Source organism: Nocardioides sp. P86 (assembly GCF_023712465.1).
Classification (GTDB): Bacteria; Actinomycetota; Actinomycetes; order Propionibacteriales; family Nocardioidaceae; genus Nocardioides; species Nocardioides kribbensis.
Genome location: NZ_JAMAYE010000002.1, coordinates 57672 through 167957 on the forward strand (window position 1 = coordinate 57672; position 110286 = coordinate 167957).

The 110286-nt window shown below is 74.0% G+C and carries 115 protein-coding genes, 1 tRNA gene, 1 pseudogene and 1 riboswitch (2 of these 118 running past the window's edge); of the genes and pseudogenes, 55 read left to right on the forward strand and 62 right to left on the reverse strand.

All coding sequences use genetic code 11. The annotated features are described in order from the left end of the window. Window positions 1–942: the 5' portion of a cytochrome c biogenesis protein ResB gene (locus M3673_RS07780; RefSeq protein WP_251532846.1), read on the reverse strand. It extends 573 nt beyond the left edge of the window; only the first 942 of its 1515 coding nucleotides appear in the window; its start codon is at window positions 940–942; its stop codon lies beyond the left edge, outside the window. A gap of 217 nt (window positions 943–1159) precedes the next feature. Here M3673_RS07780 and M3673_RS07785 point away from each other — a divergent pair, with 217 nt between their 5' ends. Together M3673_RS07785 and M3673_RS07790 are read left to right on the forward strand one after the other, a co-directional pair. Continuing rightward, complete coding sequence (locus M3673_RS07785; RefSeq protein ID WP_251532847.1) at window positions 1160–1528, forward strand: metalloregulator ArsR/SmtB family transcription factor; 369 nt, start codon at window positions 1160–1162, stop codon at window positions 1526–1528. After that, window positions 1525–3603, forward strand: a complete 2079-nt coding sequence (locus M3673_RS07790) for a cation-translocating P-type ATPase (protein ID WP_251532849.1) — start codon at window positions 1525–1527, stop codon at window positions 3601–3603. The genes M3673_RS07785 and M3673_RS07790 overlap by 4 nt, the downstream gene beginning before the upstream one ends. A gap of 29 nt (window positions 3604–3632) precedes the next feature. Here M3673_RS07790 and M3673_RS07795 read toward each other — a convergent pair whose 3' ends face one another. Both M3673_RS07795 and M3673_RS07800 read right to left on the reverse strand, forming a co-directional pair. Next, window positions 3633–3962, reverse strand: a complete 330-nt coding sequence (locus M3673_RS07795) for a hypothetical protein (protein ID WP_251532850.1) — start codon at window positions 3960–3962, stop codon at window positions 3633–3635. An 84-nt stretch (window positions 3963–4046) separates the two neighbouring features. Then, entirely contained in the window at window positions 4047–4694 is a 648-nt protein-coding gene (locus tag M3673_RS07800) for a DUF4396 domain-containing protein (RefSeq protein WP_251532851.1), read from the reverse strand. Between the two features lie 687 nt (window positions 4695–5381). Here M3673_RS07800 and M3673_RS07805 point away from each other — a divergent pair. The 3 genes from M3673_RS07805 (at window position 5382) to M3673_RS07815 (ending at window position 9015) form a co-directional block, all read left to right on the forward strand. Continuing rightward, entirely contained in the window at window positions 5382–7772 is a 2391-nt protein-coding gene (locus M3673_RS07805) for a heavy metal translocating P-type ATPase (protein WP_251534309.1), read from the forward strand. A gap of 51 nt (window positions 7773–7823) precedes the next feature. Then, window positions 7824–8297: a DUF6153 family protein gene (locus tag M3673_RS07810; protein WP_251532852.1), complete on the forward strand. Its 474-nt coding sequence runs from the start codon at window positions 7824–7826 to the stop codon at window positions 8295–8297. A 76-nt stretch (window positions 8298–8373) separates the two neighbouring features. After that, window positions 8374–9015, forward strand: coding sequence for a DUF305 domain-containing protein (locus tag M3673_RS07815; RefSeq protein ID WP_251532853.1), 642 nt, complete (start codon window positions 8374–8376; stop codon window positions 9013–9015). Between the two features lie 65 nt (window positions 9016–9080). Here M3673_RS07815 and M3673_RS07820 read toward each other — a convergent pair whose 3' ends face one another. The 6 genes from M3673_RS07820 to M3673_RS07845 form a co-directional block, all read right to left on the reverse strand. Then, on the reverse strand, window positions 9081–9365 hold the full coding sequence (locus M3673_RS07820; protein WP_251532854.1) for a helix-turn-helix transcriptional regulator: 285 nt from the start codon (window positions 9363–9365) through the stop codon (window positions 9081–9083). A 442-nt stretch (window positions 9366–9807) separates the two neighbouring features. Further along, window positions 9808–10575, reverse strand: a complete 768-nt coding sequence (locus M3673_RS07825) for a hypothetical protein (RefSeq protein WP_251532855.1) — start codon at window positions 10573–10575, stop codon at window positions 9808–9810. A gap of 86 nt (window positions 10576–10661) precedes the next feature. Then, the gene (locus tag M3673_RS07830) at window positions 10662–11360 is read right to left on the reverse strand and encodes a DedA family protein (protein ID WP_251532856.1); all 699 of its coding nucleotides are present in this window, start codon (window positions 11358–11360) and stop codon (window positions 10662–10664) included. A gap of 59 nt (window positions 11361–11419) precedes the next feature. Then, window positions 11420–12814, reverse strand: a complete 1395-nt coding sequence (locus M3673_RS19615) for a HAMP domain-containing sensor histidine kinase (protein ID WP_251532857.1) — start codon at window positions 12812–12814, stop codon at window positions 11420–11422. After that, window positions 12811–13473 (reverse strand): response regulator transcription factor, encoded by a 663-nt coding sequence (locus tag M3673_RS07840; protein WP_251532858.1) that lies wholly within the window; start codon window positions 13471–13473, stop codon window positions 12811–12813. The genes M3673_RS19615 and M3673_RS07840 overlap by 4 nt, the downstream gene beginning before the upstream one ends. Window positions 13474–13477: 4 nt before the next feature. Further along, window positions 13478–13990 carry a DUF2231 domain-containing protein gene (locus M3673_RS07845; RefSeq protein WP_251532859.1) on the reverse strand — a complete coding sequence of 171 codons (513 nt, stop codon included), beginning with the start codon at window positions 13988–13990 and terminating at the stop codon, window positions 13478–13480. A gap of 125 nt (window positions 13991–14115) precedes the next feature. On the opposite strand from M3673_RS07845, the gene M3673_RS07850 reads away from it, so the two are divergent. The 4 genes from M3673_RS07850 (at window position 14116) to M3673_RS07865 (ending at window position 16188) form a co-directional block, all read left to right on the forward strand. Next, the gene (locus tag M3673_RS07850) at window positions 14116–15060 is read left to right on the forward strand and encodes a metallophosphoesterase (protein ID WP_251532860.1); all 945 of its coding nucleotides are present in this window, start codon (window positions 14116–14118) and stop codon (window positions 15058–15060) included. 364 nt (window positions 15061–15424) lie between these two features. Next, window positions 15425–15562, forward strand: a tRNA-OTHER gene (locus M3673_RS07855). Window positions 15563–15664: 102 nt separating this feature from the next. Beyond that, window positions 15665–15868, forward strand: coding sequence for a hypothetical protein (locus M3673_RS07860; protein WP_251532861.1), 204 nt, complete (start codon window positions 15665–15667; stop codon window positions 15866–15868). Continuing rightward, window positions 15865–16188 (forward strand): hypothetical protein, encoded by a 324-nt coding sequence (locus tag M3673_RS07865; protein ID WP_251532862.1) that lies wholly within the window; start codon window positions 15865–15867, stop codon window positions 16186–16188. The genes M3673_RS07860 and M3673_RS07865 overlap by 4 nt, the downstream gene beginning before the upstream one ends. A 98-nt stretch (window positions 16189–16286) precedes the next feature. On the opposite strand, the gene M3673_RS07870 is transcribed toward M3673_RS07865, so the two are convergent. From M3673_RS07870 to M3673_RS07895, 6 genes are all read right to left on the reverse strand, one after another. After that, complete coding sequence (locus tag M3673_RS07870; protein WP_251532863.1) at window positions 16287–16877, reverse strand: DUF3618 domain-containing protein; 591 nt, start codon at window positions 16875–16877, stop codon at window positions 16287–16289. After that, complete coding sequence (locus M3673_RS07875) at window positions 16853–17257, reverse strand: phage holin family protein (RefSeq protein WP_251532864.1); 405 nt, start codon at window positions 17255–17257, stop codon at window positions 16853–16855. The genes M3673_RS07870 and M3673_RS07875 overlap by 25 nt, the downstream gene beginning before the upstream one ends. A 127-nt stretch (window positions 17258–17384) precedes the next feature. Further along, window positions 17385–17879: a hypothetical protein gene (locus M3673_RS07880; protein WP_251532865.1), complete on the reverse strand. Its 495-nt coding sequence runs from the start codon at window positions 17877–17879 to the stop codon at window positions 17385–17387. A 489-nt stretch (window positions 17880–18368) separates the two neighbouring features. After that, window positions 18369–20495, reverse strand: a complete 2127-nt coding sequence (locus M3673_RS19620; RefSeq protein ID WP_251532866.1) for a PAS domain-containing sensor histidine kinase — start codon at window positions 20493–20495, stop codon at window positions 18369–18371. 75 nt (window positions 20496–20570) lie between these two features. After that, window positions 20571–21800, reverse strand: a complete 1230-nt coding sequence (locus M3673_RS07890; protein WP_251532867.1) for a GDSL-type esterase/lipase family protein — start codon at window positions 21798–21800, stop codon at window positions 20571–20573. Next, the gene (locus tag M3673_RS07895) at window positions 21797–22381 is read right to left on the reverse strand and encodes a TetR/AcrR family transcriptional regulator (RefSeq protein WP_193660776.1); all 585 of its coding nucleotides are present in this window, start codon (window positions 22379–22381) and stop codon (window positions 21797–21799) included. The genes M3673_RS07890 and M3673_RS07895 overlap by 4 nt, the downstream gene beginning before the upstream one ends. A gap of 190 nt (window positions 22382–22571) precedes the next feature. On the opposite strand from M3673_RS07895, the gene M3673_RS07900 reads away from it, so the two are divergent. Then, the gene (locus tag M3673_RS07900) at window positions 22572–24020 is read left to right on the forward strand and encodes a glycoside hydrolase family 30 protein (protein WP_251532868.1); all 1449 of its coding nucleotides are present in this window, start codon (window positions 22572–22574) and stop codon (window positions 24018–24020) included. Between the two features lie 84 nt (window positions 24021–24104). Further along, window positions 24105–24458, forward strand: coding sequence for a hypothetical protein (locus M3673_RS07905; RefSeq protein WP_193660778.1), 354 nt, complete (start codon window positions 24105–24107; stop codon window positions 24456–24458). A gap of 13 nt (window positions 24459–24471) precedes the next feature. On the opposite strand, the gene M3673_RS07910 is transcribed toward M3673_RS07905, so the two are convergent. Then, complete coding sequence (locus M3673_RS07910; RefSeq protein WP_251532869.1) at window positions 24472–25059, reverse strand: TetR family transcriptional regulator; 588 nt, start codon at window positions 25057–25059, stop codon at window positions 24472–24474. Between the two features lie 126 nt (window positions 25060–25185). Between M3673_RS07910 and M3673_RS07915 the strand changes: the two genes are divergently transcribed. The 3 genes from M3673_RS07915 to M3673_RS07925 are packed head-to-tail and all read left to right on the forward strand — an operon-like array spanning window position 25186 to window position 28217. Further along, a complete protein-coding gene (locus tag M3673_RS07915) occupies window positions 25186–26721 on the forward strand; it encodes an MDR family MFS transporter (RefSeq protein WP_251532870.1) in 1536 nt (511 codons plus the stop codon). 48 nt (window positions 26722–26769) lie between these two features. After that, on the forward strand, window positions 26770–27456 hold the full coding sequence (locus M3673_RS07920; protein ID WP_251532871.1) for a SatD family protein: 687 nt from the start codon (window positions 26770–26772) through the stop codon (window positions 27454–27456). Then, on the forward strand, window positions 27453–28217 hold the full coding sequence (locus tag M3673_RS07925) for a hypothetical protein (RefSeq protein ID WP_251532872.1): 765 nt from the start codon (window positions 27453–27455) through the stop codon (window positions 28215–28217). The genes M3673_RS07920 and M3673_RS07925 overlap by 4 nt, the downstream gene beginning before the upstream one ends. 139 nt (window positions 28218–28356) lie before the next feature. On the opposite strand, the gene M3673_RS07930 is transcribed toward M3673_RS07925, so the two are convergent. Further along, window positions 28357–28875: a nucleoside deaminase gene (locus M3673_RS07930; protein WP_251532873.1), complete on the reverse strand. Its 519-nt coding sequence runs from the start codon at window positions 28873–28875 to the stop codon at window positions 28357–28359. 130 nt (window positions 28876–29005) lie between these two features. Next, window positions 29006–30535 carry a M28 family metallopeptidase gene (locus M3673_RS07935; protein WP_251532874.1) on the reverse strand — a complete coding sequence of 510 codons (1530 nt, stop codon included), beginning with the start codon at window positions 30533–30535 and terminating at the stop codon, window positions 29006–29008. Window positions 30536–30632: 97 nt separating this feature from the next. Between M3673_RS07935 and M3673_RS07940 the strand changes: the two genes are divergently transcribed. Beyond that, the gene (locus tag M3673_RS07940) at window positions 30633–31529 is read left to right on the forward strand and encodes a CPBP family intramembrane glutamic endopeptidase (RefSeq protein ID WP_251532875.1); all 897 of its coding nucleotides are present in this window, start codon (window positions 30633–30635) and stop codon (window positions 31527–31529) included. Here the strand turns inward: M3673_RS07940 and M3673_RS07945 are convergent. Then, complete coding sequence (locus M3673_RS07945) at window positions 31526–32218, reverse strand: nitroreductase (RefSeq protein WP_228942742.1); 693 nt, start codon at window positions 32216–32218, stop codon at window positions 31526–31528. The two genes, M3673_RS07940 and M3673_RS07945, sit on opposite strands and share 4 nt — an antisense overlap. 131 nt (window positions 32219–32349) lie before the next feature. On the opposite strand from M3673_RS07945, the gene M3673_RS07950 reads away from it, so the two are divergent. The 4 genes from M3673_RS07950 (at window position 32350) to M3673_RS07965 (ending at window position 36304) form a co-directional block, all read left to right on the forward strand. Continuing rightward, entirely contained in the window at window positions 32350–33249 is a 900-nt protein-coding gene (locus tag M3673_RS07950; protein WP_251532876.1) for an alpha/beta fold hydrolase, read from the forward strand. 286 nt (window positions 33250–33535) lie between these two features. Continuing rightward, on the forward strand, window positions 33536–33958 hold the full coding sequence (locus M3673_RS07955) for a hypothetical protein (protein WP_056864495.1): 423 nt from the start codon (window positions 33536–33538) through the stop codon (window positions 33956–33958). After that, entirely contained in the window at window positions 33955–34866 is a 912-nt protein-coding gene (locus M3673_RS07960; protein WP_251532877.1) for a hypothetical protein, read from the forward strand. The genes M3673_RS07955 and M3673_RS07960 overlap by 4 nt, the downstream gene beginning before the upstream one ends. A 211-nt stretch (window positions 34867–35077) precedes the next feature. Next, entirely contained in the window at window positions 35078–36304 is a 1227-nt protein-coding gene (locus tag M3673_RS07965) for a glycoside hydrolase family 3 N-terminal domain-containing protein (RefSeq protein WP_251532878.1), read from the forward strand. A gap of 27 nt (window positions 36305–36331) precedes the next feature. Here M3673_RS07965 and M3673_RS07970 read toward each other — a convergent pair whose 3' ends face one another. The 5 genes from M3673_RS07970 to M3673_RS07990 are packed head-to-tail and all read right to left on the reverse strand — an operon-like array spanning window position 36332 to window position 40115. Continuing rightward, on the reverse strand, window positions 36332–36664 hold the full coding sequence (locus M3673_RS07970) for a putative quinol monooxygenase (protein ID WP_193660788.1): 333 nt from the start codon (window positions 36662–36664) through the stop codon (window positions 36332–36334). 20 nt (window positions 36665–36684) lie between these two features. Next, a complete protein-coding gene (locus tag M3673_RS07975; RefSeq protein WP_251532879.1) occupies window positions 36685–37191 on the reverse strand; it encodes a DUF1097 domain-containing protein in 507 nt (168 codons plus the stop codon). 1 nt (window position 37192) lies between these two features. Further along, on the reverse strand, window positions 37193–38236 hold the full coding sequence (locus M3673_RS07980; RefSeq protein ID WP_227488373.1) for an NAD(P)-dependent alcohol dehydrogenase: 1044 nt from the start codon (window positions 38234–38236) through the stop codon (window positions 37193–37195). Further along, window positions 38233–39045 (reverse strand): iron-sulfur cluster assembly protein, encoded by an 813-nt coding sequence (locus M3673_RS07985; RefSeq protein ID WP_251532880.1) that lies wholly within the window; start codon window positions 39043–39045, stop codon window positions 38233–38235. Before M3673_RS07985 ends, M3673_RS07980 begins: the two co-directional genes overlap by 4 nt. Before the next feature lie 26 nt (window positions 39046–39071). After that, entirely contained in the window at window positions 39072–40115 is a 1044-nt protein-coding gene (locus tag M3673_RS07990; protein WP_193660791.1) for an amidohydrolase family protein, read from the reverse strand. A 167-nt stretch (window positions 40116–40282) separates the two neighbouring features. Here M3673_RS07990 and M3673_RS19625 point away from each other — a divergent pair, with 167 nt between their 5' ends. Further along, window positions 40283–41779 (forward strand): helix-turn-helix domain-containing protein, encoded by a 1497-nt coding sequence (locus M3673_RS19625; RefSeq protein ID WP_251532881.1) that lies wholly within the window; start codon window positions 40283–40285, stop codon window positions 41777–41779. 32 nt (window positions 41780–41811) lie between these two features. Here M3673_RS19625 and M3673_RS08000 read toward each other — a convergent pair whose 3' ends face one another. Together M3673_RS08000 and M3673_RS08005 are read right to left on the reverse strand one after the other, a co-directional pair. After that, complete coding sequence (locus M3673_RS08000) at window positions 41812–42135, reverse strand: putative quinol monooxygenase (RefSeq protein ID WP_056904106.1); 324 nt, start codon at window positions 42133–42135, stop codon at window positions 41812–41814. Between the two features lie 114 nt (window positions 42136–42249). After that, window positions 42250–42399 carry a hypothetical protein gene (locus M3673_RS08005; RefSeq protein WP_165699044.1) on the reverse strand — a complete coding sequence of 50 codons (150 nt, stop codon included), beginning with the start codon at window positions 42397–42399 and terminating at the stop codon, window positions 42250–42252. A 51-nt stretch (window positions 42400–42450) separates the two neighbouring features. On the opposite strand from M3673_RS08005, the gene M3673_RS08010 reads away from it, so the two are divergent. Beyond that, window positions 42451–43296, forward strand: a complete 846-nt coding sequence (locus M3673_RS08010) for a fused MFS/spermidine synthase (protein WP_251532882.1) — start codon at window positions 42451–42453, stop codon at window positions 43294–43296. Between the two features lie 35 nt (window positions 43297–43331). Further along, window positions 43332–44243 carry an NAD(P)-dependent oxidoreductase gene (locus tag M3673_RS08015; protein ID WP_251532883.1) on the forward strand — a complete coding sequence of 304 codons (912 nt, stop codon included), beginning with the start codon at window positions 43332–43334 and terminating at the stop codon, window positions 44241–44243. Window positions 44244–44297: 54 nt separating this feature from the next. Here M3673_RS08015 and M3673_RS08020 read toward each other — a convergent pair whose 3' ends face one another. Both M3673_RS08020 and M3673_RS08025 read right to left on the reverse strand, forming a co-directional pair. Continuing rightward, a complete protein-coding gene (locus M3673_RS08020) occupies window positions 44298–45581 on the reverse strand; it encodes a DUF1501 domain-containing protein (RefSeq protein WP_251532884.1) in 1284 nt (427 codons plus the stop codon). A 10-nt stretch (window positions 45582–45591) separates the two neighbouring features. Continuing rightward, the gene (locus M3673_RS08025) at window positions 45592–47247 is read right to left on the reverse strand and encodes a DUF1800 domain-containing protein (RefSeq protein ID WP_251532885.1); all 1656 of its coding nucleotides are present in this window, start codon (window positions 47245–47247) and stop codon (window positions 45592–45594) included. A 457-nt stretch (window positions 47248–47704) separates the two neighbouring features. Between M3673_RS08025 and M3673_RS08030 the strand changes: the two are divergent. The 10 genes and pseudogenes from M3673_RS08030 to gcvP all read left to right on the forward strand — a co-directional run. Further along, window positions 47705–48274, forward strand: a pseudogene (locus tag M3673_RS08030) (CDP-alcohol phosphatidyltransferase family protein); the annotation flags it as partial. A gap of 151 nt (window positions 48275–48425) precedes the next feature. After that, window positions 48426–49361 (forward strand): DUF881 domain-containing protein, encoded by a 936-nt coding sequence (locus M3673_RS08035; RefSeq protein ID WP_251532887.1) that lies wholly within the window; start codon window positions 48426–48428, stop codon window positions 49359–49361. After that, complete coding sequence (locus tag M3673_RS08040) at window positions 49358–49690, forward strand: small basic family protein (RefSeq protein ID WP_056864484.1); 333 nt, start codon at window positions 49358–49360, stop codon at window positions 49688–49690. Before M3673_RS08035 ends, M3673_RS08040 begins: the two co-directional genes overlap by 4 nt. After that, window positions 49683–50510, forward strand: coding sequence for a DUF881 domain-containing protein (locus tag M3673_RS08045; RefSeq protein WP_193660798.1), 828 nt, complete (start codon window positions 49683–49685; stop codon window positions 50508–50510). The genes M3673_RS08040 and M3673_RS08045 overlap by 8 nt, the downstream gene beginning before the upstream one ends. Window positions 50511–50540: 30 nt before the next feature. Further along, entirely contained in the window at window positions 50541–50927 is a 387-nt protein-coding gene (gene gcvH / locus M3673_RS08050; protein ID WP_056864483.1) for a glycine cleavage system protein GcvH, read from the forward strand. A gap of 158 nt (window positions 50928–51085) precedes the next feature. Then, a complete protein-coding gene (locus tag M3673_RS08055; protein WP_056864482.1) occupies window positions 51086–51616 on the forward strand; it encodes an FHA domain-containing protein in 531 nt (176 codons plus the stop codon). 51 nt (window positions 51617–51667) lie between these two features. Then, window positions 51668–52363 carry a MerR family transcriptional regulator gene (locus M3673_RS08060; protein WP_056864701.1) on the forward strand — a complete coding sequence of 232 codons (696 nt, stop codon included), beginning with the start codon at window positions 51668–51670 and terminating at the stop codon, window positions 52361–52363. A gap of 44 nt (window positions 52364–52407) precedes the next feature. Continuing rightward, window positions 52408–52887: a bifunctional nuclease family protein gene (locus tag M3673_RS08065; RefSeq protein ID WP_056864481.1), complete on the forward strand. Its 480-nt coding sequence runs from the start codon at window positions 52408–52410 to the stop codon at window positions 52885–52887. A 189-nt stretch (window positions 52888–53076) separates the two neighbouring features. Further along, the gene (locus M3673_RS08070; protein WP_374108194.1) at window positions 53077–53691 is read left to right on the forward strand and encodes a MerR family transcriptional regulator; all 615 of its coding nucleotides are present in this window, start codon (window positions 53077–53079) and stop codon (window positions 53689–53691) included. 94 nt (window positions 53692–53785) lie between these two features. Further along, window positions 53786–53886: riboswitch (glycine riboswitch) on the forward strand. Between the two features lie 74 nt (window positions 53887–53960). Beyond that, window positions 53961–56849, forward strand: a complete 2889-nt coding sequence (gene gcvP, locus M3673_RS08075) for an aminomethyl-transferring glycine dehydrogenase (RefSeq protein ID WP_251532888.1) — start codon at window positions 53961–53963, stop codon at window positions 56847–56849. Window positions 56850–56950: 101 nt separating this feature from the next. On the opposite strand, the gene M3673_RS08080 is transcribed toward gcvP, so the two are convergent. Beyond that, entirely contained in the window at window positions 56951–57685 is a 735-nt protein-coding gene (locus M3673_RS08080; protein ID WP_251532889.1) for an Ig-like domain-containing protein, read from the reverse strand. A gap of 82 nt (window positions 57686–57767) precedes the next feature. Here M3673_RS08080 and M3673_RS08085 point away from each other — a divergent pair, with 82 nt between their 5' ends. Further along, entirely contained in the window at window positions 57768–59336 is a 1569-nt protein-coding gene (locus M3673_RS08085) for a CYTH and CHAD domain-containing protein (protein WP_251532891.1), read from the forward strand. Between the two features lie 10 nt (window positions 59337–59346). Here M3673_RS08085 and M3673_RS08090 read toward each other — a convergent pair whose 3' ends face one another. Together M3673_RS08090 and M3673_RS08095 are read right to left on the reverse strand one after the other, a co-directional pair. Next, window positions 59347–60744, reverse strand: coding sequence for a metallopeptidase TldD-related protein (locus M3673_RS08090; protein WP_228942760.1), 1398 nt, complete (start codon window positions 60742–60744; stop codon window positions 59347–59349). Then, a complete protein-coding gene (locus M3673_RS08095; protein WP_251532892.1) occupies window positions 60744–62285 on the reverse strand; it encodes a TldD/PmbA family protein in 1542 nt (513 codons plus the stop codon). Before M3673_RS08095 ends, M3673_RS08090 begins: the two co-directional genes overlap by 1 nt. A gap of 57 nt (window positions 62286–62342) precedes the next feature. On the opposite strand from M3673_RS08095, the gene M3673_RS08100 reads away from it, so the two are divergent. Beyond that, window positions 62343–63089, forward strand: coding sequence for a sulfotransferase (locus tag M3673_RS08100; protein ID WP_193660804.1), 747 nt, complete (start codon window positions 62343–62345; stop codon window positions 63087–63089). Between the two features lie 103 nt (window positions 63090–63192). Here the strand turns inward: M3673_RS08100 and M3673_RS08105 are convergent, their stop codons facing one another. From M3673_RS08105 to pepN, 5 genes are all read right to left on the reverse strand, one after another. Beyond that, on the reverse strand, window positions 63193–66390 hold the full coding sequence (locus M3673_RS08105) for an AAA family ATPase (protein WP_251532894.1): 3198 nt from the start codon (window positions 66388–66390) through the stop codon (window positions 63193–63195). Further along, a complete protein-coding gene (locus M3673_RS08110; protein ID WP_251532896.1) occupies window positions 66390–67649 on the reverse strand; it encodes an exonuclease SbcCD subunit D in 1260 nt (419 codons plus the stop codon). The genes M3673_RS08105 and M3673_RS08110 overlap by 1 nt, the downstream gene beginning before the upstream one ends. 116 nt (window positions 67650–67765) lie before the next feature. Then, complete coding sequence (locus M3673_RS08115; RefSeq protein ID WP_251532904.1) at window positions 67766–68818, reverse strand: NAD(P)-dependent alcohol dehydrogenase; 1053 nt, start codon at window positions 68816–68818, stop codon at window positions 67766–67768. A 151-nt stretch (window positions 68819–68969) separates the two neighbouring features. Continuing rightward, complete coding sequence (locus tag M3673_RS08120; protein ID WP_056864471.1) at window positions 68970–69845, reverse strand: formate dehydrogenase accessory sulfurtransferase FdhD; 876 nt, start codon at window positions 69843–69845, stop codon at window positions 68970–68972. Continuing rightward, window positions 69842–72379 carry an aminopeptidase N gene (gene pepN / locus M3673_RS08125; RefSeq protein WP_251532905.1) on the reverse strand — a complete coding sequence of 846 codons (2538 nt, stop codon included), beginning with the start codon at window positions 72377–72379 and terminating at the stop codon, window positions 69842–69844. The genes M3673_RS08120 and pepN overlap by 4 nt, the downstream gene beginning before the upstream one ends. A gap of 152 nt (window positions 72380–72531) precedes the next feature. Here pepN and M3673_RS08130 point away from each other — a divergent pair, with 152 nt between their 5' ends. Next, entirely contained in the window at window positions 72532–74274 is a 1743-nt protein-coding gene (locus tag M3673_RS08130) for a SpoIVB peptidase S55 domain-containing protein (protein WP_251532906.1), read from the forward strand. A gap of 148 nt (window positions 74275–74422) precedes the next feature. Here the strand turns inward: M3673_RS08130 and M3673_RS08135 are convergent, their stop codons facing one another. Beyond that, window positions 74423–75421, reverse strand: a complete 999-nt coding sequence (locus tag M3673_RS08135) for an NADP-dependent oxidoreductase (RefSeq protein ID WP_251532907.1) — start codon at window positions 75419–75421, stop codon at window positions 74423–74425. 203 nt (window positions 75422–75624) lie between these two features. Here M3673_RS08135 and M3673_RS08140 point away from each other — a divergent pair, with 203 nt between their 5' ends. Beyond that, complete coding sequence (locus M3673_RS08140; protein ID WP_156697893.1) at window positions 75625–75768, forward strand: hypothetical protein; 144 nt, start codon at window positions 75625–75627, stop codon at window positions 75766–75768. A gap of 119 nt (window positions 75769–75887) precedes the next feature. Here the strand turns inward: M3673_RS08140 and M3673_RS08145 are convergent, their stop codons facing one another. After that, the gene (locus M3673_RS08145; protein WP_251532908.1) at window positions 75888–76172 is read right to left on the reverse strand and encodes a Fe-S cluster assembly protein HesB; all 285 of its coding nucleotides are present in this window, start codon (window positions 76170–76172) and stop codon (window positions 75888–75890) included. A 105-nt stretch (window positions 76173–76277) separates the two neighbouring features. On the opposite strand from M3673_RS08145, the gene M3673_RS08150 reads away from it, so the two are divergent. Further along, window positions 76278–76772, forward strand: coding sequence for an OsmC family protein (locus M3673_RS08150; RefSeq protein ID WP_251532909.1), 495 nt, complete (start codon window positions 76278–76280; stop codon window positions 76770–76772). A 33-nt stretch (window positions 76773–76805) separates the two neighbouring features. Here the strand turns inward: M3673_RS08150 and M3673_RS08155 are convergent, their stop codons facing one another. From M3673_RS08155 to M3673_RS08210, 12 genes are all read right to left on the reverse strand, one after another. After that, window positions 76806–77564: a peptidylprolyl isomerase gene (locus M3673_RS08155; protein ID WP_056864467.1), complete on the reverse strand. Its 759-nt coding sequence runs from the start codon at window positions 77562–77564 to the stop codon at window positions 76806–76808. Between the two features lie 52 nt (window positions 77565–77616). Continuing rightward, the gene (locus M3673_RS08160) at window positions 77617–78690 is read right to left on the reverse strand and encodes an alanine racemase (RefSeq protein ID WP_251532910.1); all 1074 of its coding nucleotides are present in this window, start codon (window positions 78688–78690) and stop codon (window positions 77617–77619) included. After that, window positions 78690–79532 (reverse strand): aldo/keto reductase, encoded by an 843-nt coding sequence (locus M3673_RS08165; RefSeq protein WP_193660814.1) that lies wholly within the window; start codon window positions 79530–79532, stop codon window positions 78690–78692. Before M3673_RS08165 ends, M3673_RS08160 begins: the two co-directional genes overlap by 1 nt. A gap of 68 nt (window positions 79533–79600) precedes the next feature. After that, window positions 79601–80059 carry a hypothetical protein gene (locus M3673_RS08170; RefSeq protein ID WP_193660815.1) on the reverse strand — a complete coding sequence of 153 codons (459 nt, stop codon included), beginning with the start codon at window positions 80057–80059 and terminating at the stop codon, window positions 79601–79603. Window positions 80060–80076: 17 nt separating this feature from the next. Beyond that, window positions 80077–80301, reverse strand: coding sequence for a hypothetical protein (locus M3673_RS08175; RefSeq protein WP_193660816.1), 225 nt, complete (start codon window positions 80299–80301; stop codon window positions 80077–80079). Between the two features lie 69 nt (window positions 80302–80370). Then, on the reverse strand, window positions 80371–81474 hold the full coding sequence (locus M3673_RS08180; protein ID WP_251532911.1) for a glycoside hydrolase family 26 protein: 1104 nt from the start codon (window positions 81472–81474) through the stop codon (window positions 80371–80373). A gap of 341 nt (window positions 81475–81815) precedes the next feature. Next, window positions 81816–82394 carry an alkaline shock response membrane anchor protein AmaP gene (locus tag M3673_RS08185; protein ID WP_251532912.1) on the reverse strand — a complete coding sequence of 193 codons (579 nt, stop codon included), beginning with the start codon at window positions 82392–82394 and terminating at the stop codon, window positions 81816–81818. Then, window positions 82391–82873, reverse strand: coding sequence for a DUF6286 domain-containing protein (locus M3673_RS08190; protein WP_251532913.1), 483 nt, complete (start codon window positions 82871–82873; stop codon window positions 82391–82393). Before M3673_RS08190 ends, M3673_RS08185 begins: the two co-directional genes overlap by 4 nt. Window positions 82874–82914: 41 nt before the next feature. Continuing rightward, the gene (locus tag M3673_RS08195) at window positions 82915–83334 is read right to left on the reverse strand and encodes an Asp23/Gls24 family envelope stress response protein (protein WP_193660820.1); all 420 of its coding nucleotides are present in this window, start codon (window positions 83332–83334) and stop codon (window positions 82915–82917) included. Further along, window positions 83327–83503: a DUF2273 domain-containing protein gene (locus tag M3673_RS08200; RefSeq protein WP_082500291.1), complete on the reverse strand. Its 177-nt coding sequence runs from the start codon at window positions 83501–83503 to the stop codon at window positions 83327–83329. Before M3673_RS08200 ends, M3673_RS08195 begins: the two co-directional genes overlap by 8 nt. Before the next feature lie 387 nt (window positions 83504–83890). Continuing rightward, a complete protein-coding gene (locus M3673_RS08205) occupies window positions 83891–84238 on the reverse strand; it encodes a hypothetical protein (protein WP_227488375.1) in 348 nt (115 codons plus the stop codon). 4 nt (window positions 84239–84242) lie between these two features. Next, window positions 84243–84716, reverse strand: a complete 474-nt coding sequence (locus M3673_RS08210; RefSeq protein WP_056864457.1) for an Asp23/Gls24 family envelope stress response protein — start codon at window positions 84714–84716, stop codon at window positions 84243–84245. Between the two features lie 213 nt (window positions 84717–84929). Between M3673_RS08210 and M3673_RS08215 the strand changes: the two genes are divergently transcribed. From M3673_RS08215 to M3673_RS08225, 3 genes are all read left to right on the forward strand, one after another. Then, on the forward strand, window positions 84930–85499 hold the full coding sequence (locus M3673_RS08215; RefSeq protein ID WP_251532914.1) for an RNA polymerase sigma factor: 570 nt from the start codon (window positions 84930–84932) through the stop codon (window positions 85497–85499). Then, a complete protein-coding gene (locus tag M3673_RS08220; RefSeq protein WP_251532915.1) occupies window positions 85490–86017 on the forward strand; it encodes a hypothetical protein in 528 nt (175 codons plus the stop codon). Before M3673_RS08215 ends, M3673_RS08220 begins: the two co-directional genes overlap by 10 nt. A gap of 154 nt (window positions 86018–86171) precedes the next feature. Beyond that, window positions 86172–87887 carry a hypothetical protein gene (locus tag M3673_RS08225; RefSeq protein ID WP_251532917.1) on the forward strand — a complete coding sequence of 572 codons (1716 nt, stop codon included), beginning with the start codon at window positions 86172–86174 and terminating at the stop codon, window positions 87885–87887. Window positions 87888–88063: 176 nt separating this feature from the next. On the opposite strand, the gene recQ is transcribed toward M3673_RS08225, so the two are convergent. Beyond that, window positions 88064–89905: a DNA helicase RecQ gene (gene recQ / locus M3673_RS08230; RefSeq protein ID WP_251532919.1), complete on the reverse strand. Its 1842-nt coding sequence runs from the start codon at window positions 89903–89905 to the stop codon at window positions 88064–88066. A 99-nt stretch (window positions 89906–90004) separates the two neighbouring features. Further along, complete coding sequence (locus tag M3673_RS08235; protein ID WP_251532927.1) at window positions 90005–90382, reverse strand: nitroreductase/quinone reductase family protein; 378 nt, start codon at window positions 90380–90382, stop codon at window positions 90005–90007. 59 nt (window positions 90383–90441) lie between these two features. Here M3673_RS08235 and M3673_RS08240 point away from each other — a divergent pair, with 59 nt between their 5' ends. After that, a complete protein-coding gene (locus tag M3673_RS08240; RefSeq protein ID WP_251532929.1) occupies window positions 90442–91236 on the forward strand; it encodes a DUF3626 domain-containing protein in 795 nt (264 codons plus the stop codon). Between the two features lie 59 nt (window positions 91237–91295). Here the strand turns inward: M3673_RS08240 and M3673_RS08245 are convergent, their stop codons facing one another. Next, on the reverse strand, window positions 91296–91709 hold the full coding sequence (locus tag M3673_RS08245) for a hypothetical protein (protein ID WP_251532931.1): 414 nt from the start codon (window positions 91707–91709) through the stop codon (window positions 91296–91298). Window positions 91710–91960: 251 nt separating this feature from the next. Between M3673_RS08245 and M3673_RS08250 the strand changes: the two genes are divergently transcribed. Continuing rightward, window positions 91961–92539, forward strand: a complete 579-nt coding sequence (locus M3673_RS08250) for an MOSC domain-containing protein (RefSeq protein WP_251532933.1) — start codon at window positions 91961–91963, stop codon at window positions 92537–92539. Between the two features lie 22 nt (window positions 92540–92561). Here M3673_RS08250 and M3673_RS08255 read toward each other — a convergent pair whose 3' ends face one another. After that, window positions 92562–92789, reverse strand: a complete 228-nt coding sequence (locus M3673_RS08255; RefSeq protein WP_251532934.1) for a hypothetical protein — start codon at window positions 92787–92789, stop codon at window positions 92562–92564. A gap of 80 nt (window positions 92790–92869) precedes the next feature. Between M3673_RS08255 and M3673_RS08260 the strand changes: the two genes are divergently transcribed. The 4 genes from M3673_RS08260 to M3673_RS08275 all read left to right on the forward strand — a co-directional run bounded on the left by M3673_RS08260 (window position 92870) and on the right by M3673_RS08275 (window position 96552). Beyond that, the gene (locus M3673_RS08260) at window positions 92870–93859 is read left to right on the forward strand and encodes a phosphotransferase (protein ID WP_251532935.1); all 990 of its coding nucleotides are present in this window, start codon (window positions 92870–92872) and stop codon (window positions 93857–93859) included. Between the two features lie 9 nt (window positions 93860–93868). Further along, window positions 93869–94417 (forward strand): GrpB family protein, encoded by a 549-nt coding sequence (locus M3673_RS08265; RefSeq protein WP_251532936.1) that lies wholly within the window; start codon window positions 93869–93871, stop codon window positions 94415–94417. A gap of 29 nt (window positions 94418–94446) precedes the next feature. Beyond that, the gene (locus tag M3673_RS08270) at window positions 94447–95724 is read left to right on the forward strand and encodes an MFS transporter (protein WP_251532937.1); all 1278 of its coding nucleotides are present in this window, start codon (window positions 94447–94449) and stop codon (window positions 95722–95724) included. A 129-nt stretch (window positions 95725–95853) separates the two neighbouring features. Beyond that, window positions 95854–96552, forward strand: coding sequence for a class I SAM-dependent methyltransferase (locus tag M3673_RS08275; RefSeq protein ID WP_251532938.1), 699 nt, complete (start codon window positions 95854–95856; stop codon window positions 96550–96552). 142 nt (window positions 96553–96694) lie between these two features. Here M3673_RS08275 and M3673_RS08280 read toward each other — a convergent pair whose 3' ends face one another. Continuing rightward, a complete protein-coding gene (locus M3673_RS08280; RefSeq protein ID WP_251532939.1) occupies window positions 96695–97162 on the reverse strand; it encodes a hypothetical protein in 468 nt (155 codons plus the stop codon). Between the two features lie 38 nt (window positions 97163–97200). On the opposite strand from M3673_RS08280, the gene M3673_RS08285 reads away from it, so the two are divergent. Next, on the forward strand, window positions 97201–97905 hold the full coding sequence (locus M3673_RS08285; RefSeq protein WP_251532940.1) for an alpha/beta fold hydrolase: 705 nt from the start codon (window positions 97201–97203) through the stop codon (window positions 97903–97905). Between the two features lie 390 nt (window positions 97906–98295). Here the strand turns inward: M3673_RS08285 and M3673_RS08290 are convergent, their stop codons facing one another. Next, window positions 98296–99018, reverse strand: a complete 723-nt coding sequence (locus tag M3673_RS08290; RefSeq protein WP_251532941.1) for a carbon-nitrogen hydrolase family protein — start codon at window positions 99016–99018, stop codon at window positions 98296–98298. An 88-nt stretch (window positions 99019–99106) separates the two neighbouring features. After that, window positions 99107–99592, reverse strand: coding sequence for an ATP-binding protein (locus M3673_RS08295; protein WP_251532942.1), 486 nt, complete (start codon window positions 99590–99592; stop codon window positions 99107–99109). 30 nt (window positions 99593–99622) lie between these two features. On the opposite strand from M3673_RS08295, the gene M3673_RS08300 reads away from it, so the two are divergent. Then, entirely contained in the window at window positions 99623–100048 is a 426-nt protein-coding gene (locus M3673_RS08300) for a GNAT family N-acetyltransferase (RefSeq protein ID WP_251532943.1), read from the forward strand. Between the two features lie 80 nt (window positions 100049–100128). Here M3673_RS08300 and M3673_RS08305 read toward each other — a convergent pair whose 3' ends face one another. Together M3673_RS08305 and M3673_RS08310 are read right to left on the reverse strand one after the other, a co-directional pair. Then, window positions 100129–100755 (reverse strand): GrpB family protein, encoded by a 627-nt coding sequence (locus M3673_RS08305; protein ID WP_251532944.1) that lies wholly within the window; start codon window positions 100753–100755, stop codon window positions 100129–100131. 10 nt (window positions 100756–100765) lie between these two features. Continuing rightward, window positions 100766–101608 carry an alpha/beta fold hydrolase gene (locus M3673_RS08310; protein WP_251532945.1) on the reverse strand — a complete coding sequence of 281 codons (843 nt, stop codon included), beginning with the start codon at window positions 101606–101608 and terminating at the stop codon, window positions 100766–100768. A 36-nt stretch (window positions 101609–101644) separates the two neighbouring features. On the opposite strand from M3673_RS08310, the gene M3673_RS08315 reads away from it, so the two are divergent. The 6 genes from M3673_RS08315 (at window position 101645) to M3673_RS08340 (ending at window position 104691) form a co-directional block, all read left to right on the forward strand. Next, window positions 101645–102295, forward strand: a complete 651-nt coding sequence (locus M3673_RS08315; protein WP_193660831.1) for a hypothetical protein — start codon at window positions 101645–101647, stop codon at window positions 102293–102295. A 26-nt stretch (window positions 102296–102321) separates the two neighbouring features. After that, complete coding sequence (locus M3673_RS08320) at window positions 102322–102897, forward strand: hypothetical protein (RefSeq protein WP_056864442.1); 576 nt, start codon at window positions 102322–102324, stop codon at window positions 102895–102897. 86 nt (window positions 102898–102983) lie between these two features. Beyond that, window positions 102984–103400 (forward strand): hypothetical protein, encoded by a 417-nt coding sequence (locus M3673_RS08325; RefSeq protein WP_156697892.1) that lies wholly within the window; start codon window positions 102984–102986, stop codon window positions 103398–103400. Between the two features lie 50 nt (window positions 103401–103450). Then, window positions 103451–103843: a DUF6314 family protein gene (locus M3673_RS08330; protein ID WP_285839366.1), complete on the forward strand. Its 393-nt coding sequence runs from the start codon at window positions 103451–103453 to the stop codon at window positions 103841–103843. A 184-nt stretch (window positions 103844–104027) separates the two neighbouring features. Next, window positions 104028–104189, forward strand: coding sequence for a hypothetical protein (locus M3673_RS08335; RefSeq protein WP_193660834.1), 162 nt, complete (start codon window positions 104028–104030; stop codon window positions 104187–104189). A gap of 175 nt (window positions 104190–104364) precedes the next feature. Continuing rightward, window positions 104365–104691 (forward strand): hypothetical protein, encoded by a 327-nt coding sequence (locus M3673_RS08340; RefSeq protein WP_251532946.1) that lies wholly within the window; start codon window positions 104365–104367, stop codon window positions 104689–104691. 37 nt (window positions 104692–104728) lie between these two features. Here M3673_RS08340 and M3673_RS08345 read toward each other — a convergent pair whose 3' ends face one another. Continuing rightward, window positions 104729–106402 (reverse strand): alkaline phosphatase D family protein, encoded by a 1674-nt coding sequence (locus M3673_RS08345; protein ID WP_251532947.1) that lies wholly within the window; start codon window positions 106400–106402, stop codon window positions 104729–104731. Between the two features lie 131 nt (window positions 106403–106533). After that, the gene (locus tag M3673_RS08350) at window positions 106534–107565 is read right to left on the reverse strand and encodes a zinc-dependent alcohol dehydrogenase family protein (protein ID WP_056864437.1); all 1032 of its coding nucleotides are present in this window, start codon (window positions 107563–107565) and stop codon (window positions 106534–106536) included. Window positions 107566–107668: 103 nt separating this feature from the next. On the opposite strand from M3673_RS08350, the gene M3673_RS08355 reads away from it, so the two are divergent. After that, window positions 107669–109195 carry a UDP-N-acetylglucosamine 1-carboxyvinyltransferase gene (locus M3673_RS08355; protein WP_056864692.1) on the forward strand — a complete coding sequence of 509 codons (1527 nt, stop codon included), beginning with the start codon at window positions 107669–107671 and terminating at the stop codon, window positions 109193–109195. Window positions 109196–109374: 179 nt separating this feature from the next. Here M3673_RS08355 and M3673_RS08360 read toward each other — a convergent pair whose 3' ends face one another. Continuing rightward, window positions 109375–110286 carry the 3' end of a crotonase/enoyl-CoA hydratase family protein gene (locus tag M3673_RS08360; protein WP_251532948.1) on the reverse strand. The gene runs 2223 nt beyond the window's last position, so 912 of the gene's 3135 nt are visible here — the last part of the coding sequence; its start codon lies off the right edge, out of view; the stop codon is at window positions 109375–109377.

Sequence of the window (110286 nt, forward strand, 5' to 3'; positions counted from 1 at the left end):
GCCCAGTCCGACCGGTTGGGCGTCGGGGGCCTTGACGACGCCGTCGGAGGTGAAGTTGGAGTCGGAGGGAAGGAAGATGACGGGCCCGGAGAAGGTCACGGCGCCGGTGCCGTCGCGGACGGTGACCTCGGGGGCGTAGCCGTGACCGGTGAGGAAGAACTTGGTCTCGTTGATGTCCAGAGGCGAGTTCGGCTTCACCTGGACCGCGCCGGAGCCCTCCTCGGACTCGTAGGAGACGCGGGCGTCGAAGCTGCGGGGCTCGCCCAGCTTGGCTGGATCGGTCTCGAACTCCGCGTCGAAGCTGTCGAGGGTGAAGCTGAGCGGCTCCAGGCCCTCCACGTCGGTCCACACCGAGGGGAAGAACTCGTCGTACTCGGCGCTCACGTTGGTGAACGAGCTGCCCTCGGCGACGGCGACGCGGCCCTCGAAGCCGTACAGGCGCCCGCCGGCGATGCCGACGAGCAGCACCAGCAGCGACAGATGGAAGGCCAGGTTGCCGGTCTCGCGCAGGTACCCCTTCTCCGCGCGCACCTCATCATCCACGACCCGGACACGGAACCGTCGGCGGCGCAGGGCGGCCGCCGCGGTCTCCAGCGCCTGGTCGGCCGGCTCGGCGGTGGTGAACGAGGCGTACTCCGGCTCCCTGCTCAGGTGTCGCGGGGCCGGGGGCGGTGCCGCGCGGCTCTCGCGCCACAAGCGCGCACAACGGGGTAGCACGCACCCGGTCATCGAGACCAGCAGGAGCAGGTAGATCGCGGCGAACCAGGGCGAGCCGTAGACGTTGAACAGCGACAGACGGTCCATCCACGGCGCGAGCTCCGGGTGCTGTACGAAGTACCGCACGACGGCCTGCGGGTCCGAGGCGACGTTGCGCTGGGGGAGGACCGAGCCGGGCACTGCCGCGACCGCGAGCAGCGACAACAAGATGACGGCCGTGCGCATCGAGGTGAGCTTTCTCCAGGCCCACCGGCCCCAGCCCCATTGCGGTCGCAGACCCCCGGGCTCCGCCACACCCGGGGGAGCTTCGCCTCGCTCCGGCGCGGTGGAGGTCGTCATGTGCTCATTCCGTCTCGAGGCATTCGGGGGCTACTACGGATCTTAGTAGACGGTTGGGTGGCGTTGGTCGGCAGGTCATCTCAAGGATGGTTAGAACGTTGGTATGACCGATGAGAGCTGCGAGCTGCTGTGCCTCGACCTACCGGAGGCGGAGCGGGTCCGCTCCCTGGTCCCGTCGGCCGAGGTGGCCGGGGTCTCAGCGGCGCGCTTGCGAGCGCTGGCAGACCCGACCCGCTTGCGGGTGGCCATGGCGCTGGCCGCCGCCGGCGGTGAGCTATGCGTCTGTGACCTTGCCTGGGTGGTGGGAACGTCCTCCGGGCTCGTCTCCCACCACCTGCGGCTGTTGCGGTCCAGCGGCCTGGCGGCCTCGCGGCGCGACGGCAAGATGGTCATGTACACCCTCAGCGAACCGGGAGAGGCGCTGTTGCGCTCCGTCACGGACAGCACTGTCGGGTCGCAGGTGACGTCATGAGCGACGCCTGCTGCGGTGGTGACGCACCCGAGGCCGTGGGTCCGGGGGAGCCCATCGACCCGGTCCGGCTGCGCGACGTCCGCGAGCTCAGGATCGCCGGCGCGGCCGGCGTGCTGGTGCTCCTCGGGTTCCTTGTTCCTCTGCTCGGTGGTCCCCTGGCGACCGGCTCCGGGGTCGCGGCGCACCTCGCTGCGGCCGCGTTGGGTGGCGTGACGTTCGTGCCAGGTGCGGTGCGCGGTCTGCGGCGACGCCGGGTCGGCGTCGCCACCTTGATGACCATCGCGCTCATCGGTGCGCTGGTGCTCGGCCAGGTCGCCGAAGCGGCCATGCTGGCGTTCCTGTTCTCCATCAGCGAGGCCCTCGAGGACTACTCGGTGACCCGCACCAGGCGTGGACTGCGCTCCCTCCTCGCGCTCGTTCCCACGGAGGTCTCCATCGAGCGCGGCGGCCTCACGGGACGCATCCAGGCCTCCGCGCTTGAGGTCGGGGATCTGATGGTGGTCATGGCCGGCGACCGGGTGGCCAGCGACGGCATGGTCCGCAGCGGCCGGTCCTCGCTGGACGTCTCGGCTATCACCGGCGAGTCGATGCCAGCAGAGGTCGGACCGGGCGACGTCGTGCACGCCGGCTCGGTGAACGCCAACGGCGTGCTCCGGGTGGAGGCCACCGCACGGGTCGAGGACAACTCGCTGGCCAAGGTGGTGGCCGTCGTCGAGGACGCTCAGCGGCTCAAGGGTGACCGGCAGCGGATCGCGGACCGCATCGCGCGTCCGCTGGTGCCGGCGATCATGGTGGTGGCCGCCCTGATCGCGGGGATCGGTTCGCTCCTCGGGGACCCAACGCTGTGGGTGGAACGCGCGCTCGTGGTGCTGGTCGCTGCGGCGCCGTGCGCCTTGGCTCTCTCGGTGCCTGTCACCGTGGTCGCCGCCGTGGGCGCTGCGAGCCGGTTCGGCGTGCTGGTCAAGGGCGGCGCGGCGATCGAAGCGCTCGGCACCGTCCGTACTGTCGCGCTGGACAAGACCGGGACGCTGACCGCCAACCGGCCCCGGGTGGTTGCCGTGGCGGCGGCCCAGGACTGGACCGAGGGCGAGGTCCTCGCAGTGGCGGCGGCCCTGGAACGACACAGTGAGCACCCGCTGGCCGCGGCCGTGCTCTCCGCGGCGGCAGAGGGTGCCGTCGTTCAAGGGGACGCGACCGAGGTCGAGGCGGTGCCGGGCCACGGACTCCGAGGTGTTCTGGACGGCCGTCCGGCGCGCCTCGGCAAGCCGACCTGGGTCCTGCCTGCGGCCTTGGCGGCCGAGGTGGACCGGTTGCAGGGATCAGGTGCGACCGTCGCGGTGGTCGAGGTCGACGGCGAGGTGGTCGGGGTGATTGCGGTGCGTGACGAGCTGCGCCTGGAGGCGGCCGAGGTGGTCGCCGATCTTCGTGCGCGTGGCATCGACGTGGTGATGCTGACTGGGGACCACGAGCGGACCGCGCGGGCCATCGCTGCGGAGCTTGGCATCACTCGAGTCCATGCCAACCTGGTCCCGACGGATAAGTCGGACCTGGTGGCTCGGCTTCGCAGTGAGTCGGGCCGACCGGTGGCCATGGTGGGTGACGGCGTGAACGACGCCCCGGCACTCGCCGTGGCCGACGTGGGCATCGCGATGGGCGCGATGGGAGCAGACGTCGCCATCGAGGCCGCAGATGTCGCCCTGATGGGCTCGGACCTGCGGCACCTCCCTCAGGCCGTCGGCCACGCACGTCGAGCCAGGGGCATCATGCTGCAGAACATCGCGCTGTCACTGCTGATCGTGGTGGGCCTGGTCCCGCTGGCCGCGCTCGGCGTCCTTGGTCTGGCCGCCGTCGTGCTGATCCACGAGGTGGCCGAGGTGTTCGTCATCGCCAACGCCGTCCGGGCCGGGCGCGTCGCCGCCCTTGACGGCGTCGAGGCGCCGCCCGAGGCCGATCCCGGCCGGGACCTCGGCACGGTCCAGGTGGCGGAGGACGGCTGCGCATGCTGTGCGCCATCGGCCGACGCATCGGTCGACGCATCGGTCCTGGGAATCGGTGGGGCGGCGCGGGGCGCCTGAGGGGTTCTCCCCACGCGCGCGGTCCTGGCTCAGGCCGGGGGGTCCTCGTGGGGCCGCTCGGTGTCCTCGTCGGTGGGTTCGGCGTCATCCAGCACGGGGTCGGGGCCCGGCGAGCGTTCGACGCGGGTGGCCAGCAGTGCGCCGAGCACGACGAGACCGATGACGGCGGCCGGGATCAAGAAGCTCCACCCGAATCCACCTACGCTGCCGCCTCCGGTGCCCTGGGCGGTGCTTGCCGAGGCTGGCGCTGGAACGAGTACCGCCAGGGTTGCGATCACAAGAGCGCCGAGCAGCACAGGTCGCGCCGCGAACCGAAACCCGCGGTCGGTGCGACCAGGCAGGTGCTCTTGAAGTTTCATACTATGAACGATAGTAGGACTGTCTTGGTGCGGACACGCCTACACGGTGCGTGCCCGCACCACGACCTCATGGGGTGGCGTGCGTCAGGCCGGGGCTGCGGTCTGTCCCCTGGCGGCGAGCCTGCGAACCACCGGGTAACCGGTCATCAGGCCGAGGACGATGCCGAGCTGCATTAGGAACCAGAATGCCGCGTCGGTGGCGGGCGGCATGAGCTCGTTGAAGTGCAGGAGCAGCATCCAGCCGCCCATGCCGATGTCGAAGGCGAGCACGGTGACCACTGCGGCGACGGCCGCGCCACCGACCGACAGTTGGTGGTCCGTACGCCGGGTCGCAACCTGCTCGTAGACGAAAAGCAGCAGGATCGCCAAGGCGCCGATCACCAGGATCATGACCCACAGGTCGATCCCGGCGATCGTGAGACCCGAGGCGATGACCAGCGGTACACCGATCAGGTGGGCGATGGCGGAGGCACCGCCACCCGGCAGACCGGCGACGGCGGCCGGCTGCGTGCCCCGCACCGGGGTGCGGCCGTGCCGGGTGTAGAGCGGGATGGCGAACGGACCGAGGTAGAGCGCGCTGGTGATCCAGACGATCTCGGCGGCGATGCTGGCGTGGCGGTGCCGTCGGGCGTAGATGTCGTAGGCGATCCACGCCGCCGTGGCTACTGCCAGGGCGATGAAGATCCAAGCGACTGGGGTGACCCAGTCGGGGACGCGGTTGGTCATCTGCATGAGGGTTTCCTTCGTCAGGGTGTGTCACCAGGTGCACCAATCGGCGCCTGCGAACGGGCGCAACAGGGGGTGACAGGGGGTGACACCGGGAGTCGTGTGGGGCCGCGGGACAGCGGCGATGAGCGCCGGGGCGTGCCGGTCTGCCCTGAGGGGGCGACCGGCGTCCTCATCAGACCCTCAGCAAGCACATCCGGGTCGGCGTGAGAACGGTCCAGAAACCGTGCCCGGTCCACCCCGGGGGTAGTGCGTCACGGGCGGGGGCCCGAGAGCGGGCGAACAGGTGTCGTCCTCGACGTCGGGGGAGTAGAAGCGCGAGGATCACGAGTAGAGCGACGCCGCCGCAGGCGCCGGCCACCTCGGTGACGCATCCGTCGTCGCAACTCATCGACATGGGTGTGTCGCCCGCACTGGCGATCGAGCTGCCGGGCGGCCCGCCCATGGTCATCGACGGGGAGGCCAGGGCGGCTACGGAACACGCCAGCATCAGCGCTGCGAGCAGCATCCCAGTCCAACGACGCCAACCAGGCGCGCCGGGCAGGATTGCGTCGAGACCCACGGGTGAAGACTAGGTGCGGGACGCAAGTCTCACCAAGACCGCCGTGGTTCTCTTCACAGAGGCCCCCCAAGGTCCTTGCGCCGGGGGCAAACGACTCTTGCGTCGATACCCCTAGGGGGTACTCTTCAGACATGCCCATTCACACGACTCACGGCGATGCACACACGCCACCGACCACCAAGGATCCGGTCTGTGGCATGGACGTCGACCCCGCCGCCAGCGAGCACACAATGGTGCACGACGACGGCTCGTACTTCTTCTGCTCGGCGGGGTGCGCGGCGAAGTTCGAGGCTGACCCGGGCCGCTACATCGGGCCCGACCACGCTCCGGGAGAGTCCAGCGGTAGCTCCACGGGGCCGGTGCCGGCCGGTGAGGTCGCGGAGTACACCTGCCCGATGCACCCCGAGATCCGGCAGGACGGTCCCGGTTCGTGCCCCATCTGCGGGATGGCTCTCGAGCCGGTCCTGGTGACCGCTGAGACGGGTCCGAACGCGGAGCTGGTCGACATGACCCGCCGGTTCTGGGTCGCTGTCGCGTTGTCGATCCCGGTCGTCGTCCTCAGCATGGGTCGCGACCTGGTCCCGGCCGTGCACGACCTGATCGACGCCCAGTTCTCGGTCTGGGCCCAACTGGTCCTCGCGACCCCGGTGGTGCTCTGGGCGGGGGCACCGTTCTTCGTCCGTGGGTGGGCCTCGGTCCGGACCCGGAACCTGAACATGTTCACGCTGATCGCGATGGGCACCGGCGTCGCCTGGCTCTTCAGCATCGTCGCGACCCTCGCACCAGGGTTGTTCCCCGAGGCGTTCCGGATGGACGGTGTCGTCGCGGTCTACTTCGAGGCCGCTGCGGTGATCACCACCCTGGTCCTGTTGGGCCAGGTCCTCGAGCTTCGTGCCCGTGAGCAGACCTCGGGTGCGATCAAGGCCCTGCTCGACCTCAGCCCGAAGACAGCCCGACGGGTCGGGGCGGACGGCACCGAGGAGGAGGTGGGCCTCGACGAGGTCCAGATCGGGGACCGGCTGAGAGTCCGCCCGGGCGAGAAGGTCCCCGTCGACGGCGCTGTCACCGACGGTCGTTCCGCTGTCGACGAGTCCCTGGTGACGGGGGAGTCGATGCCCGTCACCAAGACCACCGGCGACACCGTCATCGGGGGGACCATCAACCAGACCGGGGCCCTGGTCATGGTGGCCGAGAAGGTCGGACGCGACACCATGCTGGCCCGGATCGTGGCGATGGTCGCCGACGCGCAACGCTCCCGCGCCCCCATCCAGCGGATGGCGGACAGGGTCGCCGCCGTGTTCGTGCCCACCGTCATCGCCATCGCGTCGGTCGCGTTCGCCGTGTGGGCGCTGGTGGGCCCCGACCCGCGACTGGCGCACGCCCTCGTCGTCGCGGTCGCGGTCCTGATCATCGCCTGCCCCTGTGCCCTCGGGCTCGCCACGCCGGTCTCGATCATGGTCGGTGTCGGACGTGGCGCACAGATGGGTGTGCTGATCAAGAACGCTGAAGCGTTGGAGCGGATGGAGAAGGTCGACACGCTCGTGGTCGACAAGACCGGCACCCTCACCGAGGGCAAACCCTCGGTCACCCGGATCGTCGCCGCGGCCCCCGTTGCCGGTGCAGGTGGTGCTGGCGGCGCAGGATCCGACGAGGCCGAGCTGCTGCGGCTGGCCGCCTCGGTCGAACGCGCCTCCGAGCACCCCCTGGCCCAGGCGGTCGTGAACGCAGCCCATGACCGGGGCATCACCCTCGGTGAGGTCACTGACTTCGACGCACCCGTGGGGCGCGGTGTCATCGGTGTCGTCGACGGTCACAGGGTGGCCTTGGGCAGCGCCGACTTCATGACCGCCCGCAACCTCGACCCCGCGGGGCTGCTGGTCGAGGCGGACCGGCTCCGTGGTGACGGGGCAACCGTCATCTTCATCGGCATCGACACCGCCGTGGCAGGCATCTTCGCCATCGCCGACCCTGTCAAGGCGACCACTCCTGAGGCCGTCCGGGCCCTGGGCGCGGAAGGTATCGAGGTCGTCATGCTCACCGGCGACAACCGGGTCACCGCCGAGGCCGTCGCCCACTCCCTGGGCATCGACCGGGTCGAGGCCGAGGTCATGCCCGACCACAAGGCCGACGTCGTCCAGCGCCTGCGCAGCGAAGGTCGCGTGGTCGCGATGGCCGGTGACGGTGTCAACGACGCACCCGCGCTCGCCGCAGCTGACGTCGGGCTCGCGATGGGCACCGGCACCGACGTTGCCATCGAGTCCGCCGGGGTCACCCTGCTCAACGGCGACCTGGGCGGCATCGTCCGAGCCCGCCAACTCTCGGTGATGACGATGTCGAACATCCGCCAGAACCTGGTCTTCGCGTTCGCCTACAACGTCGCAGGCATCCCCATCGCTGCCGGGGTCCTCTACCCCGTCTTCGGGGTCCTGCTGTCGCCGATGATCGCCGCCGCTGCGATGGCCCTGTCCTCGGTGAGCGTCATCACCAACGCGTTGCGGCTACGGACCCACCGCCTCGACTGAGCGCACCGAACACCGAAGAGCGGCGAACGTACGATCAGGAGGGTGAGCACCATGGGTCCGACCACCAGCACAGGCAGGGCCGTCCCCGGCCTGCTTGCTGCCGTGGTCGTGTCCATCGTGCTCGGCATCCTCGGGATGCACGCCCTGTCCACCCACGGCGTCATGGGCGAGGCCGACCACGGCGGACACCCGGCCATGAGCGGCATGAGCAGCGACACCGCCGCCCCGGCTGAGAGCCTCGTCCTCGACCCGGTAGCCGACCCGGTAGCCGACCCGGCTGTGGACGGTTCCGGTTCTGATGAGGGTGGCGGACACGACATGGGCGGCATGGTCATGCTCTGCGCCGCCATGCTTGCCGCCACCGCCGCAGCACTCCTGCTCCTCGCGGCCCTCGGCACCCGGCACACCCCACGGTTCTGGGCGCTCCTCCCCACCGCCGCCACCACGGTGACGACCGGGTGGGTCGCCTCCCGCCTCGGGACCGGCCCACCACCGGTCTGGGAGTTCTCCGTCATCAGGTGCTGATCGGCAGCCCCGCCGCCCCCCGCAACCCGGGTGCGGCACGCAGCCGACCACCCAGGACCCATCCCAGGAGAACCCCATGCGCAGCAACCGCACGACCCGCGCCATCAGCGCGACCGCACTCGGCCTCACCCTCGCCCTCACCTCCGCCGCCTGCGGCAACGACGCCGACGGTGGTGACACGAGTGCCGAGGTGTCGACCACCGAGCACAACGACGCCGACGTCGCCTTCGCCTCCGAGATGCTCCAGCACCACGCCCAGGCCCTCGCCATGGTCGACCTGACCATGGGCCGCGACCTCGACCCCGAGGTGCAGCAGCTGGCGGACGAGATCAGGGCGGCCCAGGCCCCCGAGATCGAGACCTTCACCGACTGGCTCACCGACTGGGACGAGGAGATCCCCAGCACCATGCGCGACCACGCCAACGCCGACCACGAAGACGGCGAGGCCGGCGCAGCAATGGAAGGCATGGAAGCCGGGTCCATGGACATGCCCGGCATGATGTCCGCCGCCGACATGACCGCCCTCGAAGACGCCCCCGACTCCAAGTTCCAGGACATGTGGCTGGAGATGATGATCGAGCACCACACCGGCGCGATCGACATGGCCGAGGCGGAGACCGAGCAGGGCCAGTACAAGCCCGCCATCGACCTCGCCGAGGAGATCGCAACCTCACAGGCCGGTGAGATCGACACCATGGAAAACCTGCTCGCGTCCTGACTCCGCCGCCACACGCAGGCGGGCCGTCGCCAACCAGGCGGCGGTCCGCCTGGTGTGTGTTTAGTTCAGGCAGGGGTCTCGCGCTGCCAGTCGGAGGTGCTCGGCGTGGTCGAGGCCGCCCTCGATGAGTCGAGGACATGGACCTCGCAGTCGCGGTGGGTGACACGGCGCCCGTGCCGGTCGGCGAGGATGGGGCCGAGGCGGCGCAGGTGCTTGAGCGGGTATGAGATCGCTAAACGCTTCAGGTCGAGCGCGACGAGTATCTCGCCCACCGACAGCGGGCCGACCTGCAGGGCCGTGAGGGTGCTGAGACGGCCGGGGGTGGGGAGCCCGTGCGGGACGACCGTCACCGACCTGGCGGTCTCCTCGACACGGACCGCGCGACGTGCAGCGGCGTTTCTCGTGCCCACCACAGAGTTGGGCCACCCCGGGGACCCCCGCAATCTCCTATAACTGGTGCTGCACACGCTGCGACACCTACGCCACCATCCGCCACCATCGCCCTGCTGCACGGCGTCCCGCCGCACGTGGTTAGTCGCAACCTCGGTTATTCCTCCGTCGCCCATCACCGCCGACACCTACGGGCACCGCACCGACGACGCCTCGCGCGCGGCTGCCGGGACCCTTGTTGCGGCACTGAACCGGTGAGGCAACTAGACCCTCAAGTGACGTGTGAGTCACCAGCGGGTGACGCCCGATCCGCACCCGCTGGAGATCGCCTTGACAGCGCATGGGGCCGCACCCCGGGAAGGGGGATCCCGGGGTGCGGCGGTCGGTGAATCGACGGTGTAATCAGGAGCGAGCGATGGGTGTCGTCGTCTCGACGTGGTGGTGACGCGGCTCCTGGCCGGTGAACCAGGCGACGGCGGCGAGGATGACGACGAGGAACAGGGCGCTGGTGGCGTTGGTGCCGAGTCCGAGGCCGCCGTCGGTGGTGCTGGCGGTGAGGAGGTCGCCGATGGAGGCACCGAGCGGGCGGGTGAGGACATAGGCGGTCCAGAAGGCGAGCACGGCGCCAAGGCCGCCCTTCCAGTACCCGAGGGTGACCAGGGCGATGGCGAGGCCGAAGATGCCGGCGCTGAGGAGATAGCCGAGGGAGAGGCCTTCGGAGACGAGGTCGCCGGCGGAGGTGCCGAGGGCGAAGGTGGACAGGATCGCGGCCCAGTAGAACCACTCGCGTCGGGGCGTGGTGATGGCGTGGATGGACAGGGTGTGCTCGGTGCGCCACCAGGCGGTGAAGGTGGCGGCCAGGGCGACGGCGAAGACGGCGGTGGTGGTCCACAGGCTGACGCCGAGGTTGTCGACGAGGTTGTCGGAGACCAGGGTGCCGACGATGCTGACCAGGACCACGGTGAGCCAGTAGACCCAGGGCACGTAGCGGTCACGTCGCAGCTGCATGGTCAGTGCCGCTGCCAGGAGGACAGCCATGATCAGGCTGGTCAGGCTGAGGCCGAGACCCAGGTTGCCGGCGAGGAAGTCGGCGGCGGTCTCTCCGACGGTGGTGGAGAGGATCTTGACGACCCAGAACAGGAGCGTGACCTGGGGAACCTTGTTGAGCATGGTGCGCGCGGATCTGCTGGGTGTGCTGCTGGGTGCATCATGGCCGCGCTGCCGTGCTCGGCGTGTGGGCCCGGGGGCGTGTGAGGTCATCGGTGGAGGCCTTCCTGGTGGGGATGGGTGTCGTGGTCGACCATCGCGGCTGGCTCCTGCCAGCGACCTGACTGGTTGTCGTTGACCCGGGGTTGGGCGAGCCGGCCCCGGGCGAGGGCGATGGCGGCCGGGACCAGCGAGAGCCCGACGAGGGCCAGTGAGGTGACCTCGACGTGGTGGGCGATGAGCGGGACGCCGCCGAGGTAGAACCCGGCCAGGGTCATCGCGGTGGTCCAGGCAAGGCCACCGAGGACGTTGTAGGCGGTGAAGCGTCGGCGTGGCATCGCGACCGCGCCGGCGACGACGGGAGTGAAGGTGCGGGCCAGGGGCACGAAGCGGGCCAGGATCACGGCCTTGTGACCGTGCCGGTCGAAGAACGCACGAGCGGCGGACACGTGCCGCGGCGAGAAGAGCCTCGAAGGGCGTCGGTCGAAGAGGCGGGGCCCGTAGCGACGTCCGATCGTGTACGCGACCTGGTCGCCGACCGAGGCGCTGGCCCAGGTAGCGGCCACGACGAGGAGGACCGGAACGGGGATGGTCCCGGTCGCGACGAGAAGGCCTGCTGCGAAGAGCAGCGAGTCGCCGGGGAGGAAGAACCCGACCAGGAGCCCGGTCTCGGCGAAGACGACGGCGCAGAGCAGGAGCAGCGCTGCTGGTCCGAGGGTCGCGAGGAGCGGGACGAAGATGGCGGTCATGCTTCGACGCTAGGAGCGCGGGCCTGCCAGGAACCTGACTGACCGGACCCGGTCGGCTGTCACGGCCCCGGGGGATTCCGTCCTGGGAAGGTCGCGACGAAGGTGGCGCCGTCGAGGTCGCCGTGGGCTGTGAGGTCCAGGTCGCCGCCGGCGCCTCGGGCGACCCGGCGGGCCAGGGCGAGTCCCAGTCCGTTGCTGGCGTGCGTGGAGAATCCTGGCTCGAAGACGTCCTCGATGTGGGCGGGCGGTACGCCGGGGCCGTCGTCGGAGACGCGCACCTGCACCTGCCCGCCGCCGGCGTCCGCGCGGACCTCGACGTGCTGCGCGACGCGCACGGCGTTGGCGATGACGGGTGAGAGGACGCGGACGGCCAGGCCGTGTGGCAGGTCGAGGGCGGTGCCAGCAGGGACGTCGAGCAAGACCTGGTCTGCGGTGGCCAGGTGGTCCAGGACGTCGTCGAGCACCTCGGTCAGGGAGCAGGTCGCGTCGTGGTCGATGTGGTTGGTGCGGGCCAGGTCGAGCAGGCTGGTGACGGTGCCGGCCATGCTGCGGCAGGTGCGTTGAATCTGCTCGACGTCGTGTCGCAGCTCGTCGTCGATGTCGGTGCGCATCGCGACCAGGTCGGCGGTGGCCTGAATGGTGGTCAGCGGGGTGCGCAGCTCGTGGGCCAGTTCGGTGCTGAGGCGCTGCTCGGCGCGGATGGTCGAGCGGACTCGGTCCAGCAGGCCGTCCAGGGTGGCGCCGAGGGCGCGGATCTCGTTGCCGGGTGGTCCGAGGTCGAAGCGGCGGTCGAGGTCGTGGGCGCTCCACTCGGCCGCCGTCGCTGCCATCTGGGCCACCGGTGCGAGGGCTCGGCGGCTGGCCCAGCCCGCGAGGGCGGTGGCCAGCACGACGATGACCGCTCCGGCGCTGAGCGAGACCAGCAGCGCGGTGCGCTCGTCGTTCTCGTAGGGCCCCAGCGGCTCGGTGAGCACGACCACGCCCTCGTCGCCCGCCGTGGTGGTGAAGGGGCGGCCTAGTACGACGTAGGAGTCGTCGACCTCACGGGTCCGCGTGACGGCGGTGGCGGAGAGGTCGGAGAAGACCTCCTGCTGGGCCGGCGGGACGTCGCCTGCGATCAGGGAGCCGGCCAGGTCGTAGACCGCGACGCCCGGGTCGAGGGCGGCGTCGGGAACTCTGAGTCCTCCAGCGGTGGAGTCGGTGCTGGCTGCCTGGACGACGACGTCGGCGCGGTCCAGGAGTACCCGTTCGATCGCGCTGGTCGATGCGCCGGCGAGCACGATCTGGACCACGACGACCAGGGCGATCGCCACCAGGGCTCCGAGGACTGCGGTGGAGACGACCAGCTGACGGCGGAACGTGCCGGCGTCGGAGCCGTCGTCACGACGCCAGCTCCACCGCCGGCCCACGGCCACGCCCGCGGATGCGGCGGGGGGTGGTTGGTGGCTGCTCACGCGACCCGGTACCCGACGCCGCGCACGGTCTCGATCCCGGTGGGGGAGTCGATCGAGTCGAGCTTGGTGCGGATGCGCCGGATGAAACTGTCGACGGTGTTCTCGGCGACGACCGACCCGTCGGGCCAGGCGGCGGCGACGACGGTGCGTCGTCGGACGACCTGACCGGGTCGCGATGTGATGGCGGCCAGCATCCGGAACTCGGTCGGGGTGAGCAGCACCTCCCCGGTCGCGGTGCGGGCGGCGTGGGCGACGGGGTCGAGGACCAGCCCACCGGCCGGGCCACGGCTCGGTGTCCCGCGAGCAGCGAGAATCTCGACGCGGGCGAGGAGCTCGCGTAGGTCGAAGGGCTTGACCATGTAGTCGTCGCCGCCGGAGGCGAAGCCCTGCAGCTTGTCCTGGGTGGCGCCCAGTGCGGTGAGGAAGAGGACGGGGGCGTGCTGGCCGGCGGACTTGAGCGCCTGCACGACGTCGCGGCCGTCGGTGTCGGGCAGCCCGACGTCCATCACGACCACCTCGACCGCGCTGTCGGTGCCGAGCAGGCGCAGCGCCTCGGCGCCGTCGTGGGCGGCCAGGACGTCGTGGCCGCCGGCGCGCAGCCCGCGCACCAGCACCGACCGGATGCCCTCGTCGTCCTCGCAGACCCCCACCGTCGCCATCGGATCAGTCTCCCGTCGAGGAGGGCGCTGCGCTGACCTGGTCGGACCACACGGCCTTCGCGCCGGAGTCCCCGACGCGGTAGACCTGCACCGCGCAGGCCAGGGAGGCCAGTACCGCCAGGACGGCGACCGCGCTGGTGGCGCGCGCGGGGGTGCGGCTGCTCGTGCTGCCGGTCCCTTCAGCGGCACGGGTGCGGGAACGCTCGCGGCGAGCGAGGACCACCAGGACCAGTGCTAGGACGAGCACGGGCAGGGCGAACCAGAGCAGCTGGTCACCGAGGGCGGCGTGCTGACCGGGGTCACCGACGCGCTCCTCAAGGGCCTCGCCGCTCGAGGTGGCGACTGGCACCAGGGCGGCGGCGACGGCCGCGATCGCGACGACCAGCGGACCGTAGGTGAGGCGCCAGACCGGTCGGGCAGCGATCGCGATGGTGCCGAGGATCGCCAGGGGCAGGAGGACCACGACGGCGTGGACCACGAGGGGGTGGATGGGCAGTCCGTTGATCAGGTCGAACACGGTGGGGGCTCCTTCGTCGTGATGAGGGTCCAGGGTCGCGCACTGGACCTGCCATCAACCTGACTACGCCGGACCCGACCTGGACGGTCAGGTCGCGTGCAGGTGCGCCGACCTACGTTCAGCCGATGTCGCCCCCACGTGAGGTCCGCAAGGTACTCCTGCTGCTCGCCGCCGCCCTCGTGACGCTGACCGGGTGCAGCACGCCCGCCCCCGCGGACCCGCCGGCACCCGCCCCGAGCGCGCCCCCGGCCTATGCCGGGACCACGGCGGGCGTGACGGTCGAGCTGGTCGCGGTCGGCGACATCGCCTGCGAGCCGGGCGAGGCCACGACACCGACGACGTGTCAGCAGCAGGCCACCGCAGACCTGACCACACGCCTGGATCCCGACCGGGTCCTCGCGCTGGGTGACCTGCAGTACGAGAACGGCACCGTAGCGTCGTTCGCGGCTTCCTGGGCCAAGAGCTGGGGCCGGTTCTCGGACCGGCTGCTGGCGGTGCCGGGCAACCACGAGTACAACACCACCGGAGCCGCCGGGTACCGGGACTACCTCGGCGCCCCCACCCACGCCGTGGTCGAGCTGGGCACCTGGCGGGTCTACCTGATGGACTCCAACTGCGAGCAGGACGCCTGCGCCGCGCAGATCGACTGGCTCACCGCCGACCTGGCCGCGCACCCCGCCACCTGCACCGCGGTCGCGATGCACCACCCCCGGTGGTCCTCCGGGGCCCACGGCCCCCAGTTGTTCCTCCAGCCGCTATGGGAGATCCTCGTCGACTCCGGCGTCGACCTCGACCTCGCCGCCCATGACCACGACTACGAACGGTTCGACCGCCTCGACGTCACCGGCCACACCGTTACCGGGACCGCGGCAGGGACCCGCCAGTTCGTGGTCGGGACCGGCGGCAAGTCGTTCTACGAGGTCCGCGAGCAGCGGACCGGGTCGCAGTTCCTCCAGAACGACCGCTTCGGGGTGCTCGACCTCATCCTGCGCGACGAGGGGTACGACTGGTCCTACGTCGACACCGACGGGGAGGTACTCGACCGCGGCACCGATACCTGCAGCACCTGACCAGGTGGTCGGCCGGCGCACTGCGGTGTGTGCCGTGTGGGTCAGGCGCCTTCCCGGGCGGCGCTAGAGCCACGGTCCCAGCAACGATCTCGTGGTCTAGGAAGCACCGCAGGCACGGCCCTGGTCTCGGCGGTAGTCGTGATCGCAGACGGGTCCGGCGAGACGAGGGTCTCGGCGCCGCAACCGACCAGCAACCTGGCGAGTGCGAGCAAGGGCAGATCGGTGGTTCTCATCCGACGTAGGCACCGCAAGAAGGCGAGAAGTTGCGACGCCAGCACCCTAATTCTGCCGAGTGCCGACACCGTTGGTCTGACTACTTGACTGACAACATCTTCACGTCAATCTTCGACATTTCCCGAGACTTCGGGTTGTTGCCCGTCGGTGCGCGCGCATGTCTTGACCTGCAAGAACGACGTAGAATGCACCGACGGGCAACAACTCGAAACGACGCACTATCGGCCTGGGGGTCAAGGGGTCGCAGGTTCAAATCCTGTCAGCCCGACCGGAGAAGATGCAGGTGGGAGAGGGTGCCGGACAGATCCGGCACCCTCTTCTCGCGTCTCGGGACTTCCCCCGACACAGGAAGAACAGCCAGGATGGATGCGTGTCCAGGGTCCTGCTGCTCGGCATCGCTGCCGTCCTGATCGCCACGACGTCCGGACTGGGCGGCTACGTCCTCGGCCGCGCCGAGGTGTCCGCGTGCCAGGAGGACCTGCGCACGACCATCGAGGCGCTGGAGAGGTCGCAGTCGCGTGCCCCCGACGACAGCGCGGTGTACGGCGTCTCCGGCGGCAGCTGCCTGAGATGACGGGTGGGACCAGCGAGCTCCGGTCCTCCGGCTTCTCCTACGACTCGGCCCGACCCGCTGAGGCGAGCGGCGCCGCCCCCGTCACCTACGTCGAGCTGAGGCACCACGAGTACGCCGGGCCGTTCTGGGACGACGAAGGCGGCCTCGGCGAGGACTACGCCGACTGGGAGCCGTACGGGATGACCCGTGCCACCTTCGACGCCTGCTGCCGGTGGAACGAGACGGGTGGCGGCGACGAGGAGAAGGCACGACTGCTCGCGCTGGTGCGCGCGGAGTTGCCGTCGAGCGTCGAGGTGGCGTCACCGCCAGCGGGGGAGTGAGCAGGGGCGCCGGCCCGCGTCACCATCGACCCGGCGTGCGACGACCGCCGCTCCCCTCGGAGGGGCGGCGGCGGTCGTCGTACGTCGTTGCGCGCGGCTCAGGCGCCGGGGGTCTCGGCGCGCACGCTCTGCACCGAGGAGGAGCCCTCGTCCTGGACCCGGGCGGCGGACTGCTGCGCGGTGTCCTTGACCTGCGCGGCGGCGTCGGCGGCGCTGTCCTTGAGGTGCCCGGCCACGTCCTGACCGGCCTGCTTGACCTCGTCGACCACGGGCTGGCCGTGCTCCTTGGCGGCGTCGACGGTCTGCTGCGCGAGACGTGCCTCGGCGTCGCTGGCCGGGACGAGCGCGGCGACGAGCAGCCCTGCGCCGAAGGCCACCAGCCCGGCACCGAGCGGGCTGCCCTGCACGGCGCTGCCGGTGCTGTCCGCAGCGCTCGAGGCCGCGCCGCGCACCCCGTCGGTGGCGCTGCCGAGGGTGGAGCCGGCCGTCGAGCCGGCCGAGTCGCGCACCCCCGAGGCGCTGCCCATCACCCGGTCGCGCACCGACGAGGCGCGCCCGCGCACGGCGGCCTTGCGACGCTCGACGATCGCGCTCGGGCTCACCCGGTCGTGCAGGGCGTCGAGGTCGTGTGCGAGGGCCTCGCGGGTGCCTGCGATGTCGTTGCTCAGCTCTTCTGTGCTCTGGCCCATGATGCGTCCTCCTTGAGGGTGCGCTGCGTGGTCGGCAGCTGCGGGTTGCTCTGCTGGAGAGCCTTCTTGCCGGTCAGGGCGAGGGCGCCGGCGACGACGCCCCACACCAGGGCCACGACGAGCGCGGCCAGCCACAGCGGCAGCACGGCGTCGAGGCCGAACATCGCCGCCGCGGAGAGGAACAGCAGCAGGTAGGACCCGGCCACGCCGGCGCCGCCGAGCAGGCCGGCGCCCTTGCCGGCCCGGCCGGCCTCCTGCTTCATCTCGGTCTTGGCGAGGTCGAGCTCCTGGCGGACCAGGGTGGTGAGGTCCTGGGTGATGTCGCCCACGATCTCGCCGAGGCTGCGCTGCCCGCCGTCGGGCGTCGGGGTCTGGGTCATCGCAGCGACCCCGGGCGGTCGTCGTGACCCAGGGGGTCGGCCAGCGGGTCGGCCAGGGGGTCGGCCAGCGGGTCCCTCCGGGGAGCCTCGTCGGCACCGGGGGCCGGGACGGCCGTCGTCGCCGGCGTCACGGGGGTGGGGGTGCTCGGCGGAGCCACCGGTGTGGTGCCCGGGGTGGTGGGCGGCAGGACCGGCGACGCGGCGCCCGGACGTCCTCGGTGCCGGTCGGGGCGCCCGAGGCGGACCCGGAGGCGCGGGCACCGCTGAGCAGGCGGCCGGTGACGACCCCTGCGGCGAGCGCTCCGGCGAGGAACACGCCCGGTCGGCGGCGGGCGAAGCCCCTGACGTCGTCGAGCAGGTCGCTGGGCTCGCGCCCGTCGAGGTGGGTGCCGAGGCTGCGGGCGCGCCGCGAGACCTGACGGGCGGCCTCGGTGGCCAGCCCCGACTGCGTGCCGCTGGAGGCCATCTGGTCGAGATCGTCGCTGAGGCCGTGCAGCGTCGTGACCAGACGGTCGCGCTGCGTGCGTGACTGCTCTGTGGCCTGGGCGACCGCGTCGTCGAGCACGCTGCGGGCCTGGGCCCGGGCCTCGGCGGCCACGGTGCCGGCCTCCTCACCGGCCACCGACGCGACGTGACGGGTCTCGTCGGCCGCGGTGGAGGCTGCGTGCTGCGCCTGGGCCCCGGTGCCCGGCGCCTCGGTGGTGCCGAGCCCGTTGTGGGGCCCGCGGTGGTGTCCTGGGTGTAGGTCATGTCGTCTCCTGTCGTCGAGGACGAGAGGTGCTCGGCCGCTCGGGCCGTCGCGGTGGTCCCTCGACGTCCCTCACGCAACCGCACCGGCCGGGGGGTCCGGCTCCCTCCCGTGGGGTGGGTCGGTGGCCGCCCGGGCGTGCGGTCGAGGGGCCCCACAGGTCGGGCCTGGTGATGTCACCGCCTGACGGGGTGGGACGGGTCGAGGCGCGCGGCATGCACCTGGCGGTGCCGTGCGCGCGGTCGTCATGCGGACCGTGGATACGCATCCACGCTGCGCACGACGACCCACCCGGCCCGCACGGGCGCCCGCCCCCACGGCCCGCGGCCGCCCGGGCAGGCGGGCGACGCCGCGGCGGTGGCCTCAGCCGCGCTCGGCGGACCCGACCGGTCGCAGGGCGCCTGGGACGACCCGGTCGGAGGCCGGCCGTGCCGAGGGTCGCTCCGTGCCCGGGCCGACGCCCGGGCCGACGCCCGGGCCGCCCGACGGCAGGCGCAGCACCATCCGGGTGCCGACGCCCTCGGGTCCGGTGCGGGCGGTGAGGGAGCCGCCGTGCTTGTCGGCGACGGTGCGGCAGATGGCCAGGCCCAGTCCGGTGCCCTCGTAGCCGGTGTGCATGCGCACGAAGGGGTCGAAGACGGCCTCGTGCTGGCCGGCCGGGATGCCGACGCCGTTGTCGTCGACGACGACCTCGTCCCAGCCGTGGGTGGTGCGGGCGCTGATCCGGACCCGGGGGGTGGTGCCGGGCGCGACGTACTTCAGCGCGTTGCCCACGAGGTTGGCCATGACCTGGCGCAGCTGCACGGGGTCGGCGTGCAGGACGGCGCCCGTGGCGCAGGTCACGGCCCCGGGCCCGAGGTCGGGTCGGTCGGCCAGGACCTCGCCGACCACGGCGTCGAGGTCGACGGGCTCGGGGTGGTGCTCGGCGGCCTGGGCGCGGGCGTAGCCGAGCAGGTCGTCGATGAGCCGGGCCATGCGGCGGGTCGAGGACCCGATGCGGTCGTTCATGCCGGCGGCGGTGGCCGCCGGCGCTCCGAGGGCGTCGAGCTCCTCGGCCAGCATCTGGTGCCAACCGGTCAGGGCGGCCAGCGGGGACTTCAGGTCGTGGGCGACCATGCCGGCGAAGCCCTGCACCTGGCGCAGGTGCATCTGCTCGCGGGTGACGTCGCGCAGCAGGAAGACCGCGGAGGGCTGCGCTCCGGGCAGGGGTGCGGCGCCCACCGACAGGAAGCGCCGCTCGCCGCTGTCGGCGGCGACGTGCTGCACCAGCTCCCCGGCGACGGTCTCCCCGCGCAGGGCGCGGGTGTGGAGACCGTCCTCGGTGGGGATGGGCGTGCCGTCGGGGAGCAAGAAGCCGTGGCGCGCCGGGTCGTCGAGCGCCACGACGGTCGAGCCGCCGAGCAGGGAGCGGGCGGCCTGGTTGGCCAGCACGACCCTGCCGTCGGCCCCGAGCACCACCAGGGCGTCGGTCATGGAGGCCGTGACGGTGGCGAGCAGGTCGGCCTGCGCCCGGGCCTCGGCCTCCGAGGCGCGCAGTCGGGTCGCGAGCCGCTCGTGACGCTCCTCCCCGAGCGCGAGGGTGAGGGCGAGGCAGAAGCAGAGGCCCACGAACAGCTGTGCGACGAGCGCCCGCATGAGCGGATCGGTCACCTCGGCGAACGGCCCCACACCGAGCGCCGTCGCAGCGATCACCGCCATCGAGGTGGCGAGCACGTGCAGGGCGGCGGTCTCCACCGCGAAGCGGGCGCCGGCCCAGGCCACGACCGCGACCAGCACGAACACCAGGGGCAGCCCGGGAGCGACCTGGAACACCACGACGAGCGCGGTGGCGGTCGCGAGCAGCAGCAGACCCAGCTCGGGCACGGAGCCGCCCACCCGGGCGCCCAGGCCCGACCGGGAGGGCCGCGGCGCGCGCACCCGGTCGCGCACCGCGAGGGTCGAGCGGCCGTCGGAGCAGACCGCGACCACGGTGACGGTGACCAGCACGACGGCCACGGCGTTGCGTCCGGTCCAGGCCAACGGGGTCTCCCACGACCACACGCCCCCGGAGGTCACCACGGCGGCCGCGATGAGCGGCGAGGTGCCGAGTGAGGAGGCGGCGGCGGAGACGATCACGGCCATGAGGCCGTGAGCCGACCGGAGCGGCCCCCACGGGTCCTCGGGACCGGCCTCGCTCAGCGCCAGCCGGTGCAGCAGGGCCGCGCAGCCGCCGGCCAGGACCACGTGGGCGGCGGCGACGAGCAGGACCGCCGCGACGCCGTCGTAGACGACGGTGGCCTGCACCACGAGGACGGAGGCGACGACGAGCAGCACCCCCGCCCGGGCCGGTGCGGTCCGCGAGGCCAGCAGCCAGCTGACGGCGACGCCGGCCGCGGGCCAGAAGAGGGCGATCGCGGAGTCGGCCGGCTTGGTGTAGAGACCGACCACAGCCGCGAGCACGAAGGCCCCCGTCCAGGTCGCGAAGGCGACGTGGGGGGAGTCGCGACGCACCTGCTGCACCACCTCACGGGTCGGGGGACGGGTCCGACCCACCCCATCGGCAGCCGAGCACCCGTCCTGACCCCATCATCGCAGGAGTCCTGACGCCAGACTCCGTACGACGCCCGCGAACCGCTCACCGACCTCGCGGTGCGTCTCGGGTCCCGGGTGGAGGCCGTCCACGAGCGGGTGCCGGGCGTGGTCGGCCTCGTCGTAGAGCTCCAGGCCGTCGAGCAGGTGCAGGTGGGGGTCGTCGGCGCGTGCCGCGACCAGGCTCGCGAGCTCGCGGCGTACGACGGAGAGCGTGAGCCGGCCCGCGGCGACCTCGGCCGGGTCGCCGGTGGCGACGAAGCGCAGCTCGCCGGCGCGCAGGGCGTCGAGGTCGGGGGCGGTCGGACCGGGGGTGTCCTCGTGGAGGGGGCACAGCAGCGGGGAGACCACCAGCAGCGGGGTGTCGGGGTGGCCGTCGCGGATGGTGTCGAGGAAGCCGTGGACCGCGGGCACGAAGGCGCGCAGCCGCATCAGGTCGGCGTTGACGACGTTGATGCCGATCTCGAGGCTGATCAGGTCGGCCGGGGTGTCGCGCAGCGTGCGGGCCAGGAACGGGTCGAGCAGGGCGCTGCCACCCAGCCCGAGGTTGACCAGCTCGACCCCGGCGGCACGGGCCGCGACCGCCGGCCACGTGCCCGTGGGGCTCGCGGCGAAGGACCCGTGGCTCAGGGAGCTGCCGTGGTGCAGCCAGACCGGGCGGTCCGCGCGCTCGGCGGGGCCGACCGGGGCGTCGGAGCGCAGCGCGACCAGGGTGGTCGTCTCGTCGTGGGGCAGCCAGATCTCGACGGTCTTGTCGTGGGCGGGCAGGCCGGTGAAGGTGGCGGTGCCGGCGGCGCCGAGGTCGTGGCGTGCGGTCCCGGCGGCCATGTCGAGGGTGACGGTGTCGCCGCCGCGGACGGTGGCCTCGGCGGTCGGCACGTCGTCGACGAGCAGGTCGTAGACGCCGTCGGGACGGGCGGGCAGGCCGGGGTAGACCCGCTTGGTGGGCACGGTCTGCAGGGCGAGCGTCGTGGCCCGGGTGCGCAGCAGCAGCCGCACGCCGGAGGTCTGCGACTGCGCCATCGCCAGCTGGGCGTCGGCATGGCGCTCGCGCACCCAGCGGGGCAGCCGGTGCGGCACGAGACCGCGGTCGGTGTCCTCGAGGTCGAGCGCACCGCGGACGAGGAGGTGCCCGGCCGGGGTGGTGAACGAGACCCGGTGCGCGAGCGCGGTGGCGGGGCTCGGGGCGGGGGAGGTGGTGGGTGAGGGGATGGGGTCGTGGGTCACGGTGTCTCCTGGGTGGGGTCGGGCCAACGGCGCAGCAGCACGTCGAGCGCGTCGAGCGTGCGGCGCCAGGTGGTGTCGCTGTCGGGGCTGCTGTGGCCGAAGCCGCCGGCCGCCTCGAGGCTGGTGTAGCCGTGGAAGACGCTGCCGAGCAGGCGCACGGCGTGGGTCTGGTCCTCCCCGGTGAGGTCGTAGCCCCGGAGCACGGCGCGGGCCAGCTCGGCGTGGCGCGGGCCGGCGCTGGCGGCGGCCGTGGCGGGGTCGAGCCTCAACCGCGCGGCGTCGTAGCGCCCGGGGTGCTCCCGGGCGTAGTCGCGGTAGGCGCCGCCGAAGGCGACGAGGGCGTCCTTGCCGGCGCGGCCGGCGACGGCTGCGCCGACCCGGTCGGCCATCTCCTCCAGCGCGAGCAGGGCGACGCGGGTGCGCAGGTCGTCGGCATCGCGCAGGTGGGAGTAGAGGCTCGCGGGGCGTACGCCCACGCGCCGTGCGAGCGCGGCGGGGGTGACCGCGGCGAAGCCGGCCTCGTCGGCCAGGTCGGCGGCCTCGAGGGTGAGTCGCTGCGTCGTGAGTCCTGCTCGTGCCATGTCGTGTGTCTCCGTCCGGGGATCGACTACGCCCATCCTGCATCTGCCTACGAGTCGTAGGCAAACTGACGACGACGTCGTCGGCCGACGTCGATCCGCGACCCCGAACCCCTCGGGTCGGCCCGACCGCCGCCGATGGGTGCGACTGCCCGGCACCCCCCTGACGCCGGACCCACCAGGAACGACAGCGATGACCACCGCGACCTCCACGCCCACCCCGCCCGCACGCCCCCGTCGTACGCCGCGACACGCGGCCCGCCGCGGCCTCGCCCTGCTCGTCGGGCTGGCCCTCGTCCTCCCGCTGGGCGCCGCCGCCTCCGCCCGACCGCGCGTGCCGGTGCACCCGGGAGCTAGCGTCGTCACGGTGGACCGGATGACGCTGTCGTCGGGCGCCGACGCCGCCCGCACGGTCGTGCCCGCGGCCGCGACGACCGCCCCGGCCACCGCGACGGTCACCGTCGACACCTCGCGCCGCGCGCAGGTCTGGCGCGGGGTCGGCGCCGCGCTCACCGATGCGGCCGTCGTCCAGCTCGGCGGCAACGAGACCGCCACCCGCCTGCTCTTCGACCGCGCCCGCGCCGACGGTGCACGGCTGGACTGGGTGCGACTCCCGCTGTCGTCGACCGACTTCTCCACCCGGTTGTGGACGTGGGGGTGGGACGGGCGCAGGGTGACGCCGCCCGCCGAGGCCCGGAGGGCGGTGGACTACCTGCTGACCCGGGCCCTGCCGCTCAACCCCGACCTGGAGGTCGTCGTGGCCCCCTGGTCGGCACCGGCCTCGATGAAGGACTCCCGCTCGCTGCGCGGCGGGTCGCTCCTGGTGGGCGCAGAGGCGTCCTACGCCTCGATGCTCGTGGCCCAGGCGGCCTGGCTGCGCGAACGCGGTGTGCCGGTCTCGGCGCTCAGCATCGTCAACGAGCCCGGGCACGCCAGCGACTACACGACCATGCGCATGAGCGACGAGCAGCTGGCACGGGTGGCCGCCGCGGTCGCGCCCCGGCTGCGGGCGCTCGGCGTCGACCTGTGGGCCGTGGACCACAACTGGAGCGACCGGGCGCGCGTCGACGCGGTGCTGGCGCAGGCGCCCGGCGCGCACGCCGCCGCGGCCTTCCACTGCTACGGCGGCACCCCGGACCAGATGGCCGGCCTCGCCGTGCCGTCGATCCTCACCGAGTGCACCGGCACCACCGACTCCCGGTGGGGCACCTTCCGCTGGGACTCCGCGAACCTCGTCGTGCGCAGCGTGCGGGCCGGCTCCGGCGGGCTGATGTTCTGGAACGCCGCGCTCAGCACGACCCCCGGCGTGGGTCTCGACGCCGGGTCACGGTGGGGCTGCAAGACCTGCCGCGGCGTGCTCGCCGTGGCGCCCGACCGCACGGTGACCACCGGCCCGGAGCACGCCGTGCTCGCGCAGCTGGCGCGGGCGGCCCGTCCGGGGGCGCTCAGCGTGACCAGCTCCGCCACCAGCTGGAGCGTGTGGTCCTCGGCCTTCCTGCGCCCCGACGGCACGGTCGGGGTCTACGGCTACAACGACACCGGGCAGACCCAGCTGGTGCGGGTGGTCGTCGGGGGCACGACCTCGCGGACCTACGCCGTCGAGGCCGGGGCGGTCTTCACCTGGGAGGGCACGGTCGCCTGAGCGGACCGCCGCGACCCACCAAGCGAGAACGATTCTCATGTACGGTGGAGGTGGTCGCAGTCGCGGCCCGCGAGGAGGTGCGTCATGGCCAGGACACGTCAGGACGGCGAGCCCACGGTGGCGGTGGGAGTGTGCGCGGCGGGCGCCTGCGGCGCGACGCACGCCCCCGTCCTCGAGGCGCTGCGCGCCGTCGTGAGGCGGGAGGCGGGCGCGGTGCTGGTGCGCACCGGCTGCCTGCGACCGGGCCTGTGCGCCGGCGACCGGGTCGGCGACCACAGCAGTGACCGGGCCGGCGGCACGCGGGTGTGCGTGCAGCCCTGGGCCGCCGGCGGTCGCGGCCGGCGGTGCGAGACCGTCGAGGCCGACCCGACCGTGTGCGCCCGGGTCGTCGCGTCCTGGCTGCGCTCCGAGCGCACCTGGCGGGCGATGCGCCGGTGAGGCTCAGTGAGCCTCAGTGCGCCTCGGGTCGTCCGCGCCCGTCCGCGGCGGGCCGCGCGCGGCGGAGGCAGTCCTGGAGCAGCGCGAGGTAGGCGTCCACCCCGGCGTCCTCGGGCCACGCCGCCCACGCGGTGCGGGTGGCGGCGAGCGACAGCTCCACCACCAGGGCGGCCCCGAGCGGATCGTGCGGCAGGCGGGTCGTCATCCACGCCACGAGCTGCGCGGCGAGCTGCTCGCCGAGCTCGTGGGCCCCGCGCTGCAGCTCCGGAATGTCGGCCACCAGTCGGCGGCGCACGACCATGTCGTCACGGTCGGCACGGGTCAGCCCGACCAGCACCGCGGTCAGCGCCTCCCAGGCCTCGCGCTCGACCGGCTGCTCGGCCAGGAGGTCGTCGAGGCGGCGTACGACACGGGGCGCGGGGTCGACGACCACCGCTTCCTTGGTGCGGAAGTAGTTGAAGAAGGTGCTGCGCGAGACGCCGGCGGCGCCGGCGATTTCCTCGACGCTGACCGCGTCGAAGCCGCGCTCGGCGAAGAGACGCCACGCCGCGCCGCGGATCTCCTGCCACGCCGCCTGCTTCTTGTCCTCGCGCAGACCCATCCGGGAAGTGTGGAACAAAACCGACGACGTGCAAAGTTGTACTCCGTGCAGAAAGATCCCGGGGAGGAGCGGCGCCGCGCCGTCCGCCCCCAGCCGCCGTCGCACCGCCACCGAGAGGGAAGCCTCGTGCCCGACACGCTCACCGACCCCCACGCCCCCGCCCCGGCGGACCCCGGCGCGGGCCTGCCGCCGGGTGCGGCCCGCCTGATCGCACTGCTGGTCGGCTCCGCCTTCGTGGTGATCCTCAACGAGACGATCATGAGCGTGGCCCTGCCGCGACTGATGGGGGAGTTCTCGATCGCGGCGTCGACCGCGCAGTGGATCACCACCGCGTTCCTGCTGACCATGGCCGTGGTCATCCCGGTCACCGGCTACCTCATCGGTCGCTTCTCGCTGCGCACGCTCTTCACGGTGGCCATGTCGGCGTTCACGGCCGGCACGCTGCTCGCGGCGCTGGCCCCCACCTTCGCGGTGCTGGTGCTCGCCCGGGTGGTGCAGGCCTCCGGCACCGCCATCATGATGCCGTTGCTGATCACCACGATCCTCAACCTCGTGCCGGCCGAGCGTCGCGGCCGCATGATGGGCACGATCTCCATCGTCATCTCGGTGGCTCCGGCGGTCGGCCCGACCGTGTCCGGGGTCGTGCTCGACCAGCTGAGCTGGCGATGGATGTTCTGGATCGTCCTGCCGATCGCGGTGCTCGCGCTCGGGCTCGGGCGGCTGTGGGTGCGCGACGTGGCCGAGCGCACCGCGGTGCCGGTCGACGTCGCCTCCGTCGTGCTCTCCGCCCTCGGCTTCAGCGGCCTGGTCTACGGCCTCAGCAGCATCGGCGAGAGCGCCTCGGGCGACGCCCCGGTCTCGCCCTGGGTGCCCCTCGGAGCCGGCCTCGTGGCCCTCGGCCTGTTCGTGCACCGGCAGCTGCGCCTGGGGGAGCGGGCGCTGCTCGACCTGCGGGCCTTCGGGTCGCGGGCCTTCGCCGTCGCCGTCGCCCTCGTCGTGGTGGCGATGATGGCGCTCTTCGGCACCCTCATCCTGCTGCCCATCTTCCTGCAGGACGTCCTGGGCCTCTCCACGCTGCGCACCGGCCTGGTCCTGCTGCCCGGCGGTGTCGTCATGGGCCTCATGGCACCGGTCGTCGGTCGGGTCTTCGACCGGGTGGGCCCGCGTCCCCTGGTGCCGCCGGGCGCGGTGGTGGCCAGTGCGGCGCTGTGGCTGATGAGCACCTTCGACCAGGGCACCGCCACGGCCACCGTCGTGGGCGCCCACGTGCTGCTGAGCATCGGCATCGCGCTCATGTTCACGCCGCTGCTGACCTCCGCGCTGGGCTCGCTGCCCCCGCACCTCTACTCCCACGGCAGCGCCATCGTGAGCACGGTGCAGCAGGTGGCCGGCGCAGCGGGTACGGCGCTCTTCGTGACGGTGATGACCCGTGGCGCCACGCGGGCCGCCGAGGGCGGGGCTCCCGCCGCGGCCGCCACGGCGTCAGGCGTGCAGGACTCCCTGCTCTGGGGAGGCGTGGTCTCGGCGGTGGCCGTGCTGCTCTCACTGCTCGTGCGCACGCCTGCGACCGCAGCGTCCGCACCGGAGGCGACGGCCGAGCCCGGCACGGACCGGAGCCGGGCGGGCGAGCGTGGGAGCGACGAGACCACCTCGGTCGGCTGATCCAGATCATGGCTTAACTTCGGTCTAGTTCAGCGATATGCTTGACCAATGGTGCAGCTCTTCACCCTCATCGGCGACGTCGTCGGCTCCCGCGACCTGCCCGACCGCGGTGCGGCCCAGCGGCGCATCGTCGAGGTGCTCGCCGAGGTCTCCCGTGCCCTGACCCCGGCGCAGCGCCTCGAGGCGACCGTGGGCGACGAGCTCCAGGGAGCCTTCACGACCCTGGCCGACGCGGTGCTGGCCACCGCCCTGGTGCGCCTGGCCCTGCTGCCCGACGTCGACGTGCGCTGCGGCCTGGGCCACGGCGAGGTCACGGTCTACGACGACCAGCGCACCCCGCTGCTCCAGGACGGGCCGGGCTGGTGGGCCGCACGCGAGGCCCTCGACGTGCTGGGACGCCCGCGCCGCGCCTCCAGTCGCACCTGGTACGACGCCGGGGCCGGCGGCACCCACGCCGGCCCGGTCAACGCCTTCCTGCTCACCCGCGACGCGCTGCTCGACCGCCTCGGCGACCGCGGCCGCAGCCTGGCGCTCGCGGCGCTCCAGGGCCGCTCCCAGGCGGAGATCGCCGCCGACCAGGGCATCTCGCGGTCGGCGGTCAGCCAGCAGTTCGCCCGCGGTGTCGGTGCGCTGCGCGATGCTCACCTCAGCTTCGCGGCGGGAGGGACCGAGGCGGACTCAGGGGCGGGATCGGCGACGGGGCCGGCGAGGGCCGGTCGGGAGGAGCAGCGGTGAGCCTGGTGCTGGTGGGGCTGTGGCTGGTGGGCCTGGGGGGCTGCGACCTCGGTCGCCCCTCCCACGACCTCCTCAGCCGCGGTCGGCTGCTCGGCTGCCTCGTCGCGGGTCTCGCGCCGCTGCTGGTCGGGCTGGTGCTCCTCGACCTCGGGGCGGGCGAGGTCGTCGCCCTCTTCCTCCTGCTGGCCGTCGCGCTCGTGGTGTGGCTGCTGGCGTCGGCGCGGGCGATGGACGTGGACCTCCCCGCCCGGTCGCGCTCGCGCGCGCGGGTGGTCGCCTTCGCGGCGCCGGTGGCCGGCGCCGCCGTCGCCGTGCTGGGGGTGCAGCTGGTGGGCTCGGAGCCGGTCTGGCCCGCCCGCCTGGACGCCACGCTCCTCGCGCGCTGGCCCGCCGCCGACCTCCTGGTCGCCACCGGTGTGGTGCTCGCGCAGCTGGTGACGGCCAACATCCTGGTCCGCCTCCTGCTCGACGCCGTCGGCGTGCCCGCGACCTCGGGGGAGAAGCAGCTCAAGGGCGGGCGCGTGCTGGGCCCGATGGAGCGCGTCTTCCTGACCGGCCTGGGAGCGCTGGGCGAGCTCACCGCGGCCGCCATCGTCGTGGCGGCCAAGGGGCTGCTGCGGTTCCCCGAGCTGCAGCGCGCCCAGCGCGACCCGGGGCTGCCCGCCGACGGGCCGAGCGACGTGACCGAGTACTTCCTCATCGGCAGCTTCGCCAGCTGGTTGCTCGCCCTCGGCGGCGCCGCACTGATCCACCTGGCCTGATCCGCCTGGCTCGATCCGCCTGGCTCGATCCGCCTGGCTCGATCCGCCTGGCTCGATCCGCCTGGTCTGATCCGCCCGGCCCGATCCGCCTGCCTGTCAAGCCTGAGGCTTCACTGCGTCGGAGTGAAGGCAGACGGCCTCAGCCGTGGCGCTCCGACCAGGCACGGAACGGCGCGGTCGGGTCCTCGAGCGCCACCTGGGCCGAGGGCAGGCTGCGGTCCGCGGGCTCCCGGGCGTACTCGTCGTAGAAAGTCGCCAGGGTCATCCAGCGCCCACCGTCCTCGTAGTGCTCGCCCTCCTGCTCGCGGGTCGCGCCGAAGAGCACCCGGTCGGGTGCGGCGTAGTAGAGCGCGCCGAGGCACATGGGGCAGGGGTAGGCGGTGACGTAGACGTCGCAGCCCTCGAGGTCGGAGCGCCCCCGGGCGGCGAGGTCGCGGATCGCGGTGATCTCGGCGTGGGCGGTCGGGTCGCCGGACTGGGCCACCTGGTTGGCCGCCTCCACGACCACCTCGCCCGTCGCGGCGTCGACCACCACGCAGGCGAAGGGCTTGCCGCCCTGGTCGACGTTGAGCAGCGCGAGCTCGACGGCGCGCTGCGCGTGGCGCGGGTCGTGGCCGGCGTCCGCCCCGGTGGGCGCGTCGCGGTGGGGTGCGGTCACGAGGACTCCTGCGGGTCGTGGTGGGGCGGCCGGGGACGGCCGCGCGGGTGAGGTGCCACACCACCACGGCCCGCAGGGGCCTGCGCTCACCCGGGCGGACCGGCTTGCCGGGGCGCCTGCGGGAGACCGGTCAGGCGGGGGCGGGGAACGGGAACACCGCGGGGCTGCGGTGGCCGTCGGGCCCCACGGCGCGCACCCCGAGCACGACGTTGTCCTTCGACAGGTCCAGGGTCGCGCTCGTGCCCCGCACCGCGACGACGTGCTGCCACAGCGGCTCGGGGGTCGGGCGCCACACGACCTCGTACGACGCGGTCTCGCCCGACCCGGGCGACCAGCTCAGGGTGCTGTCGTTGGTCAGCGCGGTGGTGTCCACCACCACGTCGCGCGGCACGCCCGGGGCCTGGGCCAGCGACCACAGGGCGGCGGCGTTGACCCGGGTGACGCCGGCGATGTAGTCCATGTCGCAGAAGCGCACCAGGTCGCCGTACTGCACGCCGTCCTCGACCCGCACGTCCTGGTGCTGGTGGGCGAAGTCCTCGGCCGGCTCGGTGAAGCGGGCCGCGGGGTAGCCCGCCTCGAGGAAGGGTCGGTGGTCGCCGCCGCGCAGGTAGCGGTCGAGGCGGTAGACCAGGCGCACCTCCATGCCGGTCAGGCGCGGGTCGGCGACCTCGGCGACGAAGCGGCCGAGCTGGCGCGTGGGGGAGTCGTTCTCCCCGCCGATCGAGAGCCGGGTCGCGGCGCGCGCCTCGTCCTCGCTCGTCGGCACGCCCTGCACGAAGAGCCGCACGCTGCGCCGGTCGCGCTCGCCGTCGTCGGCGCGGCTGCTGCCGACGATGTCGTCGGTGAACATGCCCTGGACGTCGGCGCCCTCCTCGGTGAGCTGGCGGGCCAGGAACGTGGAGCCGTAGAGGCCCTGCTCCTCGCCGGCCACGGCCGCGAAGAGGATGGTCGCGGCCGGGCGCCGGGTGGCCATGATGCGGGCGAGCTCCATGGCCACGGCCACGCCGCTGGCGTCGTCGTCGGCGCCGGGGGCGTCGGAGGTGGCGTCCATGACGTCGGTGGCACGCGAGTCGTAGTGACCGGAGACGACGTAGACCCTTCCGGGATCCGAGGAGCCCTCCAGACGCGCCACGACGTTGCTGATCCGGGTCGGCGCGGGGATGCGCGAGGCCGGCTCCTGCACGTACGACGGGACCGTGACGCTCATCCGCCCGCCCGAGCGCGCTGCGTAGCGGCGCATCTCGGCGGCGATCCAGTCGCGGGCCGCGCCGATGCCGCGCTCGGGGTCGTCCTGGCTCGACAGGGTGTGCCGGGTGCCGAAGGACCCCAGCTTCTCCACGATGGCACGGATCCGGTCGGGGTCGACCTCGGCCATGATCGCGCGCAGCTCGCGGTCGGCGCGCTGGGCGCGCAGCGGGCGCCCGGGCCCGTCGGGCCACTCGGCGGTGTCGAGGACGCCCGACGGGCCGGGTCCCCGACCGGGGCCGGCCGCGGCGGCGGACCCGCGGGAGACCGTGGCGCCGACGGCCCCGGCGGCCAGCGCCCCCGAGCCGCCGAGCAGCCGGCGCCGGGTGGTGGCGGGGGGAGGAGAGGCCGGGTGGGGCGACGCCGTGGTGTCGCTGCCGGGGGCCTGGGACGAGGGGTGTGCGGGGTCGTGCATGGGTGTGCTCCCGTTCCGAGTAGACGAGGTGCGTGCCGTCCACCCTGCCACGCCGGCTCTCAGCCGCCCCTCACCTGCGGGTGGCAGGCTGGCGTCCGTGGCGACGCACACCGACGGGTCCGGCCCGTCCCCCGACCCCGCCCGTGGGCCCGCCCCCGACCCCCGCGGCCGGGCCGCCCGGGCCGCCGAGGTGCCCGGCTCGACCGCCGTGCCGGCGCCGCAGAGCCCGGGAGGGCTGCTGAGCCGCCGGCTGCTGCTCGTCGAGCTGGTCGTGGTGCTGGCGCTCTCGCTGGGGCGCTCGGCCGTCTACTCGGTGGTCAACCTGCTCGAGGCGGCGACCGCCCCCGGGGGGCTCGCGGGCCAGACGGCGTCGATGAACGGCTCCTACGCCCCGCAGCGACCGTGGTTCGACCTGGTCTACCAGCTGCTGGCCTTCGGCTTCTCGCTCGTGCCGGTGCTGCTGGCGGGCTACCTCCTGGTGCGCTCCGGCGCTGGCCTGCGCGAGCTGTGGGCCCGCGGGGGAGCGTGGCTGACCGGGCTCGACCTCGCGCGCGGCGCCGCGATCGCCGCCGGCGTCGGGTCGGTCGGGGTCGCCTTCTACCTCGTGATGCACGCCCTGGGCCTGAGCCTCACCGTGGTGCCGGACAACCTGCCCGACGTGTGGTGGCACATCCCCGTGCTGGTGCTCTCGGCGCTGGAGAACGCCATCGTGGAGGAGGTGCTGGTCCTCGGCTACGTGCTGGTGCGGCTGCGTCAGCTGGGCCTGGGCGACCTGACGGCGATCGTCGTGGCCGCCGTGCTGCGGGGGAGCTACCACCTCTACCAGGGCCTCGGCGGCTTCGTGGGCAACCTCGTCATGGGCCTGCTCTTCGGCTGGCTCTACCGCCGGTGGGGCCGGGTGATGCCGCTGGTGGTGGCCCACACCCTGCTCGACATCGGCGCCTTCGTCGGCTACGCCGTGCTCGCCGGGCAGGTGTCCTGGCTGCCGACCTAGGAGTGGTGCGCAGCCCCGTCGAGACTCGTGACGCGCGTGACGACCTCCTCCAGCGGGGCCCGCGTGGTGCGGTAGGACGCCGTGGGGTGCCCGGGGTCGGGGTGGCCGAAGGAGATGCCGCAGACCACGCGGCGGTCCTCGGCCAGGTCGAGCACCTCGTGCAGCAGCGGCGACTGCCCCGCCAGGGCGGCCTGGGCGCAGGCGCCGAGGCCGAGGGCGTGGGCCGCGAGCAGGAAGGTCTGCACGTAGAGCCCGCAGTCGACCGCGCCGTAGGTGCCGAGCTCGGCGGCGGTCGTCACGACGGCGACGTGGGGCGCGCCGAAGAGCTCGAAGTTGCGCAGCCCCTCGGCGAAGGAGCGCTCCCGGTCGCCCTTGGCGATCCCGACGGCGTCGTAGAGCTGCCAGCCGCTCTCGCGTCGTCGCGCCTGCCGCTCCTCGGTGTAGGTCTCCGGGAAGGGGAAGTCGCTGCCGGCGCCGTCGAAGGAGGCGAGCATGCGCGCGCTCAGCGCACGTGCGGCGTCGCCGGAGACCACGTGCACCTGCCAGGGCTGGGTGTTGCACCACGACGGCGTGCGCTGCGCGGCGAGCAGCAGCCGCTCGACCACCGCGTCGTCGACGGGGTCGGGCAGGTAGCCGCGGCAGCTCCACCGCTCGGCGAGGATGCGCTCCAGGACGTCGATGTCGCTCATGGGCGTCATCATGGCACTGTCCGTGACAGCGCTGCTGTCACGGTCGGGGGTGTGGCGTCGTCGCGGGCCGGGCGGCCACGGCCCCGCGGTCGTCGGTGGTGACCCCCGCGTCGGGATGCCATGCTCGGCCCATGAGCGCCTTCGACGCGTCGACCACGGTGGTCGTCGACGACCCCGACCACGGCCCGATCGAGCTCGACGTCCACCTCGCCGGGCCCGCCGACGGCGTGCCGGTGCTCCTGCTGCACGGCTTCCCGCAGTCGGCGCGCAGCTGGGACCGGGTCGTCGAGCGTCTCGCCGGGCACGGCCTGCGCCTCGTGGCGCCCGACCAGCGCGGCTACTCCCCGGGGGCCCGGCCCGCCGCGGTGGCGGCGTACGCCGTGCCGCGCCTGGTCGCCGACGTGCTGGCGGTGGCCGACGCCCTGGACACGGGCCCCTTCCACCTGGTCGGCCACGACTGGGGCGCCTCGGTCGCGTGGGCGCTCGCCGCGCGGCACCCCGAGCGGCTGCGCACGCTGACCGCGCTCTCGGTGCCCCACCTCGCGGCCTTCGGGGCGGCCCTGCGCGAGGACCCCGAGCAGCAGCGCCGCTCGGCCTACATCCGGGTCTTCCGCGAGCCTGGCCGCGGCGAGGCCTCTCTGCTCGACGACGACGCCCGCGGGCTGCGCGCGCTCTACGGCGGCGCGGTCGCCGCGCCCGACGTGGAGGCCTACGTCGGCCTGATGCGCTCGGGCGCCCTCACCCCGGCGCTGGGGTGGTACCGCGCCATGGACGGCGACCTCGCCGCCACCCCGCCGGTCACGGTGCCGACGACGTTCCTGTGGGGAGCCGACGACCTGGCCACCTCACCCACCGCGGCGCAAGCGTGCGGGTCCCACGTGCGCGCCGACTACCGCTTCGTCGCGCTCGAGGGTGCCTCGCACTGGACGCCCGACGAGTGCCCCGACCAGGTGGCCAGCGCCGTGCTCGACCGGGTGCTGGACCGGGTGCCGGCGCAGGCTCCGCAGGAGGACCGGGACCGCGAGGCCTGATCCCCTCACCCCGAAGGACCGGATCCGCGCGAGCCCCTGGCGCGGCCGGCGACGGGGTGGTCTTCTGTAAGGGCCCTACAGGCTCACACCTGGCGGGTGATGGATCACCCGCATCTCCGGGTGAACCTAGGGCTGCCTGCTGCCTCTGAGCGTTCCCGCTTTCGGGGGGAGCAGGTTGCGACAAGCACCCCCCGGGACCCGTCCCGGGGGGTGTTTCCCGTCCCGGTGCCCCGACCGGGCGGCCGCGCCCGGCGCGGCGCCGGCGCCGGTGGTCCAGAATCGGGGCATGAGGTTCACCGAGCACGAGATGACCGTCGCGGTCGACGCCGTCGCGCGCAGGCTGTGGTCGGCGACGCGCCCGCCCTGGGGCCGTGGCGACCTCGCGACCGCCTGGGCCCGGCTGCCGCGGGAGAGGAGCTACCGCGCCAAGGTCGCCGCGGGCGACGTCGTGCTCCCGGTGCTCACCGCGCTGCCCGAGCGCCCCACGGTCGGCAGCCGGCCGGTCTTCAGCGACGCCGAGCTCGCCGAGGCGGCCGAGCGCGCCACCGGCGAGCTCATGGAGCACCGACGACCGGGCGCGTGGGACCGGCTGTCCGAGCGGCGCAGGCGGCGCCTGGTGAGCGGTGCCGTCGACCTGACGCGGGCCGCGCTGGAGGCCATGCCGGTGCGCCAGGACCCCGACGCGCTGATCGTGCCCGACCACCTGTGAGGCACGCGGTCGGGCGCGAGCGCCCGTGGCTCGCGTCGGTGGTGGTGTCGCTCGTGCTGGGCGCCGCCACGGGCTGCGCCGACGGGGCTCCCGGCCCGGGCGCACCCTCGCCGGGTGACGCGGCCTCGGCCCGGCCGGTCGGGTCGGCGCCCTGGCCCGACGGGCTGGCGGCCTACGTCGACCAGTCCCGCCTCGAGCGGCAGGGCCGCGAGGTGTTCGTGCGCCTGGTGGACTCCACCGACCACGAGCTGACCGCGCTGCGGGCCGAGGTGGGCTCCGAGCGCTTCGCCACCACGACCTGGACCGGGGAGAAGACCTTCCTCAACGAGGCCGACCTGCCCGTCGCCCTGCCGCTCGCACGCTGCGGCACGGGATCGGACGCCACGGTGAGGCTCACCTACCGCGTCGACGGCGGCCCACCGGTGGAGTCGACGACCACCGCCGAGGACCGGTACGGCGCGGTCGGGCTCTTCCTCGACCGCGACTGCGCGGCGCAGCGGCTCGCCGACGCGGCCGACCTCGAGGTGGGCGAGCCGCGGGTGGTGGGCCGCGGGCGGGGCTCGGTGCTGGAGCTCGACGTGACGCTGCGCCCCACCGGCGCAGCGCACCCCGCGACGGTGTTCCGCGGATTCGAGGACACGGTGCTCTTCCGCCAGGCCGAGGGGTCGGCCTCGGTCGGCTCGGGGGTGCGGGTGCGCCTGGCCACCGGGCCGCCCGAGCAGGTGCGGCTGCGGCTCGTGCCGAGCCGCTGCGACCCCCACGCGCTGGCCGAGGACAAGGTCGGCACCCTGGTCGGCGTGCGGGTGGGCGGCCCGGGGCTGCCCGCGGCGGCGTCGTTCTACCTGCCGCTGCCCGACGCCACCCGCGCGGCGCTGCGGGGCTTCTTCGCCACCCATTGCGGGCTCTGAGGCCCCCGCGGTTAGCCTCGGCCGGGTGCTGCGTCCTCCCTCCACCTCCCGTCCCAGGGCCTCCCGCCCCTCCACGGCCCGGCACCCGCGGCCGCCCGCGCGCCCGGCGGGCCTGTGTGCGCTGGCGCTGAGCGCCCTCGTGCTGGCGGGCTGTGGTGCCACCGGCACCCCGACGGGGCCGGCCGGCAGCGCCGGGACACCGGGCACCACGGTGCCCTCCAGCGCGTCCACCGCGTCCGACGCGGCCGGCGACGTCTCCTCGGAGGACTCGGCGGAGCCCACCGGATGGGGCCCGACCCTCGGCGAGGTCGAGCAGGCCCGTGCGCTGGTCACGGGGTGGGACGCCGAGCGGCTCGCCGGCCAGGTCGTCGTGGGCCGCTACGCCGGCACCGACCCGGAGGTCGCGGCCGACCTCGTGGCCGAGCACCATCTGGCGGGGGTGTCGGTGACGGCCGAGAACGTCGTCGACGCCGCGCAGGTGAGGGCCACCACCGCGGCCGTCGAGGCGGCCGTGAGCGCCGACGGCCGAGACTTCCCGCCGGTCGTCGGCGTCGACCAGGAGGGCGGGCTGGTCTCCCACCTCTCCGGGGTGGCCACCGACTTCCCGGCCTTCGCCGCGGCGGGCGACGCGGTGGCCGCGGGGGAGAAGCCGGGTCGTGCCGTGGTGCGCGCCGCCGCCGACGCGCTGGCCATGGAGCTGCGCGGTCTCGGCTTCACCTGGGTCTTCGCCCCGGTCGCCGACGTCACGATCGGCGCCGGCGACCCGACCATCGGCTCGCGCTCGCCGTCGACCGACCCCGCCACGGCCGCCCTCGCGGTGGCGGCCGCGGTGGCGGGCTACGACCGGGCCGGCGTCGTCTCGACCCCCAAGCACTTCCCCGGCCACGGCGCCGTGGGCGTCGACAGCCACGTCGCGCTGCCGGAGCTCGACGTGAGCATGGCCGAGCTGGCCGACCGTGACCTGCGCCCCTTCGCCAAGGCGGTGCTGCACGAGGCACCGTCGATCATGGTCAGCCACGTCGCCGTCGACGCGGTCGCCCCCGGGGTGCCGGCGAGCCTGGCACCGGAGACCTACGACCTGCTGCGCGAGGAGCTCGGCTTCGAGGGCGTCGCCATCACCGACTCCCTGGGCATGGGCGCGGTGGCCGGGCGCGAGGAGCCTGCGGTGAGCGCGCTCGCGGCGGGCGCCGACCTGCTGCTGATGCCCGCCGACACCGCCCGCACCCACCGCACCCTGACCCGGGCCATCGAGGAGGGTCGCCTGTCGCGCGAGCGGGTCGAGGAGGCCGCGTCCCGGGTCGTCGCGGTCCAGCTGTGGCAGCAGCGGGTCGCCGGCGCGCGGCCGGTGCCGGTGGACGCCGCAGGTGCCCCCGACCTCGACGCCCTCGCCGACACCGCGGCCGCGGCCGCCGAGGAGCTGGCGGCCGCGGCCGGGTGAGTGTCGCCCCTGCGGGGGACGGGACGTCTAGGTGGCCTCGGCGGGCACCCTCATCTCGCCCAGCTCCACCCACTCACGGTCCTCGACGACGACGCCGAGGATCGTGGGGGTCTGCTGCAGGTACGCCGGGAGCGTGCGCTGGGCCTCCTGGAAGTGCGCCGAGCCGACGTGGTCGGCGGCCGCGTCCTCGCGGAACGCCCCCAGCAGCAGGTACTGGCACGGGTCGTCGACGTCGCGCGACCAGTGGAACCACAGGCAGCCGGGCTCGGCGCGGGTCGCCTCGGTGAAGGCCCGCGCGATCTCGGGCCAGTCGTCGGCGTGCTCGGGACGCACCGTGAAGCGCGCCGTGTTGTGGATCATGTGTCTCTCCTGGGGACGGGTCAGGCCGGCGCCGGGGCGCCGGGGGTGGGGCCGGCAGCGGGACGCACCCCGCTGCCGCGGTGGTCGACGGCTGCCTGGATGCGAGCGCCGAGCAGGGCCGAGACCAGACCGAGGGCGGCTCCGGCGAGGATCGCGACGAGGCTCCCGGTGAGGTCGAAGGCGGAGCCGAAGAAGACGGCCGTGCCGGCGAAGGCCCCCGGGATGAACGACAGCACCGACCAGGCGGACTCGACGCAGAGGATGAAGCCGACCACGGTCACCGAGAGCGCGAGCACCCAGGTGGCGGAGTCCAGCTCCAGCACGAGGCTGATGACGTAGCCCCAGGCCAGGCCGGCCAGGTTGGCGGCCAAGCCCTTGCGCAGCCCCTCGGTGCCGCCGCCGGCGGCGAAGAAGCAGGCCCAGGCGACGAAGGCGATCCAGGTGATCAGTCCGGCCTCGACGCTGACCCAGGTCCACGCCCCGGCCAGCAGGCCCACGGAGACACCGATGCCCAGCAAGCTCTTCACGTCAGATCCCCTCGGGCGTGAGGATGGCCCGACCGCGCACGCGCCCGGCGTCGAGGTCGTCGATGGCGCTCTGGAAGTCGTCGAGGGCGTACTTCTGGGTGTGCAGCGTGACGTCGCCGCGGGCGGCGAGGGCCATCAGGTCGCACAGGTCGTTGTAGGACCCGACCAGGTTGCCGATGATGTTCTTCTCCGAGGAGATCAGGTCGATGGTCGGCACGTCGATGTTCTCGCCGTAGCCCACCACGTGGTAGTCGCCGGCCTGGCGGGTCATCGCCAGGCCCTCGGCGGTCGACCCGTTCTCGCCGACGAAGTCGACGACCACCTCGGCGCCGTGCCCGCCGGTGAGGTCGAGCACCTCCTCCACCTGGCGGCCCTCGGCGACGACGCCGTGGTCGGCGCCGATGGTGAGGGCCAGCTTGAGCGCGTCGGGGTTGCGGTCGACGACGATCAGCTCGGCCGGGCTCAGCGCCTTGAGCACCTGGATGCCGATGTGGCCCAGTCCGCCGGCGCCGATGACGACGCAGCGGTCGCGCGGGGTGAGCCGGCGGGCGGCCTTGGCCGCCGCGTGGTAGGCGGTGAGGCCGGCGTCGGCGAGGGCGGCCACGTCGGAGGGCTCGAGCGAGTCGTCGATGCGCACGACGCTGCGCGCCGTGGTCCTGAGGTACTCCGCGTAGCCGCCGTGGGTGTCGATGCCCGGGAACTGGCTGGTCTCGCAGTGCACGTCGTCGCCCGAGCGGCAGGCCCGGCACAGCCCGCAGGTGACGAGCGGGTGCATGATCACCTTGTCGCCCTCGGCGACGTGGGTGACCGCGCTGCCGACCGCCTCCACCCAGCCGGCGTTCTCGTGGCCGATCGTGTAGGGCAGCTGCACCTGGGACTTCTCGGCCCACTGGCCCTCGAGGATGTGCAGGTCGGTGCGGCACACCCCGGCGCCCCCGATGCGCACGACGACGTCGAAGGGGCCGGTGGGCTCGGGCTTGGGGACCTCGGTCATCTGCAGGTCCTGGTGGTAGCCGACCACCTGGACGGCGCGCATCGTGCTCATGCGGAGAGCTCCTTCGTGCTGGTGGTGGGACGGGTGGTGATCTCGGTGAGCGGCACGAACGTCCGGTCGGGGTCGGGTCGCGCGCTCTGGTCGGCCTCGGAGCCGGGGTAGCGGGTGGCGAGCAGGCCGCGGCAGAAGTGGGCGTTGCCGTCGATGGAGATGCGCGTCGAGCGGGCCCGGCGCAGCGCCATCGGCACGTCGCCCTCGGCGTACGGCGTGCCGTGCGCGTCGACGAGCACCGGCGAGGCCGGGTCGGTGTCCAGCCCGATCTCGCTCCTGCGGCGCAGCAGCGAGCGGGTGACCTCGTCGTCGGGGAGGTCGCCGAGCACGACGTCGCCGACGCGGGCCTCCTCGAGGTCGCTGCGCGAGCGCAGCAGACCGGTCAGGGCCCGCTCCATCGCGGCGGTGTGGGCCTTGCGCCGGAAGGTCTCGCGCAGCTCGTCGAGGTCCTGCTCGGCCTCGTGGCGGAACGTGCCGCGGTAGCCCGCGTCGGTGGCGAGGCCGGCGTTGATGATCGTCGAGTCGTGGTGGTCGTCGAGCTCGACGACCACCCGCCCGACGCCGGGCAGCGCGCTGACCGCGTCCTTGGCGTCCGAGGCCATGAGGTAGGCGAAGTTGGGCGAGCAGAAGGACGTGGGCAGCCGCAGGTGGACGGTGACGTCGGTGGGCCCGCCCGCGCCGACCTCGACACTGCGCACGAAGCCCAGGTCGGTGATCGGCTCGTCGAGCTCGGGGTCGATGACGACGTCCATGGCCCGGCGGACGCGCTCCTCGTCGAGCCCGGCCCCCGGAGGGGGGTCGAGCCGCACGCGCGTGGTCAGGGTCGCGGGCGCCATCACACGGCCGCCAGGTCGGCCCGCTCGGGCTGGCGCGGGCCGGTCGCGGTCTCGTCGGCGTCGGGCAGCCGCAGTCGCGCGGGCACCTCGAGGTCGTAGAGCTTGGCGGCGTTGAGGCCGAGGATCTTCTTCTTCTGCTCCAGGGTGATCGGGGCGTACTCGCCGAGCTCCTCGGGGATCTGGAAGTCCACGAACGACTCCACCAGCCACTTCGGGGTCCAGATGGCGTAGTCGCTGGAGAAGAGGATCCGGTCCTCCCCGATCCAGTAGAGGAGCTCGCCCATGATCTGGGCGAAGTACTTCGGCCGGGTGTGGATGAACGGCATCGCGACCGCGAGCCCGCCGTAGACGTTGGGCTCCTGGGTGGCGATCCAGCAGAAGTCCTCCAGGCGGGGCAGGCCCACGTGCTCGACGATGAAGTTGAGGTCGGTGAAATCGCTGGCGATGTGGTCGATGTCGGCCACGTCGAAGGCGTCGCGGTCGAGCGGACGGATCGTGGGGCCCTTGTGCACGTGGATGTTGCGGATGCCCAGTTCCCGGCACGCCTCGAAGTAGCGCACCGCCCACGGGTCGTCGAGCTTCCAGCCGCGTGAGTCGCCGTGCCACTCGGCGGTGTAGAGCTTCACGCCCTTGAGGCCGTACTTCTCGGCGTCGGCGTGGAGCTGCTCGAGGCCCTGCTCGCCGTTGCGCGGGTCGAAGTTGTGGTTGTAGGTGAGCTTGTCGGGGTGGGCCTGGGCGAGGGCGAAGGCCTCCTCGGACTGGCCGAAGCCGGTGTTGTAGAACTCCTTGAGGTAGGCCGGCTGGAAGATCGCGTGGTCGGCGTAGCCGTCGGTGAAGACGTCCTTCATCAGCCGCTCGCCGCCCTGGTAGAGGTACTCCTCGTAGCCCCACTGCTCCGACTCGGGGCTGAGGTTGCGGTGGTAGTCGTAGAAGCAGTCGATGAACTGCTTGCCGTGGATGTTGCGCTGGTTCTCCGGCCGCGCGTCCCACAGCGCGATGTGCGCGTCGACGATGTAGAAGTCCTCACCGTTCTTGCTGTACATGCTCGATCCCCTCTGGACGGGTGACGGGTGTCACACCTGGTCTGGCTCGACCGTAGGCAGCCGGCGGGGGTGTCGCCGAGGGGTGCCGTGTCTCAATCTGAGACAGCGGGGCATGCCGTGGGCGGCGTCCCCGACGTAACGTGGGTCACACGACGGGGAGGTGGGACGTGGACGACGAGGTGGTGCCTCTGCGCGCGCGCCAGGTCGCACCGGGCGGTCCGGTGCCCGAGCGGGTGCTGGCCAGCTGGCAGCGCAGCGAGGACTACGGCGTGCCCCTCGACGAGGTCGACCCCGCCTTCGCCGGGGCCGTCGACACCGAGTCGCTCTTCTTCGAGTGCGGGCGCGAGGTCCTCGGCGGCCTGCACGCCACCCTGGCCTCGGAGCCGGTCTCGCTGATGCTCACCGACCACGAGGGTCTGGTGCTCGACCGGCTCTGCGGTGACAGCACCCTGCTGCGCGCCCTCGACCGGGTGCACCTCGCGCCGGGGTTCGCCTTCTCCGAGCGCGACGCCGGCACCAACGGGCTGGCGCTGGCGCTGGCCGACCGGGTGCCGACCCTCGTGCACGCCGAGCAGCACTACAGCGCCAGCCTGTGCGGCTACACCTGCGCCGCGGTGCCCGTGCACGACCCCGTGACCGGGCGCCTCGAGGGCAGCGTCAACCTCACGACCTGGTCGCGCTCCTCCAGCGACCTGCTGCTCGCGCTCGCCCAGTCGGCGGCCGGCACGACCGCCGCCCTCATGCTGGCCCGCTCGCAGGGCCGCTCGCCCCGCCCGCAGCCGCGCGGTCAGGTCTACCGCGTGGAGTCGGCCCGCGCGGTCAGCGGCTCGGCGACCCTGGCCGCCGCGCTCTCGGCGGCCTGGAACGCACCCGTGGCCGAGGCGGCCGCCGGGCTCGCGGCCGGGCACGTCGTGCTCGTGCTCGGGGAGCCGGGATCGGGCCGGGCGACGCTCGGTGCCCAGGCGCTGCGGCAGGTGAGCCCGCGCGACCGGATCCTCAGTGCGACCCCGCCCGACCCGCGCGACGTCGATGCCTGGCTCGACCTGTGGACCCCCGAGCTGGGCAAGGCCGGCACGGGGTTCGTCGTCGCCGACGTCGACACCCTCCCGCTGTGGGCCGCCGAGCGGCTGCGCGACCTGCTCGCCGCGACCGGCGCGCGCGGGGGTGCCGCCTCCGCGACCCGGTTGGTGCTCACCGCGCAGGACCTCCACGACGTGCCCGTGTCGCTGGCCCCGCTGGTGGGTGCGGTGGTCGGCGTACCCCCGCTGCGGGAGCGCCCCGACGACGTCGTGCCGCTGGCCGCCCACCTGGGCCGGCGCCACCGTGGCCGCGACCTCGGCTTCACCCCCGCCGCCGAGCGCGTGCTGCGCGACGCGTCGTGGCCCGACAACGTCGACCAGCTGGCCCGGGTGGTGCGCGACGCCGGTCGCCTCACCGACGTCGTCGACGTGCGGCACTTGCCCGCCGACCTGCGCAGGGCCAGCGCGCACCGGCTGACCCGGCTGGAGTCGGTGGAGCGCGACGAGATCGCGCGCGCCCTGGCCCGGCCGGGGGCCACGGTGACGGCGGCGGCCCGGGAGCTGGGGCTCAGCCGCGCCACGATGTACCGCAAGCTGGCCCACTACGACCTCAGCGCCCCCGGCCGCCAGGCACGGGAGCGCTGAGGAGGACCTGAGGTGGACGCGGGGAGTCGCGGTCAGCCGACCTGCATCTCGCCCAGCTCGGACCAGTCGGTCCCGGGGGCCTCGAGGCTCACGATCCTCGGGGTGGAGACGAGGTAGGGCGGCAGGTCCTGCTGGGCCTGCTTGAAGTGGTCGGAGGAGACGTGGGCGCCACCGGCGTCACCGTCGCGGAAGGCCTCCACCAGCACGTACTCGTGGGCGTCGTCGAGGCTGCGCGACCAGTCGAACCACAGGCAGCCCTCCTCGGCGCGGGTGGCCTCGGTGAAGGGCCGAGAGATCTCGGGCCAGTCCTCGGCGTGCTCGGGCTTGATCTGGAACTTCGCGGTGATGAAGATCATCGGCTCTCCTCGGTGCTGGTCTGGTGCTGGTCTCGTGCGGGTCTGGTGCAGGTCTGGTGCAGGTCCGGTGTCGGCGTCCTGCCGGTCGGGGTCCGCGCGGTGCGGCGCGTGCGCTCAGCGCGGGCGCTTGGCCCGGCGCTCCTGCACGGTCGTCTGCACCTTGGCGGCGGCCGCCTTGATGCGTGCCTGGTTCTCGGGCTTTCGCGCCTCGTCGTAGATCAGCTTCGCGACGCCGAGCTTGCCCATCTTCTTCATCATGCCCATGCCGGGGAGGGTACCGAGGGGCCGAAGCGGGCACCGCCTAGGTTGGCCGGTGTGGGATCACAGGCGCCGTCGGGCGAGCCGGCCGGAGTGGCCGAGGCGACCGAGCCGGCCGAGGTGGTGGCCACCGAGCGCGCGCGGGGCTTCGTGGTGCGCGTCGGCGGCCGGGACCAGTCCCACGTCGACCTCGACGACCCCACGCGCCTGGAGTTCGGCTACGTGCGCCGCATGGGCGATGTCGTCGACGCCCACGGCGGGCCCGGGGCGCCGCTGCGGGTCGTGCACGTCGGCGGGGCCGGGCTGACCCTGCCGCGCTACGTCGCCCACACCCGGCCCCGGTCGAGCCAGGTGGTGCTCGAGCCCGACACCGCCCTCACCGCGCTGGTGCGCGAGCGGCTCCCGCTGCCGCGGCGCAGCGGCATCAAGGTGCGCCCCGTCGACGGCCGCACCGGCCTGGCGGAGCTCCGCGAGGGCTCCTTCGACCTCGTCGTCCTCGACGCGTACGCCGCCGGCCGGGTGCCCGCCGACCTCGTCACGCCGGCCGCCTTCGCCCTGGTCGCCCGCGCCCTGGCGCCCGACGGCCTGGCCCTGCTCAACCTCAGCGACCGCACGCCCTTCGCCCACACCCGCGACGTGCTGGCGGGCCTGCGGGTGCACCTGCCGCACCTCACGCTGAGCGCCGAGCCGCCGACCCTGAAGGGCCGCCGCGCCGGCAACCTCGTGGTGGTGGCGGGCCGGGCCGCGGAGCACCTCGCCGGGGGAGACCGGGCGCTGGCGCGCGGGGCGGTGAGTGCGGCCACGCCGTACGTCGTGCTCGACGCGGTGGGGGTGGCCAGCGGCTTCGGGGGAGGCACGCCCCTGCCCGAGCCGCCGGCGCCCGGCGGTCGTCCGGAGGGGTGAGCGGACCGGGCGCCCGGGCGACCTAGCGTGGCGCCATGAGCGAGCAGACCAGCACCCCCGCCCCCGTCGCGAGCGACGTCACCGCCCCGTCGCCGGGCTCCGCGCCCCGCGTGGCGGTGCTCGGCACCGGCGTCATGGGCGCGGGCATGGCGCGCAACATCGCGGCCGCGGGGCTGGCCACCACGGTCTGGAACCGCACCCGCGAGCGGGCCGAGCCGCTGGCCGACGTCGCCACGGTGGCGTCGTCGGCCGCCGAGGCCGTCGACGGGGCCGACGTCGTCGTGACCATGCTCTACGACCTCGACAGCGTGGAGTCGGTGGTGCGCGAGGTCGCGCCGGCGATGGGCGGCGACGCCGTCTGGGTCCAGCAGAGCACGGTCGGCGTCGAGGGCTCCGACCGGCTCGTCGCCCTCGCCGAGGAGCTCGGCCTCACCCTGGTCGACGCCCCCGTGCTCGGCACCCGCGGCCCGGCCGAGGCGGGCGCCCTGGTGGTGCTGGCCTCCGGGCCCGACGACGCCCGCGACCGGATCGCCCCGGTGCTCGACGCCATGGGCAGCCGCACGATGTGGCTCGGCGCCGCCGGCGCGGGCTCCCGGCTGAAGATGGCGGCCAACGCCTGGGTGCTCACCGTGCTCGAGGGGGTGGCGGAGTCGCTGCGCCTGACCCGCGAGCTCGGCCTCGACCCGGCACTCTTCCTGGAGGCCGTCGAGGGAGGGGCGCTCGACGCGCCCTACGTGCAGCTCAAGGGCGGCGCCATGCTCGCCGGCGACGACGAGCCGTCCTTCGCCCTCAGCGGCGCGCTGAAGGACGCCGACCTCATCCTCGCCGCCGCACGCGGCGCCGGGCTGGACCTCACCTTGGTGCCGGGCGCGCGTGAGCACCTCGCCCGGGCCGCGGAGGCCGGGCTCGGCGACCGCGACATGTCGGCGTCCTACCGCGTCGACTGACCCGACCCGACCCGACCCGAGCTGACCCGCCGCGCCCGAGCCGGCCCGGCCGGGTCAGGCGGTGCGCATGAACCCCACGGGGTCGTAGGACAGCCCCGGGAAGACGCGGGCCACCGAGACGTCGGCGAACCGGCTCGCGACCACCTCGCCGAGCACCTGGCGGTAGTCGGTGGTGACCAGCAGGTCGGCGTCGAGGGTCGTGTCGAGGCCGGGCCAGCGGCCGTAGTAGCGCCCGCCCCTGACCCCCGCGCCCGCGACGAGCATGACGTTGCCGTAGCCGTGGTCGAGGCCCTGGTTGCTGTTCTCCACCACCCGGCGGCCGAACTCGCTGAGCACGACCATCGTCACCTTGTCGCCCGTGGGGCCGAGGTCGTCGAAGAAGGCGGCGACGGACCCGGCGAGGTCGGCGGCGTTGCGGCGCATGTCGCCCCACTCCAGGGTGCCGAGGTTGGTGTGCATGTCCCAGTCGCCCTGGTCGACGGTGACGACCTCGACCCCGACGTCGCCGCGCACGACCCGCGCCACGTCGGCGAGGGCGCGACCGAGGTCGGTGGAGGGGTAGCGCCCGCGGCGGTCGACGGCGCGTTGGACCGGCGCGAAGCCCTGCACGGAGTCGAAGGTCGCGCGCACCCCGCGCCCCAGCGGGCTGGTGTCGCCGCCCCACAGCGTGCGCAGCGAACGAGGACGCCCGCCGGTGGTGTCGTACTGGTCGGCGCCGGGGATCTCGACCGAGTCGACGTCCTTGACCGCGAAGACGGGCGCGCCGCCGTAGAGGGAGGTCGGCACGACCCCGAGCCCGACGTGGAGGCCCTCGAGCGGGGAGGCGTCGGCGTCACCGCCGATGAGCCGGTTGAGCCAGCCCACGCGGGCGGTCGAGCCGGGGGCGGCGTCCTCGAGCTCCTCCATGGCCGAGAAGTGCGAGCGGTTGGCCACCGGCAGCCCCGTCGCCTGGATCGCGGCCAGGCGCCCCGAGGTCCACAGCGGCAGCAGCGGCGAGAGCTGGGGGTGCAGCCCGAACATCGCGTCCTTGGCCAGCAGGCTCTCGGAGGGCACGGCGATGCGCGGGCGGGCCCGGTAGTAGGCCGGGTCGCCGTGGGGCACCACCAAGGACAGCCCGTCGGCGGCGCCGCGCAGCGACACCACCACCAGCACCGAGGAGGCGCTCGCGGCCCGTGCGGGCGAGGCGGTCACCACGGCCGAGCCGATCGCGGTGGTGGCACCGGCGAGCGCGAGACCCCGGAACAGGCCGCGGCGGCTCAGGCCGGCGTACTCGGCGCAGCAGGGGGTGCCGGCCGGTGCGACGGCGCGGGGCCCGGCGGGAAGGGGGGAGGTCGTCATGGGGTCACCGTCACCTGGTCATGTGCAGCGGGGAGTCGAGGAAGGTGGTGAGCAGGCGCTGGAAGGCCCACTTCACCAGGCGGTGCTCGCGGGTGATCCGCTCGCCCGGGCGGACGTCGCAGGCCTCGCAGCAGGCCTGCAGCAGCTCGGCGGTGGAGTGCACGCCGAGCAGCTCTTGGGCGAGGTGGTCGACCAGCAGGTCGAAGCGGATCGAGGCCTTCGGCAGCCACTGCCGAGGCGTGCGGTAGCGCATGCCGTCGCGGGGCCACCAGCCCCCGCTCATCGCGTAGTGCAGGCCGAAGGAGGCCACGACCCGCGAGGAGGAGGACCACGAGTCGTTGTCGAGCGGCGCCCCGTCGGGTCGGGGCCAGGACATGGGCGTGCTGCCGAGGTCGGAGCACTGCCAGAGCACGGCGTTGGCGCCCCACGAGTCACCGGCGCGACCCTGCGGCGGCTCGCTCACCTTCACCCGCAGGGCGCGGTAGGTCGCCACGACGTCCTCGCCGGGGTCCCTCACCTTGGCCCCAGCGGAGCCGGCGAAGGCCTCGGAGGCGACGAGGGCGCGCAGCACGGGCACGATGGCGGTGTCGGAGGCGAGGTAGACCCGTGCCAGCTCGTCGACCAGCGCCTGCGGCGGGTCGTCGCTGACGAACTTCACCGCCAGCTTGCGGGCGATCCTGGCCGCGGTCGCCGGGTGGTGGGCGAGGTGGGTGAGGTAGGCACGGGTGACGGCCCGGCCGTCGCGGTCGGCGTTGGGGTGGCTGAAGTCCATGACGCTGACGGGCCCGACGGCGTGGTGGCGCGGCTCGTAGGAGGCGGCCCAGGTGCGCCACATGTCCACCCACCAGCCGGTGAGGATGCGCGCGGAGGCCTTGACGTCGTCCTCGTCGTACTGGCCGCGCCCGACGGTGTGGAGCTCGAGGAGCTCGCGGCCGAGGTTCTCGTTGGGGTGCTCGGCGGTCGAGATGGCGCCGTCGAGGTAGAGCAGCATCGCGGGGTGCACCACGGCGTCCTGCAGCAGCTCGTCGAAGCGACCCAGGGCGTGCCGCCGGACGGTGTCGCCGTAGTCGGCGCGCCAGGTGAAGACGGCATCGCCGTTGACCGGCACGTTGAGGTGGTTCTCCCAGAACTCCGTCATCACCTCGTGCACCTGACGGCCGGTGTGCATGCGGCGCAGCAGCAGCCAGCGCTGGTAGTCGTCCATCACCTCCCAGCCGCCCTCGACCTCGCCGACGTGGCGCTGCCACAGCTCCGAGGGCGTGCGTCCCAGCCCGGGCCACCACGAGGCGAAGGCTCCGGCACCGTCGGTGACCGAGCCGGCGTCGAGCTGCTGCTCGAACCACGCCCGCCCGCCTCCGGCCCTGCGCACCTGCCGCGCGAGCGCGGGGGTCAGGCCGTAGCTGAAGCGCGTGACCAGGTGACGGTCGCGGGCCCCGAGGAGGGGGGTGTCGCCGGCGAAGCGCGCCGGGCGGTACGCCGGGGCCGCCTCGGCGCGTCCGGGCGCGGCGAGCACGGTGGCGCCGACCCCTGCGGCGCCGGCCGCGGTGGCGCCGGCCGCGGTGGCGCCGGCGCGCAGCACGCTGCGTCGCGAGGTGGCAGCGGTCGTGGTGGCCGTCGTGGTGGTGGTGGTGGTGGACGGTGCGGTGCGGGGGGACGCGTCGGGCACGGGGGTACTCCAGGTCCGAGGGGGGAGGGGCCGAGCCGGCCGACCGGGGAGTCGGGCCGTGGTGCGGGGGGACCAGCCTCATCGGCAGGGAGGCCGCGGGGCCTGAGGGGTCGGCCGCGGTCGGACGCACAGATACCCGACCTGGGGTACGACCCCCTCCCCGCACGTGACAGCGCCGCCCGGTCGAGCCCCATGGCGCCGGGCGGCGCTCGCCCAGGCTAGTGCGGGCCGCCCGGCCCGGGCCGCCCCCGCGTGGGCCGACCGGCCTGGTCACATCGGGCTAGACCGCTGCGCCGATCGGGGCCGGCCGGACCCGCCTCCCGGCGGAGTCGGTCGCGGGGCGTCGCGGTCGGGGGCGGCGCGCGACGGCTATGGTGAGGCCGCCGGCTCACGTGCACCGAGCCGGTCTCCGGGCCCCGCCCGGGTGCCCGTCCGTCACGGAGAAGAGCAGGCCGCAGTGTCCGACGCCCCGACGCCCGACCACGGCGTGTGGACGGTCCCCAACCTGCTGAGCGCCGTGCGCCTGGCAGGGGTGCCGGTGTTCCTGTGGCTGGTGCTCGGCCCCGAGGCCGACGGTTGGGCCCTCGCCCTGCTCATGGTCTCCGGCGTGACCGACTGGCTCGACGGGTGGCTCGCCCGCCGCCTGGGCCAGACCTCGGTGCTGGGGCAGGTGCTCGACCCCGTGGCCGACCGGCTCTACATCCTCGCCGTCGTGGTCGGGCTGGCCCTGCGCGACGTCATCCCGTGGTGGATGGCGGTCTCGCTGCCGCTGCGCGACGCGCTCATGTGGGGCTTGGTGCCGCTGCTGCGCACCCGGGGCTACAGCGCGCTGCCCGTGCACTTCCTGGGCAAGGCCGCCACGTTCAACCTGCTCTACGCCTTCCCGCTGCTGCTGCTCGGCGACGGGGACGGCACCGTGGCGACGCTGGCCGAGGTCTTCGGCTGGGCCTTCGCGATCTGGGGCATCGGTCTCTACTGGTGGGCCGGCATCCTCTACGCCTGGCAGGTCCGGCGGCTGCTCGCCACCACGGAGCCGCGTCCGCGTCGTCGGCCGCGACCGGCTCGAGCCGCCGGTCCGCGGAGCACGGGCACGGCCGGGGCGGCCACGACCGGGGCCTCCTCCGGGACGACGCCCGGGACGACGCCCGGGACCACTGCCGAGTCGGACCGGGTGAGCGGTGGCTAGCCGGGAGCGTCCCCCGGCCCCGACGACCCCGGAGGAGCCGCGGCGCCCCGAGCAGCTCCCGGCCCGGGTCACGATGCCGTTGCTGACGCTCATCACCCAGCAGTCGCTCGACGAGGACTACCTCCACGTCGCGGAGCGTCGCGCCGAGCAGCGTCGCGCCGCCTCGCTCGGCGCGGAGCCCGAGGCTCCGCCGACGCGCCGGGGCGGAGGCCACCGCACGGCGGCGGTGGTGGTCGCGGTCTTCGGGATCATGGTGGCCACCGCGGCCCTGCAGACCTCGCGCAACGCCGACGTCGACCAGGCCGGCCGCAGCACGCTCATCGACCAGGTGCTCACGGCGCGGGCCGGCATCGCCGACCAGCAGGAGCGCATCAGCCGCCTCGGCGACCGGATCGCGGCCGCCGAGGCGACCACGGCCGCGCTGCGCGCCGACCGGGTCACGGAGGAGGCGCGCGAGCGCCGTCTGGCCGCTCGCACCGGCTACGGAGCGGTCGAGGGCGAGGGCGTCCGCATCACGGTGTCCGACCCCGCGACCGGCGGGGTGCTGGTGGAGGACCGCGACCTGCGCCTGCTGGTCAACGGCCTGTGGCAGGCGGGCGCCGAGGCGGTGTCGATCAACGGCAACCGGCTGACCGTGCTGTCGTCGATCCTGCTGTCGGGCACGACGGTGGCCATCGAGGGACGTGACCTGCGCCCGCCTTACGTCGTCTCCGCCATCGGTGACAGCCGCACGCTGCAGGCCGATCTGGCCGAGACCGCGTCGGGCGCGCTCTTCGCGCAGGTGGCCGCCCAGTACGGCTTCGGCGTCGAGAGGCAGAATGTCTCCTCGATGACCCTCCCGGCCGCGCGTCCCCGCCCCCTGCGCAGCGTCGAGGAGCTCGTCGTGACCCCGCCCGGCCCACCCAGGGGAGAGGAGAACGTGTCGTGATCGCAGCGCTCGGACTGCTGGTCGGCATCGTGCTCGGCCTCGCCTTCCAGCCCGACGTGCCCCTGTCGCTGGAGCCCTACCTGCCCATCGCGGTGGTCGCCGCGCTCGACGCCGTCTTCGGGGGCCTGCGGGCCTACCTCGACGGGATCTTCGACGACAAGGTCTTCGTGGTCTCCTTCGTCTCCAACGTCGTCATCGCCGCCGCGATCGTCTACCTCGGCGACAAGCTCGGGGTCGGGGGACAGCTGTCCACGGGTGTGATCGTGGTCCTCGGCATCCGGATCTTCTCCAACGTCGCGGCGATCCGCCGCCACCTCTTCCATGCCTGAGCCCACGCCGCAGGCCCCGGGGCAGCCGCGGGCCCCGCGACCGCCGGAGGAGCCGCAGGCGCCCCCGACCGCGCAGCGGCCCGCGCGACAGCGGCCGGCCGAGCCGGGCCGCGACCGTCTCGTGCGCGCGCTGCTCAAGCCCACGCGCGGCCAGGCCGTCGTGGCGGTGCTGCTGGCCCTCGTGGGCTTCGCCGGCGTGACCCAGGTGCGCAGCAACGAGGTCGACGACTCGTTCGCGGGCTACCGGGAGCAGGACCTCATCGACGTGCTCAGCGGCCTCGCGGGCGCCTCGCAACGGGCGCAGTCGGAGATCACCCGGCTCGAGCGGACCCGCGACGACCTCGCCTCCGACACCTCCGCGGAGGCCGCGGCGCTGGCGCAGGCGCGCAGCGAGGCCGACACCCTGAGCATCCTGGCCGGCACCGTCCCCGTGACCGGGCCGGGCGTGCGGATCACCCTCAGCGAGGTCACCGGGACGGTCGGTGCGCAGGCCCTGGTCGCGATGGTCCAGGACCTCCGCACGGCCGACGCCGAGGCGATGCAGCTCAACGGACGGGTCCGGCTGGTCGCGCAGAGCTCGTTCGCCGACGCGACCGGGGGCATCGTGGTCGACGGGGAGCTCCTCGAGGCGCCCTACGTGCTCGACGTCATCGGCGCGCCGGCCACGCTGTCGGGCGCCGTCGACTTCTTCTCCGGCCCCCGGCTCCAGCTCGAGGAGTCGGGGATCGAGGTCGAGGTCACCGAGCTGACCTCCCTCGACATCGAGAGCGTCGCCGAGAGCACCCAGCCTGAGTACGCCGCCCCCGCGGACGGGCAGTAGCCTTCCGTGACCCCGACCGGAGGAGAGACCGTGTACCCCGACGACCTGCTGTACACCGCCGAGCACGAGTGGCTGCGCCAGCCCGGTGAGCACGACGGCTCCGTCCGCATCGGCATCACCCACTTCGCCCAGGACGCCCTCGGCGACATCGTCTACGTCTCGCTGCCCGAGGTGGGCGACACCCTCGAGGCCGGCACGACGTGCGGCGAGCTGGAGTCGACGAAGTCGGTCAGCGACATCTACGCGCCGGTGACCGGCGAGGTGGTCGCGCGCAACGAGCAGCTCGACGCGACACCCGAGCTGGTCAACAACGACCCCTACTCCGGTGGCTGGCTCTTCGAGGTCGTGCCCAGCGACCCCGCCCAGCTCGACGCCCTCATGGACGCCACCGCCTACACCGGCACCCTCGAGGGCTGAGCGGCCCCCACCGGGCACGTGGAGCGGGAGCGGCCGGGCTCGGCCTGCTGGTAGGTTCGGGCCGACACTCACCCTCAGGCCAGCCTTGAGGGTTCGGGTGTCCGTCCGACCCCGCGCCCCACCCGCTCGACCACAGCCCAGCAGCTGGAGGAGAAGAGATGCCTTTCTGCACAGCCTGCGGTCGGCAGAACCCCGACGACGCACGGTTCTGCTCCCAGTGCGGCACGCGTCTGGTGACGCCGGCCGACGTGCCCGCCCCGGCCTCCGCCGAGCCGCTCGGGGAGTCCACCGCGACGATCCAGATCGGTCTGGGCGACGCCAAGGTCGAGACCTCCGACCGGCAGCTCAACCCCGTCGACGCCGCCGCCGTCGACGCCCTGCCGACCGGTCACGCCCTGCTCGTGGTCCAGCGCGGCCCGGGCTCGGGCAGCCGTTTCCTGCTCGACAGCGACGTCGTCTACGCCGGGCGCCACCCCGAGAGCGAGATCTTCCTCGACGACGTGACGGTGTCGCGCAAGCACGCGGAGTTCAACCGCGAGGGCGCGTCCTTCACCGTGAGCGACGTCGGCAGCCTCAACGGCACCTACGTCAACCGCGACCGCATCGACCACGTGCTGCTCAAGGACGGCGACGAGGTGCAGATCGGCAAGTACCGCCTGGTGTTCTTCTCCGGTCACGAGGGCAGCTGACGCGTGGCCTCCACCGGCAGCCCGGCACCCAGCGGGGGGCACCGGGCGCGGATGAACATCGGGGAGGTCCTCGAGCGGCTGCGCGCCGACTTCCCGAGCGTCACGATCCCCAAGATCCGGTTCCTCGAGGACAAGGGGCTCATCAAGCCCGAGCGCACGCCCGCGGGCTACCGGAAGTTCTCCCACGACGACGTCGAGCGACTGCGCTACGTGCTGCGGATGCAGCGCGACCACTACCTCCCGCTGAAGGTGATCGGCGAGCACCTCGACGCGATCGACCGCGGCCTGGAGCCGCCGCCGATCGACACCGTGGTGCCGACGGTGCCCACGGTCGCGCTGGCCCCCGACGGCCTGCCCAGCCCCGAGTCCTTCCGTCGCCAGGACAACCTGCGGCTCTCGCGGCGCGAGCTGCTGAAGGTCGCCGAGATCTCCGAGGAGCTGCTGGGCCAGCTCGAGCAGTTCGGGCTGATCGTGGCGCGCACGGGCACGGGCCTCTACGACACCGACGCCCTCGTGCTCGCCCGCACGGCGCGCGAGCTGGCCGACTTCGGCTTCGAGCCGCGGCACCTGCGCGCCTTCAAGACCGCCGCGGACCGCGAGGTGGGCCTGGTCGAGCAGGTCGTCGCGCCGCTGCAGCGCGGTCGCGACGCCGCGGCCTCGGCCCGGGCCGAGCACGCCGCCAGCGAGATCGCCGCGCTCTCGGTGCGCCTGCACGCCACCCTGGTCAAGGCCGGCCTGTCGCGCTGACCGGGCCGTCGGCGGCGCCCACCACCCCGGAGTAGGGTGAGGACGTGCGCGAAGTCGATGTCATGGGAGTCCGGGTCGAGATGCCCTCGAACCAGCCGATCGTGCTGCTGCGCGAGATCACGGGGGAGCGGTATCTCCCCATCTGGATCGGGGCGGTCGAGGCCACGGCCATCGCCTTCGCCCAGCAGGGCGTCGTGCCGCCCCGACCGCTGACCCACGACCTGCTCAAGGACGTGCTGGAGGCCACCGGCGACGAGCTGACCGAGGTGCGCATCACCGACGTCAAGGACGGCGTCTTCTTCGCCACCCTGGTGCTCGGCAGCGGCGCGGAGGTCAGTGCCCGGCCCTCCGACTCCATCGCGCTGGCCCTGCGCACCGGCACCCGCATCGTCTGCGCCGAGGAGGTCCTCGACGAGGCGGGCCTGGCCGTGCCGGCCGAGCAGGAGGACGAGGTGGAGAAGTTCCGCGAGTTCCTCGACCACGTCACCCCCGAGGACTTCGAGGCGGGCCAGGAGCCGACGTAGGACCGGCCAGACCCTCACCCTCAAGCAGAGGATGAGGGTTGAGGACACGCGGGCCCGAGGTCTTTGACGGGCCCACGCGGCGGGCCTACCTTGAACTGTCTCTGTTGTAACTCCACCGGTGTCGTTGCTCCGCAGCTCACCACCTTCCCCGGTGTTACGCGCTAACGGAGTAGACCCACGGAGGACCGTGTGAACGAGCACGACACGAGCAAGGGCGTCGACGCCCAGGCGGCGCTGGCCGCCGAGGTGGCCGTCGAGGCCGCCGAGGAGCAGGGCCTGCTCTTCACCGACGACGTCTCGCCCCTGCCCAGCGACACCGGCTACCGCGGCCCCACGGCCTGCAACGCCGCCGGCATCACCTACCGCCAGCTCGACTACTGGGCCCGCACCGGCCTGGTCGAGCCCACCGTGCGCGGCGCGAAGGGCTCGGGCTCCCAGCGGCTGTACTCCTTCCGCGACATCCTGATCCTGCAGGTCATCAAGCGGCTGCTCGACGCCGGCATCTCGCTGCAGCAGATCCGCACCGCGGTGCAGCACCTGCGCGAGCGCGGCACCGACGACCTGACGCGCGTCACGCTGATGAGCGACGGCGCCTCGGTCTACGAGTGCACGAGCAACGACGAGGTCATCGACCTGCTCCAGGGCGGCCAGGGCGTCTTCGGCATCGCCATCGGCGGTGTGTGGCGCGAGATCGAGGGCACGCTCGCCGAGCTGCCCAGCGAGCGCACCGGCGACGACGCCGCGGAGGCCCCGTCGGCCTCCGACGAGCTCGCCGCGCGCCGCGCCGCGCGCAAGATCGGCTGACGCCGACCCGACGTACGACGGCCCGCCGCCCCACCCGGGGCGGCGGGCCGATGTCGTGCTCGGGCGGGGGCCGGGGCTAGAGTGGCGACGCTGACTATCCCGCGCGGGAGAGTCTCCGGGTCGCTGGCCGGCCCGGGGCGCCGAAGGGGCAATTCCTCCCCGGAACCTCTCAGGCACCCGGACCGCGCGGTCGAGGCAACTCTGGAGGCGCGACGACGCCCCGACAGAGGGGGAGGCACCCGGACGACCACGCCCCGAGGAGCCGCCACGTGTCAGACCACCCCACCCTCGCCGAGCTCGACGCGGCCCTGCCGTTCGTCGACCGTCACATCGGCCTGAGCCCCGCCGACGTCACCACGATGCTCGAGCGGCTCGGCTTCGACTCGCTCGGCGCCCTCATGGACGCCGCCGTGCCGGGGGGCATCCGCACCCCGGAGTCGCTCGACCTGCCGGCCGCGGTGAGTGAGGACGTCGCCGCGCGCGAGCTGCGCGAGCTGGCCGGCGCCAATCGCCCGGGGGAGTCGATGATCGGCCTGGGCTACCACGCCACGCTGACCCCGGCCGTCATCCGGCGCAACGTGCTGGAGGACCCCAGCTGGTACACCGCCTACACGCCCTACCAGCCCGAGATCTCCCAGGGCCGCCTCGAGGCGCTGCTCAACTTCCAGACCGTCATCGGCGACCTGACCGGCCTGCCCACCGCCAACGCCAGCCTCCTCGACGAGGGCACCGCGGCGGCCGAGGCGATGACCCTGGTGCGCCGGGGCAACCGCAAGGCCTCGGGGCCGTTCGTGGTCGACGCCGACGCGCTGCCGCAGACCGTCGACGTGGTGCGCACCCGCGCCGAGGCGATGGGCATCGAGGTGGTCGTCGCCGACCTCGACCACGGCCTGCCCGGTGGCGAGGAGCCGGTCTCCGGCGTCCTGGTGCAGTACCCCGGCGCGTCGGGGCGCGTGCGCGACCCGCGCCCGCTCGTCGAGGCCGTGCACGCCCGTGGCGGCCTGGCCGTCGTCGCCGCCGACCTGCTGGCGCTCACCGTGCTGGAGTCGCCGGGCTCGATGGGCGCCGACGTGGTCGTCGGGTCCTCCCAGCGCTTCGGTGTGCCGCTGTTCTACGGCGGCCCCCACGCCGGCTACATGTCGGTGGCACCCGGACTCGAGCGCCACCTGCCCGGTCGCCTCGTCGGGGTGTCGGTCGACGCGGAGGGCCGCCCGGCCTACCGCCTGGCGCTGCAGACCCGTGAGCAGCACATCCGTCGCGACAAGGCCACCTCCAACATCTGCACCGCCCAGGTGCTGCTGGCCGTGGTGGCCTCGATGTACGCCGTCTACCACGGCCCCGACGGCCTGCGGGCGATCGCGACCCGCACCCACCGCTACGCCGCGGTCCTCGCCCGCGCGCTGGCCGAGGGCGGCGTCGACGTGCTCACCGCCGACTTCTTCGACACCCTCACCGTGGCGGCGCCCGGCCGCGCCGACCAGGTCGTGCACGCCGCCCGCGAGCTCGGCCTGCGGCTGCGCCTGGTCGACGAGGACACCGTGGGCGTGTCGACCTCCGAGTGCACCACCCGCGCCACGATCGACCGCGTGCTCGACGCCTTCGGCGTCAGCGCCGACCTCGACGCGCTCGACGCCACCACGGGCGACGCCCTGCCCGAGGCGCTGCGCCGCACGAGCGACTACCTCACCCACGAGGTCTTCCGCACCCACCGCAGCGAGACCCAGATGCTGCGCTACCTGCGCCGGCTCTCCGCGCGCGACTACGCGCTCGACCGCGGCATGATCCCGCTCGGCTCGTGCACCATGAAGCTGAACGCGACCACCGAGATGGAGCCGGTCTCGCTGCCCGGCTTCGCCGACCTGCACCCGTTCGCGCCCGCCGAGGACGCCGAGGGCTACCGCCGCATGGTCGAGCAGCTCGAGGGCTGGCTGGCCGAGGTCACCGGCTACGACCGCGTCTCCATCCAGCCCAACGCCGGCTCGCAGGGCGAGCTGGCCGGGCTGCTGGCCATCCGCGGCTACCACCGCGCCCGCGCCGCCGAGGGCGCGCCGGTGCGCGACGTGTGCCTGATCCCGAGCTCGGCCCACGGCACCAACGCCGCCTCCGCGGTGATGGCCGGCATGAAGGTGGTCGTGGTCAAGGCCGCCGACGACGGCGGTGTCGACCTCGACGACCTGCGCGCGGCCTGCGCGGAGCACGCCGAGGACCTCGCGGCGATCATGGTCACCTACCCCTCGACCCACGGCGCCTACGAGGACACCATCGGCGAGCTCTGCGAGATCGTGCACGCCCACGGCGGACAGGTCTACGTCGACGGCGCCAACCTCAACGCGCTCCTGGGCTACGCCAAGCCGGGCGAGTTCGGCGGCGACGTCTCGCACCTCAACCTGCACAAGACCTTCTGCATCCCCCACGGCGGCGGCGGTCCCGGCGTCGGTCCGGTGGGCGTGCGCGCGCACCTCGCGCCGTACCTGCCCTCCCATGCGATGCACCCCGAGGCGGCCAAGCGCGAGGGCATCGGCCCGATCAGCGCCGCGCCGTACGGCTCGGCCGGGATCCTGCCGATCTCGTGGGCCTACGTGCGGATGATGGGCCCCGAGGGCCTGACCCGGGCCACCGCCTCGGCGGTGCTGTCGGCCAACTACGTCGCCGCGCGGCTCGGCGAGCACTTCCCGGTGCTCTACCGCGGTCACGGCGACCTGGTCGCCCACGAGTGCATCCTCGACGTGCGCGGGCTCACCAAGGACACCGGCGTCACCGTCGACGACGTGGCCAAGCGGCTGGTCGACTACGGCTTCCACGCCCCGACCATGTCCTTCCCGGTCGCCGGCACCCTCATGGTCGAGCCCACCGAGTCCGAGGACCTCGCCGAGATCGACCGCTTCTGCGACGCGATGATCGCCATCCGCGGCGAGATCGACCGGGTCGCCGCGGGGGAGTGGACGCCCGAGGAGTCGCCGCTGCGCGGGGCGCCCCACACCGCCCGGGTGCTGGGTGGGGAGTGGGACCGTCCCTACTCCCGCGAGCTGGCGGTCTTCCCGGCCGGGGCGCACACCGCCGCCGACAAGTACTGGCCTCCGGTGGGCCGGATCGACCAGGCCTACGGCGACCGCAACCTGCAGTGCTCCTGCCCGCCGCTGGAGGCCTTCGCCGAGTGAGCCCCGCCCGCGCGTGCGGGCCGTGAGGACGCTCCGAGGACGGCACGAGGCCCGGACCCCCGCTGGGGTCCGGGCCTCGTGACGTGGGCCAGTGGTTCGGCTCAGCGGGTGGCGCTCCACAGCCGCTGCGCACGCTGGGGGACCATCTCGCCGTCGGGGCCGGTGGGCCCGCTCGCTGTCGTGCGCTGCTCGATGCCGCGCACCAGGCCCTGGTCGACGAGGAGGAACTGGCGCGGCGAGAGCGCGACGTAGTGCAGTCGCGTCGCGCGGGTGCGCACGACGCCCGACTCACCGGCCCCGAGGCGCAGCCGGCCCTCGGGACGCGCTCGGCGCGGGTCGCCGTAGAGGACCACGACGCGCAGGTCGTTGGGGTTGGTGAAGCGCACCCGTCCCGGACGGTCCAGCTTCTCGACCACCAGGCGCTCGGGGTCCTGCACGGTGAGGGTGACCGTGGCCGGGGCGCTGAGCCTCTCGCTGTTGCAGGCCTGGTAGGTCAGCGTGACGTCGACGGGGCGGCCGTCGAACCCGCCGTAGACGGCGACGACCAGGCGGCCGTCGACGACGGAGGTGTCGACGTCGAGCCCGTTCAGCGCGCCCACCGCCTCGCTGGCGCGACACACTGCCAAGCTCTCGCCCTGCGGGTCGACGTCGTTGCGCAGCACCGGGACCGACACGGTCTGACCGAAGTACACCGATGCCGTGTCGTCGGCTGCGAGGGGAGCCGCGACGTCGCGGGCCTGGGCGGGCGCGACCGCCGGGCCGAGGAGGGTGGCGCCGAGCAGGCCGGCGAGGGTGGAGACGACGGCCGCGCGACGGCGGCCCTGGGTGGTCCTCATGGTTCCTTTCCCGGCCGCTCCCGATGAGCGGCCGCTGGAACTGTAGGTCCTGGAGCACCCACGCGTGCGGTAGACCTGGCACATGGCCCACCACGAGATCGAGCGCACCTACAGCCCTCCGCCGCAGGCCCCGGTGCCCGACCTGACCGAGCTGCCCGGGGTGGCGCAGGTGGGGCCGCCCGTCGTCACCGACCTCGAGGCCGCCTACGTCGACACCCCCGACCTGCGCCTGGTGCGGGCGGGCATCTCGCTGCGCCGGCGCACGGGCGGGACCGACGCGGGCTGGCACCTCAAGCTGCCCGTCGGCGAGGGCCGCGACGAGCTGCGGCGCCCCCTCACGACGGGCACGACGCCGCCGCAGCAGCTGCGGGCGCTCGTGGCGGCGCGCGTGGGCGAGGAGCCGCTCGTGGTCGTGGCCACCGTGCTGACCCGGCGTACGACCCAGGAGCTGCTCCACGCCGACGGTGCGGTGCTGGCCGAGCTGGTCGACGACGAGGTCACGGGATCGCCCGGCCCGGGCCTGGCCGGCGAGACGTCACCCGGGGCGGTGACGGTGTGGCGGGAGTGGGAGCTGGAGCTGGTCACGGCCGGCACCGACCTCCTCGAGGCGGCCGACGAGCACCTCGCCGAGCTGGGCGTCGAGGTCGCGGCGGTGTCGCGCAAGATCGAGGTGGTGCTCGGTGAGGCCCTCGCCCGTGCCGCCACGGCGCCGGGACGCCCCGGCCGGGGGAAGCCCGCCGGACGGCTGGTCGGGCTCCGCCTGCAGCAGCAGGTCGAGGAGCTGCTGCGCCGCGAGACCGAGATCCGCCGCGGCGGCGACCGGGGCGTGCACCAGGCGCGGGTGGCGTGCCGCCGGATCCGGTCGGCGCTCGCGACCTACCGCCCGCTGCTGGACCGCGAGGTCACCGAGCCGGTGCGTGCGGAGCTGCGGTGGCTGGCCGGCGAGCTCGGCGGCGCGCGCGACGCGGAGGTGGTCCACGACCTGCTGCGCCAGCGGGTGGTCGACCTGCCGGCCGAGCAGGTCGTCGGCCCGGTGCGAAGCCGGCTGCGCTCCACCTACGGGGCCAGCCGCCGCGCCGACGTCGTCGCGGTGCTCGACTCACCACGCTGCCGGGCGCTGTGGCCGGTGCTGCAGGAGCTGGCGGCGCGCCCGCCCCTGGCCGAGGGGGCCCAGCTGCCCGCCCGGAAGGTCGCGGTGCCGCGGGTCGACCGCGACGTCGCCCGGGTGGAGAAGGCGGTCGAGCGCGTCGTGGACGGTCTCGACCGGCTGGCGCGGTCCGACGACGACCCCGCGGGCGTCGAGGTGCGCCGCGAGGTGGAGGAGGCCTGGCACGACGCCCGCAAGGCCGCGAAGCGACTGCGCTACGCCGCCGAGGTGCTCGAGCCGGCGTGGGGCAAGCGGGCCAGGCGACTGACGAGGACCGCCAAGGCGATCACGCAGCGGCTCGGCGAGCGTCAGGACACCGAGATCACCCGGCGGCACCTGCTCGACCTCGCGCGCGCCGCCACGGCGGCGGGGGAGAGCGCGTTCACCTACGGCGTGCTGCACGCCCGCGAGCAGGCGCGGGCCGAGGAGCTCGAGACGGCCTTCCTCGACGCCTGGCCGCGCACGCGCTCACGGCTGCGCAAGCAGGCGCGCGCGCTGGCCTGAGCGCGAGCGGTCACAGGGCCTGGGAGACGCTGGACATGTTGAAGTCGGGCACGCGCAGGGCCGGGGTGGCGGTGCGGCTGAAGTAGTCGTCGCCCCACTCCCGGCTGAAGCTGGGCACGGTCGCGGAGGCGTGGCTGAAGCGGCCGAGCAGGTCCACCGGGCTCTCGTTGAAGCGGAAGTTGTTGACCACCCCGGTGATCTCGCCGCCCTCGACGAGGTAGACGCCGTCGCGGGTCAGCCCGGTGAGCAGCAGCGACTGGGCGTCGACCTCGCGGATGTACCACAGACACGTCAGCAGCAGGCCGCGCTCGGTGCCGGCGACGAGGTCCTCGACGCTGCCGGTCGCGCCGTCGACCTCCAGCACCAGGTTGTCGATGCCCGGGGTGACCGGCTGCCCGGTCATGGCCGCGGAGTGACGCGTCTGGAGCAGCGAGACCAGCTCCCCGTCGCGGATCCAGTCGGTGCGTCCTAGCGGCAGGCCGTTGTCGAAGACCGACGACTCGTTGCCCGAGGAGGTCGCCACCTCGAAGGGGGAGCACGGCAGCGAGGGGTGGGCCGGGTCGGAGAACAACCGCACGCCCCGCGCGGCCACCTGCTCGCCGATCCGGGTGCCGCCGCCGCGGCGGCTGTAGACCGACTGGCCCTCGTGGGCGACGCGTGCACCGGCCGACCAGTAGGCGTCGATCATGAGGTCGGCCACCGAGCCGGGGGGCAGGATCGTGTCGTAGCGCCCGGCGGGGAGGTCGACGCGCCGCGCGCCCCAGCCCAGACGGCGGGCGAGGGTCGCGTCCATCTCCAGGGCGTCGACCTCGGTGAAGTCGCGGGTGGCGCCGCCGACCCAGGCGCTCTGCGAGAGGTCGGTCGGCTTGCCGGTGCAGCCGTAGTGCCCGGTCGGCTGCACGTGGCGCAGCCGGAGCCCGGTCGACGAGCCGAGGTAGGTGGTGGTCATCTCGTGGTTGACGAACCCGTAGAGCAGGCGGTCCTCGGCACGCGCTCGCCCGAAGGCCTCCCCGAGCGCCGGGGCGAAGAGCCGGTAGACACCGATGTCGGTCGGCACGGGCGCCTCGTCCCAGTCGGGGGACACCCGCTCGGGGACCAGGTCGGCGGCGTCCTCGGCGGGCGAGGCCAGCCGGGCGGCGGCGTCGGCGGCGGCCACGAGCGCCGCCACCTGCTCCAGCGATCCGGCGCTGCCCGAGACGGGGGCGGCGGCCACGCCGTCGGCGGTGCGGGCGAAGGACACCACGGTGGCCGAGATGCGGTGCATGACGCCGTTGGTCGTCAGCGTGTTGGTGGCCCAGCGCAGGTTGGCGCTGGTCGCGTCGGTGACGACCACGACGCAGTCGTCGGCCTCCGACAGGGCCAGGGCGTGCTCGACGAGCTGCTGGGGAGTGGGGGAGGTGCTCGACATCAGTGACCCGCCTCGTCGGTGGTGTTGAGGATGCGCACGCCCCGGAAGAGCGCGGTGGGGCAGCCGTGGCTCACGGCCGCGACCTGTCCGGGCTGGGCCTTGCCGCAGTTGAAGGCGCCGCCGAGCACCCAGGTGTCGGGGCCGCCGACGGCCTCCATCGACCCCCAGAAGTCGGTCGTCGTGGCCTGGTAGGCCGCGTCGCGGACCTGACCTGCGAGCTCGCCGTCGACGATGCGGTGGAAGCGCTGGCCGGTGAACTGGAAGTTGAACCGCTGCATGTCGATCGACCACGACTTGTCGCCGACGACGTAGAGGCCGCGCTCGACGCGACCGATCAGCTCCTCGGTCGTCGGCCCCTCGGGGTCGGGCTGCAGCGACACGTTGGCCATGCGCTGGACGGGGATGTGCCCGGGGGAGTCGGCGTAGGCGCACCCGTTGGAGCGTCCACCGTTGAGCTCGGGCAGCATCGGCCCCATCGGCCGGTCGAGCTGGTAGCCGACGAGCACCCCGTCGCGCACGATGTCCCACTCCTGGGTCTCCACCCCCTCGTCGTCCCACCCGGTGGTGGCCAGGCCGTGCTCGACGGTGCGGTCGCCGGTGACGTGCATGACCGGGGAGCCGTAGCGCAGCGTGCCCAGCAGGTCGGGGGTGGCGAAGGAGGTGCCGGCGTAGTTGGCCTCGTAGCCCAGCGCACGGTCGAGCTCGGTGGCGTGGCCGATGGACTCGTGGATGGTGAGCCAGAGGTTGGAGGGGTGGACGACCAGGTCGTGCACGCCGGGCTCGACGCCCGGCGCGGCGAGCTTCTCGGCCAGCAGCTCGGGCACCTCGGCGAGCTCGGAGTCCCAGTCCCAGCCGCCGTCCCAGGGGCCCTCGGTGCAGTACTCCCAGCCGCGGCCCACCGGCGGGGCGATGCTCGCCATCGAGTCGAACGCGTCGGCCGAGGAGCCCATGGCCTCGAAGCCGGGCATCATCCTGACCCGCTGCTGGGTGGTGCGGGTGCCGGCGAGGTCGGCGTAGTACTTGTTCTCCTGCACCTGGGCCAGGTGCGCGGAGGCGTGCTCGACGGCGGCGGAGCGGCGCAGCCGGTCGGTCCAGCCGACGAGCAGCGCGGCCTTGTCGGCCACCGGCACGTCGAGCGGGTTGACGGCGTAGGAGGAGACCCAGGCGACGTCGTCGTGCACCGGCTCGGGCGCCAGCACCACCGGCTCCGCGGTCATGCTCGCGGCGACCTCGGCCACCCCGACCGCGGTCTCCGCCACGCGGCGGGCCTCCTCGGGGGTCAGCACCACGCCGGAGGCGAAGCCCCAGGACCCGCGGTGCACCACCCGCACGGCGAAGCCGAGGTCCTCGCTGTCGCTGGCGTCCTGGAGCACCCCGTCGCGCACCGCGAGCGACTGGTAGCGCACCCGCTCGAAGCGGAAGTCGGCGTGCGTGGCCCCCAGCTCGGCGGCCCGCGCGAGGGCGGTCTCGCCCAGCGACCGGAAGGGCAGCGCCAGGAACGTCGGGTCGAGCCTGGCCTGGTCGGGTCGCGCGGCACTCATGGCGCCGAACCTAGCCGACGCGGCCCGTGGGCGCCGCCCGTCAGTAGGGTGAGCGCCATGGAACCGCGCCCCGTCTCCCGCTGGCTGCCCGGTCGTCGCCGCCCCGCGCCGCCGACCGGCCCCGCCTGGCTCGGGCTGGGTGCCCAGCGCTCGGGCACCACCTGGTTCACCGAGCTGCTGACCCAGCATCCCGAGGTGGGTCTCGGCACCAACGGCAAGAAGGAGCAGCAGCTCTTCCACCGCGTCGCCGACGGCCTGGTGCCCGCCCAGGAGTACGCCGACCTCTTCCCCGCCGACGGGCTGCGCCGTGGTGAGTTCACCCCGCAGTACCTGCGCCACGCCTCGCTGCCGGCCTACGCCGCGGCCCACCTCGCCCCGGAGGTGCCGGTGCTGGTGCTGCTGCGCGACCCCATCGAGCGCTTCCGCAGCGCCATGCGGTGGGCCGGCACACGCGGCAAGTCGTGGCCCTACCCGCTGCAGATCACGATGCAGACCTTCAGCGGCTTCTACGCCGACCAGCTCGACACCTGGGCCGCCGCGATCGGGCGCGAGCGACTCACCGTCATGGTCTACGAGCAGGTGCGACGCGACCCCCAGCCCGCCGTCGACGCGGTGTGGCGGGCGCTCGGCGTGGAGCCCGTGCCGCTGGCGCAGGTCGAGCGCGAGTCGACCTCCTCGAGCCGGGTCGAGTGGGACTGGCCCGAGGGCCTGAGCGACTCGCTGCGGGTGATGTACGGCCCGCAGCTGCCCCGGTTGCGTGACGACTGGGGCCTCGACCTCAGCGCGTGGACCCAGATGCTCTGAGCCGGGGACGCGCCGTCCCCGGGGTCGCGCCGGGCCGCCGGCGACCGGGGCGGCCGCCCCGGTCAGGTCGGTCGCGACCGTCGCCACGTCCGCGACGGATCGGTCAGCGGCTGACGGCCAGCGTCGACCCCGACCGCCCCTTGCTCACCTGGAGGCGGGCCGTGATGCGGTCGCGCATCTCGCCGACGTGGCTCACGACGCCCACGACGCGTCCTCCGTCGCGCAGCGAGTCGAGCACGTCCATGACGTCGTCGAGGGTGTCGGCGTCGAGCGACCCGAAGCCCTCGTCGACGAAGAGGGTGTCGAGGTCGGCGCCGCCGGTCTCCTGCGTGATCACGTCGGCCAGGCCCAGGGCGAGGGCGAGGGAGACCACGAAGGTCTCCCCGCCCGACAGTGTCGCGGGGTCGCGCGACTCCCCGGACCAGTCGTCGCGCACGAGCAGGCTGAGCCCGCCGCGGGTCTCACCGGCGCCGCGGCGCCCGGAGTGCTCCAGGGCGTAGCGGGCGTCGGACATCCGGGCCAGCCGCTCGTTGGCCGCGGCCACCACCTGGGAGAGCCGGTAGGCGAGGACGTAGGCGGAGAGCCGCATCTGCAGGGCGTTGTCGGCGGCCTTGCCCTCGACGAACGTGGACAGGCCTGTCGCCAGCTCCAGCCGCTCGCGCACCGGGGCCCACTGCTCGAGGGCGCGCTCCAGCTCCCGCACCAGGTCGGTGAGCCGACCGCAGCGCGTGGTCCAGGTGGCGGCCACCGCGCGCGCCGACTGGAGCCCGGCCTCCGCGGCCTCCCAGGCGCGCTGCGCGGCGGCGGGGTCGGTGTCGGCGCCGTCGCGGGGACCCACGTCGCGCAGCTCGTCCTCGACCCGGGTCAGCGCCCGGTCGTGGGCGTCGACGTCCTCGGCCAGCCGCTGCACCTCGGGCTCCTCCAGCACCGCCGCCAGGGCGGCGCCCGGGTCGGCGAAACCGGCCTCGGCCGCGGTCTCGGCCAGGCGCGTCCGGGCGTCGGCGGCGGCGACGCGCGCCCGCCCGAGGTCCTCGAGCGCCGTCCGAGCCTCGCCGAGGCGCTCGGCCTCGCCGCGCAACGAGGCCAGCAACGCGCCCAGGTCGCCGGGCTCGCCGTCGCCGCCGTGGTCGCCGTGGTCGCCGTGTCCCAGGCTCTCCAGGACAGCGGCGATCTCGGAGCGGATCTCGGCGATCTCGGCGGTCACCGCGCGGGCCGTGGCCTCGTGGTCGGCCACCGCGGCGTGCGCCGTCTGGAGGCGGTCGGCGAGGTCGCCACGCCGCTGCTCGAGTCGACGCTCCTCGGTCTGGAGGGACTCGACCTCCGCTGCGGCCGCCGCGGCGGTCGTGGCCTGCTCGCGCAACGCGGCGACGCGGGTCTCGAGCGCCTCGAGGGTCTCCCCGCCCGACCGCTCGCGGGCGAGGGCGTGGCGCGTCCTCAGGTCGCGCAGGTGCGACTCGCGCACGTGCTCGTCGGCCTTGGCGTCGTCGAGCCCGCGCTGTGCCTCCTTCTCCGCCGCCGCATCGGCCGAGCCGGGGGCGGCGACGGCCTTGGCCGGGTGCTCGGCGGAGCCGCAGACGGGGCAGCAGCCGCCGACGGCCAGGGCGCCGGCGAGCTCGGCGGCCATGGCCTCGATGCGGGCCTCGCGCACGGAGAGCAGGTGCTCATGGGCCTGGCCGGTGGTCTCGCGGGCCTCCAGCCACACCTCGTGGGCCTGCGCGACCGACGTCTCCAGGCGGGTGGCCTCGAGGGCGGCCTCGAGCCGTGCGCTGGTCTGGTCGAGGTCGGCCCGGACGACGCCGAGAAGGGCAGCGGCGGTGCGTGCCGCGTCGAGACGCTCGCGTGCCGCGCCCAGGAGGGCCGGGAGCGCTGCGGCCTGCTCGGCGTCACGGGCGAGGTCGGCTCGCAGACGCTCCAGCGCGGCACCGGTCCGCTGCTCGAGGCGGAGCGCCGCGACGAGGCGCTCCTCGCGCGGCACCAGCGCGGTGACCCGTGCCGCAGCGGCGACCGCCGCGGCCTCGCGCTGCGCCAGGTCGTCGGCGGACGGACCGGTGGACGGGCCGTCGGACAGCCCGCGCCGGTCGCCGCCGGACAGGGCACCGAGGGCCGCCGCTGCCCGCCGCTCGGCGGCGTCCGCCGCCAGGGCGCTCTCCTCCGCCCAGCGGTGGAGGGGCGCGACGACCGCGGCCCGCCGGGCCTCGGCGAGCCGCACCCTGCGTCGCTGCTGCGCCGGCTCCTCGGCGACCAGTCGGCGGTGCTCGGACTCGGCGGCGCGGCGGCGACGGTCCCGCTCGGCCGCGAGCCGGGCACGCTCGAGCGCCTCGCGGGTCTCACGCTCGTCGAGCGCGGCCGCGGCCACGACCTCGGTGGTCGCCGCCAGCGACGAGGTCGCCAGCGCGCGCAGGTCGCGACCCCACGCCAGCAGGGTGCCGTCGGCCGCCAGCAGGTCGAGACCCGGCACCGTGTCGACGGTCGTGTCGACGGTCGTGTCGACGGTCGTGTCGACGGTCCTGGCGGCGTCGGCCCCGGTGACGGCGCCCGCGGCTGCGCCGGGCGGGGCGTCGGGCGCGGCGTCAGGCGGGGCGTCAGGCGTGGCGTCTGCATCGGCGGCTCCAGGGGCGAGGCCCGGAAGCGCGGCGTCAGCGGCCTCGCTGACCCGACTGACCAGGTCGGCGACGCCCTCGCGGCGCGACTCGGAGTCGCGGCGCAGCGCGGTGCGGTGCTCGCGCAGCCAGCGCTCGACGTCCTCGAAGCGTCCGGTGCGGAAGAGCTGCTGCAGGAGTCGGTGGCGCTCCTCGGAGCGGGCGCGGAGGAAGGCCTGGAATCGGCCCTGCGGGAGCATGGCGACCTGGGTGAACTGGGCGACGTTCATGCCGACCAGGCCGGTCACCAGCTGGCCGGTCTCGTCGAGCCGGGTCGACAGCGTCGTCCACTGCCCGCCGACCCGCTCGGCGATGACGACACTGGCCTGCTGCGTGGTCATGCCGGTGCCGCGCCGCTTGGGCCGCTCCCACTGCGGGGAGCGGCTGATCCGGAAGCGGCGTCCGGAGAGCGTGGCCTCCAGCTCGACGCGGGGCGCCACGCCCTCGGCGGCGTGGTCGGAGCGCAGCCGGCGCGCGGCGTTCCGGTCGCCGGGCACGTCGCCGTAGAGCGCGAAGCACACGGCGTCGAGCACGCTGGTCTTGCCGGCGCCGGTCGGGCCGGTGAGCAGGAAGAGGCCCGCGGCCGAGAGCTCGTCGAAGTCGACGGAGACGGTGTCGGCGAAGGGGCCGAAGGCGGTGACCTCGAGGTGGTGCAGCCGCATCAGAAGAGCCGCCCGTCGGCGGCGGCGGCGGAGGCGGCCAGCGCCGTCTCCGGGTCGGCCTCGTGGTCGCTCTCGTGGTCGCCGGGGCGCCGCACCGGGTCGAGGTCGGGGTCGTCGCAGCAGGCGTCGACGGCGCGCCGCAGCAGCGCCCGCTCGGCCGGGGAGGCCTCCTCGCCCCTCATCGCGGTCATGAACTCCAGCGCGATGTCGTGGTCGCTGCGCCCCTGGGTGCGGCTGGACGGCACCGCTCCGACCGTGACGGGGGTGCTGTCGAAGCCCAGGACGAGGGTGTGGGGGAAGCGGCGCCGCAGCCGCTCCATGGCCTGCGCGGGCCGGCCGGCGTCGGTGAGGGTGACCTGCACCCAGGACTGCTCGTGCTCGGCGAGTCGCGGGTCGCCCAGCAGGGTCTCCAGCTCGCCCCGCAGTCGAGCGAGCGGGCGGGGGACCGGGGCGTCGACGAACTGCGCCGACAGCCTCGCCGTGCCCTCGCCGGGCGCCGCGGGTGCGCCGAGGTCGACCAGCCAGGACCCCTTGCGGTGGGTGGCCTCGGAGAAGGAGTACGCCAGGGGCGACCCGCTGTAGCGGACCGCGTCGGTGAGGGTGTGACGGCCGTGCAGGTGCCCGAGCGCGGTGTAGTCGACGCCGTCGAAGACCGAGGTGGGCACCAGCGAGACGCCGCCGACGCTGATGTCGCGCTCGGAGTCGCTGGGCTCGGCGCCGGCGACGAAGGCGTGGGCGAGCACGACCGAGCGGGTGCCGGGACGTCCGGCCAGGTCGGCGCGCACGCGGCGCACGGCCTCGGTGAGGGCCGCCTGGTGGGAGCGGGAGGTCAGGCCCCACGGCTCGCGCACGGCGTCGGGGTCGAGGTAGGGGAGGCCGTGGACGGCCACCGGGCCGTGCTCGTCCTCCAGCACCACGGGGCGCCCGACGGTGGCGGGGTCGGTGCGCAGGTGCACGCCGGCGGCGTCGATGAGCCGGGCGCTGAAGCCGAGCCGCTGGGCGGAGTCGTGGTTGCCGCTGGTGACGACCACCCGGGCCCGCGACGCGGCCAGCCGGGAGAGCGCCTCGTCGGCGAGGCGGACCGCGTCGACCTGGGGCAGCGCACGGTCGTAGACGTCTCCGGCCAGCACCACGAGGTCGACCTGCTCGGCCTCGACGACCTCCAGCAGGTGGTCGACGTAGACCGCCTGGTGGGTCAGCATCCCCTCGCGGTGGAACGACCGGCCCAGGTGCCAGTCGGAGGTGTGCAGGATGCGCATGCGAAGAACCTACGAGGGGCCGCCGACACTGCGGGGGACCCACGCCGCGCGGCCCCGGGACGGGGTCCCGGGGCCGCGCGGTCGCCGCCACGGAGGCGGCGCGGGGAGGTCGCCCGTCAGCCCTCGAGGGCCGCCATGTCGATGACGAAGCGGTAGCGGACGTCGCTGCCCACGACGCGCTCGTAGGCCTCGTCGATCACGGCCGGCTCGGGGGCCAGCACCTCGACCTCGGCGCCGATGCCGTGCTCGGCGCAGAAGTCGAGCATCTCCTGGGTCTCGCGGATGCCGCCGATCTTGGAGCCGGCCAGGCTGCGGCGCATGCCGGCCAGCGAGAAGGCGTGGTAGGTGTCGGCGTCGGCGGGGATGCCGACGTTGACCATCGCGCCGTCGAGGCGCAGCAGCGAGAGGTACTTGTCGACCGGCAGCGTCGCGGCCACGGTGTTGACGATCAGGTCGAAGGTGCCGGCGAGGGACTCGAAGGTCTCGGGGTCGGAGGTGGCGGCGTAGTGGTCGGCGCCGAGACGGCGGCCGTCCTCCTCCTTCTTCAGCGACTGGCTGAGCACGGTGACCTCGGCGCCCATGGCCGCGGCGATCTTCACGCCGAGGTGGCCCAGGCCGCCCATGCCGACGATGGCGACCTTCTTGCCCGGCCCGGCGCCCCAGTGGTGCAGGGGGGAGTAGGTGGTGATGCCGGCGCACAGCAGGGGAGCGGCCACGTCGAGCTCGATGCCCTCGGGGATGCCGAGGGTGTAGTCCTCGTGGACCACGATCTGCTTGCTGTAGCCGCCGTAGGTCTCGACGCCGTCGTAGTCCTTGCCGTTGTAGGTGGGCACCTCGCCCTTGAGGCAGTACTGCTCCTCACCGGCGCGGCAGTTCTCGCACTCGCGGCAGGAGTCGACGAAGCAGCCGACGCCGACGCGGTCGCCCACGGCGTACTTGGTGACGCCCGGGCCGACCTCGGCCACGGTGCCGGCGATCTCGTGGCCCGGGACCATCGGGAAGATGCCCTCGGACCACTCGTTGCGTGCCTGGTGGATGTCGGAGTGGCAGATGCCGCTGTAGGCGATGTCGATCAGCACGTCGTGCTCACCGACGGCGCGGCGCTCCACGGTGCTGGTCTCGAACGCAGCGCTCGGGGTCGGCACGGACAGGGTGGCGGTGGTGCTCATGGGGTCGTGCTCCTCTGGTGTCGCGGATGAGGGACGACTCCACGCTAGGCAGGCGCGGGCCGGGATCCGCCCACCCCCTTGGGTCAGACACCACCGGAGCGGGCAACGTCACAATGCGCCGAGGGCCGCCGGTGACCGGCGGTGACAGGGCTCAGACGTAGCGCACGGTACGCCGGGGCGAGGTGAAGCCCCACAGCTCCAGGCCGCTCTGCGCGGCCAGCTGCGCCGACAGGCTGGTCGGGGCACCGACCGAGACCAGGGAGCCGAAGCCGGCGGTGACCGCCTTCTGCACCAGCTCGAAGCCGGCACGTCCGCTCACCACCAGGCAGGCGCCACCGGGTCGTTCCCCGGCCATCGCCCGGGCGCCGCTGACCTTGTCGACGGCGTTGTGGCGACCGACGTCCTCGCGCACCAGGACCGCCTCACCGTCGGCGGTGAAGAGCCCGGCGGCGTGGATGCCGCCGGTGCGGGCGAAGACCGGCTGCCGCTCGCGCAGCAGGTCGGGCAGACGGCGCACGACGTCGGCGGTCGGCGTGGCGCCCTCCCAGCGTGCGCCGCGCGCGATGTCCAGCACCGCCGAGACGCTGTCGGCGCCGCAGACGCCGCAGGCCGAGGACCCGGCCGAGAGGGCGTCGTGGCGGTGTCCCGGCGGCCGGGCCGGGGGCTCGGCCAGGGTGAGGGTCACGACGTTGAACTCCTGCTCCGGCGCGAGGTCGACGTCGGTGCAGTAGGCGATGCCCGCGATGCCGGCGGGCCCGGGCAGTCCCTCGTGCACGGCCCACCCCGCCGCGAGCTCGAAGTCGTGACCGGGGGTCCGCATCGTCACCCAGGCCCGGTGGGCCTCGGCGCCGGGCCAGGCGAGCCGGATCTCGAGCGGCTCCTCGGTGACCAGCCGGTCCTCGTGGCGGCGGACCTCGTCGGGCCCCTCGCCGTCAGGGCCGGCTCGGTGCTCCTCGACCCGCGTGCGGACGGTGGGCCCGGGACGCCGGGCGCGGGCACCGGGAAGGCCGCGCGCTGCGCCGCTCATGCGCCGAAGGCCCGGGCGACGGCCAGGCGGTGCTCGAGGTCGTCGGTGGCGTCGACGACGCGGCGCCGCACGGTGGCGTCGAGGCCCGGGGCGTCGGCCGCGGCGTGCAGTGCCGCGACGGTCTCGTCGCGCAGCGAGGTGAGGGGGAAGAAGGCGGTGACGACCTGGCCGAGCACCCAGCCCTGGTGGACCTCGGCGATGGTGGGGAGCGCCTGGAGGTAGCGGTCGACGTAGGGCTCGGTCAGGTGCTCCTGACCGGGGCGCCACAGCCCGAGGCCGGCGGCCTCGAGCTCGTAGTTGGTGGCGGGGACGGCACCGGTGAAGCGCTCCCAGGCGAACTCCTTGGCGGCGGCCTCGGGCAGCGACGCGACGGCCCTCGCGTGCTCGACGCGGGTGCGGGTGGTGGGCTCCTGGGCCAGCCAGCGGTCGAGGGCGGACCGGTCGGTGGCGCCCAGCGCGGCGAGCCGCACGAGCAGGCGCCAGCGCAGCTCGTCGTCGACCTCGACGCCGTCGGGAAGTCCCTCGCCGGCGATCCAGTGCTCGAGGCGGTCGGCGGGCGCCGTGGCGGCGGCGGCCTGGAAGGCGGCGAGCTGGAGGGTCGAGCCGGCGGGAGCGGCGAGCGCCCCGGCCAGCCCAGCCTCGTGCACCCGCGCCGCGGCGTCGTCGCCGTCGGTGGTCAGCGGCAGCACGTCGCGCAGCAGCCACGGCACGGTGAAGGCGATGGCCGCGTCGCTGTCCTCGGTCGGCAGCCAGGCCTCGACGAGGTCGACCACCGCGGCCGGCGCCACCGCGGCGTGGTGGTAACCGCTGCGCACGCCGTTCCAGACCCCGGCCCGCAGCAGCGCGTCGTCGGTGCGGGGGAGCAGCGCGGGCAGCTGGGCCAGCGTCGCGGCGTCGGGCTCGACGACGGCCCACGTGTCGTCGTAGGGGTCGAGCACCACCGCGGCCCCCGCCTCCGGCTCGTACGCCGTGCGCCCGCCCCGGGTGGTGACCCGGGTCAGCGCCCACGGGCCGGTGCCGGCGGTGCCGCCGGCCGGGTCCGTCGCGCGGGCGGTCGCGACGCGGAAGGTGTGCGACCGGTCGGCCGGGCTGCCCGGCGGCGGCGTGCGCACCAGCGCGCCGGCGGCGCGGTCGAGCACGATGCGGTCGGGCCCCGCGGTGACCAGCCAGCCGCGTGTGAAGTCCGAGAGGTCGCCGGCGCCGGCGCGCTCCCAGCTCGCGAAGAGGTCGTGCATGGTGGCGTTGCCGAAGAAGTGGCTGCGGAAGTGGTCGACCGCGCCGGCGAGGAAGACCTCGTCGCCCATCGTGGCGTTGAGCTGCTTGAGGATGCTCGAGCCCTTGGCGTAGGAGATCCCGTCGAAGTTCTGCAGGGCCGCCGTGGCGTCCTCCTCGCCGTTGCCGGCGACCGGGTGGGTGCTGGGCCGCTGGTCGGCCAGCAGGCCCCACTGCCGGCGCGAGAAGGAGTTGTAGACCCAGGCGTCGGTGTACTCGGTGACGTCGGCGGTGACCCGGTTGCCCATGTACTCGGCGAAGGACTCGTTGAGCCACAGGTCGTCCCACCACAGCGGGGTGGTGATGTTGCCGAACCACTGGTGGGCCATCTCGTGGGCCACGGTCGTCGCACGCTGGATGCGCTGGCCGCGGGTCACCTTGCTGGAGAAGACGAGCTGGTCGCGGAAGGTGACGCAGCCGGGGTTCTCCATGGCACCGGCGTTGAACTCCGGCACGAAGGCCTGGTGGTAGTCGCCGAAGGGGTAGCGGATGCCGAAGAGACGGTGGAACTCGTCGAAGCACTGCTTGGTCATGGTCAGCAGCTCCTCGGCGTCGGCGTCGAGGTCGGCGGCCAGGCTGGCCCGTGCGCTGAGGCCCAGGGGGATGCCGTCGTGCTGGTCGCGCACGAGGTGGTAGGGCCCGGCGACCAGGGTGACGAAGTAGGTGGACAGCGGCTGGCTCGCCTCCAGCTCCCACACGCCGGGCTCGGGGTTGGTGGCCGGGGCGTTGCCGATCACGACCCAGTCCTCGGGCGCGGTGACGTGCAGAGTGTAGGGGGCCTTCAGGTCGGGCTGGTCGAAGCAGGCGAAGACGCTCGGGGCGGCGTCCATGAAGGACATGCCGTAGACGTAGTGGCGCCCGTCGGCGGGATCCACCGAGCGGTGCAGCCCCTCGCCGTCGTTGCGGAAGGCCATCACCGCGTCGACGACGAGCTCGTGGGGACCCTCGGTGGTCTCGAGGGGCAGCCGCCCGCGTCGCAGGAGGTCGACGTCGACAGGGTGCCCGTCGAGGTGCACGGAGCGCAGCGAGGCCGGCTTCAGGTCGACGAAGGTCGTCCCGCCGCGAGAGGTGAACCTCACGGTGGTGACCGAGCCGAAGGTCTCGGTGTCGGAGGCGAGGTCGAGGCGCAGGTCGTAGGACTCGACGTCGAGCAGCGCGGCGCGGGCGACCGCCTCCGCGCGCTTGAGCCCACCGGGGGCGGCGGCCTCGGCGGAGGCGGTGGGGTCGGACGGCGGGGCGGTCGGGGTGTCGGCGGAGCTCACTCCCTCACCCTAGGACGTGCCTCCCACGGTCACGATCGGGCCACGGTCACCAACCTGCCCGGCCCGGCGTGCAACCAAAGGGGTGAGAAGCACGTCACCCTTCACGAGGGACGCAGACCGCGCTCTCGCCACACAGGAGGAATGAGGACGCGATGACGCGACCCAGCACCACGCGCCGGGGCCGGGCCCTGGTCGCCAGCACCGCCGCAGCCGGACTGTTTCTCGGGGCCGCAGCCGTCGCCTCCGGGCCGGCACAGTCCGCCGAGCCCGCCGAGGACTGCACCCCCACCTACCCCCAGGAGCAGATCACCGCGGACGCCGCGGTGACCGGACTGACCGTCTCCGAGGGCACCACTCCCGAGGCCTTCGAGGGCTCGATCATCGGCGTGCTCGACGACGGGATCGCCCCCGGCGTCGACATGATCATGGCCGACCTCACCTCGCCGGCCATCGACGCGGCCGGCGGCATCTGGTCGGGCATGTCCGGTTCGCCGGTCTACATCGACGGCCAGCTGGTCGGTGCCGTCGCCTACGGCCTGTCGTGGGGGTCCTCGCCGATCGCGGGCATCACCCCCTTCGCCGAGATGGACGACTACCTCACCTCCGGCACCCGCCGCGTCGACGTCGACGCGCGCGCGGCCCGCCAGATCGCCGCGAGCTCCGACGTCACCGCGAGCCAGGCCGAGCAGGGCTTCCGCCAGCTCCGCATGCCGGTCGGCATCAGCGGGATGACGCAGAAGCGCATCGACATGGTGCGTGAGAGCGACAAGAAGTACTTCTCCGAGCAGACCTACGCGGTCGGCGCCGTGGGTCGCGCGGCCGCGGCCGACGCCACCGAGGAGACCATCGTCGCCGGCGGCAACCTCGCCACGACGCTGTCCTACGGCGACGTGACCGCGGGCGCCGTCGGCACCGCCACCTCGGTCTGCGGCGGAGAGGTGGTCGGCTTCGGCCACCCGTTCGCCTTCTTCGGCGAGACCACGCTGGGTCTCAACCCGGCCGACGCGCTCTACGTCCAGCCCGACAGCCTGGGCGCGCCCTTCAAGGTCGCCAACATCGCCCCCGCCGTCGGCACCATCACCGACGACCGCACCACCGGGATCACCGGCACCTTCGCCACGCTGCCCGACACCACCACGGTGGCCTCGACGGTCAGCTTCGACGGCCGCGAGCGCACCGGCAGCAGCGACGCCTACGTCAAGCGCTTCCTCGCCGACACGGTCTTCGGCCAGCTGCTGGTCAACCACGACCGCGTGCTCGACTCCTACATCCCCGGCACCGAGGCGCAGAGCTGGACCATCACCGGCACCGACGAGCTGGGGGCGCCCTTCGAGATCTCCTCGGCCGACACCTACGTCTCGGACTACGACATCTCCTTCGAGTCGGTCTTCGAGCTGGCCGACCTCGCCTACGCCCTGAGCCGCATCGACGGCGTCCAGGTCGACGACATCACCGTCGACAGCGACGTCGACACCTCCACCGACACCCTCAAGGTGACCGGTCTGCAGCAGCGCAAGGGCGGCGAGTGGACGACGATCGGGCGCCGCACCAACCTGGTGGCCAAGGCCGGGAGCACCCTCGACCTGCGCGCCGTGCTCACCGCGGTCGACGAGACCGTCACCTACGCGCCGGTCTCGGTGAAGATCCCGTCGCGTGCCAAGCGCTCGGCCTTCCTCGTCGTCCAGGGCGGTGCCTCGGACTACACCAACAACTACCGCATCAAGTCGGTGGCCCAGGCCGTCAAGGCCTACGCCGACCCGGTCCGCAACGACGAGGTCTCCGCGGAGCTCTACGCCAACGGCAAGGGCCTGCGACGCTCCTTCGTCACCCAGAGCGGTCCCTACGACGAGGTCGTCCGCGGCCAGCGCTACGTCGACATCCGCGTGCGCCGCTGACGCGACCGCACCACCCTCACAGCACCACCCTCACAGCACCACCCTCACAGCACCACCCTCGCAGCACAGCGCGACCCGCACACACGACGGCGGGCCCGGACCACCTGGTCCGGGCCCGCCGTCGGCGTGTGTGTGGAGGGGGGCTCGCTCAGAGCCGCACGAGCATCTTGCCGGTGTTGGCGCCGCTCAGGACGCCGAGGAACGCCTCGACGGCGTGGTCGAGCCCGTCGGCGAAGGTCTCCCGGTGCTTCAGCGAGCCGTCGGCCACCCAGGCGCCGGCCTTCTCGTAGAACTCCGAGGCCAGGTCGTAGTGGTCGGTCACGATGAAGCCCTGCAGCCGCAGCCGCTTCTGCACCACCATCATCATGTTGCGGGGGCCCGCCGCCTGGCTCGGGTCGTTGTAGCCCGCGATCATGCCGCAGACGGCCACCCGGCCGAAGTCGTTGAGGTGCGTGATGGCGGCCTCGAGGTGCTCCCCGCCGACGTTGTCGAAGTAGACGTCGACCGGGCCGTGCTCGCCCAGCCGGTCGCTCACCCGGCCGTCGTGGTAGTCGAAGGCGGCGTCGAAGCCGAGGTCGTCGGTCAGCCACGAGACCTTGTCGGCCGAGCCGGCGGAGCCGATGACCTTGCCGGCGCCCAGCAGCCGCGCCATCTGGCCCACGGAGGAGCCGACGGCGCCGGCCGCACCGGACACGAAGACGGTCTCGCCCTGCTTCATCTCGGCGATGCGGGTGAGGCCGACGTAGGCGGTCAGCCCGGTGCTGCCGAGCACGCCGAGATAGGTCGAGGCGGGCAGCGTGGAGACGTCGAGCCTGCGCACGGCCTTGCCCGACACCACGGCGTGCTCGCGCCAGCCCAGCCCGTGCAGCACGGTGTCGCCGACCTCGATGCCCTCGGCGCGCGACTCCAGGACCTCACCGACCGCGGCCCCCTCGAGGGGGGCGTCGAGGGCGAAGGGGGGCACGTAGGACTTCGCGTCGTTCATGCGTCCGCGCATGTAGGGGTCGACCGACATGACGTCGGTGCGCACGAGCACCTCGCCCTCGCCGAGGTCGGGGAGCGTGGTGGTGACGAGGCGGAAGTCGTCGGGCACGGGCGCGCCGGAGGGTCGTCGGGCCAGGTGGATCTCGCGGGTCTCGGTGGTCATGTCCTCGATGGTGCCACCGGCTCCCGAGGGGCGACGGAGGTGGTGCTGACGGGTGCGCGACATCACAGCCTCGAGGATGAGGTGCGGTGTGTAGCAGTCGCTACGATGTAAGAGTCGAAAACGACGATGACCAATGACAGGTGTGCGGGTACCCGCACACCGGACGCCAGCCCCGAGACGGGGCGAAAGGGATGAGAGACACCATGAACTCGCAGCTGTACGTCGCCTACGGGATCTCCTCGACGAGGTTCCGCCCCGAGCGTGAGGCGACCGAGCGGCGGAACCTGGGTCTCCTGCTGGCGCACCGCCGACGCGTGCGCCTGGGCCTCGAGCCCGCCGAGGACTGAGCCCGGGCCGCCGGAGGGACTCCGGCGCCCCGGACGGTCGACGGGCCCCCGACACCACTCCGGTGTCGGGGGCCCGTCGTACGTCGTGGCCTCGGCCCACGGGGCCGGGCCGGGTGCGCCTAGGGCTGCACGGCGAGGGCGAACTCGACCTTGCCGTCGGGGTCGACGGCGGCGTCGAGGATCTTGTCGTCGAGCAGCAGCGCGGCGGTCTGGTCGAGGTAGACCGTGGCACCGTCCTGCTCGACGGTGACGTCGCCCGGCTCGGGCGCCGCGGCGGTCGACACCAGCAGCGCCGGCTCCACCTCGCTCTCGGAGACGATGCGGAGGCCGGCTGCGCCGGGCTGGCCCGGCTGGGCCGCGAGGTCGGTGACGATGGACTGGGCGTTCTCGGTCAGGAAGAGCACGTGCTCGCCTTCCGATGGGGTGCGGGGGGACCACTCGAACGTCTCTCGGCTGGGCGCTGAGGTCAAACCGGACGACCTCCCGGGCGTGTCTGGGAGGCTGCTGGCATGGACGAGACCACGCAGCAGCCCCCGGCCCCGACCCCCGACCACATGAGGGAGCCGGGCCGAGACCCCGCGACCCGGCGGGCGGTCGACCTCGAGCGCATCGGGGAGCGCCGCTACAAGGCCACCAACGGCCGCGGTGGCGTGCTGCCGGTCGGGTCGGGCGACGACCCCGACTTCACCCCGGTCGAGCTGCTGCTCGCCGCCCTCGTCGGCTGCGGGGCGGTCGACCTCGACCACGTCACCGGCAAGCGGTCGCCCTTCGCGTCCTTCGCGGCGCGGGCCGAGGGGCACAAGGTGCGCGACGAGCAGGGCAACCACCTGGTGGACCTGCGGGTCACCTTCGACGTGACCTTCCCCGAGGGCCCCGAGGGCGACCGGGCGCGCGAGGTCGTGCCCCGCACCCTGCAGATGGTGCAGGAGCGCCTGTGCACGGTGGGGCGCACGGTCACCCTGGGCGAGCCGGTCACCTACGCCGCGGGCGACCTGGGCCACTGAGCCCCCGGCGCCCGGGGTGGGGCCGCGGGCCGGTCAGCCGACGGTGACGCTCTCGATGTCGACCGGCGTGGCGGGCGCGCCGTCGCCGGTGCCGTTGTCGGTGCCCTCGTCGCCGATCTCGGTGAGCAGGTCGAGGCCGGCGTCGTCGATGGTGCCGAAGACGGTGTAGTCCGGCGGCAGCGGCGACTCCTCGTAGACCATGAAGAACTGCGAGCCGCCGGAGTCGGGGTACATCGTCTTGGCCATGGCCAGGGTGCCGGCCGGGTAGGTCTCCTCGCCGGTCAGCTCGTCGGGGATGGTGTAGCCGGGCCCGCCGGTGCCGGTGCCCGTCGGGTCGCCGCACTGGAGCACGTAGATGCCCTCGGTGGTGAGGCGGTGGCAGGTGGTGCCGTCGAAGTAGCCCTGCTCGGCGAGGCTGACGAAGGAGTTGACGGTGCAGGGCGCGGCGTCGGCGTCGAGGGTCAGACCGATGTCGCCGGCGCTGGTCGCGACGTCGGCGCTCACCTCGCCGCTGACGGTGGGGGTCGTCTCGGGCGGGTCGACCTCCTTGGCGGGCTGGCCGTCCTGCGGGTAGTCGCAGGAGCCCGACCCGGCGGCGGACCCGTCGTCGGAGGGGGAGCCGGAGGCGCTCTCGGAGGTGGCGGGGCTCGCGGCGGAGGTGTCCTCGGCCGTCGGCTCCTCGTCGGACCCGCAGGCGGCGAGCGAGGTGAGGCAGGCGACGACGGCGACGGCGGCCAGGGGGCGGGTCGCGGCGCGGCGGGCGAGGACACGGGGGGCGGGTCGGGTGCGCATGGCGCCGATCGTAGGCGCCGGGTGTGAGAGCAGCCTGAGCGGCCCGGCGCGCTCAGCCGTTCTGCCCGCGGGCCGTCACCGACCACGCGCGCAGGCCGCCGGCCTCCTCCACCCACAGGTCGTCGGCCAGGTTGACCGCGGAGCACACGTGGTTGGGCACCACGTCGAGCACCGAGCCGAGTGCGGGCGGGGCGGCGCCGCCGAGCTCGACGGTCGCGTGGTGCTCGGAGAGGGCGGTGATCCGGGCGCCGGGGTGGTCGAGCAGCCGGCCGAAGCCGGAGGAGTACGCCGCTCGGTCGGCTCCCAGCGCCTTGCTCCCGGCGTCGAGCACCAGGCGGCCGTGGGCGTGGCTGACGACCGTGGCCCGGCAGGTGAGCGCGATGTCGGCGGGCTCGACGACGCCGAGCTCCCACTGCTGGGCGTCGCCGAAGACGTAGACGCCGGGGCGCAGCTCGTCGACCACGTCGGCGGCACCGGGCACGAGGCTCGCGGCGAGGGTCGGCGTCGAGCCGCCCGAGACGACGCGCACGTCGATGCCCTCGTCGAGCAGGGCGTCGCGGGCGGTACGGAGGGCCTCGATCTCGTCGCGCACGGCCGCGGCGGTGGCGCCCGGGGCGTAGCCGTGGCCGGGGAAGGTGAACACCCCGCGCACGACGAGACCGGCCCGTCGGGCCGCGACGGCGACGTCCCCGGCCCGGTCCGCCGGCACCCCGGTGCGGTGGTGGCCGGAGTCGACCTCCACGAGCACCTCGACCCCCGACCCGCCGAGGCGGCGCCCGGCGTTGGCGGCGCCGGCGACGGAGTCCACGCCGATGGCCAGCCGGCAGATCTCGGAGAGGTCGCGCAGGCGGGAGGCGCGGTCGTCGTCGAGCCAGAGGGGGTAGGCGATGAAGACGTCGGTGCAGCCGTGGCGCGCGAAGACCTCGGCCTCGCCGACGGTGGCGACGGTGATGCCCGCGGCGCCGGAGACCAGCTGCAGCCGGGCGATCTCGGCGCTCTTGTGGGTCTTGACGTGCGGGCGCAGCGAGACCTGCAGGCTGCGGGCGCGCTCGGCGGTGCGGCGGACGTTGCGGCGCAGGCGGTCGAGGTCGACGCGGAGGTGGGGGGTCGGCGGGGCCGACGCCATCACATCTCCTCGTGGGTGTCGGGATCCCCGCCGAAGAGCCGGCCGTCGACCCGAGCGAGGGCGGAGATGGCGGCGACCTCCGCGTCGGTGAGCTCGAAGCCGAAGAGGTCGAGGTTGGCCCGCTGTCGCTCTGGCGTGGCCGACTTCGGCACCGGCACGGAGCCCAGCTGCACCTGCCAGCGCAGGATCACCTGACCCGGGGTGACGCCCAGGCGGGCGGCGGGGCCGGTGACGGCCGGCTCGTCGAGGGGGGCGTTGCGCTTGCCCAGGGGGCTCCACGACTCCGTGCGGATGCCGAGACGCTCGTGCACCGCACGCATCGCGGCCTGCGGGAAGTGCGGGTGCATCTCGATCTGGTTGACCACCGGGGTCACGCCGGTCTCGTCGATGATCCGCGCCAGGTGGGCCTCGGTGAAGTTCGAGACCCCGATCGAGCGCACCAGGCCGTCGCGCTGGAGGTCGACCAGGGCGCGCCAGGCCTCGGCGTACCGGCCGACGCTGGGGTTGGGCCAGTGGATGAGGTGCAGGTCGATGCGCTCGAGCCCCAGGGCGCGCAGCGAGCCCCTGACGCTGGCGACCGCCTCGTCGTAGCCGTGGTCGCGACCGGGCAACTTGCTGGTCACCACCAGGTCGTCACGATCGACCTCGGCCCGCCTGACCGCCTCGCCGACCGCGGCCTCGTTGCCGTAGTTGACCGCGGTGTCGAGCAGGCGGTAGCCCGCCGCGATCGCCGACCCGACGGCCTCGACGCACGCGTCGTCGCGCAGCGGGTAGGTGCCGAAGCCGACGGCCGGGAGGGTCGTGCCGTCGAGCAGGTCGTGGGTCGGGATCGCAGGTGCCATGGGCTCCAACCTAGTCTCGTGGCGCCCGTCACCCGGGCCCCTGGGCCGAGGCCCGGCCCCGGGGCGGGTCAGGGAGCCTGGGGTCCGCGGTCGTCGGGAGCGGCCTCGTGGTGGCGTCGTCCGCGGGTGCGCTCCGACTCCTTCATCTCGGCCTCGAAGAGGTGTCGACGCCCACCGACGAGCTCCTCGCGGGCGGTGCGCTCCAGGTCGCGGAAGACCGACCAGTAGGTGTCGTCGTACTCCTCCATGATCTGGAAGGTCCAGCGGCCCTCGATCACGTTGCGGCCCACGAGCTCACGCTCGATCCGGTCGGCCAGCTCGGCGTGCCCGGCCTCGCGCAGCTGCTCGACACCCTCGCCGAGGGTCAGGTCGGCGGTGCCGGAGAGCCGGTGGAAGGTGTAGAGGTGACCGCGCGCCACCTCGACGGCCTCCAGGGCCTCGGAGATCTTGCCGAGGGCCTCGACGGTGGCGTCACTGACGCCGTCGGGACGCCGGTGCTCGGCGACGGGGCCGTCGCCGGACCCCACCTCGGGCGCAGCGCCGGTCAGGACAGCACCGACGCGGCCTGCACCGGCCCGTCGCCCTCCTCCGCGGACTCGATCGCCTCGGCCAGGGCCGTGACGTCGGCGTCGGGCAGGTCGAGGCCCGCCTCGCCGAGGCCCTTGCGCAGCTCGGCCTCGACGGTGCCCTCGGGGGCCGACTCCTGGTAGGAGGTCACGCGGTCGACGACGGCCTGGACGGCCTCGGTCTTCTCGTTGCTCTCGGTCATGGGTCGAAACTAGGCGCCGAGCAGCGGCGGCGGCCCCACCCCTACGGGGGTCGGTGCCGGGCGGTCTCCTCAGGAGGCGAAGGCGCCCACGCCGGCCCGGAAGGCGTCGTGGGAGGCCTGGCTGCTGGTGATGCGCCAGTCGGCTTCCTTCTGGAAGTGGAACCAGGTCAGCCCGCGCACCTCACGGTGCTGGTCGAGGTAGGCCCACATGTCACGGATCCAGCCGGCCTTGTCGCCCACGCCCTCGGGGCAGCCGACCTCGCCGATGAAGACGGGCTTGGCCGTCAGCGAGGTGAGCTGGGCGAGGCCGGGCCCGAAGACCTCCCCGAAGGACTGCCAGGAGGTGGAGGGGATGAGGCCGGCCCAGTTGTAGCCGTCGAGGCCGACCCGGTCGACCCACCGGTCGCCGGGGTAGAGCCCGGGGAGCGCCACCGACCCGGGGAAGGGCACGTTGGGGGTCCAGGTCCAGAGCGCGTTGGTCGCCCCGACGGAGCGGAAGATGCCGACCACCCGGCGCCAGGCCGCGACGTAGTCGCCGGAGGTGTTGCCGTTGACGCCCTCCGACCAGGGGTACCAGCTGCCGTTCATCTCGTGGGCGAAGCGGAAGGCGACCGGAGCGCCGTACGCCTTGACCTGCTGAGCCCAGCGCGTGACGTAGGCGTCGAAGGCGCCGCCGGCGATGCGGTCGAGGGAGTAGGTGGGCTGGTCGGGCGTGCCGACAGCGGGGTCCCAGGGCTCCCAGGTGACCTCCGGCACCGCACCGGTCGAGGCGACCCGGCGGGCGTCGGCGGTGGGGAAGTCGGCGGCGGAGTGCCACGAGGAGTAGAAGGTGAGCTGGGTGGCGCGCCGGCCGAGGCTGGAGGCGAGGGCGTCGGCCTCCGACAGCTCCGTGGGGGCGCCGGGGACGGCGAGGCCGAAGACACGGGCCGGCAGGGTCTTCGCCCGGGCCTTGCGGATCGTGCGCGACACACGGTCGAGGGCGGTGGTCACGGGCTTGTCGACGGTGTCCGCCGCCAGCGGACCGGCTGCGCTAGCCGCGGCGGCCGGGGCCGGTGCCGCGTCGGCGACGGCCGGCAGCGCGCCGACGCCCAGGGTGGTGACGGCGGCGAGTGCGGTCGCCACGAGGGCGCGACGCAGCCCGCGGCGGGGCGGGAGGGGGTGCAGGTGCGACATGGCAGACCTCGGGGGCGGTCGTGGTCGCGGGCGATGGGTGGTCGCGCGCGGGTGGGGTGGGGGTTCCGGCGGTGCCGTACGCCGGCTCGGGCAAGCCGGTGCCGTGCGGGCCGGTGTCGTGCGGGGGAGAGCCGGCGGGGCGCGGCCCGTGGGGGACGGGTCGCCCCACCAGGATCGCACCCCTCGCCCCGGTCCGGGTGCCGCTCACCCCGGCAGGGGGGCAGTGGTCCAGACCCCCGGGGGCCGACGGTGTGACCTGCACGACGAACGACCCCCGATCCCTCAGGTCGAGGGGTCGGGGGTCGATGTCACGCGGATCCGGGTCGCGCGGACCTGTTCCGCTACTGCACCCGCACCCGGTCGGTGCGCTCACGTCGGGTGGCCTTGGGGCTGTCGAGCACGACCCGCACCGCCACGTCGCCCGCCGGGAAGGCCTGCTCCACCTCGCGGGTCACGGTGGTGACGGCGTCGCGCAGCTCGTGCACCTCGGCGGTCTCCTCGACGCGGCCCCTCAGCTCGACCACGGTCGAGCCCCGGTGGGTGCGAGCGGTGCCCGACAGGCCCGTGACCGGCGCGAGGGACTCCAGGCGCGCGGCGGTCGCGTGGGCCAGCGAGCGGAGGTCGACCTCGAGGCGACCCTCGGGGCCGCTCGCCGGGAGCCGGAGCGCCGGGACCGACGCCGGCCTGAGGTGGGCCAGGACCCAGGCCAGGCCGAGCAGGCCGAGCAGCACCCCCACGACGGCCGAGGCCCACGGCCACCAGCTGGTGGCCAGGACGTCGTCGACGGGGGCGGTGTCGAGGGTGTCGCCCCACGACAGCACCCACCCGAAGCGCCAGTCGAGGAGGGCCAGCGACACGGCGACGAGCACCAGCCCGACGAGGGCGACCATGAGGCGGTCGGTCTTCGTGGGCGCGGTCATCGCGGTGCCTCCTGGGCGTGGACGGAGATGCGGGCGGGGGAGAAGCCGTCGAGATCGGCGGCGATGCTCTCGCGCACACCGGCGACGGTCTGGTCGGTGTCGCGCGGCGCGACCACCTCGACGCGCACGCGGTGACGGCGGGAGACCGTGGCGCTGGCGCCGACGACACCGCTGCTGCGGTCGGCTCGCCGGCGTGCCAGGGCGGCCACGGCGTGTGCAGAGACCCAGAGGTCGCCGTCGGCGGTGGCCGGCAGGTGTGTGACCGGGGCGGGCTTGAGGGCCAGCACGAGCAGCACCAGCCCGACGAGACCGGTCACCGCGGCGGCCACCACGACCGCGGTCGTGGCGCCGAGTCCGTCGAGGCCGTCCACGGCGTCGCGCAGCCAGGGGCTGCCGCCGGTCCAGCCCTGGGCGACGGCGAGGTCGCGCACGGTGACGACAGCCAGCGCGACGAGCGCCAGCGCGAGCAGCAGAGCCACGGGCACGACGGCCGGGCGGCCCCGGGGCGGGTTGCGTCGGCTCACTGGACCCGCCCCCCTCGCCCGTGCCCGTGGTCGTCGGCGGGCTCGGGGTCGACGAGGTGCACGGTGACGTCCACCGTCGTGATGTCGATCCCGCTGATGCGGGCGGTCTCGCGCTGCACCGTGGCCCGCACGCCCTCGGCGATGTCCGAGACGGCGCAGGGCCACACGGCAGCGACGTCCACCTCGACGCGGGCCCGTGCCCCGTGGACGGTGACGGTGGCCTGCGGCGAGCCGGATCCGGTGAGGCGACCCAGGGCCGATCCCACCGACGACCCCAGGGCGGAGCCCATCGCCGGGCGGCGCGACACGGTGCCGGGCGCCTCGAGCGCCGCGCGCTCCACGACGTGCTGGAGGGCGCGCGTGCGCACGTCGAGGCGACCCCGGTCCTCCGGGGGCGCGAGAGCGGGCTCAGCCACGACGGCCCCGCACCAGCGCGCCCAGGTCGAGCTCGCCGTCGACGTGGCCGCCGATGAGGTAGCCGGCTCCGCCCAGCACGACGCCGAGCAGCAGGCCGAGCAGGCCGCCGACGACGATGGCGATCGCCAGCAGCAGTCCGGCGATGAGGCCGATGGTGGAGGTGGTCATGGTGGTGTCTCCTTCAGAGTTGGCCGTAGCGGCGAGAGCCGGGCAACGACCGTGGGATGCGGCGTCTGACGTCGCCCACGAGCCGGCGGCTCGTGGTGCGCACTGCTCGTCTGGCCCGCGACGCCGCGGTCGAGGTGACGGTGATGGTGGGGGCGGACGCCGGGCCGGCGGCCGGGCCGTCCCCCCACGGCCCGACCCCGGCGGTCGGGGTGCCTCCTGCGGTGCGACCCGCTGTGCCCCCTGTGGTCCCTGTGGTCCCTGCCGCCCGCGCCGCCTCGAGGGCGTCGAGCGATCGCATGACCGCGACGAAGGTCGCCGCGTCCCCACCCACGTCGGGGTGGTGACGGCGGGCGGCCTCGCGGCGCAGGGAGCGCAGGTCGGGGTCGCTCATCGGGGCGCGCCACCCGGGGGCTCGACGTCCTCGACGACGACGTGGACCGGTCCGGGCACGAGGGGACGGACCACCTCGCGCACGGCGGCCGTGGTCGTCGCCACGGCGGCGCCCCACGTCAGCACGACGTGGACCGAGGCCCCGGGCTCCAGCAGCTTCACGCCGGAGACCCGGCGCCCGGGCAGGTAGGTCGCGACCTCGCCGAGCACGCCGCCGTGCAGGTCGGCCACCCCGGGCACGGCCAAGACGGCCGCGGCGACGAGGTCGACCTGCTCCGGGGCGTCGTCGGACGACCCGGCCGGGTCCCGGTCGGTGACGCCGAGGTCCTCGGGCTGCTCGGTCACGCGCTCACTCGACCCGCGGGGCGCTGGAGGCCGAGGTGTCGGCGTCGTCCGACCCGTCGTCGAGGAAGATGTCGTGCACGGTGATGTTGACCTCCGTCACCTCCAGCCCGGTCATGCGCTCGACCGAGCCGATGACGTTGCGGCGCACGGCCTGGGCGAGGTCGGCGATGGAGACGCCGTACTCGGCGACGAGGTCGAGGTCGACGGCGGCCTGCCGCTCGCCCACCTCCACGGCGACGCCCTGGCTGAGGTTGGTGCGCGAGCCGGGGATGCGGTCGCGCAGGGCGCCGACGGCGCGGGCGGTGCCGCCGCCGAGGGCGTGCACGCCGCTGATGTCGCGTGCGGCGATGCCGGCGATCTTGGAGACGACGGCGTCGGCGATCGAGGTGCGGCCCTGCTCGCTGGCGAGCGCGCCGGTGCCGCGGGTGGCGACGTCGGTGGTCGTGGTGGCGGTGGTCTCGGGCTTCTTCTCGGTCATGGGTGAACCTCTCTGTTCCCTGGTCGTCGTGCTGCGCGGGTGGTGTCCCCGCGCTGACGGTGCACGCACGTCGTGCGTCTGACACCAGGTAGTCGTGCCGTCCTCCCCGATCGTCACGGATCTGGTGGTGTGATGTGGAGCACGCGGTCGCCGCGAGGAGTGGGGACCACTGGGGTGGGGAGGTCGGTGGGCCTGCCTGGACAGGATGGAGCCGTGGTGACCGCCGAGCCTCCCGAGGAGGAAGCCTCCGACGCAGCGCTGGTGCGCGCCGTCGGCGCGGGTGACGCCGAGGCCTTCCGCGAGATCGTGGACCGCTACGGTCCGCGAATGTACCGCTACGCGCTGCGGCTCGTCGGCGGCAACGACACCGACGCGGCCGAGGTCACCCAGGAGGCGCTGATCTCGGCGTGGAAGGACCTCGGCACCTTCCAGGGCCGCTCCAGCCTCAAGACCTGGCTCTTCCGGCTGGTCCACCGCCGCGCGGTGGACCTGCAGCGCCACCGGCGTCCCACGCCCATCAACGACGACCTGCTGTCGCGCTTCGTGCCCGAGGCCAATGACAACCCTCTCCAGGACGTGCTCGACGCCGAGCTGCTGGCGGCCTTGCAGCAGGCGCTGGACGAACTACCGTGGCACCAGCGCGCGGTGTGGCTGCTGCGCGAGGTCGAGGGCATGTCGTACGACGAGATCGGCGAGGCGCTGGCCCTCCCGGTCGGAAGCGTCCGTGGTCACCTGCACCGCGGACGGCGGACCCTGGCGGAGAGGATGGCGCGATGGCGGTAGAGCCGCAGCGAGACGACGGTGACGACCTCGTCGGCGCCGACCGGCCCGACGTCGCGGGAGGGGAGCTGCTCGACCGCGCCCTGCGCGCCGTGCGCGAGGACGACCCGGGTGGCTTCGAGGGTGTGCGCAGCTCCGTGCTCGAGCGGGTGCGGCGCACCGTCGTGCCGGCCGACCCGGTCCTGGTGCGACGCGCCGACGGCGGCGTGGACCACGACCCCGACGGCTCGCGCACCTGGGTCTCCAGCCGGGTGGTGCGCTCGGCGGTGAGGCGTCTGGCGCAGCGGCGCGTCGCGAGCGCTCCGGCGTCGGTGCAGGTGGACGTCGACGAGGAGCGCGTGACCCGGGTGCGACTGGGTCTCGTCTGCTCCTACGGCACCGACGTCCGCTCGGAGGCCGCCGAGGTGCGCGGGGAGGTCCAGGAGCTCCTGGTATCGCTCGTCGGGCCCGATCCCCGGGGCGCGGTCGACGTCGACATCGACGTGGTCGACGTCGTGGAGGGCGACCCGCGCCTGGTGTGAGCACCGGGAAAGGTCACCTCCCGGCGCGGATCGACGTACCGTGGCTCCGGTCGTCGGCCGACCCCCGCGGGGGCGCCCCCGCGCCCCGTGCCCTCGGGTCGTCCCGGCGCCGTCCCACCTGCCCCTCTCCGTCGACCCCCCTCAGGAGACCTGCATGCGCGACTCGGGTCCGCTCGCGTCCAGACCGTCCCGGCGCCGCGCCACCGGCGCAGCCGTGGCCTGCTTCCTCGCCCTCTGCGTCGGCTCGGTCGTGCTCAGCGCCCCCGGCCGGTCGGCGGCGCCGCCGGAGCGGGCCACCACGGCGCCCCGCCCGACCGGCGACCTGCGCACGGGCCCCGACGCGTTCGTCGGAGGGCAGGCGCTCCTCTTCAGCGGGCGGGTGGGTCCACGACGCAAGCAGGCGATCCGTCTGCAGTTCCACATGAACCGTCCGGGCGACGTCTGGACCGACGTCCAGGGCTCTCGCGGCACGACCGACCGGTCCGGGGCCTTCCGGTTCACCTTCCCCGCACCGGCCATGGAGAACATCAGCTACCGCGTGGCCTCCTCCTCCGGCGTCACCCCGGGGCGGCTGCTGCGGGCCCGCGCCCAGGAGGTCGTGCTGTCCCTCGGGCGTCGCCACCCGGCGGCGTACGTCGACCGCCCCTTCGTGCTGAAGGCGGACACGACGCCGGTGGTGCGCGGACGCCGCCCACCGGCCTTCCCCGGTCGTCGCGTGGAGCTGCAGGAGCGCGTCGACGGACACCGCTGGCGCACCGTCGACACCGACACCACCGACGCGCGCGGGCGGGCCTTCTTCACCCGCACCGAGGCCGAGGCCGGCAACCACGTCTACCGCGCCCGCCAGGACGACTGGACGCAGGGCGGCGACCGGATCGGCTGGTTCGCGTCGTTCCCGACCACGTTCACGGTCGTCGCGGAGCCGCCCCCGGCGCCCAGCCCCGCTCCGTCACCCACCTCCAGCGCCACTCCCACCGGCACCTCCGGCGGCACCGGCTCGCGCGCTGACACGACCACGGCGACACCGGCAGCGGCGCCCGCCCGGCTCACCGTGACCCGGGCGCAGGACAGCGGCGCGCAGCCCGCACGTGCGGGATCGGGCGACGCCGTCCTCCCCACCGCCGGGCGCGCGTCGGGCTCGACCAACGCCAGCTCCCGCTGGGGCTGGGGGCCGTCACTCTTCGACTTCGCCTGGGAGTTCGGGGAGTCCCTCACCTCCCGTCCCTACCGCGGCAGCCGGCTCGAGGGCGGGTGGCGCGACACCTCCAACGGCACCGGTCGGGCCGCCCACGTCAACGGCGGGCTCTTCCTGCAGAGCGGCTCCGGCGCCACGGCCCGCCACCGCGGCACCACCACCGCCACCCTCGACGGCAACGCCCAGCGCACGGGGCGGTGGGAGTTCCGGCTCCGGGCCTCGGCCGACCGCGGCCGCGCCGCCGACTACGACGTGCGCGTCGAGCTGGTGCCCGAGGGCTCGTCGGTCGACGCGTGCACCGGCCCCGTGGTGACGGTCGCCGACTTCACCATGCGCGAGCGGGGGATGCGCTTCGGCGTGCGCTCCCGCGAGGGCGGCACGGCCCGGGTAGGACGCAAGGCGGTCAGCCTCACCGACCAGCCCCGCAACGTCGCGGTCGAGGTGGGTCGGCGACACGTGACCTGGTTCTACGACGGCACCGTGATCGGCTCGGTCGACGTGGCCGACCTCGGAGCGCCGCTGACGCCGCGCATCAGCCTCGTCGGCAAGCGTCGGTCTACGATGAGCCCGACCGTCCTCACCACGGACTGGCAGCGCGCGTGGACCCTCGACCACGGGAAGCAGGTCCGGTCGGGGCCCTCGCTCGGCCGGGTCCGGACCGACCCCGCCTGCTGACCGGCGTCAACGGCGTCAGCGGCGTCAGCGGCGGGTGCGGTGGCCGGTGGTGGGTCGGCGGTCCGCGACCCGGACGCGCGGGGCCACGAGGCGCGGTCACGGCGTACACGGCGGAGGACTGCCGCGGCTCGAGACCACCGAGCCGTGGGTGCGACCCGTGTGGGGCGCCGGACGGCTCAGGCTTCGTCGCCCCCGGTGACCACCGCGAGGAGACCCTCGCCCCAGCGCTCGAGCTTGCTGGCGCCGACCCCCGAGATCGAGCCGAGCGCGTCGAGGGTGGTGGGTGCCTCGGCGGCGACGTGGCGCAGCGTGGCGTCGTGGAAGACGACGTACGCCGGCACGCCGGCCTCCTTCGCGGTTGCGGCCCGCCAGGCGCGCAGCCGCTCGAAGAGCGCAGCGCCCTCGGCGTCGAGGTCGACGACGTCGGCGGTCTTGGCGCGGCGCTCGTTGCGGCTGCGGGTGGTGCGCTTCGGCTCGGTGCGCAGGTGCACCTCGCGCTCGCCGCGCAGGACGTCGGTGGAGGCCTCGGTGAGCTCGAGGGTGCCGTAGCCGTCGGCGCCGACGGCGAGCAGGCCCTGGGCCAGCAGCTGGCGCACCACACCGCGCCACTCGCCGGCGCTGAGCTCCGTGCCGACGCCGAAGACGGTGAGGCTGGTGTGGTCGAGCTCCACGACGCGGGCGGTGGCGTTGCCCAGCAGGATGTCGACGACGTGGCCGGCGCCGTAGCGCTGTCGACGCTGCGCCAGCCGCACCACCGCGGAGAGCAGCTTCTGGGCGGCGATGGTGCCGTCCCACGTCTGCGGGGGAGCAGTGCAGGTGTCGCAGTTGCCGCAGGGCTCGCCCTGCTGGCCGAAGTAGGCCAGCAGCTGCACGCGGCGGCACTGCACGGTCTCGCAGAGCGCCAGCATCGCGTCGAGGTGGGCGCCGAGCCGACGGCGGTGGGCGGCGTCGCCGTCGGAGGTGTTGATCATCCGGCGCTGCTGCACGACGTCGGCCAGGCCGTAGGCCAGCCAGGCGGTGGCGGGCAGCCCGTCGCGCCCGGCGCGGCCGGTCTCCTGGTAGTAGCCCTCCACCGACTTCGGCAGGTCGAGGTGGGCCACGAAGCGCACGTCGGGCTTGTCGATGCCCATGCCGAAGGCGATGGTCGCGACCATCACCAGCGAGGGCTCGCGCAGGAAGCGCGACTGGTGCTCCGCGCGCTGCTGCGCGGGCAGGCCCGCGTGGTAGGGCAGGGCGGGTATGCCGTGCTTGCTCAGGTGGGCCGCGGTCTCCTCGACCGACTTGCGCGAGAGGCAGTAGACGATGCCGGCGTCGCCGGCGTGCTCGCTGCGCAGCAGGTCGAGCAGCTGCTGGCGGGGGTTGTCCTTGGCCACGATGCGGTACTCGATGTTGGGGCGGTCGAAGCTCGCCACGAACTGCCGGGCCTCGGCGAGTCCGAGGCGGTGCACGATCTCCTCGGCCGTCTCCCGCGTGGCCGTCGCGGTGAGCGCCACCCGGGGCACCCCGGGCCAGCGCTGGCCCAGCACGGTGAGGTTGAGGTAGTCGGGACGGAAGTCGTGGCCCCAGGCCGAGACGCAGTGGGCCTCGTCGATGGCGAAGAGCGCGATCCGGCCGGCGTCGAGCAACCGCAGCGTCTCGGCCACGGCGAGCCGCTCGGGGGCGAGGTAGAGCAGGTCGAGCTCGCCGGCGACGTAGGCCCGCTCGACTGCGCGTCGCTCTTCCGTGGTCTGGGTGGAGTTGAGGAAGCCGGCCCGCACGCCCAGGGCGTCGAGGGCGTCGACCTGGTCCTGCATGAGCGCGATCAGCGGCGAGATGACGACGCCGGTGCCCTCGCGCACCAGGGAGGGCACCTGGTAGCACAGCGACTTGCCGCCGCCGGTGGGCATGAGCACCAGCGCGTCGCCGCCGCCGACGACGGTTTCGATGATCTCGGCCTGGTCGCCGCGGAAGGCGTCGTAGCCGAAGACCCGCTCCAGCACCTCGAGGGGCGAGCCGGCGGGGGAGTCGGTGACGGTCATGGGGTCCATCGTGCCGACCCCTCCCGACCGTACGCCGACCCGGGCCACCCCACCTGTGGACGCAGCGTCCGTCGCGGGCCGCGTGTCAGGCGCGAGGGCTCAGGCGTCGGGCCGCAGCAGCCAGCGCTCCACGACCACCTCGACCAGCACCCGCGCGCCGTAGCGCGACGGGTCGGCGGCGTCCCACCCGGCGTACCGCTCGGCGAACGCCGCCAGCACCGCCGCGTGCGCCTCACGCCCCCGCGGCCCGGACAGGTCGTGGACGACCGCGCGTCCCTCGCCGACCGTCGGGTCGGCTGCGCTGCCGTCGAGGGCGAGCGAGACCCGCGGGTCGTGCTCCAGGTTGCGCGTCTTCACGGCGTCTCGGGAGGTCGCGATCCAGACCAGGTCGGCGTCGCGCACGAACCACACCGGGGTCGTGTGGGGCGAGCCGTCGCGACGCAGCGTGGTCAGCCACAGGCAGGGAGGGGCACTCACCCGCCGATCGTCACAGATCCCCGGTGACGCCCGCGCGCTGCTGCCCTAGGCTGACGGTCGTGGACGCCGGTGCCGACGGAGCCCCCGCTGCGCCCGCGCGCGCCGTGGAGGCCGTGACGGTGCAGTTCCACCCCGACTGGCCGCACGGTGGCTCGACCGTGGTGGCGTCGCTGGCCGCCGACGGTCGCTATCGCTCGCAGTTCGTCACGGGCGTCTCCAACGGCGGACTCACGGCCTTCCCCGGCGGCGACCGGTGGCGGTGGGAGAGCAGGCTCTTCGCCGGGCGCTACGACAAGGCCCCTCCCGGCGACCGCCCGGTCTACGGCGCCTGGAACCGTCACGCCGACCCCTACGGCGGCGCGGTGCGCTTCGGCTCGTCCTACCTGCGGCTGCGCCCGGAAGTCGTCACACGCTCCACGTTCTGCTTCCCCGACTCCGTCCTCGAGCCGGACCCCGCCGACGTGGGGGAGGCCGACCTGCTGCCGCGCCTGTGCGCGATGGCCGACGCCTCCGGTCTCGACCCCCTCGACGACTGCGTGGAGGCCCACGTGCATGGGCCGCTGAGCCTGGCCGACGACGTCGAGGCCCTCGTGCTCGACCCGTGCTACGCCGGCACCGAGGTGAGCGGGATAGCCGAGAAGCAGGGATGGCCGGTGGAGCTGCACCCCGGCTTCAGGGCAGCCGCCGACGACCTCGACCCCGCCTACCGCGGCGCGCACGTCGTCGACCTGGCCCGCAGGCTGGGCGGGGAGCTGACGCCCGCGGTGCTGGGCCGGGCGGCCCGGTCGGGGGACCACCCGCCGCAGACGGTCAAGCAGCTGTGGCACTGCCTGGCGCGCTTCGGGCGAGGGTGACCCCGGCCCACGACGTGAGCCCACTCCGGTCCGTCCGGGTGGTCCGGAGAGGGCGGCGGTCAGCGGTGTCGCAACCACGCGTCGAGGGCGAGGGTGACCTCGGTGTGGGCCGCGAGCATCGCCCTAGGGTCGTCGGGCACCCGCAGCACGTGGTCGCCGGGGACCAGCACGGTGCGACCGCTCAGGGCTGCGAGCACGGTGCGGTCGAGGTAGGGGTCGGACTCCCCGATGGCGGTGCGCTGCGGTGCGGGGTACGCCAGCAGCGCCTCGCTCACCAGCGGCTCGATGAGCAGCGGGGTCAGCCAGGCGGCGGGACAGCCGAGGTCGGCCGCGACGGGAGCGGCGAGGGTGCCCAGCGACTTGGCCACGACGACGAGCCGGCCGTCGTACCCCTCCGCGGCGGCGCGCAGCTGCTCGCCCACCCAGACCGCCTCGTCCTCGATCTCGAGCGCTCCGCGGGCGGCGGGGTCCACCAGACCTGGCGCACGTGCCACCCGCGGGCCAGGGCGACCTGGGTGGCGAAGAACAGCAGCGGGGCGTCGGGGGAGTACTGCCTGCCCGGCAGCACGACGCACAGGCCGCGGACGCCCTGGGGCGAGGTCTCGGCGGCGAGGTCGACGTAGCGGATCCCCCGGACAGCCTCGGCGCGGCCCGCGACGTCGTCAACGTGCCTGGTCGTCACGGCTAGCCTCGGCGCATGGCCGGGACAGGCAGCGTCGTCGCCGTGAGTCGGGACGAGACCCACCGCTTCAGCAAGACCCCGCGCGAGTCGATCACCCTCGTGACCGGCCTCGGCGTAGTCGGCGACGCCCACGCGGGTGTGCTCGTGCAGCACCGCTCGCGCGTGCGCCGTGACCCCGGCCGGCCCAACCTGCGCCAGGTGCACCTGATCCAGGACGACCTGCTCGCCGAGGCGCGCGCGGCCGGCCACGACCTCGGCCCGGGCGGGCTCGGGGAGAACGTCCTCACCACCGGGGTCGACCTGCTCGCCCTGCCGACCGGCACCCGTCTGCGCCTCGGCGAGGTGGTGCTGCGCGTGACCGGACTCCGCAACCCGTGCCGCCAGATCGAGGACTTCTCCGCCGGGCTGCTCAAGGTCGTCGTGGCCCGCGCCGACGCCCGGCCCTCGACCTCCGAGGTCACCCTCGGTCCGACCGGCGGGGCGGAGTCGATCGACGGAGCCGGCATCACCCGCCGGGCGGGCGTCATGGCCGTCGTCGAGCGCGGGGGAGAGGTGTGCCCCGGCACGGCGGTCGCGGTCGAGCTGCCGCCCGAGCCGCACCAGCGGCTCGAGCCGGTCTGAGACCGGCGGGGCGGTCCCTGGGTCAGCGGGGGTCCGTGCTGCTCCCGGTGGAGTCGGACGCCTGGTCGGTCCTGCTCGGGCGACCGGCGTCCCTCGCGCGCTGCCGGCGCACGGCGACGAGGGAGACGGCCACCGTGGCAGCGATCCACACGAGGGTCGCGACGAGCCCGTGCTCCCTCGATCGCAGGACCACGATGGCGATCAGTGCGCCTCCGAACACGGCGGTCAGGTAGGCGTAGATGAGCTTCACAGCGCGACGCTAGCTTGGTCGGGTCTGACTCGACGGGCGAGGGCCGGCCGTCCGCAGGCCGTTCGTGATGGGGTGGACCGATGAGCGACTCCCCGACGACCGCGCCGCAGGTCGCGATGCTGTGGGAGGACGCCGACCCCGACCGCGTGCTGCGACAGCGCTTCGGCCTCGACGGCGCGGCCGCAGCCGGGCGATGGGTGTGCTCGCTGGTGGGGCGGGTGTGGGGCGCCCACGACGTCGTCTGCGAGCGGATCGTCCTCAGCGACGTCAACGCCCTCGCCTGGCTGTCGACCGACGACGGACCCCGGCTGGCGAAGTGGACGCGCTCACAGGAGCGTTTCGCCCGGCTGCAGCAGCTCGCGGCGCTGACCGGCTGGCTGGAGGGGGAGGGACAGCCGGTCTCGGCGCTGGTGCCGGCTCGCGACGGACGGCTCCAGGTCGAGCACGACGGGGTCTCGACGGGTCTGCAGCGCGTCGTGCGCGGCGAGCTGCTCGACGTCGACGACCCGGCCCAGGTCTGGGCCGCTGGTGCCGCGCTCGCGCGTCTGCACCTGGCTCTCGCGCGCTGGCCGGGCGGCGTGCACCTCGCCGGCTCGCCGGCTTACGTCGACCCGCGGCGAGCGCTCGCCGGCCGGCTCGAGGCCGACAGCAGCCAGGTGCCCGCCGGGGCCGGCGCCCTCCTGCGCCGCCTGCTGCGGGAGGCACCCGACCTGAGCGGCGCGCCCCAGCTCGTCCATGGCGACGTCCGCGCGGCCAATGTGCTGTGCCGGGGATCCGAGGTTGTGGCGCTGCTCGACCTCGAGGAGGCCCGCGCCGACCAGCGCGTGGTCGAGCTGGCGCGGGCCGCTGTGCTCCTCGGCACCCGCTTCCACGACTGGGCGCCGGTCCCGGGCGGGGTCCGCCACACGTTCCGGGCGGGCTATGAGTCGGTGAGCCGGCTCTCGCCTGCCGAGAGCCGTTGGTTCGACGTCGTGGAGCTCGCGGCGTCCTGGGCGATGGTGCCGACGGGTGGAGATCCGACCGGCTGGGGGAGCGAGGCCCGAGCCGTCACGACCCGCCTCGGCGGCTAGCATCGCCGGGTGCCGGTCGAGGTAGTCCCGTACTCCGCGCAGTGGCCCGTGCAGTTCGACCGGGTCGCCGCGCAGCTGCGGTCGGCCCTGACCGCAGTGCCCTCGGCGTACGTCGAGCACGTCGGCTCGACCGCGGTGCCCGGTCTGGCCGCCAAACCGGTGCTCGACATCGACGTCGTGGTCCCCGCGGGTGACGTCGACGCCGCGGTGGCGGCGTTGGAGTCGGCCGGCTACGTGCACCGCGGCGACCTCGGCGTGGCCGACCGCGAGGCCTTCCACGCACCCGACGACGATCCGCGGCGTCACGTCTACGTCTGCCGCGCCGGCAGCCTGAGCGTGCGCAACCACCTCGCCGTGCGCGACGTGCTCCGGCGCCGCGAGGACCTGCGCGAGGCCTACGCCGCGGTCAAGCTCGCCCTGGCCGCCGACCCCGCGATGGACATCGACACTTATGTCGCCCGCAAGTCGGCGGTGCTCCAGGCGGTGCTCGCGGTCGCCGACCTCACCACCGAGGAGCGACGCCGGATCCTGCGGCTCAACGACCCGAGCAGCGCCTGAGGGACGTGGGGCACGACTGGCCTCGGGCCATGGCGCAGCCGCGGGCGGGGGACCGGAAGACGCGCCCGACCGGGCCGGTCGCGCCGGGGTTCCGGTGGTTCTGGACGGGGGAGACGGTCTCGGCGGCTGGCTCCTACGTCACGGTGCTGGCGCTGCAGACGCTGGTCGTGCTCGACCTCGGGGGCGACGCGCAGGACGTCGGCTGGCTCAACAGCAGCCGGTGGCTTCCCTACCTCGTCATCGGTCTGCTGGTCGGTGCCTGGGTGGACCGCTGGCCCCGTCGCCCCGTCATGATCGCCACCGACCTGGCCCGGGCGGCGCTTCTCGTGGCGATCCCGCTCGCGTGGTGGGCCGGGGTGCTGACGCTCCCGGCGCTCCTGGCGGTGGTGGTCGCCTTCGGCGCCGCGTCGCTGTTCAACGACGCCGCCTCGCAGTCGTTCGTGACGCGGCTCGTGCCACGGCCCCGTCTCCAGCAGGCCCATGCCCGGCTCGACACCGGCGACGCCGCCGCGCAGACCACCGGGCCCGCGCTGGCCGGGGGCCTCGTCAGCCTGGTCGGAGCGTCGCTCGCGGTGCTCGTGGACGCCGCGAGCTTCCTGCTCTCCGCGGCGGTCGTGTGGCGACTCCGGGTGGAGGAGCCACCGGCGGTGGACCGCCGGGCTCGTCCGCACCTGCGCCGCGAGGTGGCGGCCGGGGTCCGGTGGGTCTATCGCGACTCGCGCCTTACCCAGCTCGCGGTGTCCACCCACGTCTGGTTTGCCGGCCAGGCGGTCCTCGGGGTGGTGATCGCGCCGTACGCCTTGGTGGAGCTCGGCCTCAGCGCCTTCCAGCTCGGCGTCGCCGTCGCCTGCGCCGGGGCGGGGGCCGTGCTGGGCGCCGCCGTCACCGGCGCGGTCGGGCGCCTGCTCGGCACCGGTCCGACCATCGCTGCCGCCCGGGTGCTCGCGGTCGCTGCGGCGCTGGCGACGGCGGGTGCGGCGTCGGTCGGCGCGGGGGAGCAGGGGACTGCGGTGGTCGTCCTCGCCACCGGTCAGCTGCTGTCCGGCCTCGGCATGGGCCTGAGCAACTCCCACGAGATGGCCTACCGCCAGCTGCGCACCCCCGACCGGCTCCAGGCGCGCACCAACACGACCATGCGCTCGGTCAACCGCGGCATCCTCGTCGTCGCGGCGCCCGCCGCCGGGCTGCTCGTGGTCCTGGTGGGCAACGCGGCCGCCCTCCTGGTCGCCGCCGCGGTCTTCGCGATGTCGGTCGGCGTCCTGCTCACGCCCACGATGCGGGCCGACCGGTCCACGATCTCGACCTGAGCCCCTCCGCCGGTCGCCTTGACGCGAGCAGGTGCAGGTGGTGCGTTGGTCCCGGCACCGGTCCGGGGGAGCAGGAGATCTCGGCGGTCTCGGTGCGACCACCGACAGCGCGAGGGGACGAGGACGACGATGCGGGCCGACCACTACGACGACTTCGCCGAGGCCTACGCCCGCGAGAACGAGTCGAACCTCTTCAACGCCCACTACGAGCGGCCCGCCATGCTCGACCTCGCCGGCGACGTGAGCGGACGTCGCGTCCTGGACGTCGGGTGCGGCGCGGGCGCGTTGGCGCAGGCGCTGCGGGACCGCGGGGCCGTGGTGACCGGCCTCGACGCGAGCCCGGCGATGGCCGCGCTGGCCCGACGGCGCCTCGGCGACGACATCGACGTCGTGGTCGCGGACCTCGCCGACCCGCTGCCGTTCGCCGCGGGGGAGTTCGACGACGCCGTCGCCTCGCTGGTGCTGCACTACCTGCAGGACTGGTCCGGCCCGCTGGCCGAGCTGCGACGGGTGCTGGAGCCCGGCGGTCGGCTGCTGCTCTCGGTCAACCACCCGGTCATCCGTCCGGTGGTCTACCCGCAGGAGGACTACTTCGCGACGACGGCCTACACCGAGGACTACACCTTCGACGGCCGCACGGCGGCGCTGACCTTCTGGCACCGACCGCTGCACGCGATGACCGACGCGTTCTCGAGGGCCGGGTTCCGGATCTCCACCGTGGCCGAGCCGCCGTTCTCGCCGCGAACGCCTCCTGAGCTGCTGCCGCCCGATCTCGGCGACCGCAGCGCGTTCCTCTGCTTCCTCTTCTTCGTCCTGGAGGCACGGTGACCCACCGTCCCGGCTGCTCATCGAGGCGCGGGTCGGGAGAGGGCGCCGGGGAGGGGCGCAGACGCCTTACACGGCTGTCATTCCGCATGACCTGACATAATGTCAGTTATCGGCGATGCCTCGGGAGGTAAGCGAGTCGAGCTCAGGACCCGGCGAGGCTGGCCCCGGTCCACGACTCGTCCTCGGATACGTCCCGGACGACGTCGAGCCAGGCCGGGATCTTGCCTGCGGGCCGGTCTCCGTCGTCGAGCTCGGCGACCAGCGAGCCGTCCTCGTGCTCGTCGACGACGAGCAGCAGGCCGTCGCGGTGGATCATGTGGCGCCGCTTGCGCAGCACCCGGCTCGGTAGCGCGACCAGGACGGCCCACTCGGCGTCGTCGAGATAGAGATTGGTGCACGCGACCTCGGCCGGGCCGTCGGACAGCCGCACCTTGTGCCCGAGCTTGCGGACGACGGTGCCGTCGGTCTCCCGCACCTCGCGCAGCCGCAGGCGCGTGCCCGTGATGTAGCGGTCGACGATGTCCTTGGTGCTCGAGACCCCCTCGGGGATCCGACGGACCAGCCAGCGGCGCTCGCGCTCGACCACGGCGTACTTCAGTGAGACCGACACGTCCGGCATGCTAGAGCGGTGCGTGCGAGGGCGGCCTGATGGAGTCCGTGAGGGTGCCCGCCGGCGCCGGCGTCGACCTGCACGTGGCGACCTGCGGCGCGGGACCCGATGTCGTCGTCCTGTCCGGCGGTCCAGGCTGTGTCCACTACCTCGCCCACGAGGGGCTCGCACCGGCCGGCTTCGAGTGCTGGTTCCCCGATCCTCGCGGGGTCGGTCGCTCGGGCGGCGGCCCGCACGACATGATTCAGGCCGTCGCGGACCTGGAGACCGTCCGCGACGAACTCGGTGTCGAGCGGTGGATCGTGGTGGGTCATTCGTGGGGCTCGGACCTGGCGATCCGCTACGCCCTCGACCACCCTGCACGAACACGAGGGGTGGTTGGCATCGCCGGCCACGGGTTGCACCGCGATCGGGAGTGGTCGGCGGTCTATGAGGCAGGCAAGGGTGCGGAGCCTGCCGTTCCGGTCGACCTCGTCCCCGACGTGCACGCTGCCCTCTGGGGTTCGTTTCCCGACTGGATCCACACGGCGACGCTGTGGAGGGACCTGGCCGATTCCCGAGTGCCGATGAGCCTCATCGCCGCCGAGCGCGACATCCGACCCGACTGGCCGCTCCGGCAGCTCGCGGCGCTGGTCCCCCGCGCCGAGTTCCGTGTCGCGAGCGGCGTCGGTCACGACTTCTGGGCGACCGATCCGGTGCTCTGGCGCGAGGTGGTGACGGCTGCCTGCCGCCGAGTGGCCTGACGACCTGAGGATCGGACGCCCCCATCCCCCGCCCGCGCCCGGGCGACGGTGGCTAGGGCCCGGAGGGGTTGGGACCCGACGACCCGGGCTGGTGGAAACGCACGGCGTCCCGCTGGGCCTTCGCCGCGCTGGCACGGGCACGCTGGTCGGCCTCGTGGCGGCTCGACAGCTGCTCTGCCCCGGTCTCACCGCTGCGCAGGCGGCGTGCGACTCGACCAGCGCTGACCCAGCCGGCGACGGCGTAGAGGACGACGGCCGCCAGACAGGCGACGAGGATCCAGGTGAACACGACGGACCTCCCGAGACGGAAAAGTAAAGACGTCGCGATCCTAGGTCATAGCGACACCGGGCGCGGCTGACCGCGCGGAACGGTGGCCCTGCCGAGCCGGGCTACGTCGAGGCGACGAGCGTGGCCCGCACGACGCGGCCGACGGCCTCGTCGGCCTCGACCAGGACCGATCCGTCGGCGGCGACGACCACCGAGCGGCCGGCGGTCTCGGTGAATCCCCCGCCGGTGCCGCCGGCGTGACTGGCGATGAGCACGGGCACGCCGAGCGCGCGACTGATCACGAAGGCTCGGGCGCGGCACTCGACGACGTCGGCGGGCACGTCGACGACGCCGGCGGCGTAGAGGTCGACGCCGAGCGGGGCGAGAGCCGCGGTGTGCTGGCTGGCTCCGGTGTCCTTGCAGATGGCCAGGCCGACGACCCAGCCGTCGACCGTCGTGGTGGCCGGGCCGTCGCCGGGGGTGAAGCGACGGTGCTCGTCGCCGTGGAGCCAGCTCTTGCGGTAGGCCAGCGAGACCCCGTCGCCGTCGACACGGACGGTGGCGATGAAGAGGCGGTCATCGACGGCCACCGGAGCGCCGACCAGGGCCACGGCTCCCGCCCGGGCGCAGGCCTCGACGAGGATCGCCCAGCGCGGGTCGTCGAGCGCCACGGGCTCCGCGTCCAGCTCGTAGCCGGTCAGCGAGAGCTCCGGGAAGACGACCAGGCGGGCACCGACCGAGGCGAGGGCGAGGGCGTGCTCGCGCGCGGTGGCGGCGAGGTCGCCGCGATGGACCCTCGGCTGCGCGACGGCGACGGGCAGGTCGGGCAGGTCGGGCTCGCTCACGCGGCACACGATCCCACGCACCGAGGCGACCCCGTGCGCCACGGCGACCCCATGCGGCACGGCTACCGGAGTGCCGCGACCTTCCCTCTCAGTCGCTCGACCCCGTCCGCGGCGCGTCGACCACCACGAGCGGCCCCTCCTCGGGCGTCGGCGCCTCGAAGTGGTCGACGTACTGCTCGGCCAGCACCTCGTCGACGACGAAGTCGTCGGGGTGCGCAGCCCGACGCTTGCGCAGGCGGGCCAGCACGGTGGCGCGGTCGGTGGCGAGGTGGACGGTCTCGGGCACGACGCCCAGCGGCGCCAGCAGCCGGCGGTAGTCGTCGCGCATCGCGCGCGACCAGAAGGAGAAGTCGAGCACCACATCGGCGCCGTCCCCGACGAGCTGCAGCAGACGGGCGCGCAGGGCGGTCTCGATCTCGGCCCGCACCTCGGGCGGCAGCGGCACCGTGGTGATCCCGCGCCGCCACATCTCGACGTCGAAGGACAGCCGGGTCATGCCGGCCGTCTCTAGACCTCTCGCGTAGGTCGTCTTGCCCGACCCCGCGGGGCCGCACATGAACACCACCCTCGGCATCCCACCAGGCTAGTGCGCGAGACTCGCTGCGTGATCCGCCCCTTGAGCACCGACGACCTCGACGCCTGCGTGGAGATCTACGTCGAGGCCTTCGCCGCCCCGCCCTGGGAGGAGTCGTGGGCGCCCGTCGACGCGCGCCTCCGACTGACCGACTTCCTTGCGACACCGCGCAGTCTCGGGGTCTGCGCGCTCGACGACGGGGCCGTGACGGGGTTCGCACTCGGGCACCGCGAACGCTCCGGATCCGAGGACCACTTCCTGCTCCAGGAGATGTGCGTCGCCCCCGGCCGCCAGCGGACCGGCGTCGGCGCCGCCCTGCTCGAGGCGCTGGGAGCAGCGATGCCCGACGTACGGCACTGGTTCCTGCTCACCGCCCGCGACAGCCACGCCGCCTACTTCTACGCCCGGCACGGCTTCCGCCCGGCGGGCCGGCTCGGGGTTTTCGTCCGACCCTGAGACGTCCGAGCCCGAGCCGTCCGACCCGGAGTCGGCGAGCCCGAGCCGTCCGACCCGGAGTCGGCGAGCGTGTGGGCGGGTCAGTCCGACAGGCCCGCGGCGCGGAAGGCACGGGCGTAGATCGCGCGCACCACGTCCTGCTTGCGGGCGTTGTAGAGCATCGAGTGCTCCCCCGCCGCGCTCGCGGCGTCGGCGGCGGAGCGCTTCGCGGCGGCGTAGAGCTCCCGCTCGTCGGGGTGCGCGCGCAGCCAGTCGCGGAAGAGTCGGTGCTTCCACGGCTCCGCACTGTCGGGCCCGAAGACGTGCAGGTGGCAGCCGAGGCTCTCCCCCAGCGCCGGCGGGTCGAGGCGCAGCAGCCGGTGGCCCTGCCACCACGGCTCACGCACGGTGAGCACGAAGCCCAGCGCCTCCAGCGCCGGCACGTAGGCGTCCTCGGCGTCGGGGTCGGCGAGCACCAGGTCGAGGTCGAGGGTGGGCTTCGCGGCGAGCCCCGCCACGGCGGTGGAGCCCACGTGCTCCAGCGCCAGCACCCGCCAGCCCAGGGCGCCGCGCACCGTCGCCGCGACCTGCTCGGAGCGCTCGGGCCACGACGGGTCCGGCTCGACGACCGCGACGTACGGGCTCGGGCCCCGGCCCGCCACCCAGGGCGACTCGCCCGGCGGTGCCTCGTCGCCGGCGAAGGACACGATCTGGGCGCGGGTCGGCATGCCGGTCAGGCTAGAGCGCTGCGGTGAGGAAGACGCGCAGCGCGGAGACGAAGGCCTCCGGCCGCTCCGAGTGCACCCAGTGCCCGGCGCCCTTGATGGTCACCTGGCGGGTGCGCGGGAAGAGGGAGCGCATCGACGGCTCGTGCTCGGGCTGCACGTACGCCGAGCGCTCGCCGGCCATCCACAGCACCGGGTGGTCGAACGGCGCGATGTCGTCGAGCACGGGGAAGCCCGCGATGGCGGCCAGCTCGCGGCGCAGCAGGTCGAGGTCGGACTGCCAGCGGAAGCCGTCCTGGCCCGAGCGCAGGTTCTGCAGCAGGAAGCCGCGCACCCGCTCGTCGTCGATCTCCTCGGCCAGACCCGCGTCGGCGTCGGCGCGGCTGGTCAGCGCAGGCAGGTCGAGCCCGGCCAGCGCCCCCAGCAGGTGCTCGAACTCCCCCGCCCCGTCGCTGGGCGCCGGGGAGATGTCGACCACGACGAGCCGGTCCACGAGGTCGGGGTGACGCAGCGCGAGGACCATCGCCACCTTGCCGCCCATCGAGTGGCCCACGAGGTGCACCGGGCCCTGCGCGGCGTAGGTGGCGCGCAGCCAGGTGGCGACGCTCTCGGCGACCGTCTCGTAGTCGGCGGTGCCGGTCCACGGCGAGCGGCCGTGGTTGGGCAGGTCGACGAGCACCGAGCGGAGGTCGGGCTGGAGGGCCTTGGCGACCTGGGTGAAGTTGCGGCCCTGCCCGAAGAGCCCGTGGAGGAAGACCACGGTGGGTCCGGTCGAGCCGACCTCGGTCGTGTGCAGCGCGAGCGGGGACGTGTCGGAGGTCGACGGCTCGGGGGCAGCGGCGTCGGGCGAGGTCACCGGTGCAGCCTAGGAGCCCCGGCTAGCCTGCCGGGCATGGCCCTCCTGCACCGCGCGAGCATCGTCCCGACCAAGCTCGAGGCGATCAACGCCTGGCTGCCGCAGCAGCCGTGGGCGCTCGACGCGGGCGAGGTCGAGACCCTGGGCGCCTTCCGGTTCGACGACCCGGCCGGCGAGGTGGGTGTGGAGACCTTCCTCGTGCGCGACGCGGCCGGCGGAGTGCTTCAGGTGCCGCTGACCTTCCGTGGCGCGCCGCTGCCCGACGGCGAGCGCTGGCTGGTCACGACCATGGAGCACACCGTGCTGGGTCCGCGCTGGGTCTACGACGGCTGCGGCGACCCGGCGTACGTCGCGACGCTGGCGGCCACGATCGCCGACGCGGCCGGCGAGGCCCGCGAGGTGGTGCGCCAGGACGACGGCACCGAGGTGGAGCGCGACCCGTCGGCGCGCGCGCACGGCACCGGCGGCGCTGCGCCGCTGGCGGACACCGCCCTCGACGTCGGGCGCGCGCTGGGCGAGGAGGCCGTCACCGACGTCGACGGCTGGACCCTCGTGCGGGTCGGGGGCGCGACGCTCGGCGTCTCCCGGCACCCCGCGGCCGCTCCGTCCGACCCGCCGGCCGGGGTGCTCACGGGCCACGCGGGCGAGGCGACCGGACCGCTGCTGCTCGCCACGCTCACCAGGTGAGGGCTGCGGTCCGGCAGGATGGCGCCGTGATCCCCCTCGTGGCCGGCCTCAGCACGACCCAGCTCGTCGCGCTGATCGTCGTCCTGCTCATCGCGCTCGCCGTGGTCTCAGCCGTCGTGACCCGCTTCCTGGTGCGGCGCGGGCTGCGCACGCCCTTCGCGATCCGCCAGATCAACAAGGGGCGCGACAAAGTGGTCTCGATGGTGAAGCGCCCGATCACGATCATGGTGCTCGACGAGGTCGCCGACGTCATCCAGACCGGTCACTACACCAAGAACATCTCCGACGCCCTGCTCGAGAACCACGACGAGCTCAAGGCCCTGGTCACCGAGAAGGTCCGCCACGACCCGACCTCCCGGCTCATCGGACGCCTGCCCGGCTACGACCTCGTGGTCTCCGAGGTCACCGAGACCACCCTGCGGGTGCTGATCGAGATGCTCGGCGACCCCCGCATGGACGAGCTGGTCTCCGACCTTCTGCGCAACAACCTGCAGCAGATCAAGCTCGCCGTGCGCGAGCGGCAGAACGAGCTGCTCCCGCCCCCGCCTCCGCCCGATCCCTCGCCCCACCTGGCCCACCGGCGGCGGCGCACGCCCGGCTAGGATCGGCCCCAGCAGCACCTCGCACGAGCGCAGCCCGGCTGCACGCACCACCCCCGATCGAACTCCGAGCAGAGAGCGGCCCGACCGTGTCCCTTCCCGTGTCCCGGCCCGAGGCGTCGACCCCGGCCACCCCCGAGACCGTCACGCAGCAGCCCTACGTCGCTCCCCCGCCGGTCGCCGGCCCGCTCGGCTGGGCCCTGGCGCTCGGCGCCGCGACGGCGCTCCTGCTCTCCAGCTGGATGCTCTACTCCACCGACACCCCCGACGGCATGTGGTCGGGCTACATCTCGCAGTCCTTCGCGCTGGTGATCATCCTCGCGGCGCTCTCGCTCAAGGTCGACCTCCCGGCCGCACCCGCCATCGGCGTGCTCTTCCTGTGCGGCATCGGTCTGGTGCTGGTCGGCATCTTCGCCAACAGCTCGACGACCGTCATGGTCAGCGACCTGTCGGCCGGCATCGTCGTGCTGATCGCCGCGACGCTGCGCACCACCCAGAGCCGCTGACGACGGCTCCCCCGCCCGGCCGGTCGACCCCGGCCGGGCCGCTCGACCTGCTGGGCACGTGGTCGGTCGAGCGCGACATCGACGACCGCCACGACGGGCTGCGCCGCAGCGTGGTGGGGCTCGCCGAGCTCGCCCTCCTCGGCGACGGCCGCGTGCGGTGGCACGAGCACGGCACCATGTCGTGGCCAGGCACGAGCGTGCCCGTCTCCCGCACCCTCTACGTCGAGCCCCGCGACCAGGGCTGGTGGGTCACCTTCGAGGACGGACGCGACTTCCACCCCTGGGAGCCCGGCGTGCAGGTCGACCACCCGTGCGGGCGCGACCACTACCGCGGGCTGCTCGAGCCCGGCTCCCCGGCCGGCGGCTGGACCATCACCTGGGAGGTCCGGGGCCCGGCGAAGGACTACACGATGGTCGCCGCACACCGCCCGCTGCACGGCTGATCCGACGGCCCGACGCCACACGTGGTCACAGGTGACCACGCCGCATGGCCCGTCCGGGCCAGGCCTCCCCCGCTCCGTCCGGACAGTCTTCGCGACGCGCGTGTCGTTCACCTCACATCGGCCCCCCGGTGTCCGTACGGTCAGGGGACGGATCCCGGACCGACGACGAGAGGAGGAACCAGCCATGTGGGACACCACCCCCGCCACCGACACGCACCTGTCGCACGACATGCCGTGCCTGCGCTGCGGCCACGCCGTGCACACCTTCCTGGCCTGCGGCGACAGCTGCTCCTGCGAGCCCGTCGTCATGCCGGGCACCCCCGTGCGCACCGCCCGCGTCGCCTGACCCCGCAGGCCGGTCGCGAGGCCTGCTCCGGTGGTTGAGGAGCGAGCGCCAGCGAGTGTCTCGAAACCTACCCGGCCTGAGCGGTGGTCGAGCAGCGTCTCGGCAGCAGCCGCCTTCACATGCACGTTCTGTCATCCTGGTGCGCGACCGAGTCACCGACCCGCGAGGACCAGCCGTGCCCCCACGCCCCGAGGTCGTGTGCCTCTGCGGCTCCCTCCGCTTCGCCGAGGAACTGGCCGAGGCGACGCGCGTGCTCACCCTCGCCGGGGCGATCGTGCTCGCGCCGGTCGTGCTCGACCGGCCATCGGACCTGGCCGTCACCGACGAGTCCGTGAGCGAGGAGCAGCGCACCGCGCTCGGTGAGCTCCACCTGCGCCGCATCGACCTGGCCGACAGGGTCCTGGTCGTCGCCCCCGGTGGACACCTCGGCGAGTCCACCCGCCGCGAGGTCGCCTACGCCCGTACCCGGGGCAAGCCCGTCGCCTTCATCGGGCCCGCCTGAGCGGGCTCCGCTCGTCGGGGTCGACTCGCCGCGCGGCTCAGACGTCGACCGAGGACACCGCGCGCCAGACCGGCCGGTCGTGGTCGCCGTCGCGGACCTCGCCGGTCGACCAGGTGATCGACAGCCCGCCGGGGCGCACGTCGAGGGTGGCCAGCAGGTTGGTGAACCACGGCCCGTCGGTGACCTCCCAGTGCAGCGGCGAGCGCAGGGTGCGCCGCCCCATGACCCAGCCCCGCGGGCGGGCCTTGCCGCGCACGCCCAGCGAGAAGGCCAGCCGCATCACCGTGGGCAGCGGGTTGCGGATCGGCGAGCACACCGCCTGCACGATCCGGCTGCGCGCCTCCACCCCGGCCCTCGGGTCGGGCCAGGCGCGGGCGAGGTAGCTGTGGTGCACGTCGCCGCTGAGGAAGGTGACGGTGATCGGGGCCCGGCCCCGCTCGCCGGCGGCCACCTCGCGCGCCATCAGACCGACCTTGCGGAAGCCGTCCTGGAAGGCGGCCCAGTGCTCGATGTCGACGGCGCGGCGCAGCTTCTCGGCGAGTCGCGCGACGTGCTTGCCCCACACACCCTCCGCGACCGCCTCCACGACGGCCTCGGTGTGGTGCAGGCCGGGGGCCATGAGGAACGGCAGCGAGGTGCCGATGAGCAGGTGGTCGACGTCGCCGCGCATCTGCGAGTCGAGCCACGCCATCTCCTCGTCGTCGATGATCGAGCGCAGCTGGGGCTCCAGCACGCGTGCGGCGCGGGAGTCGACGACGACCAGGCGCGCCTGGGTGTCGAAGGTCCGGGCGTAGCTCCACCGGTAGGTGGTGGGCTCGCGGTCGGCGAGGTCGGCCAGCTCGTCGAGGGTCTGGGTGAGGTCGAGCTCCTCGGGGCCCTCGTGGCCGGCCACGAGCTGCCACACCCGGTCCTCGGCGCGACCGGCGGCGTCGAGGTTGCCCAGGTGCTGGTAGACCCAGTAGGAGGCGAGCCCGCCGACGATGCGGCCCTTCCACCACGAGGTGGCCTCCATGTCGCGTCGCCAGGTCACCGAGGTGTTCCAGTCGTCGCGGATGTCGTGGTCGTCGAAGATCATCGCGCTGGGCACGGTCGAGAGCAGCCAGCGGTTGGCGGGGTCGCTCCAGGCGAGGCGGTAGAGCTCGGCGTACTCCTCGTAGTCCTGCAGCTCCCAGCCCGGGTCCTGGTCGGGGTCGCGCCGTGCGGCGATGAAGTCGCGCATCGACTCCGAGGTCTCGTCGGCGTAGACCTGGTCGCCCAGGAACATCATGAGGTCGGGCCGTCGCTGCTCGGGGTGACGGATCAGGTGCAGGCCGAAGGTGCGCAGCGAGTCGACGCCGAAGCTCTCGTGGTGCTCCTCGTCGTGGGGCACCGCGACGCGGCACGACCCGAAGAGCAGGTGCAGCGAACGCCCGGCCAGCAGGGTCCCGATGACCGAGTCCTCCTGGGGCGTCTCCGGCGGGGGCCAGACCTCGGCGCCGTCGAGGGAGACGGTGTAGGCCGAGCGCGACCCCGGCTGGAGGCCGGTGAGCTCGACGAGCGCGTAGTGGTGCCCGTGCACCCGCCAGGTGCGGGCCTGCGCGCTCGGGCCCGCTCCCCCGCCCTCGGCGGTGGTGCTGACCGTGACCGACGTGGCGTCGGAGGTCTCCACCCAGATCGTCGCCGACGTCTCGTCGACGTGGCGCAGCAACGGTCCCAGCACCAGCTCGGTCATGCGTCCTCCCACCGGTCCGTGCGGACCTCTCCCGCGGGCACGCTACTCGCGGCCGACGGCGCCGGGCCCACCCGTGTGGGCCCGGCCGCTGCCGGGGCGCGCGGCGGCGCGCCCCGGTCCCTCCGGTGCCCTCAGGGCTGCAGCAGCACCTTGGTGGCGCGGCGCTCGTCCATGGCGGCGTAGCCCTCGGCGACCTGGTCCATCGGCAGGGTCAGGTCGAAGACCAGCCCCGGGTCGATGCGGCCGGCCAGCACGTGGTCGAGCAGCTCGGGCAGGTAGCGGCGCACGGGGGCCATGCCGCCGGCGAGGCCGACGTTGTGGGAGAACATCCGCCGGATCGGCAGCTCGACGCCGTGCGGTACGCCGACGAAGCCGACCGTCGAGCCGGGTCGGGCGACCGTGAACGCGGTGCGCATGGCCTGGTCGGTACCGACGCACTCCAGGACCGCGTCGGCCCCGACGCCCCCGGTGATCTCCATGACCTCGGCCTCGCCCTCCTCGCCGCGCGTGGCCACCACGTGCGTGGCGCCGAAGTCGCGCGCGATGCGCTGGCGCGACTCGTGGCGCGACATGACCACGACCTTCTCGGCGCCCATCATCGAGGCCGCGAGCACACCGCACAGGCCGACGGCCCCGTCGCCCACGACCACGGCCGTGCCGCCCTCGGCGACGCCCGCGCTCACCGCGGCGTGCCAGCCGGTGGGCATGACGTCGGAGAGGGCCATCAGCGAGGGCACCAGGGCGGGATCGGGGCGGCCGTCGCCGAGCACGCCGTCGACGCGCACGAGGCTGCCGTCGGCGTGGCCGACGCGGGCCAGCTCGCCCTGGCCGCTCTGGGTGATGGAGAGGTCGACGCAGGCCGACTGCATGCCGGCGCGGCAGTGGGCGCAGGTGTTGTCGCAGTGGTCGAAGGGCACGACGACGAAGTCGCCGACGCGGATCTGGGAGACCGAGGAGCCGACCTCCTCGACGACGCCGATGCACTCGTGGCCGATGGTGGAGCCGGCCTTGATCGGGTTCTCGCCCCGGTAGGGCCACAGGTCGGAGCCGCAGATGCAGGCGGTGGTGACACGGACGACGGCGTCGGTGGGCTGCTCGACGCGCGCGTCGGGCACCTCCTCGAAGCGGATGTCGCGGGCAGCGTGGATGGTGGTGGCCTTCATGGTGCCGATCCTGGCACGCCCTCCCCGACCGCCCGGAGCGGCCCGACACGCGCGGGTCACGGAGGATGCGGCGCTATCTCACATGTGAGTTACCGTGGACGGCATGAGCGAGGGATACAAGGGTCGGATCGGCAACCTCATCCGCGACGCCCGCAAGCACCGAGGCCTCACCCAGCACCAGCTGGCCGAGCTGCTCTCCACCAGTCAGAGCGCGATCAACCGCATCGAGAAGGGCCACCAGAACCTCTCCCTGGAGATGCTGGCCCGCATCGGCGCTGCGCTCGACTCCGAGATCGTGGCCCTCGGCGCCGGTCCGACGCACCTGCGCGTGAGCGGTCCGACCACGCTGACCGGCAGCATCGAGGTGAAGACCTCCAAGAACGCCGGCGTCGCGCTGCTGTGCGCCTCGCTGCTCAACCGCGGGCGCACGACGCTGCGGAAGGTCGCCCGCATCGAGGAGGTCAACCGTCTGCTGGAGGTGCTCGGCAGCCTCGGGGTGCAGACCCGCTGGCTCAATGCCGACAACGACCTGGAGATCATCCCGCCCAAGGAGCTGCGCCTCGACGCGGTCGACGAGACCGCGGCGCGGCGTACGCGCTCGGTCATCATGTTCCTGGGTCCGCTGCTGCACCGCGCCGACGCCTTCGAGCTGCCCTACGCCGGCGGCTGCAACCTCGGCACGCGCACCGTCGAGCCGCACATGGCCGCGCTGCGGCCCTTCGGCCTCGAGGTCAAGGCGACCGACGGGATGTACCACGCCCAGGTCAACCGGGCCATCGAGCCGGGCCGCCCGATCGTGCTCACCGAGCGCGGCGACACCGTCACCGAGAACGCCCTCATGGCCGCCGCGCTGCACCCGGGCACCACGGTGATCCGCAACGCCTCGTCGAACTACATGGTCCAGGACCTCTGCTTCTACCTCCAGCGCCTCGGCGTCACCGTCGAGGGCGTCGGCACCACGACGCTCACCGTCACCGGCTGCGAGGTCATCGACGTCGACGTCGACTACGCCCCGGCCGAGGACCCGATCGAGGCCATGTCGCTGCTGGCCGCCGCGATCGTCACCAAGTCCTCGATCACGATCCAGCGCGTGCCGATCGAGTTTCTCGAGATCGAGCTGGCCACGCTGGAGGAGATGGGCTTCCGCTACGACCGCACCGAGGAGTACGTCGCGCGCAACGGCCACACCCGGCTGGTCGACCTCACCACCCACGCCTCCGACCTGCACGCGCCGCTGGACAAGATCCACCCGATGCCGTTCCCCGGCCTCAACATCGACAACCTGCCGTTCTTCGCCGTCATCGCCGCGGTGGCGACGGGCCAGACGCTGCTGCACGACTGGGTCTACGAGAACCGCGCGATCTACCTCACCGAGCTGACCAAGCTCGGCGCCTCGGTCAAGCTCCTCGACCCCCACCGCGTGATGATCGAGGGGCCGACGCACTTCTCCGGCACCGAGATCGTCTGCCCGCCGGCGCTGCGCCCGGCCGTGGTGATCCTGCTGGCGATGCTGGCCTCCAAGGGCACTTCCGTTCTGCGCTCGACCTACGTCATCCACCGCGGCTACGAGGACCTCGCCGAGCGCCTCAACACCCTCGGCGCCTCGATCGAGACCTTCCGCGACATCTGAGGCCGGGCCGCGCCCGGCGGCGGTTGCGGGTGTCACCAGCCGGCCGGTGAAACCCGCACCTGTCGGCCCACGCACGGGCCGACAAGTGCGGGTCCGGGCCGACAGCTCCCCCTCCCGCCGTACGACGGGCACGCGCGGCACACGTGCGCCCGCGGCCCCGGCAGGTGCGGCGACCGGGGTCAGCGACCCCGCCACACCGGGTCGCGGCGCTCCGCGAAGGCCTCGACGCCCTCGCGGGCGTCGTCGGAGAGCAGCACCGCCGAGGCCAGCTCGCCCTGCCGCTCGAAGGCCCCCGCGGGCGCCCAGCCCGGTGACTCGTCGACGACCCGCTTGCCCAGCGCGACGCTGAGCGGTGCGTTGCCGGCGATCCGCGCGGCCAGGGCGACGGCCTCCTCCAGGGCGTCGCCCGGCGCCACGAGCCGGTTGACCAGGCCGAGGGCGTGCAGGCGCGGCGCGTCGACGGGCTCGCCCAGGAGCACCAGCTCCATGGCGACGTTGCGCGGCAGCCGCTCGCGGGCGCGCACCATGCCGCCGGCGGCGGCCACGAGCCCGCGTCGGGCCTCGGGCAGCCCGAAGGTCGCGTCCTGCGCGGCCACGACGAGATCGGCGGCGAGCACGAGCTCGCAGCCCCCGGCGAGCGCCGCTCCCTCCACCGCCACCACGAGGGGCGTCGTGGGCGGTCGACCGGTCAGCCCGAGGGGCCCGCGCCCGGCGGTCACCGGCAGCTCGCCGCGGGCGGCGGCCCGCAGGTCCATGCCCGCGCAGAAGGTGCCACCCGCTCCGGTGAGCACGATGGCCCGCACCCCGGGGTCGGCCTCGGCGTCGTCGACGGCCTGCTCGAGGGCCTCGGCGGTGCGGGCGTCGACGGCGTTGCGCACCTCCGGGCGGTCGAGCGTGACGACCAGCACGGCACCGCGACGCTCGGTGCGCACCGGAGGGCGCGGCGCCGCGGGCAGCGGGGCCGGCGTCGAGCCCGGGCGCCCGGGGGCGGTCACCACGAGACGCTCCTCCCCGCTCCCGGTGCCGCTCCCGGTGCCGACGGCGACCTCGACCTCCGCGCCGAGCAGCACGTCGTCGAGCATCGCCGTGAC

What these genes read in the sequence shown, in the direction of transcription:
- recQ (WP_251532919.1), bottom strand. Translation starts at nt 89,905, where the DNA reads ATGACCGTCACCGACTCCCCCGCCGGCTCGCCCCTCGAGGTGCTGGAG.
- M3673_RS08210 (WP_056864457.1), bottom strand. Translation starts at nt 84,716, where the DNA reads ATGACCGAGAAGAAGCCCGAGACCACCGCCACCACGACCACCGACGTC.
- M3673_RS08275 (WP_251532938.1), top strand. Translation starts at nt 95,854, where the DNA reads ATGCGGGCCGACCACTACGACGACTTCGCCGAGGCCTACGCCCGCGAG.
- M3673_RS08220 (WP_251532915.1), top strand. Translation starts at nt 85,490, where the DNA reads ATGGCGGTAGAGCCGCAGCGAGACGACGGTGACGACCTCGTCGGCGCC.
- M3673_RS08055 (WP_056864482.1), top strand. Translation starts at nt 51,086, where the DNA reads ATGCCTTTCTGCACAGCCTGCGGTCGGCAGAACCCCGACGACGCACGG.
- M3673_RS08155 (WP_056864467.1), bottom strand. Translation starts at nt 77,564, where the DNA reads ATGCGCACCCGACCCGCCCCCCGTGTCCTCGCCCGCCGCGCCGCGACC.
- M3673_RS08225 (WP_251532917.1), top strand. Translation starts at nt 86,172, where the DNA reads ATGCGCGACTCGGGTCCGCTCGCGTCCAGACCGTCCCGGCGCCGCGCC.
- M3673_RS08165 (WP_193660814.1), bottom strand. Translation starts at nt 79,532, where the DNA reads ATGGCACCTGCGATCCCGACCCACGACCTGCTCGACGGCACGACCCTC.
- M3673_RS07795 (WP_251532850.1), bottom strand. Translation starts at nt 3,962, where the DNA reads ATGAAACTTCAAGAGCACCTGCCTGGTCGCACCGACCGCGGGTTTCGG.
- M3673_RS08345 (WP_251532947.1), bottom strand. Translation starts at nt 106,402, where the DNA reads ATGACCGAGCTGGTGCTGGGACCGTTGCTGCGCCACGTCGACGAGACG.
- M3673_RS07990 (WP_193660791.1), bottom strand. Translation starts at nt 40,115, where the DNA reads ATGTACAGCAAGAACGGTGAGGACTTCTACATCGTCGACGCGCACATC.
- M3673_RS08350 (WP_056864437.1), bottom strand. Translation starts at nt 107,565, where the DNA reads ATGAAGGCCACCACCATCCACGCTGCCCGCGACATCCGCTTCGAGGAG.
- M3673_RS07870 (WP_251532863.1), bottom strand. Translation starts at nt 16,877, where the DNA reads ATGGGCCAGAGCACAGAAGAGCTGAGCAACGACATCGCAGGCACCCGC.
- M3673_RS07980 (WP_227488373.1), bottom strand. Translation starts at nt 38,236, where the DNA reads ATGAGCACGATGCGCGCCGTCCAGGTGGTCGGCTACCACCAGGACCTG.
- M3673_RS08160 (WP_251532910.1), bottom strand. Translation starts at nt 78,690, where the DNA reads ATGGCGTCGGCCCCGCCGACCCCCCACCTCCGCGTCGACCTCGACCGC.
- M3673_RS07785 (WP_251532847.1), top strand. Translation starts at nt 1,160, where the DNA reads ATGACCGATGAGAGCTGCGAGCTGCTGTGCCTCGACCTACCGGAGGCG.
- M3673_RS07900 (WP_251532868.1), top strand. Translation starts at nt 22,572, where the DNA reads ATGACCACCGCGACCTCCACGCCCACCCCGCCCGCACGCCCCCGTCGT.
- M3673_RS08305 (WP_251532944.1), bottom strand. Translation starts at nt 100,755, where the DNA reads ATGCCGACCCGCGCCCAGATCGTGTCCTTCGCCGGCGACGAGGCACCG.
- M3673_RS07830 (WP_251532856.1), bottom strand. Translation starts at nt 11,360, where the DNA reads ATGACCGCCATCTTCGTCCCGCTCCTCGCGACCCTCGGACCAGCAGCG.
- M3673_RS08120 (WP_056864471.1), bottom strand. Translation starts at nt 69,845, where the DNA reads ATGAGCGGCGCAGCGCGCGGCCTTCCCGGTGCCCGCGCCCGGCGTCCC.
- M3673_RS08185 (WP_251532912.1), bottom strand. Translation starts at nt 82,394, where the DNA reads ATGACCGCGCCCACGAAGACCGACCGCCTCATGGTCGCCCTCGTCGGG.
- M3673_RS07970 (WP_193660788.1), bottom strand. Translation starts at nt 36,664, where the DNA reads ATGATCCACAACACGGCGCGCTTCACGGTGCGTCCCGAGCACGCCGAC.
- M3673_RS08115 (WP_251532904.1), bottom strand. Translation starts at nt 68,818, where the DNA reads ATGAGCACCACCGCCACCCTGTCCGTGCCGACCCCGAGCGCTGCGTTC.
- M3673_RS08315 (WP_193660831.1), top strand. Translation starts at nt 101,645, where the DNA reads ATGGCCCTCCTGCACCGCGCGAGCATCGTCCCGACCAAGCTCGAGGCG.
- M3673_RS08095 (WP_251532892.1), bottom strand. Translation starts at nt 62,285, where the DNA reads ATGAGTGCCGCGCGACCCGACCAGGCCAGGCTCGACCCGACGTTCCTG.
- M3673_RS08085 (WP_251532891.1), top strand. Translation starts at nt 57,768, where the DNA reads ATGGCCCACCACGAGATCGAGCGCACCTACAGCCCTCCGCCGCAGGCC.
- M3673_RS07875 (WP_251532864.1), bottom strand. Translation starts at nt 17,257, where the DNA reads ATGACCCAGACCCCGACGCCCGACGGCGGGCAGCGCAGCCTCGGCGAG.
- M3673_RS08110 (WP_251532896.1), bottom strand. Translation starts at nt 67,649, where the DNA reads ATGCGCATCCTGCACACCTCCGACTGGCACCTGGGCCGGTCGTTCCAC.
- M3673_RS07955 (WP_056864495.1), top strand. Translation starts at nt 33,536, where the DNA reads ATGAGGTTCACCGAGCACGAGATGACCGTCGCGGTCGACGCCGTCGCG.
- M3673_RS07865 (WP_251532862.1), top strand. Translation starts at nt 15,865, where the DNA reads ATGACGGGTGGGACCAGCGAGCTCCGGTCCTCCGGCTTCTCCTACGAC.
- M3673_RS08090 (WP_228942760.1), bottom strand. Translation starts at nt 60,744, where the DNA reads ATGTCGAGCACCTCCCCCACTCCCCAGCAGCTCGTCGAGCACGCCCTG.
- M3673_RS08335 (WP_193660834.1), top strand. Translation starts at nt 104,028, where the DNA reads ATGTGGGACACCACCCCCGCCACCGACACGCACCTGTCGCACGACATG.
- M3673_RS07850 (WP_251532860.1), top strand. Translation starts at nt 14,116, where the DNA reads ATGTCGCCCCCACGTGAGGTCCGCAAGGTACTCCTGCTGCTCGCCGCC.
- M3673_RS08000 (WP_056904106.1), bottom strand. Translation starts at nt 42,135, where the DNA reads ATGATCTTCATCACCGCGAAGTTCCAGATCAAGCCCGAGCACGCCGAG.
- M3673_RS07810 (WP_251532852.1), top strand. Translation starts at nt 7,824, where the DNA reads ATGGGTCCGACCACCAGCACAGGCAGGGCCGTCCCCGGCCTGCTTGCT.
- M3673_RS08130 (WP_251532906.1), top strand. Translation starts at nt 72,532, where the DNA reads ATGACGCGACCCAGCACCACGCGCCGGGGCCGGGCCCTGGTCGCCAGC.
- M3673_RS08175 (WP_193660816.1), bottom strand. Translation starts at nt 80,301, where the DNA reads ATGACCGAGAGCAACGAGAAGACCGAGGCCGTCCAGGCCGTCGTCGAC.
- M3673_RS07800 (WP_251532851.1), bottom strand. Translation starts at nt 4,694, where the DNA reads ATGCAGATGACCAACCGCGTCCCCGACTGGGTCACCCCAGTCGCTTGG.
- M3673_RS08140 (WP_156697893.1), top strand. Translation starts at nt 75,625, where the DNA reads ATGAACTCGCAGCTGTACGTCGCCTACGGGATCTCCTCGACGAGGTTC.
- M3673_RS08180 (WP_251532911.1), bottom strand. Translation starts at nt 81,474, where the DNA reads ATGTCGCACCTGCACCCCCTCCCGCCCCGCCGCGGGCTGCGTCGCGCC.
- M3673_RS07805 (WP_251534309.1), top strand. Translation starts at nt 5,382, where the DNA reads ATGCCCATTCACACGACTCACGGCGATGCACACACGCCACCGACCACC.
- M3673_RS08015 (WP_251532883.1), top strand. Translation starts at nt 43,332, where the DNA reads ATGAGCGAGCAGACCAGCACCCCCGCCCCCGTCGCGAGCGACGTCACC.
- M3673_RS08060 (WP_056864701.1), top strand. Translation starts at nt 51,668, where the DNA reads ATGAACATCGGGGAGGTCCTCGAGCGGCTGCGCGCCGACTTCCCGAGC.
- M3673_RS07935 (WP_251532874.1), bottom strand. Translation starts at nt 30,535, where the DNA reads ATGCACGACCCCGCACACCCCTCGTCCCAGGCCCCCGGCAGCGACACC.
- M3673_RS08100 (WP_193660804.1), top strand. Translation starts at nt 62,343, where the DNA reads ATGGAACCGCGCCCCGTCTCCCGCTGGCTGCCCGGTCGTCGCCGCCCC.
- M3673_RS08105 (WP_251532894.1), bottom strand. Translation starts at nt 66,390, where the DNA reads ATGCGGCTGCACCACCTCGAGGTCACCGCCTTCGGCCCCTTCGCCGAC.
- M3673_RS08285 (WP_251532940.1), top strand. Translation starts at nt 97,201, where the DNA reads ATGGAGTCCGTGAGGGTGCCCGCCGGCGCCGGCGTCGACCTGCACGTG.
- M3673_RS08200 (WP_082500291.1), bottom strand. Translation starts at nt 83,503, where the DNA reads ATGACCACCTCCACCATCGGCCTCATCGCCGGACTGCTGCTGGCGATC.
- M3673_RS08045 (WP_193660798.1), top strand. Translation starts at nt 49,683, where the DNA reads ATGCCTGAGCCCACGCCGCAGGCCCCGGGGCAGCCGCGGGCCCCGCGA.
- M3673_RS07895 (WP_193660776.1), bottom strand. Translation starts at nt 22,381, where the DNA reads ATGGCACGAGCAGGACTCACGACGCAGCGACTCACCCTCGAGGCCGCC.
- M3673_RS08260 (WP_251532935.1), top strand. Translation starts at nt 92,870, where the DNA reads ATGAGCGACTCCCCGACGACCGCGCCGCAGGTCGCGATGCTGTGGGAG.
- M3673_RS08150 (WP_251532909.1), top strand. Translation starts at nt 76,278, where the DNA reads ATGGACGAGACCACGCAGCAGCCCCCGGCCCCGACCCCCGACCACATG.
- M3673_RS08135 (WP_251532907.1), bottom strand. Translation starts at nt 75,421, where the DNA reads ATGACCACCGAGACCCGCGAGATCCACCTGGCCCGACGACCCTCCGGC.
- M3673_RS07815 (WP_251532853.1), top strand. Translation starts at nt 8,374, where the DNA reads ATGCGCAGCAACCGCACGACCCGCGCCATCAGCGCGACCGCACTCGGC.
- M3673_RS07950 (WP_251532876.1), top strand. Translation starts at nt 32,350, where the DNA reads ATGAGCGCCTTCGACGCGTCGACCACGGTGGTCGTCGACGACCCCGAC.
- M3673_RS07910 (WP_251532869.1), bottom strand. Translation starts at nt 25,059, where the DNA reads ATGGGTCTGCGCGAGGACAAGAAGCAGGCGGCGTGGCAGGAGATCCGC.
- M3673_RS07920 (WP_251532871.1), top strand. Translation starts at nt 26,770, where the DNA reads ATGGTGCAGCTCTTCACCCTCATCGGCGACGTCGTCGGCTCCCGCGAC.
- M3673_RS08080 (WP_251532889.1), bottom strand. Translation starts at nt 57,685, where the DNA reads ATGAGGACCACCCAGGGCCGCCGTCGCGCGGCCGTCGTCTCCACCCTC.
- M3673_RS07945 (WP_228942742.1), bottom strand. Translation starts at nt 32,218, where the DNA reads ATGAGCGACATCGACGTCCTGGAGCGCATCCTCGCCGAGCGGTGGAGC.
- M3673_RS07790 (WP_251532849.1), top strand. Translation starts at nt 1,525, where the DNA reads ATGAGCGACGCCTGCTGCGGTGGTGACGCACCCGAGGCCGTGGGTCCG.
- M3673_RS08270 (WP_251532937.1), top strand. Translation starts at nt 94,447, where the DNA reads ATGGCGCAGCCGCGGGCGGGGGACCGGAAGACGCGCCCGACCGGGCCG.
- M3673_RS08295 (WP_251532942.1), bottom strand. Translation starts at nt 99,592, where the DNA reads ATGCCGAGGGTGGTGTTCATGTGCGGCCCCGCGGGGTCGGGCAAGACG.
- M3673_RS08020 (WP_251532884.1), bottom strand. Translation starts at nt 45,581, where the DNA reads ATGACGACCTCCCCCCTTCCCGCCGGGCCCCGCGCCGTCGCACCGGCC.
- M3673_RS08005 (WP_165699044.1), bottom strand. Translation starts at nt 42,399, where the DNA reads ATGGGCATGATGAAGAAGATGGGCAAGCTCGGCGTCGCGAAGCTGATC.
- M3673_RS08355 (WP_056864692.1), top strand. Translation starts at nt 107,669, where the DNA reads ATGAGCGAGGGATACAAGGGTCGGATCGGCAACCTCATCCGCGACGCC.
- M3673_RS07905 (WP_193660778.1), top strand. Translation starts at nt 24,105, where the DNA reads ATGGCCAGGACACGTCAGGACGGCGAGCCCACGGTGGCGGTGGGAGTG.
- M3673_RS07840 (WP_251532858.1), bottom strand. Translation starts at nt 13,473, where the DNA reads ATGGCGACGGTGGGGGTCTGCGAGGACGACGAGGGCATCCGGTCGGTG.
- M3673_RS07825 (WP_251532855.1), bottom strand. Translation starts at nt 10,575, where the DNA reads ATGCTCAACAAGGTTCCCCAGGTCACGCTCCTGTTCTGGGTCGTCAAG.